The organism is Streptomyces sp. ALB3 (genome assembly GCF_044385685.1).
GTDB lineage: Bacteria > Actinomycetota > Actinomycetes > Streptomycetales > Streptomycetaceae > Streptomyces.
This window is the reverse complement of record NZ_JBISCE010000001.1, coordinates 166,458-277,398: the sequence shown is the minus strand read 5'-3', so window position 1 is coordinate 277,398 and position 110,941 is coordinate 166,458. Positions and strand designations below refer to the sequence as shown.

Sequence of the window (110,941 nt, the reverse complement as noted above, 5' to 3'; positions counted from 1 at the left end):
CGTGCGCCTCAAGCTGACGCTGCTGCGCAACGGACTGCGTCAGTCGTCAGGGCGGCGGGCGGCCTACGTCGCCTCGCTGGTGGTCACCGTGCTGCTCACGGCGGGCCAGGTGGCCGGCCTGATCGCCCTGCGCGGCCACGCGCAGGCGGGCACGCTGGTGGTGCTGCTGGCCGCGGTGGTGGCGGTGGGCTGGGCGGTGATGCCGCTGTTCTTCCCGAGCGGCGACGAGACCCTCGACCCGAGCCGGCTGGTGATGCTGCCGCTGCGGCCCCGCCCGCTGATCGGGGCCCTGCTGGTGGCCTCGCTGATCGGTATCGGCCCGCTCTTCACGGCGGCCCTGGCGTTCGGTTCGGTGCTCGCGGTGGCGCACGGCGTGGCCGCGGTGCTGTTCGGGGTGGTCGCCGTGCCGCTGACCCTGCTCGTGTGCGTGGCGCTGGCGCGGTCCGTCGCCACGGCGAACATCCGGCTGCTGACCTCGCGCAAGGGCCGCGACCTCGCGGTGCTCAGCGGACTGGTGATCGCGGTGGGCATCCAGTTCGTCAACTTCGGTGCGCAGCGCCTCGGACGGGCGGGCGGGCTGTCGTCGCTCGAACCGGTCGCGGACGTGGTGCGCTGGCTGCCGCCGGCCTCGGCGCTCGGTGCGGTCGGGTCCGCCTCCGAGGGGGCGTACGGGGCGGCGCTCGTCCAGCTGCTCGTCTCGGTGCTCGCGCTGGGCGGACTGTTGTGGCTGTGGCAGCGGAGCCTGACGAAGCTGATGACGTCGCCGGACGGTTCCACGATCGCCGCGGCCGAACCGTCGGCCGGCCGCTCGGGCGCGGACCGCTCCGGCCTCTTCTCGCTGCTTCCCGAGGGGCGCACGGGCACGGTGATGCGGCGGAGTCTGCGGTACGTCGTGCGGGACCCGAAGACCAAGGCGTCCTGGGTGACCGCGCTGGCCATCGGCCTGATCGTGCCGGTGCTGAACGCCGTGCAGGGGTCCGGGTCGGTCTACTTCGCGTGCTTCGCGGCCGGAATGCTCGGCATGCAGATGTACAACCAGTTCGGGCAGGACACCTCCGCCTTCTGGATGGTGGCGTTGTCGGTCTCCTCGACCCGTGACGCCTATCTCGAACTGCGGGCGCGCGCGCTGGCCCTGCTGCTGATCACCCTGCCGTACACGGTCCTGGTCACGGTGGTGACCGCGGCGGTGCTCGGGGACTGGGCGGCGCTGCCGGGAGTCATGGGTCTGTCGTTCGCCCTGCTCGGGGCGATGCTGGCGACGGGCGCCCTGGCCTCGGCGATGTTCCCGTACTCGATCCCGCAGGACGGGGCGTTCAAGAACGTCGTACCGGGGCAGGCCGGCCTCGCCTGGATCTCCATCCTCGGCGGCATGGTGGCGTCCGCGGTGCTGAGCGCGCCCGTGATCGGGCTGACGGTCTGGCTGCACGTGGCGGACCGTCAGGACCAGTTGTGGCTGCTGCTGCCGGTGGGTGCGGTGTACGGGGCGTTCATCGGGTGGCTGGGCGTACGGCTGGCGGCGCCGCGCACGGCGGACCGGCTGCCGGAGATCCTGGCCGCGGTCAGCAAGGGCTGAGGAACCGCTCCGGGGCACAGGGCCGAGGAGCCGCCGGGGCGTGCGAGCGCGTGCGGCTCCGCACCCCGGCCGCTCGCGGCTGCGCGGGCGTACGGGGCGGGCGGCCGGGAGGCGCGGCACCGGCCGGCGGGAGCCGGTCAGGGGCTGACGGGCTCCCGGTCACCCCGGGACCCCTCGGCGAGCTGCTCCAGGAAGGGCTCCACCGCCCTGCGCCAGCCCTCCGGCCGGGCGTAGTGGACGAGATGGCCGGCGTCCTCCACCTCGGCGTACTGCCCGCGCGGCAGGACGCGGACCATCTCCTGGGCTTCGGCCCTGCCCAGCTCCCCGTCGATCCCGCGCAGGACCAGGGTGGGGCAGCGCACCTGGGCCAGCTCCTCCCAGTGGGCGTCGTGGACCCAGGTGGCCCGGGACGTCAGCATCTGCTCCTGGGAGAAGACGGGCCGCCAGCCGTCCGCGCTCTCGGCCATCACCTCCGCGAAGAACTCACCGCGGGAGGGATTCGGCCGCTCGACCCAGGGATCGTCCTCCCCGAACCACTTCCGCACCTCCGCGAGGGTGGCGAAGGGAAGGGGCCAGGTCTTGAACCAGTCCTCCCACTCGCGCTGCGAGGCCGCCCCGAGCGCGGAGGCCCGCATGTCGCAGATGATCAGCGCCTTGACGAGATCGGGGCGCTTCGCCGCCAGCTGCCACGCGGTGAGCGCGCCCATCGAGTGGCCGATGAGGGTGACGGGGCCGAGGTCGAGCTGTTCGATCGCGGCCTCGGCGTCCGCGACGTAGGCGTCGCGGGTGTAGGGCCCGTCGGCCGGCTTGTCGCTGCGCCCGTGGCCCCGCTGGTCGAGGCCAACAGGGCGGTGGCGTTCGGAGAGCCAGCGGGCGGTGGGGGCCCAGTGCGCGGCCCGTCCCATCAGGCCGTGCAGCATTAAGATCCCGGGGGCGTGCCCGCCCTCCGGGCGCCCTCCGGGCGGATGCGCGAACTCCCAGGCCGCGAGGCGTACGCCCTCCGACCCGGTCACATCGATGCGCCGCACCATAGGTAATGGCACCCCCTTCTGGTCCTCGATCACCGTGCGTCCGTGCGCACCAGACTATCGAACTCTTATTCGAAAACTCGCTTCGGGCTCGCAACTTCCCACGTTCGAGTGACAGCGGTTCAGGATTGATGACGGCCCCTCAGGGGAGACCTTCTCCGGGAAGCGGACCACTCGGGGACAGGGGTCCGCGGGGACTGACCTCGGGAGCTCGGGGCTCCAGGTCAGCGAAGGGGAGGACCGGCCCCGGCACCTTCGGGCGCCGGGGCCGTCCCATGTCCGGGAAGAAGCGGGCCCGCGCCGGCGACCGGCCGCGAGAACCGCCCGGCCGGCCACCGCCGAGGCGTGCCGGAAACCGACGGGAGCAGCCAGGTGGCCACTCGGGGCCGGCCGAAGGGACACCGGAGCGGGACGGCGGGACGCCGGGACGGCCCGGTGGGGCGGCGGGGTGATCCGGGTGCCCCTCGGGGCCGCGAGGGCGCCCGCCGGCGGACGGACGCCGGAACGCCGGGCAGTCACCACACGGTGCGCGTGCCAGTGCGACGGGCGCATTCCCTGCTCCCTCCCCGACCGCCCGGCACGATCTGCCGGCGCCCTCAGGTCATATGCCTGGCCACAGCCTGGCACGCGTTTCGCCCGGGCGCTGCGATTCCGGGCGGAAAACAGAAAGCGGGCCAACCGGCTCAGATCTGCACGTGCATCCGCACCGGATGCCGCACATGCACACGGGCGTCAGCGCCCGTGAAGGCCCAGCTCAGCGCTTCGCGACGAACACGTGCGAGGCGACCTCGGCGTTGAGCTCGGCCGCCTCACCGCTGGAGCCGACCAGCACCCCGCCGGCCGACTCGGTCACGCTGACGACGGAACCGGGCTGCACGCCGGCACGCCGCAGCGTGTACATCAGCTGGGCGTCCGTCTGGATCGGCTCACCGATGCGGCGCACCACCACGGTCTTGCCCTCGGTGCCCGGGTCGAGGTCGGACAGGCTCACCATGCCCTCGTCCAGGAACGGGTCGGCCTCGGCCGTCTCGCCCAGCTCCTCCAGGCCGGGGATGGGATTGCCGTACGGGGACTCCGTCGGGTGCCGCAGCAGCTCCAGTACCCGGCGCTCCACGGCCTCGCTCATCACGTGCTCCCAGCGGCACGCCTCCGCGTGGACCTGCTCCCACTCCAGGCCGATGACGTCGACGAGCAGACACTCGGCGAGCCGGTGCTTGCGCATCACCCGGGTCGCCAGGCGCCGCCCCTCCTCGGTCAGCTCCAGATGGCGGTCACCCGCGACCTGGACCAGCCCGTCCCGCTCCATGCGCGCCACCGTCTGGCTGACCGTCGGACCACTCTGGTCCAGCCGTTCGGCGATGCGGGCGCGCATGGGGACCACGCCTTCCTCTTCGAGCTCGAGGATGGTGCGGAGATACATCTCCGTGGTGTCGATCAGTCCGGACATACGTGCCCCTCGATGCTGTGACAGAAGTCGTCGTGCGATGGCCCTGCACCAATTCTGACGCATGGCGCCGACAACCGTGCCCCGCCGTCTCAAGTCAGTGCTGGCAGCCGGGCCCTGGCGCTATTGACAGCCCACTGGTCCAGACCGCAACGTGATCCGCGACACGGGACCTCCCTCGGGGCCCCGACCCCCGCAGGAAAGGCCTCCTCGATGAGCGACAGCAAGCTCGCCGGTCAGTTCTTCGACGCAGCGATCGGCCTGCTGGAGCGGGTGCGCGACGAGGAGTCCGGGGCGATCGCCGCCGCGGGGGCCGCGATCGCCGACACCGTCGCCGCGGGCGGCCGGCTCTTCGCCTTCGGCGCCGGGCACTCCTCGCTCGCCGCGCAGGACGTCGTCTACCGGGCGGGCGGTCTCGCCCTGATGAACCTGCTCGCCGTGCCCGGCACCCTCGGTGTCGACGTCATGCCGGCCACGCTCGGCTCCGCGCTGGAACGGGTGGACGGTCTCGCGAGTGCCGTGCTCGACGCCGGCCCGGCCCGTGCCGGGGACCTCCTCGTCATCATCTCCCTGTCCGGTCGCAACGCCCTGCCCGTGGAGATGGCTCAGAACGCGCGGGCGCTGGGACTGACGGTCGTCGGGGTCACCTCGGTCGCGTACACCAAGGGCACCAGGTCGAGGCACGCGTCGGGCGGGTCCCTCCGGGACCACTGCGACATCGTCCTGGACAGCAAGATCGCGATCGGGGACGCGGAGCTGCGGACGGAGGGTGTCGACGCGCCGTTCGCGCCCGCGTCGACGGTCGTCACCAGTGCGCTGATGCAGGCCATGATGGCCGCCGCGGCGGAGGAGCTCGTCGCCCGGGGGATCGAACCGCCGCTGCTGCGCTCGGGCAACGTCGACGGCGGGCACGAGTGGAACGGGCGCGTGATGAGCGAGTACGGCGACCGCATCTTCTACCGGCACTGACCTCCCCCGGCCCCGGACCGCGCCTCCCGCCGGGGCGGAGGCCGACGCGGGGACGGGCGGGAAGGGGGGGCGGACCGGGCTCAGGCGCCGGGCCCGGCCGTCAGACGGGCCAGGTCGACCGCCGAGGCGACGCGGACCGCCACACTCTCCGCGTACATCACGTCCGGGCGCTCGAACGCCCGGCGGTTCGCCGCCCGCAGGAAGGTCACCACACCCAGCGTCCGCCCCCGGCTCCGCAGCACCGCGCACAGGGCGTGCACCGCGTCGCCCGGCCACTGGTGCTCCACCGCCCACGCCTTGTCCGCACCGGCCGGCGCGGCGGCACGGACCGTACCCGTGCGTTCCAGAGCCCGGAGGGCAGGGTGTCCCGGCGCGTACCGCACCGGGAGCGGGCCGCCGGAGACCGGCAGGCAGGGCCCAGGCGCGTCGGACGGCGTGGCAGCGGCCCGCACGAGCCGCTCCCCCGCCGCGAGGTCCGCCAGCAGGTCGACGACCACGTGGTCGGCGAATCCCGCGAGGGCGTAGTCCAGCGACGTGGTCGCCGCCTCCATCGGGTCCTCGCACTCCGCCGCCTGGCGGGCCGCCCGGTGCAGCTGGTTCGCGCGGAAACGCACCCGGTCCGCGTCCTGCTCCGCGAGCTTCGCCGCGGTGACGTCCCGGAACAGCCAGCCGACCCCGAGCGGAACCGGTTCTTCCGCAAGCGGCGAGGTCAGCCGGAGGAATCCGCTGCGCCAGCAGCGCCGCCGGTCCCCCTCGGCGGTCCGCAGGGTCACCCACAGCTCGGCGGGGGCGGACGGCGCGCCCTCGGCGAGGACGTGCTGCAGGGCGCCCTCCAGGTCCTCGACGCCCTGCACGATCAGCTCCCCCAGCGGGCGGCCCAGCAGCGCGGTGCGCCCGCCGCCCAGCGCCCGGGCCGCGTAGGCGTTGACCACGGTCGGGCGCAGGTCGACGTCGACCGCGACCACCCCCCACGACGCGTCCTCGAACAGGGCCTCGCTGAGCGCGATGGACCGCTCCAGGTCGATCTGCGCGTGCACCTCGCTGAACGCGCAGTACACCCCGGCGGGCTTCCCGTCCTCGCCACGCACCCCCGACGACTGGGTCCGCACGAGAACGCGCCCGCCGTCCTTGCGCAGCAGCGCGAACTCGTGGACCTGCCGGCCCGGTGCGTCCATGGCGGCCATCAGCCGTCCCCGCACGTCCCCCGCGTCCGCGCTGCGCACGGCCCAGCCCGCGAAGCCGCGCCGCCCCACGGCCTCGGAGGCGCTCCAGCCGAGGATCCTCTCGGCCTCACGGTTCCAGTGGGTGATGGTGCCGTACGCGTCGAACGCGCACAGCGCGGCGTCCATCCCGTCGAGCAGCGCGGCGAGCAGCTGGGACCCCGGGACCGCCGGCGACGGCTCCCGCTCGGGGTCCTCGTCGGGACCGAGCGCGTCGGTGGTGCCGGTGCTCCTGGAAGCACTCACTCCGTACCTCCCGCAGGGCGTGTTCCGCTTCGCGTTCCGCATTGCCGCACGTCAGACCATTGAACTCGAACGTGAGCCACCACACAGCCACTTCCAGGAAATCCGGCGTCCACCCGGGTCCCGTTAATTCACTTGTGCGGCCACGGGGCGGTTCCTAGGCTGTGGGTACACGTTGAAAGGAGGTGATCCGAAAAGTGCAGTCTTATCGGATTCGTGAGGTGGCTGCGGGCTGACAGCCCGTCGTCGCACCAAGTGCACCTCGGCAGGCTGTCTGCCGAAACCCAAGCAGTCACCGACCCGCAGGCTCGCCGGTAAGTCCGGCCGGCTCCTCCGCGAGGGGGGACCAGAGCCTGCGGGTTTCTGCGTGTCCCGGCCCGGACGCGCGGAGCCGGCCCGCCTCCCGCACCGTCCGGCGGGGAGGCGGGCCGACAAGGGTCACGGGCAGAGCCGCTCCACCCGCCAGGCGGCGTCCGGGCTCTCCCGAACGTACCGCAGCCTGTCGTGCAGCCGGTTCTCCCGGCCCTGCCAGAACTCGATCGCCTCCGGCACGACGCGGAAACCGCCCCACTGCGGCGGCGCGGGGACCTTCTCGCCCTCCGGGTAACGGGCGGCGAGCTCTTCGTAACGGGCGGTGAGCTCCTCGCGGGAGCCGACCACCGTCGACTGGTCGCTCGCCCAGGCCCCGAGCTGGGAGCCGTGGGGGCGGGTGCGGAAGTAGGCGACCGTCTCCTCGCGCCCGACACGTGCGGCGGTGCCGCTGACGATGACCTGTCGGGCGAGCGGGTGCCAGGGGAAGAGCAGCGAGACGTACGGGTTGGCCGTCAGTTCGCGGCCCTTGCGGGACCCGTAGTTGGTGAAGAACACGAAGCCGCGCTCGTCGTAGTGCTTCAGCAGCACCGTCCTCGACGAGGGCCGGCCCCGGGAGTCGGCGGTGGAGACCACCATCGCGTTCGGCTCGTGGAGCGCGCCGCCCCCGGCCACCTGGCGGAACCAGTGCGCGAACTGGTCCATGGGGTCTGCGGCGAGGTCCTTCTCGGTGAAGTCCTCGGAGCGGTACTGCTCGCGCATCGCGGCCGGATCGGTGGTGCAATCGGATGACGGGGTGCGAGAGGAGGCGGAAGCGGAAGACGGAGTGGCATCTGCTGTGGGCACGGGGCCATCCTGCCGCAGCGGGCCGGTCTCCCCGCGGGAGGGGCGTGACCGCGGTCCGCGGGCCGGGAGGCTGTGCCGGACGTCACCCTTCCCCACGTCGTGGTAACCCGCCAGTATTCGTGGACAGGCCTTCGTGGCCGTCGTACAGCCGCCGAGTCGAGGGAGCCGCCCGATGTCCGACTTCGTACCCGGACTTGAAGGAGTCGTCGCGTTCGAGACGGAGATCGCCGAGCCCGACAAGGAAGGCGGCTCGCTCCGTTACCGCGGCGTCGACATCGAGGACCTCGTCGGCCATGTGTCGTTCGGCAACGTCTGGGGTCTGCTGGTGGACGGGGCGTTCAACCCGGGCCTGCCGCCCGCCGAGCCGTTCCCGATCCCCGTGCACAGCGGTGACATCCGCGTCGACGTGCAGTCCGCGCTCGCCATGCTGGCACCGGTGTGGGGCCTTAAGCCGCTGCTCGACATCGACGAGGAGACGGCGCGCAACGACCTGGCCCGGGCCGCCGTGATGGCCCTCTCGTACGTGGCCCAGTCGGCGCGGGGCCAGGGGCTGCCGATGGTCCCGCAGAGCGAGATCGACAAGGCCGGGTCCGTGGTCGAGCGCTTCATGATCCGCTGGCGCGGTGAGCCGGACCCGAAGCACGTCAAGGCCGTCGACGCCTACTGGACGTCGGCCGCCGAGCACGGGATGAACGCCTCGACGTTCACCGCCCGTGTCATCGCGTCGACCGGGGCGGACGTCTCGGCGGCGCTGTCCGGGGCGGTGGGCGCGATGTCCGGCCCGCTGCACGGCGGGGCGCCGTCCCGGGTGCTCGGCATGATCGAGGAGATCGAGCGGACGGGTGACGCCAGGGCGTACGTGAAGCAGGCGCTCGACAAAGGTGAGCGCCTCATGGGCTTCGGCCACCGCGTCTACCGCGCCGAGGACCCCCGCGCCCGCGTGCTGCGCCGCACGGCCCGCGAGCTGGCCGCGCCGCGTTACGAGGTGGCGGAGGCCCTGGAGAAGGCGGCCCTGGAGGAGCTCCACGCCCGCCGTCCGGACCGCGTCCTGGCGACGAACGTCGAGTTCTGGGCGGCGATCGTGCTGGACTTCGCCGAGGTCCCCGCGCACATGTTCACGTCGATGTTCAGCTGCGCCCGCACGGCGGGCTGGTCGGCGCACATCCTGGAGCAGAAGCGGACCGGCCGCCTCGTGCGCCCTTCGGCCACGTACGTCGGCCCGGGTTCCCGCGACCCCCGTTCGATCGAGGGGTACGACCAGCTCGCGGACCTGGGGAACTGAGCGGCGGGGGTGGCCGTGGGGGGTCCCACGGCCACCCGGCGCGCGCTGCCCCCGCCCGGGTGGTCACCGGACCGGCGCGGGGACGACGCCTCAGTCCTCGGTGGTGCGCGGGACGGTCAGTCCAGTACGTCGTCCAGCAGCGCCGCCCACTGCCCCACGACCCTGTCCCGGCGGACGGTGTCGTCGGTCAGCAGGTTGGCGAGGCCCAGGCCCCGGGCCATGTCGAGGAGGCCTTGGACCGTCTCGCGGACCCCGGGCCGCGTCTCGTCGGCGCGCAGGAGCTCCACGGCGATGCGGTGGGTCTCGCGGCCCACACGGGCCTCCAGCTCGGTGACGCGGGGCCTCAGCTGGGCCTCGTTCGAGGCGGCGACCCAGAGCTGGAGCGCGGCGCGGAAGAGCGGCCCGGTGTACAGGTCGACGAGCGCGGCGACGACCTCGGCGCGCCCCTGGACGGGCAGGGCGCGCAGGGCGGCGGAGCGTTCCTCGGCGACGTACTCGACGGCGCCGGTGAAAAGGTCCTCCCGGGTGGGGAAGTGGTGCTGGGCGGCGCCCCGCGAGACCCCGGCGTGTTCGGCGACGACGGAGACGGTGGAGCCCGCCCAGCCGTGTTCGGCGAGGCAGGCGACCGCCGATGCCAGGAGCCGCTGCCGGGTGGCGCGGCTCCTGTCCTGCTTCGGGGGTGTCACAGCACCCATGCGGGATCCCGTCGTTCCAGGAAGGCCGTCATCCCCTCCCGTGCCGCGTCGGTGGCGAAGAGCGCTGCGGAGCGGGCGACGAGGTCTTCGGTGTGGCTGTCGAAACTCCGCAGCACAGTAGCCGTGACCAGCTCCTTCGATGCGGCCAGCCCCTGCGGTGACGCTCTGCGCAGTCCGTCCAGTACTGGTTCGAGTGCCTTGTCCGCATCGTCGGCGGCGGCACTCACCAGGCCGATCCGCGCCGCTTCCGCCGCGTCGAAGCGTTCCCCGGTGAGGTAGTAGCGGGCCGCCGCGCGTGGGTCGAGGCGGGGCAGCAGGGGCAGGGAGATCACGGCGGGAGCGAGGCCCAGGCGGGACTCGGTGAGGGCGAACGAGGACTCGGGTCCCGCGACGGAGATGTCGCACGCCCCGAGGAGCCCGAGGCCGCCGGCCCGCACGTGCCCGGTGACCCGGGCGACGACGGGTTTGGGCAGGGCGACGACGCGCCGCATGAGGGCGACGAGGTCGTGCGGATCGGGCGGCGCGGTGAGGTCGGCGCCCGCGCAGAACGTGTTGCCGGTGTGGGTGAGGAGCACGGCTCGCACGGCGTCGTCGGCCGCGCAGGCGTCGAGGGCCTCGGTGAGCTCGCCGACGAGCCGTGCGCTCAGGGCGTTGCGGTTGGCCGGGGAGTCGAGGGTGAGGGTGGTGATCCCGCGCTCGTGGACCGGGGGTGCCAGGGTCATCGCGGCTTCTCCCGGTCGCGCAGCTCACGCCGCAGGATCTTGCCGGAGACCGCGCGGGGGACGGCCTCGATGAACTCGGCCTGTCTGACCTTCCTGTACGGGGAGACGCGTTCGGCGACGTAGGCCATGACGTCCTCCGCCGTGAGGTCCCCGGCGCCGGACGCCCGGACCAGGTAGGCCTTGGGGACCTCGTTGCCGTCGGCGTCGTGGACGCCGATGACGGCGGCGTCGGCGATCGAGGGGTGGGTGAGGAGGAGTGCCTCCAGGTCCGCGGGGGCGACCTGGTAGCCCTTGTACTTGATGAGTTCCTTGACCCGGTCGACGACGTACAGCCAGCCGTCCGCGTCGACCCGGCCGACGTCCCCGGTGTGCAGCCACCCGTCGGCGTCGATCATGGCGTCGGTGGCGTCGGGCCGGCCCAGGTAGCCCTTCATCACCTGGGGGCCGCGGATGAGGATCTCGCCGTCGGCGCCGGCCCCGGCGTCGACGCCCGGGTCGGTGAGCGAGACGATGCGCATCTCCGTACCGGGCAGGAGCTTCCCGACGGTGCCGGGCGGCGGGTCCTCCACGTCGAGGGGCACGACATGGGTCCCGGGCGAGAGTTCCGTCATCCCGTACGCCTGCCGTACGGCGGGGACGCCGAGCCGGTTGGAGCAGGCGGCGGCGAGTCCGGCGTCCAGGGGAGCGGCGGCGCTGACGACGTATTCCAGCGACGAGAGGTCGTAGTCGCCCACGAGCGGGTGCTTGGCGAGGGCCAGGACGATGGGCGGGGCGACGTACAGGCCGGTGATGCGGTGCGTCTGGATCGCACCGAGGAACTGGGCGAGGTCGAAGCGGGGCAGGACCACGACCGTGGCCCCGTAGCGCAGCGGCCCGCTTCATGAGGGCCGTGAGCCCGTAGATGTGGAAGAAGGGGAGGACCGCCAGGATGCGGTCGCTCTCGCCGAGGGGGACGAAGGGCCGCAGCTGCTCCAGGTTGGTGGCGATGGAGCGGTGGGTGAGCATGACGCCCTTGGGGGTGCCCGTGGTGCCGGAGGAGTACGGGAGGACGGCGATGTCCTCGGCCGGGTCGAAGGCGATCTCGGGTTCGGGGGCGGTGGAGCCCAGCATGTCGAGCACGGAGGTGTGGCCCTCCGCCTGGTCGCACACGTAGATCTCCTGGATGCCTCCCGCGAGGCCGGCCGCCCGGCGGGCGACGTCGAGGAGCGGGGACACGGTGACGATCCAGCGGGCCTCGGAGTCCTTGAGCTGTTTGGCGAACTCCTCGGCGGTGGCGAGCGGGTGGATCGTGGTGACGGTGGCGCCGGCCCGGGTCGCCCCGTAGAAGACGGCCGGGTAGGCGATCGTGTTGGGGCTGTGCAGGGCGAGGACGTCGCCCTTGCGCAGGCCCGCCGCGGCGAGGTGGGCGGCGACGCGCCGGTGGAAGGTGTCGAGCTGGGCGTACGTGACGCTCGTCCCGTCGGTCCCGTCGATCAGGGCGGGGGTGTCACCGAAGTCCGCGGCATGGCCGAGGACGGCTTCGTGGATGGGTGTTTCGAGGGGCTGGACGTCTGCGTACTCGCTGTGGAACACCATGGCGGTCCCCTTCGACGCGGGTGGAGAGCCAGAATCGCCCCTGCGGGGGCGGATGGGGAGACCCGGAACGTGACCGAAGGCGTCAGTACGACTTCGGGAGGCCGAGGGTCTGGTGGGAGACGTAGTTGAGGATCATTTCCCGGCTGACCGGTGCGATGCGGGAGACACGCGCGGCCGTGATCAGGGAGGCGAGCCCGTACTCACGGGTGAGGCCGTTTCCGCCCAGGGTGTGGACGGCCTGGTCGACGGCCCGGACGCAGGCCTCGGCGGCGGCGTACTTGGCCATGTTGGCGGCCTCGCCCGCGCCCGTGTCGTCGCCGTCGTCGCAGAGCTTCGCGGCCTTCTGCATCATCAGCCGGGCGAGCTCGAGCTCGATGTGCGCCTGGGCGAGCGGATGGGCGATGGCCTGGTGGGCGCCGATGGGCGCGCCCTTCCAGACGGTGCGGGTCCTCGCGTAGTCCACGGCCCGTTCGAGGGCGTAGCGGCCCATGCCGATGGAGAAGGCGGCGCCCATGACGCGCTCCGGGTTCAGACCGGCGAAGAGCTGGAGCAGGCCCGTGTCCGCGTCCTCGCCGACGAGCGCGTCGGCGGGCAGCCGTACGTCGTCGAGGACCAGCTCGAACTGCTTCTCGGCCGCCTGGAGTTCCATGTCGATCTGCGTGCGGGAGAAGCCCGGGGCGTCGCGGGGGACGATGAAGAGGCAGGGCTTGAGGCTGCCGGAGCGTGCGTCCTCGGTGCGGCCGACGACGAGCGTGGCGTCGGAGATGTCGACGCCGGAGATGAAGACCTTGCGGCCGCTGAGGATCCACCCCTCGCCGTCCCGGCGTGCCGTGGTGGTGATGCGGTGGGAGTTGGAGCCTGCGTCGGGCTCGGTGATGCCGAACGACATGGTCAGGGAGCCGTCGGAGAGGCCGGGGAGCCAGGTCCGTTTCTGGGCCTCGGTGCCGAAGCGCGCGATGACGGTGCCGCAGATCGCCGGGGACACGACCAGCATGAGGAGGGGGCTGCCGGCGGCTCCCAGCTCCTCCAGGACGATGGAGAGCTCGGCCATGCCGCCGCCCCCGCCGCCGTACTCCTCGGGCAGGTTCACGCCGAGGTAGCCGAGCTTGCCCGCCTCCTCCCACAGCTCGCGGGGGTGCTCGCCCTTGCGGGCGAGCCCGGTGCTGTAGGCGCGGCCGAAGCGCCTGCCGAGGCCGGCGACGGCGGCGCGGAGGGCCTGGTGCTCCGGGGTTTCGAGGACGGTGCTCATCGGGTCGTCTCCTCCTGGTGCGCGGGGGCTTCCGCGGGTGAGTCCTGTACGACGGCGAGCAGTGCGCCGACCTCGACCTGGAGTCCGGGGGCGGCGTGGAGCGCGGTGAGGGTGCCGGAGGCGGGGGCGAGGACGCGGTGTTCCATCTTCATCGCCTCCAGCCAGATGAGTGGCTGCCCCGCCTCGACGGCGGCGCCGGGCGCGAGTCCGTCGGCGAGACGGACGACGGTGCCGGGCATGGGGGCGAGCAGGGAGCCGGGTTCGGTGCGGTCTCCGGGGTCCGTGAAGCGGGGCAGGGCGGTGAAGGTGTACGCGCCGGCGGCCGTGTCCACGTGGACCCGGGTGCCGTGGACGGTGACCCTGTGGTGCCGGGTCACGCCGCCGGTTTCGAGGGTGACCGCGCCGGGCCCTGCGGCGAGTACCCGCTCGCCGGTGCAGGGGACGGGAGTGCCGTCCCGGCCCGTGCGGTAGGTGATCTCGTGCTCGCTGCCGTCGGGCTCGGCCCGGTAGCGCCTGGTCTGCGGCTGCGAGGGGAGGTTGCGCCACGCGCCGAACCTGGTGGTGCCCGCTCCGCCCCCGGAGGCGGCCGCACCCGCAGCCGACGCGAGCGCGGCGGCGGTGGCCGCGAGACGGCGGGCGGCGTCCTCGCCGGGAGTCCCGGTCGCGGTCAGGGCGGCCAGGTGCCGGTCGTAGAAGCCGGTGTCGAGGCGCCCCCCGACGAAGTCCGGGTGGCGCAGGGAGCGTACGAGGAGTTCGCGGTTGGTGACCGGGCCGTGGATGCGGGCGCGTTCGAGGGCACGGGCGAGGAGCCGGACGGCTTCGGTGCGGGTGGGGGCGTGTGCGATGACCTTGGCGATCATGGGGTCGTAGTGGACTCCGACGGTGTCGCCGCCGGTGTATCCGGTGTCGAGGCGGATACCGGGTTCGTCGGGCAGCTCCAGCGTGAGCAGTGCTCCGGTCTGCGGCTGCCAGTCACGTGCCGGGTCCTCCGCGTACAGCCGTGCCTCCACGGCGTGTCCGACGGGCTGCGGCGGCTCGGTGGAGGGCAGGGCCCCGCCCTCCGCGATCCGCAGTTGCAGGGCGACGAGGTCGATGCCGAACACCGCTTCGGTGACGGGGTGTTCCACCTGGAGGCGGGTGTTCATCTCCAGGAAGTACGGGCTCCCTCCGGCCGATACGAGGAACTCGACCGTTCCCGCGCCCCGGTAGCCCACCGCCAGCGACGCGGCCACGGCCGCGTCGCGCAGCCGCCGGCGGAGCCCGTCGTCGAGGCCCGGTGCGGGGGCCTCCTCGACGACCTTCTGGTGGCGTCGCTGGAGGGAGCAGTCCCGGGTGCCGAGCGCCCAGACCCCGCCCCGTCCGTCCGCCATGATCTGGACCTCGACGTGCCGGCCTCGTTCGACGTACGGCTCGGCGAAGACCTCCCCATCCCCGAAGGCACCGGCGGCCTCGGCGGAGGCGGCGGTCAACTCCGCCGGGAGCGACCCGAGTTCCCGTACGATCCGCATCCCGCGCCCGCCGCCGCCCGCCGCCGCCTTCAGCAGGAGGGGCAGATCGGCGGCGGTGGCGCTCCCGGGGTCGACCGGGGCGAGCAGCGGTACGCCGGCGGCGGCCATCAGCTCCTTGGCCCGGGTCTTGGACGCCATCAGTTCGACGGCCTCGACCGGCGGCCCCACCCATACGAGGCCCGCGTCCCGCACGGCACGGGCGAACCCGGCGTTCTCCGAGAGGAAGCCGTACCCCGGATGGACGGCGTCGGCGCCCGCCGCGAGCGCGGCGGCGACGACGAGGTCGCCGCGCAGATACGTGTCGGCCGGCGCGGCACCGGGCAGGCGTACGGCGGTGTCGGCCTCCCTCACGTGCAGGGCGCCGGCGTCCGCGTCGGAGTACACCGCGACGGTGGCGATGCCCAGTTCGCGGCAGGTGCGGAAGATCCGGCAGGCGATCTCGCCCCGGTTCGCGACGAGGAGTGCGGTGATCATCGGTTGCCTCACATCCGGAAGACGCCGAAGCCGCGCGCGCCTTCGACCGGTGCCGTGTGGATCGCGGACAGGCACATCCCGAGGACGGTCCTGGTGTCGCGGGGGTCGATGACCCCGTCGTCGTACAGCCGCCCCGAGAGGAACATCGGCAGGGACTCGGACTCGATCTGCTGCTCCACCATGGCCCGCAGGCCGGCGTCGGCCTCGTCGTCGTAGGGCAGCCCCTTCGCGGCGGAGGAGGCGCGTGCGACGAGGGAGAGGACGCCCGCGAGCTGCTGGGGGCCCATGACGGCCGACTTGCTGCTGGGCCAGGCGAAGAGGAAGCGGGGGTCGTAGGCCCGCCCGCACATGCCGTAGTGCCCGGCGCCGTAGGAGGCGCCCATCAGCACGGACAGGTGGGGGACCCGGGAGTTCGACACCGCGTTGATCATCATCGCGCCGTGCTTGATGATCCCGCCCTGTTCGTACGCCTTGCCGACCATGTAGCCCGTCGTGTTGTGCAGGAAGAGGAGCGGGATGTCGCGCTGGTTGGCGAGCTGGATGAACTGGGCGGCCTTCTGCGACTCCTCGCTGAACAGCACGCCCTGCGCGTTGGCGAGGACGCCGACGGGATAGCCGTGCAGGCGCGCCCACCCGGTGACCAGGCTCGTCCCGTAGAGGGGCTTGAAGGCGTCGAAGTCCGAGCCGTCGACGAGCCGGGCGATGACCTCGCGGGGGTCGAAGGGCGTCCTGAGGTCCCCGGGGACGATCCCGATCAGCTCGTCCTCGTCGTACTCCGGCGGTGCGGCGGGGCCCGGATCCGGGTGCGCCTTGCGCCAGTTGAGCCGGGCCACGATGCGACGGGCCTGGTGCAGGGCGTCGTGCTCGTCGACGGCGTAGTGGTCGGCGAGACCGGAGGTGCGGGCGTGCATCTCGGCGCCGCCCAGCGACTCGTCGTCGCTCTCCTCACCGGTGGCCATCTTCACCAGGGGCGGTCCGCCGAGGAAGACCTTGGACCGCTCCTTGATCATGACGGTGTGGTCGGACATGCCGGGGACGTACGCGCCTCCGGCCGTCGAGTTGCCGAACACCACGGCCACGGTGGGGATGCCGGCGGCGGAGAGCCGGGTCAGGTCACGGAACAGCGCCCCGCCGGGGATGAAGATCTCCTTCTGCGAGGGCAGGTCGGCGCCCCCGGACTCCACCAGCGAGACGCACGGCAGCCGGTTGGCGAAGGCGATCTCGTTGGCGCGCAGCGCCTTCCTCAGGGTCCAGGGGTTCGAGGCGCCGCCGCGCACCGTGGGGTCGTTGGCGGTGATCAGGCACTCCACCCCGGACACGGTCCCGATGCCGGTGACGAGGGAGGCGCCGACCGTGTGGTCGCTGCCCCAGGCGGCGAGCGGCGACAGCTCCAGGAAGGGGGTGTCCGGGTCGACCAGCAGCTCGATCCGCTCGCGGGCGAGGAGTTTCCCGCGCTCCCGGTGGCGGGTGACGTACTTCTCGCCGCCACCCGCCAGGGCCTTGGCGTGCTCGGCGTCCAGCTCGGCGAGCTTCGCGAGCATCGCCTCACGGTGGGCGGCGTACTCGGGCCCCTCGGTGTCGAGTGCGGTGGGCAGGACGGTCACGCGTGCACCTCCGGTCGGTCGAGCAGCTGTACGGGGACGGGGACGTGCCGGGACCGCAGCCACTCCCCCAGCGCCTTCGCCTGCGGATCGAAGCGCGCCTGCGCGGCGACGCCTTCGCCGAGGAGGCCGTGGACGACGAAGTTGAGTGCCCGCAGCCCGGGCAGGACATGGCGTACGACGACGAGTCCCGCGGTCTCCGGCAGCAGTTCCCCGAACCGCGCGACGGTCAGCTCGTGGGCCAGCCACCGCCAGGCTTCATCCGTGCGGACCCACACCCCGACGTTGGCGTCCCCGCCCTTGTCCCCGCTGCGGGCGCCCGCCACGTGGCCGAGGGGAACGGTGCGGGTGGACCCGGCGGGCAGCGGGTCGGGCAGGGCCGGTTCCGCCACCTCCTCCAGGTCCCGGTACGGGCCTGCCGACGGGATCGCCTCCCGGGTCCCGTCGGGCAGCACGGCGATGTGCTCGACCTCGGCGACCGGCACGTGGGCCGCCTCGAACACGCCGTACGGAGCGCCCTTCCCGGGCGGGGCCGTCACATGGAACCCCGGGTAGCTGCCGAGGGCCAGCTCGACGGCGGCCCCGGACACGGCGCGGCCGACGGCATCCGGGTCCGGGTCGCGCACGACGAGCCGGAGCAGGGCGCTCGCGGTCTCCTCGGTGCCGGCGTCGGCCCGGTCGGTGCGGGCGAGCTCCCACCGGACGTCGGCGGGCGCCGGCCCGCCCCGGCCGAGGGCGTCGGTGAACTGTTCGCGCACGAGCCGTGCCTTGGCCTCGATGTCGAGTCCGGTCAGCACGAAGACGACCTCGTTGCGCCACCCGCCGAGCCGGTTGAGCCCGACCTTCAGCGTGGGAGGCGGCGCCTCCCCGCGTACCCCGCCGATCCGCACCCGGTCGGGGCCGTCCCGCGTCAGCCGCACGGTGTCGAGCCGGGCGGTGACGTCGGGTCCGGCGTAGCGGGCTCCCCCCGTCTCGTACAGCAGCTGCGCGGTGACGGTACCGACGTCGACGACGCCGCCGGTGCCGTCGTGCTTGGTGATGACGCTGCTGCCGTCCTCGTGGATCTCGGCGAGCGGGAAGCCGGGCCGTCGGACGTCGTGCTCGCGGAAGAAGGCGTAGTTGCCCCCGGTGGCCTGGGTCCCGCACTCCAGGACGTGCCCGGCGACGACGGCCCCGGCGAGGGCGTCATGGGCGTCCGGTCCCCAGCCGAAGTGTGCGGCGGCGGGCCCGGTGACGAGGGCGGCGTCGGTGACCCGGCCGGTGACGACGACGTCGGCCCCGGCGCGGAGGCAGGCGGCGATGCCCGCACCGCCGAGGTAGGCGTTGGCGGTGAGGCAGCCCTCGGGTACGGGACGGCCGTCACCCTCGACGTGGGCGACGCGCACCGGCACACCGGTGCGGTCCGCCAGCTCCCGCACGGCGTCGGCGAGCCCGGCCGGGTTCAGTCCGCCGGCGTTGGCGACGATCTTCACGCCCCGCTCGTGGGCGAGTCCGAGGTTCTCCTCCAGCTGCCGGAGGAAGGTCGCGGCGTATCCGCGCTTCGGGTCCTTGAGGCGGCTGCGGCCCAGGATCAGCATGGTGAGTTCGGCGAGGTAGTCCCCGGTGAGGACGTCCAGCGGCCCGTCCGTGAGCATGTCGCGCACGGCGTCGAAGCGGTCGCCGTAGAAGCCGGACGCGTTGCCGACGCGCAGCGGCCGGGTCACCGGCCGGCCTTGGGGGGCCGCCCGGGTCCGGCCGGTCCGGCGAAGGCCTGTGCGATGTCCAGCCACTGCCCGGCGTCGGGGCCGACCGCCTCGACGGCGAGGTCGTCCCGGTGGGCGCGCTGGGTGACGAGCAGGCAGAAGTCGAGGAGCGGGCCGGTGACCCGCTGGGGGGCGTCCTCGGGGCCGTGCACGGTCAGCACGCCGTCCTCGGAGCGCAGCTCGACCCTGAACGGCTCGGCGGGGGGCTGCAGGCCGCGCACCAGGTAGGCGTAGTCCCTGGCCCGTACGCCGATCCTGGCGACGTGCCGCAGCCGGGCGGTCGGCTTCCTGGTCACACCGAGCGCGTCGGCGACGTCCTGGCCGTGGGCCCAGGTCTCCATGAGCCTCGCGGTGGCCATCGACGCGACGCTCATGGGCGGTCCGTACCAGGGAAGCCTCGCCGCGGCGGGCGCCGCGCGCAGGGCCTCCTGGAGCCGGTCCCGCCCTTGCCGCCACTCCACGAGGAGGGCTTCGGGGGTCAGGGCGGTGACGGCCTCCTCGGCGGCCTCGTGGACGAAGGTCCCGGGGGCGGCCAGCGCCTTCTCGACCTCCGCGGCGAAGGCTCCGGGCTCGGTGGCTGCGGTCAGGGCCACGTCGTCGGTCCAGTTGAGGTGGGCGATCTGGTGGGCGACGGTCCACCCCTCGGCGGGGGTCGGTGCCGCCCATGCGTGCGCGCTCAGCCCCGCGACCAGCAGATCGAGTGCGCCGCCCTCCTCCCGCAGGTCGTCGAGCACGGCGGCGGTCACGGCCGTTGCGTCGGGCACGGTGCGCTCCCCTCGGGGCGTGGCGGTGTGTCCCGGAGCATGCCAGCGCCCCGCAAAACAAGCAAGCACGCTTGCATGATTTTCCGGCCCGCCTTCACGCCACCGGCATTTGTACGCCGCCGTGGCCCGCCTTCCGCCCGAGGTGAACGGCTGTCAGCCCGAGGTGAGCGGCTGTCAGCGGGACGGGGCGCCCCGGCCCCGGCCCCGAGAAGGGAGGGCCGGATGCGCGCTCAGCACCCGGGACGTCCCCCGCGGCCCCGCCTCACCGCGTCCCGCCCGTCGCCGGCCGGACGCGCACGTCACTCCGTGCGGTCGCCCTCGGCCTGCGAGGGCTCGGTCCGTGGGACGTCGGGGTGGACCTCGGAGGCCGTGCCGCGTACGCCCGGCTCGTCGTTCTCGCCCTCGGCCTGCGAGGGTGTGTGCGCGTACAGCCCGTCGTACTCGTCGGTTCCCTTTGCGGATCCCATGCGTGGGCTCCTTCCTCCGCTCCCTCCCATCGTGCCCCTCGCGGCCGTCCCCGGCGCGGTGGCGCCGCACGGGCGGGACGGCAGTGCGCCCTACCGCCCCTTCGACGCCGCCTCGGCCATCTTCGCCGTGGTGCTGGCCCCGTCCAGCGCCTCGCGGATGATGTCGGCGTGGCCACTGTGGTGGGCGATCTCGCGGAAGGTGTGCCACAGGACGCGCCGGACGGTCCAGACGACCGGCTCGGGGGGCGACCAGGGGTACGAAGGCAGCGTGACCTCCCGGTCGAGGTCGGTCTCCTCGCGGACCGTACGGTCGAAGGCGTCCGCCGCCGCGTGGAAGGCGTCCAGCAGTCCGGCCACCGTCTCCGCGTCGGTCATCCGGTTGCCGTCGGGGTCGAGGTCCGCCCAGTCGACCTCGGCGGGAGCGGTGCCCTCGACGACGTCCAGCCAGCTTCGCTGCACCTCACCGAGGTGCTTCAGGAGTCCGCCGAGGGTCAGCTCGCTGACCGTCGTCCGGGCGCGGGCCCCGGCCTCGTCGAGTCCCGCGACGGTGTAGAGAAAGTTGGTGCGCTGATCGGTCACGAGCGCGAGCAGATCGTCGCGTTCAGGCATGTGTTCCTCCAGGTCGGCCGTGTCGACCACCCTAGGATCGGATGCCCGGCCGCGCAGGCGGAACGGCCGTACGCCCCTGGGAGCGGCGGGCTCACCGCTTCCGGGAACTCCGCGTCTGGCTGCGGACCGCGCCCATGCTCGCCCCGATGACCAGGGCGATGGCCAGGGCGTCCGTCGAGGAGAGGGCCTGGTCGAGGATGAGGAAGCCCGCCGTGGCCGCGATGGCCGGTTCGAGGCTCATCAGGACCGCGAAGGTGGGCGCGGGCAGCCTGCGCAGCGCCATGAGTTCGAGGGTGTACGGAAGGACGGAGCTCAGCAGCGCGACGGCGACGCCCAGGGCCAGCGTGGAGGGGACGAGGAGCCCGGAGCCCGCCTCCATGATCCCCAGGGGCAGCGAGAGCACCGCCGCCACCACCATCGCCAGGGCCAGCCCGTCCGCCTGTGGGAACCGGCGGCCGGTGCGCGCGCTGAAGACGATGTAGGCCGCCCACATGGCGCCGGCTCCCAGGGCGTACGCCGCCCCGGCCGGGTCCAGGCGGTCGAAGCCTCCGCCGCTGAGCAGGACGACCCCGCCGAGCGCGAGGACCGCCCAGACGACGTTGACCAGGCGGCGGGACGCCACGACGGACAGGACCAGCGGGCCCAGTACCTCCAGCGTGACGGCCGCGCCCAGCGGGATGCGGTCGACGGCCTGGTAGAACAACGTGTTCATGCCACCCATGGCGACACCGAAGGCGACCACGGTGCCCCAGTCGGAGCGGGAGTGCCCCCGCAGCTTCGGCCGGCAGACGACCAGCAGGACGAGCGCGGCGGCGGCGAGGCGCAGGGTGACGACGCCGAGCGCGCCGGCCCGCGGCATCAGCAGGACGGCGACCGCCGCGCCGAACTGGACGGAGAGCCCGCCGGCCACCACCAGCGCGACCGGACCCAGCGCCGTTCCGCGTCCGCCGGGACCTCCCGGCCGGCGGCGCCCGGGCTCGTCGAGCGCGGACGCCGCCTCGGGTACGGCAACGGCAGCGGCCTGGTCGGCGGCAGCGCGCGGGTCGTTCACCGGGAACCTTTCCTTCAGTCCATTGGAGTGCACTAGAAAGTCTACGATACGGCACTGATCGCGAGCCGCTCACCTGCTCACCGTAGGTACCTGCGCGCCGCGCGCGAAATGCCGATTGCGCTCCCGTTATGCTCCAGCCGCATGCGCACTGGACAGGGCGCCGGGAACGGTCGGCGCGGTATCGAGGTCCGGCACCTGCGGGCCTTTCTCGCCATCGCGGACGAAGGCAGCGTGACCCGTGCCGCCGCCCGGCTCCATGTCACCCAGCCCGTCGTCTCCCGCACGCTCGCCGCCCTCGAACGGCACCTGGGCGTCCGGCTCGTCGACCGGTCCACCCACCACCTCGCCCTCACCCCCGAGGGCCTCGCCTTCCGCGCCAAGGCCGTCACCGCGGTCGGCGCCTTCGAGGAGGCCCTCGACCCGGGCCGGCTGCGCCACCGGCCGCTGCGACTGGGGCACGCCTGGTCGGCGTTCGGCCCCTACACCACGCCGCTGCTGCGTACCTGGCAGCACCGCCACCCGGAGACCCCGCTCGAACTGCTGCGCATCGACGACCGCACGGCGGGACTCGCCCGCGGCGAGGTGGACGCGGCGTTGCTCCGCGGGCCCGTGGACACTCCGGGGCTCGTCACCGAGGTGCTGTTCACCGAGGGGCGGGTGGCGGCGGTGGCCGCCGACGGCCCGCTCGCCGCCCGCACCTCGCTGTCGCTGGCCGACCTGACCGGCGGCGCGGTCGTCCTCAACACCGTCTCGGGAGCCACCACCCCGGGCCTGTGGCCCCCGCACGCGCGGCCCGCCGCCACCCTCACCGTCGCCAACACCGACGACTGGCTCGCCGCCATCGCGGCAGGAAGGGGCAGCGGCGTCTCGGGGGCGTCCACGGCCCAGATGCACCCGCACGGGGGCGTCGCCTACGTGCCGCTGGACGACGCCCCGCCGCTGCCCGTCCTGCTGGCCCGCCGGGACGGGCCGGGTCACCCCGCCTTCCCCCGGCTGGCGGCGCTCGCCCGGGAGATCGTGGCGCGCGAACAGCGGACCCCACCGGGCGGTTGCGCCCGGTAGCCGTCCATGGCGGTTGACCGCAGCGGTGGGCGAGGCCGTCGCGAAGCCCTGACACCGGCCGGTCCCCAGTCAGCCGTCGAGTCCCTCCGCCAGCACCTCGGCGAGGTGCCGGGCCCGGCGGCCCGCCAGCTGGTCCAGCTGGGTGCGGCAGGAGTAGCCGTCGGCCAGCAGTTCCGTGCCGGGTTCCGCCGCCCGCACGGCGGGGAGGAGCTGGTCCTCGGCGCAGGCCACCGAGACGTCGAAGTGGCCCTTCTCGAAGCCGAAGTTGCCGGCGAGCCCGCAGCAGCCGCCGCTCAGTTCACCGGTCAGGCCGGCCTTCTCGCGGAGTCTGCGCTCGGCGTCGTCCCCGAGGACCGCGTGCTGGTGGCAGTGGGTCTGGCCGGCGACGGGGCGGTCCAGCCGGGGCGGTGTCCACTCGGGCGCGTACTCCTCCAGGTACTGGGCCAGGGTGCGGACGGACGCCGCGAGCCGGGCGGCACGCGGGTCGTCGGGGAGGAGCTCCGGCAGGTCCGTGCGCAGGGCGGCGGCGCAGCTGGGTTCCAGGACGACGACCGGGGTGCCGAGGGACGCCTCCGTCCGGTCCAGAGTGCGGCTCATGACGGCGCGCGCCGCGTCGAGCCGGCCCGTGGACACGTAGGTGAGGCCGCAGCACACCCCGCGGCCGGGCAGCACCGGACTGCGGCCCGCCGACTCCAGGACCCGGAACGCCGCACGGCCGGCCTCCGGTGAGAGGTGGTCGGTGAAGGTGTCCGGCCAGAGGACGACGGCAGGCCCGGCCCCGGGTGTCCGGGTGCGCGCCCAGGCCCGGAACGTCTGCCGCGCCAGGACGGGGAGCGTGCGACGCGGGTCGATGCCCCCGAGCCGCTTGACGAGGGCGGCGAGCGGTCCCCCGCGAGCCAGGAGGTTGAGCGGGCCCGCGAAGGGGGCGGCCATCCGCAGCCATCGCGGGAGGCCGCCCATCGCGTAGTGCGCGGCCGGGCGCAGCCGGCGCTCGTAGTGGTGGTGGAGGAACTCCGCCTTGTACGTGGCCATGTCGACGCCTGCCGGGCAGTCCGTGCGGCACCCCTTGCAGGACAGGCACAGGTCGAGCGCGTCCCGTACCTCCGTCGACCGCCAGCCGTCCGTGACGATCTCGCCGGCGAGCATCTCGTGGAGCAGCCGCGCGCGGCCACGGGTGGAGTGGGCCTCTTCGCCGGTCGCGCGGAAGGAGGGGCACATCACGTCCGGTCCGGCCTTCGCCGTACGGCACTTGGCGACGCCGACGCAGCGGCGTACGGCTGCCGAGAAGTCGCCGCCGTCGTGCGGGTAGCCGAAGACGACGTCCACGGGGCGTGCGGGGAGCACGGCGAAGCGCAGGTTCTCGTCGAGCCGTGCGGGGCGGGCGAGGACACCGGGATTCAGGCCGCCGTCCGGGTCCCAGAGGTCCTTGAAGCGTGTGAACAGGTCCACCATGGCGTCGCCGTACATCCGGGGCAGCAGCTCCGCCCTCGCCTGCCCGTCACCGTGTTCGCCGCTCAGTGATCCGCCGTGCGCGACGACGAGGCCGGCCTGTTCCTCGGAGAACCGGCGGAAGCGGGCGACGCCCTGCTCCGTCAGCAGGTCGAAGTCGACGCGCACGTGGATGCAGCCGTCGCCGAAGTGCCCGTACGGAGTTCCGCGCAGGCCGTGTTCGGCGAGCAGCGCCCGGAAGTCGCGGAGGTAGGGGCCGAGGCGGGCGGGCGGTACGGCGCAGTCCTCCCAGCCCGGCCACGCCTCCGTGCCGTCGGGCATCCGGGTCGCCGTGCCGGCGGCGTCCTCGCGGATGCGCCACAGGGTCCGCATCGCGGCGGGGCCGGTGACGACGGTGCCGTCCAGGGCGTCGGCGGCGCGCAGGACACGTGCCGCGTGGGCGCGGGCCTCGGCGGGCGTGGCGCCGCCGGTCTCCACGAACAGCCAGGCCGCGCCGCGTGGCAGACCGGCCGGTTCGCGTACGAGGTCGGCGGCCATGCCTTCGACGGTGAGCGGGCCGTACGGGAGGAGGCCGGGGGCGGCCTCCGCGGCGGCGGTCTCGTCGGCGTAGCCGAGCACGGCGAGCGCGCGGGCCCCCGGCGTCCCGACGAGGGCGACGGTCGCCTCGGTGACCACGGCGAGTGTCCCCTCACTGCCGCAGAGGGCGCGGGCGGGGTCGGGGCCGTTCTCCGGGAGCAGGGCGTCGAGGGCGTACCCGGAGATGCGGCGGGGGAGCTCGGGGAAACCGGTGCGCAGCAGGGCGAGGTGGGCGGCGGCGAACTCGGGGAGGCCGGGCGGCGCGTCGGGCAGGCCCCGGCCGATGTGCAGGGCCTCGCCGCCGCCGTAGCGTACGACGCGGAGGCTCCGGAGGTTGTCGGCGGTGGTGCCCCAGGCCACGGAGTGCGACCCGCAGGAGTTGTTGCCGATCATGCCGCCGAGCGTGCAGCGGCTGTGGGTGGACGGGTCGGGGCCGAACGTCAGCCCGTGCGGGGCCGCCGCGGCGCACAGGTCGTCCAGGACGACGCCGGGCTGGACGACCGCCGTACGGGCCGCGGGGTCGAGCGCGATGACGCGCCGCATGTACCGGGTGAAGTCCAGGACGACGCCGGCGCCGGTGGCCTGTCCGGCGATCGAGGTACCTCCCCCGCGGGGCGTGACCGGGGTGGCGTGCTCCCGGCAGACGCGGAGTGTCTCGGCGACGTCCTCGGCGTCGCGGGGGGCCACGACGGCCTGGGGGACGCGGCGGTAGTTGGACGCGTCCATGGTGGTGAGGGCGCGGGCGGTCACGTCGGACTCCACGTCGCCGTGGACGGCCTGGGCCAGTTCTCGGACGAGGTCGGTGGCGGGCATGAGGCCAGCATGCCGCGCCCGGGGCAGGGAGGCGGCCGTCGGACACCGGCGGCTGCGCTCTTCGGATGGACCGGGCCGGACGGGCGCGGCGCCTCGCGCGGATGGGGCGGGCCGGACGGGCGCGGCGCCTCGCGCGGATGGGGCGGGCCGGACGGGCGCGGCGCCTCGCGCGGATGGGGCGGGCCGGACGGGCGCGGCGCCTCGCGCGGTTGGGGCGGGCCGGACGGGAGCGGCGCGGAGGGTCGCGGGCCGGCCCCGAACGCGGGGCCGGGCCGGACTACTTGGCGCAGACCGCCTTGTCGGCCTCCACGCGCTGGATGTCGGCCGGCGCCTTCGCCGGGGCGGTGAGCGGGCTGCCCGCCTTCTTGAAGTCCGGGCCCAGGGTCAGCGCCATCGGTTCCATCTCACCCGCGTCCGTCGTGGTCGGCTTGAGGGCCGAGGCCGACAGGCCCATCATGCCGGCCAGCCGGCGGGCCTGGTCCGCCTGGTTGGGGGCGTAGACGAGCTGGGTCTTCTTGACGTCCTGCGGCGCGTTCGCCTGGTTCGTGGACTTCAGCACGCCCTGTTCGTTCTGCAGCCAGTCCAGGGCGTTCTGCGCGGAGCCGGCGGGGGCGCCGCCGTTGTAGACGTCGACCCGCACGTCCGCCGGGTCGGCCATCTCGCCCTTCAGCTTGGCGTCCGCCTCGGCCTTGGCCGCGGCCTTCTCCTGCTTCGCCACCGCGGTGAAGGAGACGTCCTCGCGCATCATCGAGAAGACCTGCGGCGCCTTGGACTCGTCGAGGACGACGGTGGCCTTGTCGTTCGGGTTGTCCAGCACCGGGACCGTGGTGAACGTGATGTTCTTGGGGTCGACCGACGCCAGCTCCATACCCAGCTTGCGGAGCTGGTTTATGTCGGCGATCTTGTCGTCGACGGTGAGCGCCTTGGTGGCGGCCTCCGCGAGCGACCACATCTTCGTGGGGCTGGTCAGGGTGTCGTTGGACTTCAGCTTGCGCATGAGCGAGCCCAGGAACTGCTGCTGGATCTCGATGCGGCTGAGGTCGCTGCCGAAGCCGACGGAGTGCCGGGTGCGCAGGAAGGCCAGGGCCTGCTCGCCCTGGAGGGTGTGCTCGCCCTTGGACAGCTTGAGGTGCGAGTCCTTGTCGTCGATGTCCTTGGCGAGGCAGACGTCCACGCCTCCGACGGCGGTCGTCAGGGACTTGACCGCGTTGAAGTCGGCCACCATGAAGTGGTCGACCTCGATGCCGGTGAGCTCGGTGACGGTACGCATGGTGCAGCTGGGGGTGCGGTCCGACTGCCCGAGGCTGGTGTTGAAGCGGCCGCCGGGGGTCGCGGGGATGTCCTTCTCCTCCCCGCTCTCCAGCTTCGTCGGGCAGACGGGGATGTCCGCTATCAGGTCACGCGGGATGCTCAGCGCGGTCGCGTTGGTGCGGTCCTTGGACACGTGGAAGAGGATGCTGGTGTCGGCGTGGCCGACACTTCCGGCGTCCCCGTAGCCCTCGTTGCCCTCGCCGGTCCGCTTGTCGGTCCCGATCACCAGGACGTTGATCGCCCGGTCCTTGCTGAAGCCACCGGTGCCGGCCCCGTCGGTGGAGACCGCGGTGATGTTGCCGTTGAAGTGCTGGTACACGAGGTAGCCCGCGGTGCCCACGCCCACCATCAGGAAGGCGAGCACGCCGCCGGTCCACACCAGGGCCTTCTTCTTGCGGGACTTCTGCGGCTTGGCCTTGCGGCGCCCGGCCGCCGGCACGGCCGCCCGGCCGCCCGGCTTCCGCGTCCCGTCCCGTTCCCCGCGGCCACCGTCGGAGCCCCGGCGCCCGCCACGCTGGCCGGGCACGGAGGCCCGGTCACCGGGCCGTGGAGTCTCCGGCCCCGGAGCCGGCCTGCGGCGCGGTCCGGGCGTTCTCGCGTCCGGTGTGCCGGCCGGCGCGGACGATCGCCCTGAGGAGGGGGTCAGTCGCAGTTCGTAATCACCGGTGTCGGGGTTGAGTACCCACTGGTCTGCGGGGTCGATTCCCTCGTCCCGCCCACGGCCTTGCGCGTCCACGGTTGCCTGCGTCCTCCGTCGGGGCCACGCGGCGCCTCCCCCTTCAAGGCGCGCGGTGTGTCTTACGGCGGTGCCGACCCGAAAAGTCGACTGCACCGGAGCGCTCACCCTAGCTGCCCACCGGCTCACGGGCGACGATCGTGATAAATCAAGCATCACACAGGCGACATAACCCGACATTCAGCACTAGTTGCCCGCCTGGTCCACGACTTGCCCGGCCGGGCATCGGCCTCAGGGCTCCGCCAGGGTCAGTTCAAGCCAGATTTCATACAGAAGTGGCCACAAGGAATCCCCAAACAAGTCGCCAATTCTCCTATAGTTGCCGTGACTTGATCAGGAACAATCAGCTCCAGTTGTGGTCCTTTCATCATCACCACACCGGTAAGTCCAGGTTGTCCCTTCCGTCCCACCTGCCCTTTCCCCCCGCACCGTCCGCCCCGAGGACTCCGATTGCGCCCTTCACTCCGGCCGACCGCACTCGCCCTGCTGATATCGGCAGCCGTTACCGGTGCTCTGTGCCTGTGGGCGGTCGCCGCCGCTCCCGCCTCGGTACGGACACCCATCGCGTGGGGAGCGGGCGGCGCCGCCGCGCTCCTCTGCATCGCGGTGACCGTCACGGTCCACACGCTCGCCACCGCCCGCAACCTGCGCGCCCTGCGGGCCGCCGACTCCGAACGCTTCACCGCCGAGACCTCCCGCCTCGTCTCGACCTCCGCCGCCGAGGCCCAGCGCTTCACCGCGGAGACCGCCAGGATCAGGGCGGCCGCCTCCGCCGAGGCGGCCCGGGTCACCGCCGAGGCGGACGACCGGGTCGCACGGGTCACCGTGGAGGCCACCGAGCAGCACGAGCGGCTCACCGCCGAGGCCGCCCGGCTCACCGCCCGTGCCCGGCGCGCCGAGAACGAGCGCTCCGCCGCGATCTCCGCCTGCGCCAACGCCGCGGGCCGGATGCAGGCCCTGGCGACGAGCATGCTGGCCGACCTGCGCGAGATGGAACACCGGCACACCGCCGAGGATGTGCTCGGTGACCTGCTGCACCTGGACCACCGCACCGCCCAGGCGGGCCGCCTCGCCGACTCCATCGCCGTGCTGACCGGGGCGCGTTCCGGGCGCCGGTGGGCCAAGCCGATCGTGATGGAGTCGATCCTGCGCGGCGCCATGGGCCGTATCGGCAGCTATCAGCGCATCCGCCTGCACTCGACCAGCGACGTGGCCATCGCGGGGCACGCGGCCGAGGGAGTCATGCACGCCCTCGCCGAACTGCTGGACAACGCCGCCAACTTCTCGCCGCCCACCGCCGAGGTGCACGTGTACGTCGAGGAGGTCCCGGCAGGCATCGTTGTCACCGTCGAGGACAGCGGCCTGGTGATGAGCGATGTGCAGCTGCGCAGGGCCGAGCGGGCCGTGTCCGCCGAGAACCAGGACCTCACCGGGATCTCCGGCACCCGGCTCGGCCTCGCCGTCGTCGGCCGGCTGGCCAGGAAGCACGGCCTCACCGTCTCCTTCCGGCCGTCGGCACGCGGAGGCACGGGCGCGCTGATGATGCTGCCGCAGGAGCTCATCTCCCGCACACCCGCCACCGCTCCCCTCCCGGGCCCCGCCCGGCACCCCGAGCCCGAGCCGGCCCACACGACGCCGGTCGCGGACGGGCGGGCCCCGGCCACCGCGGTGACGGACTCCCCCGGGTCCGCGCCGCGCACGGACGCCGCACCCGGGCGGCCGGAGTCCGCGTCCGAGTCCACCGGCACCGTCCCCCAGGTCGGCGAGAGCGGCCTGCCCAAGCGCCGCCGCGGCCGCACGCTGGCCGCCGCCGAAGCCCGTACCGGCAATGCCACCCCCGGCGGAGCCGAATCCCCCAGGCCCCGTGCCACCGACCCGAAGGTGCAGGCTGCCCGCTTCAGCACCTTCAGCCAGGCGGTACGAGCCAATTCCCCGCACCCGGAAGGCAACACCCGATGAGCGCGACCACCGATGAGAAGCTCAACTGGCTGCTGGAGGGGCTGCTCGACCGCACGCCCGGCGCCCGGCACGCCCTCGTCCTGTCCAGGGACGGCCTGAAGCTGTGCCGCACTCCCGAACTATCCGTCGACCAGGCCGACCAGCTGGCCGCGATCTCCGCGGGCATCCAGAGCCTGTCGCACGGCGCGTCCATCGAGTTCGGTGACGGCTCCGGCGGCGTGCGGTCCGCGATGACCGAGTTCTACGGTGGCGTGCTGTTCATCGTCGAGGCCGGCGCGGGCGCCCATCTGGCGGTCGTGGCTGCGGAGGACTCCGACGTCGGCCTCGTCGGCCACAACATGAGCGAACTCGTCGAGCAGCTCGGCGAGTACCTCGTCGCCCCGCCGCGCGACCCCTCGGGCGACACGGCGGCCACGGTCGCGGAAACCGCGGACGTATGACCTCCGTCCCGCGCCCCCGCCCCGGACGCGACGACGACCCGGACCGGCTGTACACCCTCACGGGTGGGCGCAGCCGGTCCGACTCGGCCGCGTTCGACCTGGTGACGCTCGTCGTCGCCGAGTGCGACCCGAGCCCCGGGATGCAGTCGGAGCACGTCGCGATCCTGCGGATGTGCAACAGCCCCACCGCGGTCGTCGAGATCTCGGCCACCCTGAGCCTGCCCGTCAGCATCGTCCGCATCATGCTGTGCGACCTGCTCGACACCGGCCGGATCAGCGCCCGCCATCCCCGTACTGCCCGTGTCGAGGACCGTCTCCCCGACACCGACACCCTGGAACAGGTGCTCGTTGGACTCCGCAACCTCTGACCGTGCCGCCCTGCAGGCGACGGCCGACAACGGACTGAAGATCGTCGTTGTCGGCGGCTTCGGGGTCGGCAAGACCACCATGGTCCGATCCGTGAGCGAGATCCGTCCGCTCAACACGGAGGAGACCATGACCCGCGCGGGCGAGGCCGTCGACGACCTCGACGGTGTGCACAGCAAGACGTCCACCACGGTCGCCTTCGACTTCGGCCGCATCACGCTCGACGCGCGTTCGGTCCTCTATCTCTTCGGCGCGCCCGGACAGGAACGCTTCTGGTTCCTGTGGGACCGCCTCTTCGCCGGCACCCTGGGCGCCGTCGTCCTCGTCGACACCAGGCGGCTGGCCGACTCCTGGTACGCGATCGACCGGCTGGAGCACCACGGCACGCCGTTCATCGTCGCGTGCAACGACTTCGGCGGCTCGTTCCACACCGAGCAGCAGATCCGCGAGGCCCTCGACCTCTCCCCCGACGTCCCTCTCGTCGAGTGCGACGCCCGGGACCGCTCCTCCAGCAAGTACGTCCTGATCACGCTGGTCGAGCACCTCCACGCACTGTCCGTAGCCCGTGCGAAGGCCTCCGGCCCCGCCCTGGCCGCCGGCCCGGCCCCGGCCATGACCCCGGAGCCCACATCGTGACCCAGTGCCCCGTCTCCCACGGTCCCGTACCCCTGTCCGGACCGCGGTTCCAGACCGACCCGGTGCGGTTGTACCGGGAGATGCGCCGTGACCACGGTGCCGTGGCCCCCGTCGTGCTCCCCGGCGACATCCCCGCCTGGCTGATCCTCGGCTACCGGGAGCTGCACCAGGTCACCGGCGACCCGGTGCTCTTCAGCCGGGACTCGGAGCTGTGGAACCAGTGGGACGCCATTCCGGACGACTGGCCGCTGCTGCCGATGATCGGCCGCAGACAGCCGTCGATCCTCTACACGGTCGGTGAGCGGCACACCGTCCGCGCGGCGATGATCAGCAACGCCCTGGAGGCCGTCGACCCGTTCGCGCTCAAGCGGTACGCGGAGGAGTTCGCCGACGACCTCATCGACCGCTTCTGCTCCACCGGCCGCACCGACATCATCGCCGAGTACGCGATGCTGCTCCCCGCCCGCGTCCTGGCGAAGCTCTACGGCTTCAGCGACGAGGTCGGCGGACCGCTGGTGGGCGCGCTCAACGACATGATCGACGGTCGTGAACGGGCTCTGGCCGGACAGCAGCACCTCGGTTCGGCCATGTTCCAGCTCCTCGTCGACAAGCACGCCGAGCCCGGCGACGACGTGGCGACCCGGATGCTCCAGGACCCGGGGGGCTTCACCGACGAGGAGGTCGCCCAGGACCTCATGGTGATGATGGCCGCGGGCCACCAGCCGACGGCGGACTGGATGGGCAACTCGCTGCGGCTGATGCTCACCGACGACCGCTTCGCCGCCTCGCTGTCCGGCGGCCGGCACAGCGTCGGCGAGGCCATGAACGAGGTCCTCTGGGAGGAGACCCCCACCCAGAACGTGGCCGGCCGCTGGGCGTCCCGCGACACCCACCTCGGCGGCCGGCACATCCGGGCCGGCGACCTGCTGCTCCTCGGCATCGCCGCCGCCAACGTCGACCCGCAGATACGCACCGACGGCTCCGCGCTCACCGGTGGCAACAACGCGTTCCTCTCGTTCGGCCACGGCGAGCACCGCTGCCCGTTCCCGGCCCAGGAGACCGCGGAGGTCATCGCCCGTACGGGAATCGAGGTGCTCCTGGACCGGCTCCCGGACGTGGACCTCGACGTCCCCGCGGACCGGCTGACCCGGCGCCCGTCCCCGTGGCTGCACGGGCTGACGGACCTGCCGGTGCACTTCACGCCCACCCCCGCTCTTGGAGGCCAGAAATGACCCGGATCGCCCTCGATCCTCTCGTCGCCGACCTCGACGGCGAGAGCGCCGCGCTGCGCGCCGCCGGGCCGCTGGCCGAGGTGGAGCTCCCCGGCGGGGTGCACTGCTACGCGGTGACCCATCACGCCGAGGCCCGCCAACTGCTCACCGACAGCCGGGTGGTCAAGGACATCGGTGTCTGGAACGCCTGGCGGCGCGGCGAGATCCCGATGGACTGGCCGCTGATCGGTCTCGCCAACCCGGGCCGCTCCATGCTGACGGTGGACGGCGCCGAGCACCGCAGGCTGCGGAGCATGGTCGCGCAGGCCCTGACGGTGAAGCGCGTGGAGCGGCTGCGCGCCGGCATCGAGGCACTGACGAACGCCTCCCTGGACCGGCTCGCGGCCCTCCCGAAGGGCGAGCCGGTCGACCTGAAGGCGGAGTTCGCCTATCCGCTGCCGATGAACGTCATCAGCGAGCTGATGGGCGTGGACGCGGCCGACCACCCCCGGCTCAAGGAGCTGTTCGAGAAGTTCTTCTCGACGCAGACACCGCCGGAGGAGGTCCCGCAGATGATGGCGGACCTCGGCGCCCTCTTCACGAAGATCGTCGACGACAAGCGGGCGAACCCGGGCGACGACCTCACCAGCGCCCTGATCGCGGCCTCCGAGGACGGCGACCACCTCACCAACGAGGAGATCGTCAACACGCTGCAGCTCATCATCGCGGCCGGCCACGAGACCACGATCAGCCTGGTGGTCAACGTCGTCGAGGCGCTCCAGACCCATCCCGAGCAGCGCAAGCGCGTGCTGAACGGGGAGGTGCCGTGGGAGAACGTGATCGAGGAGACGCTGCGCTGGAACACGCCGACCTCGCACGTCCTGATCCGCTTCGCGACCGAGGACATCGAGGTGGGTGACAAGGTCCTGCCGAAGGGCGAGGCCCTGATCATCTCCTTCGGCGCGCTGGGGCGCGACGAGAAGCAGTACGGGCCGACCGCCGGTGAGTTCGACATCACCCGCTCCCCCAACCGCCACATCGCTTTCGGCCACGGTCCGCACGTGTGCCCCGGCGCCGCGCTGTCCCGGCTGGAGGCGGGGGTCGCCCTGCCCGCGCTGTACGAGCGTTTCCCGGACCTGGACCTCGCGGTGCCGGCCTCCGACCTGCGGAACAAGCCGATCGTGACCCAGAACGACCTGTACGAGCTCCCGGTCGATCTGGGCTGATCGCACCACTTTCCGCCCCGGCTGGTTCCCGGCCGCACCGGTCATCCACGCTCCGGAGCGTGTGTCTCATCCGACGGACACGGTCCTCGACCGCTTCCCGGAGGGACTACGCTCCGGATCGTGGCTGACATCCAGATTCCCGCTGACCTCAAGCCCGCCGACGGACGTTTCGGCGCCGGGCCCTCCAAGGTGCGGACGGAGGCGGTCGACGCTCTGGCCGCGACCGGCACCTCCCTTCTCGGTACCTCCCACCGCCAGGCCCCGGTCAAGAACCTGGTCGGCGAGGTGCGTGACGGCGTGCGCAGCCTCTTCTCCCTCCCCGAGGGATACGAGGTCGTCCTGGGCAACGGCGGCTCCACCGCCTTCTGGGACGTCGCGACGCACGGTCTGATCGAGTCCAAGTCCCAGCACCTGAACTTCGGCGAGTTCTCGTCCAAGTTCGCGAAGGCCGCCAAGCTCGCCCCGTGGCTGGCCGACCCCACCGTCATCGCCTCGGACCCGGGCACCCACCCGGACCCGGAGGCCGAGGCGGGCGTCGACGTCTACGCCTTCACCCACAACGAGACCTCGACGGGTGTCGCCGCCCCCGTCAAGCGGGTCGCGGGCGCCGACGAGGGCTCCCTCGTCCTGGTGGACGCCACCTCCGGCGCCGGAGGCCTGCCGGTCGACATCACCGAGACGGACGTCTACTACTTCGCGCCGCAGAAGTCCTTCGCCTCCGACGGCGGCCTGTGGATCGGCGTGTTCTCCCCCGCCGCCCTGGAGCGCGCCGCGCGTGTCCACGCCTCGGGCCGGCACATCCCGGAGTTCTTCTCGCTGCCCACGGCGATCGACAACTCCCTGAAGAACCAGACGTACAACACCCCGGCGCTGGCGACCCTCTTCCTGCTCAACGAGCAGCTGAAGTGGATGAACACCCAGGGCGGCCTGGACTTCACGACCGGCCGCACGGCCGCCTCCTCGCAGGCCCTGTACGGCTGGGCCGAGGAGTCCAAGTACGCCACCCCGTTCGTCACCGACCCGGCGAAGCGCTCGCAGGTCATCGGCACGATCGACTTCGAGGACGGCATCGACGCGGCGGCCGTGGCCAAGGTGCTCCGCGCCAACGGCATCGTCGACACGGAGCCGTACCGCAAGCTGGGCCGCAACCAGCTGCGCGTCGCGATGTTCCCGGCGATCGACCCGGCGGACGTCCAGGCGCTCACCGCCTGCATCGACTACGTGATCGACAAGCTCTGACGGTCAGTCGTCCCGGACGGCCCCGCGCACCTCGGTGCGCGGGGCCGTTCCCGTTCCGCTCAGCTCGATCACGACCGCCTGTGGCGTGGTCCCTGACCCCATCCGGGGCCTGCCCCCCGGCCGGGCACGGCCTCCTGGAGGGTGTCCCGCCGCCACCGCACCTCGCCGTCCTCCCGCTCGTCCGTCGGCAGGAGCCCCGCGGCGGCGGCCACGGCGGCCGACGCGGCGTTCTCCGGGTGGATGTGGGCCACGACGGTACGGACGGGCCCCCGGTCCAGCAGGTGCCGGACCAGCCCCGCGGCTCCCTCCTTGGCGTACCCCCTGCCCTGCCACCGGGTCCCGACGACCCAGGCCACCTCCGCCCGCGCCCCGCGCACGGTGGCCTGCACGTAACCGGCCAGGCCCCCGTCCGCCCGCACCCTGAGCACCCAGTTCCACCAGAGCTCGGCGGGGTCGGACGGGCCGGCGACCTGGCGCTCGTAGCGGGCGCGCAGGGCCCCGGCGTCCTCCGGGGCTCCTCCCGTCCAGGCGTGCAGGGCGGGGTCGAAGAGGACCGCGGCCATCTCGTCCGCGTGGGCGACGTCGAGCGGGAGGGCGTCGAGACGGGAGGTGACGAAGGGCTCGGGGGCGCCGTTGGCCTGCATGGGGCGGAGCCTACGCGGCGCAGGCGGCCGGGCCTCCGCGGTCCGCGCACCGCGCCCTTCGCGCGCCGGGCGGCACCTCAGGACCGGTCCGGCCCTGGCCGGGGCCCTTCCGTGGCAGCGGGTAGCGGCGGCAGCAGCGACGGACCCGACGCCCCGAATGCCCGGATCGTCCCTTACTCGTGCACCATGGGATACATGGAGACGATCCGTGAGCTCGAGCCCTTCGTGAAGCAGTACACCGTCCTGCTCAGCACCCGCAGGCCGGACGGATCGGCTGCCCGTACCCCCGTCAGCATCGCCGTCGAGGGTGACCACGCCTACATCCGTACGTTCTCCTCGGCCTGGAAGGTCGACCGCATGCGCAACCACCCGATGGTGGAGATCGCGCCGTGCACCGTGCGGGGTGCGCCGACAGGACCACCCGTGAAGGCATGGGCGCGGCTCCTGCAGGAGGGCTCGAAGGAGAACACCCACGCGGCCCGGACGCTCTCCCGGAAGTACCCGGCGCTCCAGGGCGTGGCCGTCCCCCTCACCCACCGGCTGAAGCGCGACCGCACCCTGCACTACGAACTGCGGCCGGTCACCGACGACGCCTGAGCGGGCGAGGGCCGGGCGGCCCGCTGCCCCGCGCGCGCACGAGGTCACGGACCGGCCCGTGACCAGGACGTCCGCGGGGTCGGCGCACCCGCTACCCGCGGCGGCGCCTGGCCGCGATCAGGGCCGCCACGATGACCACGACAGCCAGGGCGCCGCCCGTCGCGGTCCCCTTGTCCGGGCCGCCGTCGCCACCGTCGCCGTCGCCGCCACCGCCGCCGGGTGACGTCCCGCCGCCCCCGCCGTTCGGCGAGGGTGCCCGGCCGCCCTTCACCTCCACGCGCAGCACCTCGCTGCGCTCCCCTTCCGAGCCGAACATCATCGCCGAGCCGTCCGCCGTGTACGTCACCGACTCGGACTGGCCCTGGAGCGGCACACCCACCGCCCGGTCGGCGCCGAGGCGGCCGTCGGCGAAGGCGTAGCCCCGGGCGCTGAAGTACGAGCGCAGCACGAGTTCCCTGCCGTCCGGTGAGAACGCGCCGTCCGTCACCCAGGGCACCTCGCCCACGCGCCGGAAGACGTTGGCCCCGCCGGCCGTCAGCTTGCGCGGGCCCTCGTAGAGGCCGCCGCCGTCCTCGTTCTTGGAGGCGATGTACACCCGCCCCGTCGTGGGGTGGACCATCAACGCCTCGGCGTCGCGCGCGCCGTCGGCGTAGGTGACGTCGAACTGCGTCGCCCGCACGGTGGCGTCCGCGAGCCGCTCCGGCTCGGGGAAGCGGTAGATCCAGACGTGGTCCCACGAGCCGTCGAGGTTGTCGCCGATGTCACCCACGTACAGGTTGCCGTCGGGCCCGAGCGAGATCGCCTCCACGTCGCGGGGCTCCCCCACGCCCTTCATGGTGATCGTCGCCACGGTCTTCCCGGTCCGGGAGTCGACGGCGTAGACGTACGGCCCGTCCTCGCTGTCGTTGTGCGTCCAGTAGACGCCCGGGTGCGCCCGGCTGGCGGCGAGACCGCTGGACTCGGTGATCCGGGGGTCCTCGACCGTGAAGGTCCTGTCCGCCCCGTCCCCCTCGTCCGCGACGGCGGGGGCCGCCCCCGTGAGCAGCAGGAGGACGGCGGCGGCGGAGACGGTCAGCGGCGATCTCATGGCACAAGTGTCCACCGTCACGTCGCAGGCCGGAGCGGTGATCCGCCATGATGTCGCCATGCGTTTTCTCTTCGTCGGCGACAGCATGACCGTGGGCAGGGCCGGCGACTTCACCTGGCGCTACCGCATGTGGCAGCACCTCGAAGCGACCGTGGGCGGCGGCGGGTACACGATCACCGGCCCGCGCACCGAGTTGTACGACACCGAGGCGAACGCCCCGCTCTCCACCGCGTACGGCGACGAGGCCTTCCCCGCGTCCGCGCGGCGGCACCTCGCCGGCTGGGGTGAGGGCTGGCTCCACATGGCCCCGGTCATCGCGGACACCGTCGCGGCGACCCGCGCCGACATCCTGCTGGTCTCGCTCGGCCTGATAGACCTCGGCTTCTACACGGACAGCGCGCAGACCGCCGCGAACGCACGGGCGTTCATCACCGCGGCCCGCACCGCCAACCCCCGGATCAGGCTGGTGCTGCTTCCCGTCATACCGAACATCAGGGCGGAGTCCGACGCCCCCTTCGCTGCCGAGTGCGCACGCTTCAACACACTGCTGGCGCATGCGGTCGCCGACCTGGACACGCCCTCGTCCCCGGTGCTGCTGGCCTCACCTCCCGTGGGATACGACATCCACACGGACACCTACGACGGCACGCACCCCGGCCCGACGGGCGAACACAGGCTGGCCGGGGCCTTCGCCGACGCGATGCACCAGGCCTGGGGCGTGGGCGGCCCGTACGCGGGGGCGCTGGCGACGGTCTGACTCCCCGGGAGGCCTCCCCGGTCACAGTACGGCTCCCGCCTCGTCGTGGAACACCTCCGGCCAGTACCGGTAGTCGTCGGGTCCGCTCGCGGGGAGGCAGGCGACCGGGTCGGCCGAGGCGAGCACGGCGACCATCGTGTCGGCGACCTGGTGGTAGAACTCCCCCGTGCTGCCCGCGATCCCGTACTCCTTCTCGAGCTTCTGCTGCCTGCTGTGCATCCACACCGTGAAGGCCAGCGTCGACACGTCGGCGTTCACCGGGGTCACCGTCTCGTCGTCGATCAGCGCGTAGTGGACCAGGCCCGTGCGGCCGTCGACGACCGTGTCGAAGTCGTGCATCAGGCCGCCGATGAGCAGCAGATGGTCCGCACCCTCCGGCAGGTCCCCGCCGATGTCGAGGTGCCGCAGAGCGGGGTCCGCCTGCCTCTCCGCACGGGCGGCGGTCATCGTCTTGAGGATGTCCTCCGGCTCGTCCAGCCAGAACATCAACCCGTGCCTGGGCAGGCCCACTTCGGCCAGGAACCGGCGGGTCGGCTCGTGCTCCAGGGCCTCGGGCTGGTCCTCCCGGGGGATCCGCACGACCTCCTCGGCGCCGAACTCCTCCTCCATGAAGCCCGGCGGCAGATCGAGGCACAGTCCCCTGCCCGGTGCGGCGACCAGGGCCATCGGCCGGAACAGCGCTGCCATCCGCCAGACGGAGGGCAGTTCGCCCACCCCCACGGCATCCCCCCAGCCTTCGCCGTCCCACTCCTCGGCCGCGAAGGCGGAGAGCAGGAGGGCCGAGGCCTCCTCGACGACCGGCAGGCCGGTGCGGCCCTCCAGGTGTGCGAAGGGCCCACTCAGAGAGGCGAGTGCGTCGACGGCCGCCAGGAGGCGCGCGAGGGCGTCGAGCGAGGGGGCGAGCGGATGGAGTTCGGCGTACTGGGGCGCGTACATGCTCAGGCTGAAGACCCGGCCCGTCTCCCCGTCCACGACGACCGGCTGTGCCTCGTACCCCTCGGTCAGCAGATGGCCGACGACCACCGTGCCCGCTGTGCGCGGATCGAGGTCACCCGGGTCGTACTCCTCCCCGACCAGGTGAACCGCCGTGACCATACGTGCCTCGGACAGGTGCGGAAACCTCATGACCGGGTGTGCGCGCGGCAGTACGCCGCCGGCGAGCGCCCGCCGCGTCGCTCCGTGCGTGATGTCCGGATGGATGGACGCCTCCGGTACCGCGATGCCCGTCCCCGTCATGAACAACCCCCACATTCCCCGTACGCGGCGGTCCCGCCGATGACCTCCACCGTAGGGAAGCCCACTGACATCAGGGGCCGCCCGGGACGCGGGAAGCGGATCGCACGCCCCCGCGGAACCGGATCACCGGACCGCGCGTGCTCATCACCGTGCGGGCCTTCGCCGGAAGACCCCGGGAAAGGAGCGCGGGCGCATGGCGGGAAAGCGGGAGACGGGGGAATCGGCCTGGAGCTGGAAGCGGGGCCGTGCGGGCGCCCTGGTCTGCCTCCTGGTCGCCGTCCTGCTCGTCCGTCCCGGTCTGGTCCCGAACACCCCCGGCCGGGCCGGCAGTCTGCTGGAGACCTTCCTCCCCTGGCTCGGCCTGGCCGTTCCCGTCCTGCTGGTCACGGCGCTGCTGCGTCGCTCGCTGCTGGTGGCGGCCGGGCTGCTGCTGCCGGTGGCCGCCTGGTGCCTGGCCCACGCGGGCACCGTGTCCGCCTTCGGCCAGGAGGCGGACGGCACCGTCACGGTGGTCCAGCACAACGTCAGCGACGTGAATCCCGACCCGGCCGCCACCGCGCGCGCCCTGGCCGGGACGGGCGCCGGCCTGATAGCGCTGGAGGAGCTGACGGCCCCGGCCCTGCCCGCCTTCGAAGGCGTCCTGGCCGCGGACTATCCGCACCACGCGACCAGGGGCACGGTCGGGCTCTGGTCGAAATACCCCCTCACCGGCATACGGCTCGTGGACATCAGGCCGGAGGGCGTCGGGGAGGGCTGGGACCGGGGACTGCGGGCGACGGCCCGCACACCGTGGGGCGAGGTCGCCGTGTACGTCGCCCACCTGCCCTCGGTCCGGATCGGGCCGGCGACCGGGCTCACGTCCGGACGGCGGGACGAGAGCGCCGCCCTCCTGGGCGAGGCCCTCGCCGCCGAGCCCCTGGACCGGGTGGTCCTCCTGGGCGACCTCAACGGCACCCTGGACGACCGGGGTCTGGAGCCGGTCAGCTCCCTGATGAGCAGGCCGGGTCCCGGCTTCGCGTTCAGCTGGCCCGCGCGGTTCCCGGTGGCCAGGATCGACCAGGTCCTCACCCGGTCGGCGACGGTCACCCGCGTCCGGGCGCTGCCGGCCACCGGAAGCGACCACTTGCCCCTGGAGGCCTCCGTCAAGCTGTGAGGGTGGCCGAGGCGGTACGCCACCCCCGCTCAGCCCACCTTCTCGACCCCGAGCATGGCGAGCCCCAGCTTGGTCAGCTCCTCCGTCACCTCGTCCGGCCGTGCCCGGCGCGGGCGGCGGGCGTGGTGCGCCATCAGTTCGTGGACCGTGCCGACCATCACCATCACCACGACCCGGTGGTCCCGTTCCTCCACCTCGCCGCGCACCGCCGCACGTTCGGCCTCACCGGTCAGGAAGTCGGTCCACAGGTCACGCCACCGCTTGCAGTGCGCGTCCACCGCCGGGCTCACGCCCAGCACCTCGACGAACGTCACCCGTGCCTCACGCAGGTCCCGGGTCACCGCCGACACATAGGCGTCGAAGAGCCGGCGGAAGCGCTGCTCCACCGGGCAGTCGTCCATCCCCTCGGAGAGCAGGGCCACTTCCGCCGCCCGCAGTCCGCTGGTCGTGATCTGGTTGTGCAGGGCCGTCAACAGGCCTTCCCGGGAGCCGAACTCCTCCCAGAGCACCTCCTCCGGGACCCCGGCCGTCTCGCACAGGTCCTGCTCCGACGTCTGCGCGTAGCCGTAGACCCCGAACAACTCCAGGCCGGCGTCGAGGAGCCGTCCACGGGCCCGCGTACGCGCACCGTCGACCACGCCGGTCAGTTCGTCCACCGGGACATCCACCACGGCTCCTCCTTGATCTGCCCCACATCCGGTGCCCGTGACCGCGGTCGAGCTGATCGCGAGGGCCGGGGAGGGCTCGGGCGCCTCTGGGTGGCGCGTGCGCCATTGTGCTGTCCCGCCCTGCCGTACGCGTCCCGCGCCGCGCCGTCGGGCCCACAGTCCGCCAGGACCGGTGACTGCTCGCACGGGTGTGCAGACCCGCCCCTGTCCGGCGGGAAGGCGCGGTCACCCGATGGCGACGCCCAGTTCGGCGAGCAGACGGCGGACGCGCCGCTCGATCTCGTCACGGATCGGCCGGACGGCGCCGAGCCCCTGCCCGGCCGGATCGTCGAGCCGCCAGTCCAGGTACCGCTTGCCGGGCAGGACGGGGCAACGGTCGCCGCAGCCCATGGTGATCACCACGTCGGAGGCCCGTACGGCGTCGGTGGTCAGCAGCTTCGGCACCCCGGCGGACATGTCGATGCCCACTTCCGCCATCGCCTCCACGGCGGCCGGGTTCACGGCCCCGGCCGGCGCGGAGCCCGCCGAGCGGACCTCCACGGCGTCACCCCCGAGACGGGCGAGGAAGGCGGCGGCCATCTGCGAGCGGCCCGCGTTGTGGACACATACGAACAGCACGGACGGCTTGGACTCAGACACGGGCCGGCCCTTCCGCCACGACGGCGGCCTCGTCGTCCACGGCGGGTCGCCGGGGGAAGAAGCGACGGGTTGCCAGGGCGACATGGACCAGGCCGATCAGGACGGGGACCTCGATGAGCGGGCCCACGACCCCGGCGAGCGCCTGCCCCGAGGCGGCGCCGAAGGTGGCGATGGCGACCGCGATGGCCAGTTCGAAGTTGTTGCCCGCCGCGGTGAACGCCAGGGTCGCCGTTCTCGGGTAGTCCAGCCCGAGCGCGCGTCCGGCCACCATGGAACCGGCCCACATCACGGCGAAGTACACCAGCAGCGGCAGGGCGATCCGGGCGACGTCGAGCGGCTTCGAGGTGATGGGGCCGCCCTGGAGGGCGAACAGCACCACGATCGTGAACAGCAGCCCGTACAGGGCGAACGGACCGATCCTGGGGAGGAACTCCGTCTCGTACCAGGTCCGGCCCCTCGCCCTCTCACCGAGCCTCCGGGTCAGGAACCCGGTCAGCAGCGGAATACCGAGGAAGATCAGCACGGACCGGGCGATCTCCCACGCCGGGACGTCGAGGGCCGTCTGTTCCAGGCCCAGCAGGCCGGGCAGCGCGGACAGGTAGAACCAGCCGAGGAGGCCGAACGCGAGCACTTGGAAGAGGGAGTTGAGCGCGACCAGGACGGCGGCGGCCTCGCGGTCGCCGCAGGCCAGGTCGTTCCAGATGATGACCATGGCGATGCAGCGGGCGAGCCCCACGATGATCAGTCCCGTGCGGTACTCGGGCAGGTCCGGCAGGAAGAGCCAGGCGAGCGCGAACATGAGGGCCGGCCCGACGACCCAGTTGAGGACCAGGGACGGGATCAGCAGGCGCCGGAACGGGGGCCGCCCCGCTTCCTGGGAACGCGCGACGGACTCGGGGCGGTCGTAGCGCACCTTCGCGAGCACCGGGTAGATCATCACGAGCAGGCCGGCCGCGATCGGCAGCGAGACTCCCCCGACGGTGACTTCCGCGAGCACGTCACCGAGGCCGGGGACGAGCCGGCCGAGGCCCAGTCCGGCGGCCATGGCGATCAGGATCCACACGGCGAGGAACCGGTCCAGGAACGCCATCCCGCCCGCGACCGGGCTCGCGCGGACCCGGTCCGCGGCGGCAGGACCCGGGCTCACGGGGTGACCCCCGCCGGACGCGTGAGGACCGCGGCGAGGAGGTCGGTCATCTCGGGCAGCAGCCGGTAGTACACCCAGGTGCCCCGCCGCTCCGAGTCGATGAGCCCGGCCTGCCGGAGCAGCTTGAGGTGGTGGGAGATCGTCGGCTGGGACAGGTCGAAGGCCGGGGTCAGATCGCAGACACAGACCTCCCCGCCCGCCCGGGAGGCGATCATCGACAGCAGCCGCAGCCGCACGGGATCGCCCAGGGCCTTGAAGACCTTCGCCAGCGTCTCGGCCTGGTCCTCGCCCAGGGGGGCGTTCAGCAGGGTCGGGCAGCAACCGTCCGGACGGTCCTGCCCGAGCACCAGGAGCTCGTGATTCGACATGCTTCTATGTTGACGTTCTTCGATCCAAGGCGCAAGCTTGAATCGAAGAACGTCAATACAACAGCCCGAGGAGACGGTCATGTCCCGTGCCCAGCTCGCGCTCAACGTCGCCGATCTCGAAGCGTCGGTGACCTTCTACTCCAAGCTCTTCGGCGTGGAGCCCGCCAAGCGCCGCCCCGGTTACGCCAACTTCGCGATCACCACCCCGCCGCTCAAGCTCGTCCTGATCGAGGGCGAGCCGGGCCAGGAGACGCGCCTGGACCATCTCGGCGTCGAGGTCGGCAGCACCGACGAGGTCACCGCCGCCACCACCCGGCTCCAGGAGGCAGGACTCGCGACCTTCGAGGAGAACGACACGTCGTGCTGCTACGCGCTCCAGGACAAGGTGTGGGTGCACGGCCCCGGCAAGGAGCCCTGGGAGGTGTACGTCGTCAAGGCCGACGCCGCGCAGATGGGCGGAAGCCCCGCCACCGACGGGGCCGCCTGCTGCGGCAGCTGACGGCTTTCAGCGGACCAGCAGGTCGATCACGCCTGTCAGGTCCTCCTCGCCGCCACCCTCGGCCAGTCGGCGGCGCATCAGACCGAAGAGGGGGCTGAGCAGTTCCGGGCTGACGCCCTGCTGCTCGGCCGTGCCCAGGAAGGTCGGTGTGCCGGCCACCTGCATGGCGAGGCTGGAGACGACACCCTCGGTGTAGTCGCCGCTCCGCAACTGCTCGGCGGTCCGACCCGCCGACGGGGCCATGGCGACGAGCCAGTCGGTGAGCAGCGGTGCGAATGACGCGGGGTCGATGTCCTCCTTGCGGATCAGGGCGAAGGCATGGGCGATCCCGGCGGTCATGCCGTACATGGCGCTGAGCAGCGCCACGTCGTACAGGGCCGCGTGGCCCGCGTCCTCGCCGACGTAGGTGGTACCGACCGGGACGCCCAGCGTCTCCCGGTGCTGCTCGAACAGGTCCCGGGAGCCGCTGTAGAAGACGTATCCCCCGGCTTCCGGGACCCCGATCATCGGTGGAACGGCCATCATTCCGCCGTCCAGGTAGCGGGCGCCCCGCGCCCGCGCCCACTCGGCACGGTCCCGGGCCTGGGCGGGGGTGCTGGTGACCAGGTTGACCACGTCCTTGCCGGCCAGTCCGGTGCCGTCCAGCACCTGGCCGACCGAGGCGTCGTCCAGCAGGCAGACGACGACCAGGGTGTTCGCCGCGACCGCCGAGGCGGCGCTCTCCGCGACCCGCGCGCCCTCGGCGGCGAGCGCCCCGGTGCGTGCCGGGTTGCGGTTCCAGACGGTGAGGGGGTGGCCGGCGGCAAGCCAGGCGCGGGCCAGTCCGGCGCCCATGGCGCCGAGGCCCAGCAGGGTGAGCGGGGTCTTCCCCGCCGCGGCCGGCCCATCGGTGTTCTGCTCGGCGGTGGTCGGCCCGGGAGTGGTCGGCTCGGCGGTGGTCGGATCAAGTGCGTTCTGCGTCATGCCGATCAGGCTCGCCCGGGGCTGACGGGTGATCAAGTACGCACTTGGGAGTGGGTGGTTACCCTGAGGTGAGCAAGCACGTCAGAAGGGTGGGGGTATGGCGACGCTGAACCGGCCTGACACGCCGGACGCGCACTCCTGCGGCATCGACACCGCGATGGAGGTCATCGGTGGCAAGTGGAAGGTGCTGATCCTCTGGGCGCTCCACACGCACCCCCGCAGCCGCTTCGGCGAGTTGCGCCGGCTGGTCCCGGGAGTCACCGAGAAGGTCCTGGCCTCCCACCTGCGCGAGATGGAGGCGGACGGGATCGTGCGGCGCGTCTCCTACGACGAGGTGCCGCCCCGCGTGGAGTACTCGCTGACCGAGGACGGCAACCGCCTCAACGCCGCGCTCGAACCGCTCGCCGTGTGGGGACGCGCCCGGCCGGCCGGGCGGCTTCGCGGTGGTCCGCCGCCCAGCGGACCCACGACCGCCCTCACACCGGGGGCCACGCCTCCGTCGGCGGCGTGAGGCAGCAGTCGGATCCGCGCCAGGCCGGTCCGCGCCGCTGCTCAGAGGCGCTTCAGCACGGCTGACTTCGCGGTGGCGAACTCCTCGTCGGTGAGGATTCCGGCCTCGTACAGCTCGCCGAGTTCCCGGAGCCGCCGCAGCAGGACGTCGTGGTCGTCGGGGGCCGGAGCGAGGGCCGGCGCCGCCGCCGGAGCGGCTTCAGCCGCCCTGGCGGGCCCGGCGGGCACCGGCATCCGCACGAGCACGGCGGCGGCGACCAGGACCGCGGTGTACTCACGCTTCGACAGACCCCACAGATCGAGGGAGTACGGGTCGTACTTGGCGGTCGTCGCCGGGGCGGAGCCTCCCCGGACGAAGCGGAGGGAGCCGTTCTCCAGCCCGATGGAGGGGATCCAGCTCACCCCGGTCACTTCCGACAGCGGAAGGGTGACCGCGCCGCCCGCGGTCTTCGACTCCTCGGCCTTCCAGTTCCAGGTCAGGCGGACCGTCTCCCCGTCGAACGACGCCGTGCCGTCCCCGCCGCCACCCGACACGGGCAGGGCGGGCCCCGGCAGCAGGAAGCGGTCCACCGGACCGTCGGGGACCTGCTCGATCAGCAGGGCGTTGCGTATCTCGTCGACGAGGTACTCGGCCACGCCCGTGCGGTCCTTCTCCACCATGAGCTGATACGGGTCGGCGGCGTCCTTCAACCGCCCGTCCGCGGCCCGCAGGACGGGGCAGGCGCCGCTGCGCAGGCGCAGCCGAAGCCGGCCGCCCTTGCGGTCGGGCTCGAACGAGACGCCCGCCACCGCGTGCAGCGGGACGCTCAGTTCGCCCAGGTCCTGCCGCACCGGGTGCACCTTGCTGCCGGGGACGATGCGCACGGTGTCCCCGTCAAAGCTCCATGTGCCGTCACGCGAGATGATGTCCGCCATACGACGGATTCTGCCAGGCGCACCCGCACAGGTGACCGGCCCGCGGGTGGCACGGTGCCTGCCCGCCCCCTTCGCGGGAGCCGCTCGGCCCCGGTCCGGCCCGGGCGCGGTCCTCTTCACGGGAGAGGGCTCCTCGCCCTTTGGCCGGTGTCCGGCACGGACGCTAGGCTGCGTAAACGGAACAACGTTCAGCAGGAGGGGCATCGTGCGCGAGGACACGACTCGGGGACCCGAGGACGACGGCGCCGGGGAGCAGCCCCCCAAGCGGGTGCGCGCCGACGTGCGTCGCAACACCGACGCCCTGCTCACGGCGGCCGCCGAGGTGTTCCTGACCTCGGGCGTCGACGCACCCGTGCGCCAGATCACCGCGAAGGCGGGCGTGGGCGCGGGCACCCTCTACCGCCACTTCCCGCAACGCTCCGACCTCATCGCCGCGGTCTTCCGGCACGAGGTCGACGCCTGCGCCGACGCCGCACCCGCTTTGGCGGCTGAGTACGCACCGGCCGAAGCGCTCGCCAGGTGGCTCCAGCGCCTCGCCCGGTTCTTCGCCACCAAGCGCGGACTCAGCGCCGCCCTGCATTCGGGCGACTCGGCCTACGACAGCCTGCCGTCCTACTTCGAGCAGCGCTTCACGCCCGCGCTCACGGCGCTCGTCGACGCGGCGGTGAAGGCCGGTGAGATCCGTTCCGACGTCGACCCCGAGGACCTGCTGATCGCCACGCGCAACCTGACCCTGCCCGCCGCCGAGGACGACAACGACCACACCCGGCGCATGATCGGCCTCCTCGTCGACGGGCTCCGCTACGGCGCGGGATGAGCCGCCTCGCCCCCGGCGCCGGCCACCCGGACCTGCGCCAAGCGCTCCCGCCACGGCAGAGGGCCGGGTTCGGCCTCCGCCGGGGTCCCCTGCCTCTCCCGGAGTTCGTATGCGGCCTGTCGGCGGCAGGGGCCGCACGCGGTCTCGTCGGCAAGCGGCCGGAAGACGCGCCGCTCCTCCCCCGCTCGTGCGCATGTACCCCGACGCCGCGCTCAGGGACCGACTCGCCCCGCCCGCACCTCCGTTGCCGCTGTCACGCCCCGCCCGCACCGGTCACGCGGCCACGGTGACGGCGTCGATGGCCGGTGTGCGGAGCGTCCTGCGCGCGGTCCCGAGGCTCGTGCCGAGGGTGACCACGGTGGCGACGGCGATGACGGCCAGCCAGATGCCGGGACCCCGGTCCGGCAGGACCTGGCCGGTGCGGACCATCGTGAAGGGGATGATCCCCGCGATCCCCGCGACGGTGCCCAGCACCAGACCTGTCAGCGTGAGGATCAACGCCTCCCAGCCGACCACCCCCAGGACCTGACCGGGTGTCGCTCCGGCGAGGCGCTGCTGGCCGAACTCACGGCTGCGGTACGTCGTCGCCGCGTACAGGCTGTTGACGAGCATGATGCAGGAGAAGACGACGATGATGCCGACGACGACGAGGTTGAGGGTCTCCAGGTTCTTGTCGTCGACGGTCTTGCCCAGACCTGACCTGCCGACCCAGTCGCTCTCGACGCCCTGGATGTAGAGCGTCGCCGTCGCCATACCGGTGAAGACGATCATCGGCATGAGCACTCCGGCGAGCTCCGCGCCGCGCCGGCGCAGATTCCGTGCGCTCAGGTAGCCGCCCGCGCCGCCCAGAGCGGCGAGCGGGCCCCGCAGCAGCTGGAGCACCCGTCCGAGCAGGGACGGTGCGAGGACGGCGCATCCGACGGACAGGAGGATGGCCCCGTAGGCGGGAAACGCCATCAGCATCTCCTCGGTGCTGTCGACGGCGTACGTGGTCAGGACTCCCCCGGTCCCGGCCGCCAGCGCGGCACAGCCGGCCACGGTACGGCCCCGGCGGCGGGACGGGCCGCGGGTCGCGGCAGCGGTTCCGGTGGCACGGCGCACGGCGAGGAACGCGGCGCCCACGGAGGCGAGGAGCGCGATGCCGAAGCCCGAGCCGAGCGCCACGGCGCCGAAGGCGGGGCCGACGTCCGCGGCCACCTGGCCGCTGTCCTTGAACAGGCCGAGCAGCAGCCGGCCGCCGAGCACGGCCGGTCCGACGGCGAGCACCGCGCCGGCCAGTGCCACGACCGCGGACTCCCCGACGACCATGCGGGTGATCTGGGCGGGAGTCGCCCCGCTGCAGCGCAGCAGACGGATCTCCTCGGCGCGCTGCCGGACGCCGACCGTGAGCGTGGAGGCGATGGCGAAGAAGACGAGGAGGGAGCCGTACCCGCCGACGACGCTCGCGGAGAGGGTCATGGACTGTGAGCTGACCGCGTCGACTCCGGGAGCCGCCGCCGTGTCGTGCAGGGAACTGAACGTCATGATGATCACGGCGCCGAGGAACGCCGAGACCAGGGTGGCGAGGAAGCGCCCCGGGCGCTTACGGACCGAGCGCATGGCCAGGAACAGCATCGCTCACACCCCCATCAGGGGGCCGTCGCCCGCGCGTCGTCCGGCCGCGCCGTCCCCGAGGCGGGTCATGCGTTCGGCGACGGCCTCGGCGGTGGGCGCGGACAGGTGGCCCGCGAGCCGCCCGTCGGCGAGGAAGAGCACCGAGTCGGCGTAGGAGGCGGCCACCGGGTCGTGCGTGACTAGTACGACGGTGCTGCCGTGCAGTCGGACCGTCTCCCTCAGCAGGCTCAGCACGTCGTGTGCGCTGCGTGTGTCCAGGGCGCCGGTCGGCTCGTCGGCGAAGACCACGCCGGGCCGGGTGACCAGGGCGCGCGCGATCGCGACCCGCTGGCGCTGTCCGCCGGAGAGCTCGTCGGGGAGGTGCCCGAGGCGCTCGCCGAGCCCCACCTGCCCGAGGATCGCCCGGACCCGCTCCCTGTTGGCCTTCCGTCCGGCAAGCCGCAGCGGGAGCGAGGTGTTCTCCTCGACCGTCAGGGTGGGCAGCAGGTTGTACTGCTGGAAGACGAAGCCGATCCGGTCCCGCCGGAATCTCGTGAGCGCCGCCTCGCTGCCGCCGCTCATCTCCTCGCCGTCGACGAGGATCTGTCCCCGGTCGGGACGGTCCAGGCCCGCCGCGCACTGGAGCAGCGTGGACTTCCCCGACCCGGAGGGACCCATCACCGCGGTGAAGCTCCCCGACGGCAGACTCAGGGTCACCCCGTCGAGGGCGGTCACCGCACCGTCCCCCGTTCCGTACACCTTGCTCACCGAGACCAGCCGCAGAGCCTCGGCCGTCCGGCTCGTGCGCTGCCGTGCGCGTTCGGACATGGTGATCACCCTCTGCTCCCCGGACGCGCTCTGCGCCACGTCCACGACGCTACGGACGGGAGCGGGCGGGCACATGGGGCGTACGCCCCGGAGTTCCGGGTGGTACTGGGTACACCCCGCGCGGGTGTCGGCACCCGGGTACCGTACCCCTGGGGGTATGTGGCCCACCATGACTCCGGGGAGGAACCGTGCAGCTCGACATGGCGGCGGACGAGTTGAGGTCCGTGCTCAACCGGCTGCGCCGGGCCCAGGGGCAGATCGCCGGGGTCATCCGGATGATCGAGGAGGGCAGGGACTGCGAGGAGGTGGTCACGCAACTGGCCGCCGCGTCCCGGGCGCTGGACAGGGCGGGGTTCTCCATCATCGCCGCGGGACTCGAACAGTGCCTGGCCGAGGAAGGGCAGGCGCCCGGCGACAAGGACCGGATGCGTGCCCGCCTGGAGAAGTTGTTCCTCTCCCTGGCCTGAGAGCCGCGTGCCTGTCAGCGCTCCGGGAACGCCTCGCCGCACGCACTGCAGAACACCGGTGCCCGGTCCGCCGACAGCCGCCCGCACTCCGGGCACACCAGGTCCAGCATGCAGGGGGCCTCGCCGCCCTCGTGGGCGGGAGTCCGCACGGCCGGCCCGATCGTGAGCCCCGGGCGCCTGCGGTGCACCGTGAGGTACGTCAGCCCCTCCGGGCCGGCTTCCAGAGCCCGGCGGGAGGTACGGGGCAGCCAGGTGACCGTCGTGGGGACGAGGTCGAGGGTGTCGCCGGCTGCCGTCCGCAGGCTGCCGGCGCCCGCGAGGACGACGAGGAGCACGTCGAGGACGTCCTCCTGGTGCTCGCCCACCCCGGCGCCCGGTGGCAGACGGACGAGGTTGGCGTCCAGCTCCCGCCCCTGCTCGGCGAGATGCCAGAGCGCGCCGCGCCCGCCTGGGGCGGTGGAGGCGAGCAACTCGTCCAGCACGGCCAGCACCTGCGGGGTGGCGTCCACTCGGCGGCCTCCTCGTCATGTCGCTCATGGGCCTCGCGGGCCGGGGCGAAGCCGGTCCTCCGGCCAGTTTGTCACGGCGGTCCGGACGCCGGCGGGCCGTACCCGGGCCCCGCTCCCGGCCCGCCGGGAGGCAGGCCGGCGCGGGTGCGGCCCGGACGGAAGGCCTCCGTAAGTGGAGGCCGTTCCCGCCAGCCCCGAACCACCGGACAGGCCCTGCTCATCGCTGTACCCTCGCCGGATGATTCAGCCGCCAACCCCGGTCGCGGACGCCGAATGCGTGGCGCTGACGCGGACCCTGCGCCGCCGGGGCACCGTCGTCCTCTCGGTGTTCGCCCTCGTCTGGGCCTTCGCCGGAGCCTCCGGGCTGGCGTCCTCCGGCGCGGCCCTCGCCGTCGAGGTCATCGCGGCGCCGGTCACCGCGACCGTGGTCTTCCTCGCCTACCGCAAGGGCGCCGCCCCCTCGCCCCGCATGGTCACTCCTCCCGCGAACTGGGCGCGGTCGGTCGGCATCGTCAACGTCGCCGAACTCGCGGCGATCTTCGCGGTGATCGCGGCGTCCAACGCCTCCGGCCGTCCCGAGCTCGTTCCGCCTGCCGTCGCGCTGGTGGTCGGCCTCCACTTCGTCCCGCTCGCGCGGCTCTACGACCAGTGGCAGTACAAGGCGACGGCCGCGCTGCTGAGCGCCGCCGCGGTCCTCGGTTTCGGCCTCGTCGCGGCCGGCCTGTCGGACGGGAGCGTGCGCGCCGTGGTGGGTCTGGCCTCAGCGGTGACACTGTGGGCGTCCGCCTGCCACGTGGCCGTCAGGGGCTGACGGCGCCCACGGCACGGACCGGGCACCGGGGGCCCGTCGGGCGTCGCCCGGCACGCGGAGAGGCCGGCCGGCCCGTCCGTGCACCGCCCGGCCCCTCCCTGTCCGTCCGTCAGCCGCCGCCCCGGCTGCGGGGGCGCACCCGCCGGAAGGCGGAGGACCCCTCGGTAGGGTGGGGGCGACAGACCATCGAGGACCTGACCGAGGAGCAGACGTGAGCGAGCCGGCGAACATCGCCCTGCAGCAGGAGATCGCACGGGAACTGGAGGTCGCGGAGACCTTCGACGCCGGGCAGGAGACCGAACGCCGGGTGGCCTTCCTCGCCGAGCGGCTGACCTCCACGGGTCTGCGCTCCCTGGTGCTCGGCATCAGCGGCGGCGTGGACTCCACCACCGCCGGCCGGCTGTGCCAGCTCGCCGTCGAGCGCGTCCGTGCCGCGGGTCACGAGGCGCGGTTCTACGCGATGCGCCTCCCCTACGGGGTCCAGGCCGACGAGCACGACGCCCAGCTCGCGCTGTCCTTCATCCGGCCCGACCACGTGCTGACCGTGGACATCAAGCCCGCGACCGACGCCACGCAGGCCTCCCTGCTCGCCGGCGACGTGACCTTCCGCGACCCGCACCACCAGGACTTCGTGCTCGGCAACGTCAAGGCGCGGCAGCGCATGATCGCGCAGTACGCGGTGGCCGGTGCGCACGAAGGCCTCGTCGTCGGGACGGACCACGCGGCCGAGGCGGTCTCCGGCTTCTTCACCAAGTTCGGGGACGGCGCCGCCGACGTGGTCCCGCTGACGGGCCTCACCAAGCGCCGGGTGCGCTCCGTCGCCGAGGCGCTGGGCGCGCCTGCCGAGCTCGTCGGGAAGGTGCCGACGGCCGACCTGGAGACGCTCGACCCCGGCAAGGCGGACGAGCAGGCCCTCGGCGTCACCTACGACGCCATCGACGACTTCCTCGAGGGCAAGCCGGTGGACGAGCAGACCTTCGACACGATCGTCGGCCGCTACCGCCTCACCGACCACAAGCGTCGTCTGCCCCTGGGCCCGTGAGGCCCCCGAGGTGACGGGCCGGTCCCGGGGGCGGTTCCCCGGGCCGGCCCGGACCCGCACCCGGGGCTCTGTCCCGCACCGCACTCACGCCCACCGCACCGGCAGGAGAGGACGCCACCGTGGACCGTGGCCCCGACGGGACGTACCCGCCGATCGAGCCGCATGAGCGGGGGATGCTGGACGTCGGTGACGGCAACCTCGTGTACTGGGAGGTCTGCGGCAACCCCGTCGGGAAGCCGGCCCTCGTCGTCCACGGCGGACCCGGCTCGGGGTGCGGGGTCAGGCCCCGGCAGTACTTCGACCCGGACCGCTACCGCGTCGTGCTGTTCGACCAGCGCAACTGCGGTCGCTCCACCCCGCACGCGAGCGACCCCGCCGCCGACATGCGGCACAACACGACGGCGCACCTGATCGCCGACATGGAGTCCCTGCGCGACCACCTCGGCATCGGGAAGTGGCTGCTGTACGGGGGGTCCTGGGGCTCCACACTGATCCTCGCGTACGCCGAACAGCACCCGGAGCGGGTCACGGAGATCGTGATCCCGGCGGTGACGACGACCCGGCGCAGCGAGATCGACTGGCTGTACCGGGGAGCGGGACAGATCTTCCCCGAGGCCTGGGACCTGTTCCGGGCCGGTGTCCCGGAGGCCGGGGGCCCCGGTGGTCTCGTGGCCGCGTACGCCCGGCGGATGGAGAGCCCCGACGCGGACGTGCGGGCGAAGGCCACGGCCGACTGGTGCGCCTGGGAGGACGCCGTCCTGTCCATGGAGACCCGCACCGGCCCGGCGGCGTACGGCGGGCGGCCGGACCGGGACCAGCAGGCGCTCGTCAGGATCTGCTCGCACTACTTCGCCCACGCGGCCTGGCTGGAAGAAGGGCAGCTGATCCGTGACGCCGGCCGTCTGGCGGGCATCCCCGGCGTCCTGGTGCACGGCCGCTTCGACCTGGCCGGCCCGCTGACCACTGCCTGGGAGCTGGCCAGGGCGTGGCCGGACGCCGAGCTGACGGTGATCGAGGACGCGGGTCACCGGGGCGGCCCGGCGACGACCAGGGCGCTGCTGGCCGCACTGGACCGCTTCGCGCGGCACGCCTGAGGCCGCCCTTGCTTCGAGTGCGCTCGAAGGAGTTGGCTTGGGGCCCATGAAGTACACGCAGCTCGGACGCACCGGACTCAAAGTCAGCCGCCTCGTACTGGGAACGATGAACTTCGGCCCCCAGACCAACGAGAGCGACAGCCACGCACTCATGGACGCCGCCCTGGACGCGGGCGTCAACTTCTTCGACACGGCGAACGTCTACGGCTGGGGTGAGAACAAGGGCCGCACCGAGGAGATCCTCGGCACCTGGTTCGCCCAGGGCGGCGACCGCCGTGACAAGGTCGTCCTCGCCACCAAGGTCTACGGCAACATGGGCGCCGACGGCCCGGCGTGGCCCAACCACGACAAGCTGTCCGCCCTCAACATCCGCCGCGCGGTCGACGCCAGCCTCAAGCGGCTCCAGACGGACCACATCGACCTGTACCAGTTCCACCACGTCGACCGGGACACCCCCGTCGACGAGATCTGGCAGGCCATCGACGTACTGATCCAGCAGGGCAAGATCCTTTACGCGGGCTCGTCCAACTTCTCGGGCTACAAGATCGCCCAGGCGAACGAGCGGGCCCGGCAGCGGGGCAGCTACGGCCTGGTCAGCGAGCAGTGCATCTACAACCTGATGGAGCGCGGCGCCGAGATGGAGGTCATCCCGGCCGCCCAGGAGTACGGCCTCGGGGTCATCCCGTGGTCGCCGCTGCACGGCGGGCTGCTCGGCGGGGCGATCCGCAAGGAGCGCGACGGCGGCGGCGCCCGGTCCACCTCCGGCCGGTCAGGCGAGGCGCTGGCCGACCCGAAGGTGCGCGCCCAGGTCCAGGCGTACGAGGACCTCCTGGAGAAGCACGGCCTGGAGCCCGGCGAGGCCGGGCTGGCCTGGCTGCTCACCCGGCCCGGCGTCACGGGCCCGATCTCCGGGCCGCGCACGCGGGAGCAGCTCGACTCGGCGGTGCGCGCGGTCGAGCTGGAGCTGTCGGACGAGGTACTGACGGCCCTGGACGAGATCTTCCCGGGTCCGGGTCCGTCGCCGGAGAACTTCGCCTGGTAGGGACGCGGCGCGCCTGCGGCCTCCGCCCCCGGGGTCAGCCTCCGAGGGCGGAGGCCGCCGCCACGACGACGAACATCAGTACGAGCACGGCCGCCATGATGCGGTTTCTGGTCTTCGGGTCCACCCGACGAGCGTAACCGCCCCGCTCACCGTCCCAGCGGCCAGGCCCGCACCACCTCGTACCTGGGCTGCTCCCCCGGCACCCCGTCCACCGGCAGGTTGCTGCGTACGAGACTGAGCTGACCGGCCTCCCAGCGCACGCCCTCGAACCCTTCCAGCGCCGCCGTGTACGGGGACAGGTCGGCCTGGACCCGGCTGCGGGCCAGGGTGAGGTGCGGGGTGTAGTGGCGGTGCTCCTCCATCGGGATCCCTGCCCTGCGCGCCGCGGCCTGGGCCCGCCCGGCCAGGAGCCGCAGCGTGTCGAGCCCTCCCGCCGCCCCCGCCCAGAGCGCCCGCCCGTCGAACCGGCCGGCACCGCTGATCCGGAGCGGGAACGGTTCGGTGCGGTGCGCGGCCCGCGCCAGCCGGGCGTACAGCTCGGGCAGCAGTCCCTCGTCGACGTCGCCGAGGAAGGCCAGCGTGTAGTGCCAGCCGGCGCGGGCGGTCCAGCGGAGGCCGGCGGCGCCGGGCAGCCGGTGCAGCGGGGCGAGGGCCCCGGCCAGCTCGTCGGCGGCGGGCTCCGGCGGCAGGACGGCGGCGAAGAGTCTCTGGCTGCTCATGCGGCGAGTGTCCCAGCGACCGCACGCGCCCACCGGCCCTGGCCTGCCGTCCGCCGCCCCCTCCGCGCGGAGAGGGCGGCGTGACCGCAACCGCTCAGGCAGCCGTCGCCAGCTGTTCGCGCGGCACTATGCGCACGTGCGGGCGCCCGGGACGCAGGTCGACCTTCAGACGCAGGCCGCCGACCCGGGTCAGCATGAAGCCGACACCGAGCGCCGCCACCATCGAGATCGCCCCGCCGGCCGCCATGCCCGTGCGCGCGCCGTAGGTGTCGCTGATCCAGCCGACGATCGGGGCTCCCACCGGTGTGCCCCCGGCGAAGACCATCATGTACAGGCTCATCACCCGGCCCCGCATCTCCGGGTCCGAGGCCATCTGGACGCTCGTGTTGGCGCTGATGTTGGTCGTCAGACCGATCATGCCGATCGGGACCAGCAGCAGCGAGAACAGCCAGACGGTGGGGGACAGGGCCGCGGCGATCTCCAGCAGGCCGAACAGCGTGCCCGCGGCCACCAGCATCCGCAGCCGCGAGGAGCGGCGGCGGGCGGCGAGCAGGGCACCCGCGAGGGAGCCGGCCGCCATGAGGATGTTGAAGAACGAGTACATCCCCGCGTCGCCGTGGAAGACGTCGTCGGCGAAGGCCGTCAGGAAGATCGGGAAGTTGAACCCGAACGTGCCGACGAAGCCGACCAGCACGATCGGCCAGATCAGCTCGGGTCTGCCCGACACGTAACGCAGTCCTTCGCGCAGCTGGCCCTTGGCGCGCTTCACGGTCACGGACGCGTGGAGCTCGCTCGTCCGCATCATCATCAGACCGACGAGCGGGGCGATGAACGACAGCCCGTTGAACATGAAGGCCCAGCCGCTGCCGACCGTGGTGATCAGGACACCCGCGACGGCGGGGCCGATGAGCCGGGCGGACTGGAAGTTCGCCGAGTTCAGGCTGACCGCGTTGCGCAGCTGCGCGGGGCCGACCATCTCGCTGACGAACGACTGACGCGCCGGGTTGTCGACGACGGTCACCATGCCGAGCAGGAAGGCGATCAGATAGACGTGCCAGACCTCCACGACGCCGGAGAGGGTCAGGACGGCGAGCGCGATTCCGCACAGGCCCAGGGCCGCCTGGCTGATGACGAGCAGACGCCGCTTCGGGAGCCGGTCGGCGATGACGCCGCCGTACAGGCCGAAGAGCAGCATCGGGAGGAACTGGAGGGCCGTGGTGATACCGACGGCGGCGGCGGACCCGGTGAGGCTCAGGACGAGCCAGTCCTGCGTGATGCGGGACATCCAGGTACCGGTGTTGGAGATCACGGCGCCCGTGGCGAACAGGCGGTAGTTACGGATCTTCAGCGACGAGAAGGTCCCGCCGGTCTTGCTCTCGTGGGTGGAAGTCGGTGCGGGGGCGGAGTCTGCTCCGGATCCCGTACTCAAAAGAGTTCGCCTCCTCGGACGTATACGGCGTTCGGACTGACGAGGACGTGACGGCGGGGCGCCGCGGGCCCAGGACTGCGGGCCCGCGTGCGCCCCGTGCGTCAGAGGTGGGCGAGCTTCTCCAGCACGGGCGCGGCGGCCCGCAGCTTCTCCCACTCGTCCTCGTCCAGGCCCTCGGCGAGGTTGGCCAGCCAGGCGTTCCGCTTGGAGCGGGACTCGGCGAGCATGGCTTCCGCCTGCTCGGTCCGGCTGACCATCTTCTGCCGACGGTCATCGGGGTGCGGTTCCAGTCTGACCAGCCCCTTGGCCTCCAGCAGCGCGACGATGCGGGTCATCGACGGCGGCTGCACGTGCTCCTTGCGGGCCAGCTCACCGGGGGTGGCGGAGCCGCAACGGGCGAGGGTGCCGAGCACCGACATCTCGGTGGGGCTCAGCGACTCGTCGACGCGCTGGTGCTTCAGGCGCCGGCCCAGCAGCATCACGGCGGAGCGAAGGGAGCTCACGGCGGCGGCACTGTCACCGTCGTGGATCAGGTCAGGCATGTTCATTAGCGTAACTCATTAGCCGTGCTAAATACCAGCCGGTGGTACACGCGCGAGAAACTGATCACCCGAACGAGTGAGTGTGGGGCGGAAAGAACCACGAAAAGGCTGCGTGTGCCGCGACCCTGCTTGGCATGGGATCGACAGTGCTCAGCCTGCGCATGGACGGTGAGCTGCTCGACCGGCTCCGCCGGCACGCCGCCAGACGCGGCATGAGCGTCCAGGACTACGTGGTCCGCACGCTCGTCCGTGACGACTTCGACGAGCGCTTCCACGCGGCCGTCGACGAGACGGAGAAGTTCTACGGGGCGGAACCCCGCCACGCGGACCCGGCCGACCGGGTCACATGACGGGGTTCCGCCCCGCGGAGGTGGAGACGGCCGGGACCCCGGGGGCTCCGACGCCTCCTGACGCGCCTACGTGAGGCCGAGCGCCGGCATCGCGTAGTAGAAGACGAAGACCGCGGACACCACGTACATGGCCGCCGGGACCTCCCGGCCGCGGCCCGCCGCGAGGCGCATCACGCTGAACGCGATGCAGCCGATGCCGATGCCGTTGGTGATCGAGTACGTGAGCGGCATCATCAGCATGGCCATGAAGGCCGGGATGGCCAGCGTGAGGTCGCCCCAGTCGACGTCACGGACGTTGCCCGCGAGGATCAGGAACCCGACCGCGATCAGCGCCGGGGTCGCCGCCTGCGAGGGGACCATCGTCGCCAGCGGCGTCAGGAACAGCGCCACCGCGAAGAGCAGCCCGCTGACCACGCTCGCGAGCCCCGTGCGGGCCCCCTCGCCGACGCCCGCCGTGGACTCCACGAAGCAGGTCGACGCGGAGGAGGAGCTCACACCGCCCGCGGCGACGGCGACACCGTCGACGAGGAGCACCTTGTTGATGCCCGGGAAGTTGCCGTCCTTGTCCATCAGCTTAGCCTCGTCGCCCACGCCGAGGATCGTGCCCATCGCGTCGAAGAAGCAGGACAGCAGCACGGTGAAGACGAAGAGGACGCCGGTGAGGACACCGACCTTCCCGAAGCCGCCGAACAGGCTGACCTGACCGATCAGCCCGAAGTCCGGGGAGGCCACCGGATTGCCCGGCCACTCGGGGACGGTCAGCCCCCACGCGCCGGCCGGCAGGTCGGCGACGGCGTCGATGACCAGCGCGACGACCGTCATGACGACGATGGAGAGCAGGATGGCGCCCGGCACCTTGCGGACGATCAGCGCCAGGGTGAGCAGCGTGCCGAGCACGAAGACCAGGACCGGCCAGCCGTTGAGGTGGCCGTCGCTGCCGAGCTGCAGCGGGACCGTGGTGTGCGCGGCGTCCGGGATGCGGGAGACGAAGCCGGAGTCGACCAGGCCGACCAGGAGCACGAAGAGGCCGATGCCCATCGCGATGCCCTTGCGGAGCGACCGGGGCACGGCGTTCATCACGCGCTCGCGCAGCCCGGTCGCGACCAGCAGCATCACGACGATGCCCGCGAGGACGACCATGCCCATGGCGTCGGCCCAGCTCATCCGGGGGGCGAGCTGGAGGGCGACGACGGTGTTGACGCCGAGACCGGCGGCGAGCGCGATCGGCACGTTGCCGATGACACCCATCAGGAGCGTGGAGAACGCCGCCGCCAGCACGGTGGCCGTGACGAGCTGGCCCCCGTCGAGCTGGTGCCCGTACATGTCCTTCGCGCTGCCGAGGATGATCGGGTTGAGCACGATGATGTACGCCATCGCGAAGAACGTGGCGAAACCGCCACGGACCTCGCGCGCGACCGTCGACCCCCGCTCGGAGATCTTGAAGTAGCGGTCGAGGACGCCGTGGGGCTGCTGCGGCGCAGGAGGCTGATCGACCGGAGCGGTGGCCGAGGAGGACATGTATGACCTTCAGTCGTGCATCGAGGGGAAGGAGGCAGTGGCTTTTTGGATGTTCACACGAATAATTCCAGTCATCCGTAAGCAGATTCAGTATGAATACATAAGCGAAAGATCGCTATCTCCGCGCGTAGATCCTTGGGCCGACTGGCCCGCGCCACCCCGGCTAGACTGACCGCATGGAGAAGTGGACACCCAAGCACGAGGCACCCGAGCCCCTTGAGGGTCCCGTCGTCGCCACCGTCACCGGCGGCACGATCCTCTGGTTCGTCCTCTTCCTCGTCCAGGTCCCCTTCTACGGCTGGTTCGACGACCGGGGTCACGCCTGGTGGATCTGGGTGTGCCTGGCCGGTGCCGGTCTGGGCCTCATCGGCATCCGGTACGTCCGGGGGCGCGACGCCGCGCTGAAGCGGGCCGCCGCCCAGGCCGCCGCAGAGGAGTCCGCGCCGGACGGCGCGCGCCACTGATCCGGGCGGCCCCGCTCCGGGCCGCTCTCCCGCCCCTGCCGTACGACCCGGGGACCATCCCGGTCCTCCCCCGGTCGGATCTTCCGGCGCCCGGCGGGTGAACCGTCCCTTCCGCCCGTACGGTCGGAGTCATGACGCAGCGGGCACTCGACTCCTTCGGCGAGCAGCCGGACCCCACGGAGACCCTTCCGGCAGCGCCGGGCGGGCTGACCACCGCCGAGGTCGCCGAACGGGTCGCCCGGGGCGAGGTCAACGACGTACCGGTCCGTTCCTCCCGGTCGGTCACCGAGATCGTCCGGGCGAACGTCCTCACCCGGTTCAACCTGATCATCGGCGTGCTCTGGGTGATCATGCTGTTCGTCGCGCCGATCCAGGACAGCCTCTTCGGGTTCGTGATCATCGCCAACACCGGGATCGGCATCGTCCAGGAGTGGCGGGCCAAGAAGACACTGGACAGCCTCGCGGTGATCGGCGAGGCGAAACCGACCGTGCGGCGCGACGGGACCTCCGCCGAGGTCTCCGTCTCCGAGATCGTCCTCGGTGACCTGGTCGAGCTGGGTCCCGGGGACAAGGCCGTCGTCGACGGGACGGTCGTCGAGGCCGACAGCCTCGAGATCGACGAGTCGCTCCTGACCGGCGAGGCCGATCCCGTGGTGAAGCGGCCCGGCGACCCGGTGATGTCGGGCAGCTTCGTCGTCGCGGGGGGCGGCGCGTTCACGGCCACCAAGGTCGGCCGCGAGGCCTACGCCGCGCAGCTGGCCGAGGAGGCGTCCCGCTTCACCCTCGTACAGTCCGAGCTCCGCAGCGGCATCAGCACGATCCTCAAGTACGTGACGTGGATGATGGTGCCGACGGCGATCGGGCTCATCGTCAGCCAGCTGGTCGTCAAGGACAACAACTTCAAGGACTCGGTGGCCCGCACGGTCGGCGGCATCGTCCCGATGATCCCCGAAGGCCTGGTCCTGCTCACGTCGGTCGCCTTCGCGATCGGGGTCATCCGGCTCGGCCGCAAACAGTGCCTCGTGCAGGAGCTGCCCGCCATCGAGGGCCTGGCCCGGGTCGACGTCGTCTGCCTGGACAAGACCGGCACCCTCACCGAGGGCGGCATGGACGTCACCGAGGTCCGCCCGCTGAACGGCTGGGACGGGGACCACGTCCGCCGCGTCCTGGGCGCCCTCGGCGCCTCGGACCCCCGGCCCAACGCCAGCCTCCAGGCCATCGTCGACGCCTACCCGGACGGCGGGGGCTGGGGCGTCACCCAGGCCGTGCCCTTCTCATCGGCCCGCAAGTACAGCGGCGCCGCCTTCACCGAGGGCGACGGCGGGGCGTCCGCCTGGCTGCTCGGTGCCCCGGACGTGCTGCTGCCGGCCGACGACCCCGCCCTCGCGGAGACCGGCCACCTCAACGAGCAGGGGCTGCGGGTCCTGCTCCTGGCCCGGGTGCGGGGCGAGCTGGACGCCCCGGACGCCGCCTCCGGAGCCGAGCCGGCCGCGCTCGTCGTCCTGGAACAGCGGCTGCGGCCCGACGCGGGGAGGACCCTCGCCTACTTCGACGACCAGGACGTCGCCGCCAAGGTCATCTCCGGCGACAACGCCGTATCGGTCGGCGCGGTGGCCCAGAAGCTCGGGATGCCTGGTGCCGGGCACCCCCTCGACGCCCGTCGGCTTCCCGAGGACCGCGACGACATGGCGACGGCGATCGAGCGCAACGCGGTGTTCGGCCGGGTCACCCCGCAGCAGAAGCGGGACATGGTCGCGGCTCTCCAGTCACTCGGGCACACGGTCGCGATGACCGGCGACGGCGTCAACGACGTACTCGCGCTGAAGGACGCCGACATCGGCGTCTCGATGGGTTCGGGTTCCGAGGCGACCCGAGCGGTGGCCCAGATCGTGCTGCTCGACAACAGCTTCGCGACGCTGCCCTCGGTCGTGGCCGAGGGGCGCAGGGTCATCGGCAACATCACCCGCGTCGCCACGCTGTTCCTGACGAAGACCGTCTACTCGGTCCTGCTGGCCATCCTCGTGGTGTGCTTCCAGGTGGAGTACCCGTTCCTGCCGAGGCACCTCACGCTGCTGTCCACGCTGACGATCGGTGTCCCGGCGTTCTTCCTGGCCCTGGCCCCCAACAAGGAGCGGGCCCGGCCCCACTTCGTACGCCGCGTCATGCGGTACGCGGTCCCGTCCGGGGTCATCGCGGCGGCGGCCACCTTCACCACGTATCTGGTGGCCCGGCACCACTACGCCGGTCCGGGAGCTCTGGACGCCGAGACCAGTGCGGCGACGCTCACGCTGTTCCTGGTCTCCATGTGGGTCCTGGCGATCATCGCCCGGCCGTACACGTGGTGGCGGGTCGCGCTGGTGGCGACGATGGGCCTGTGTTTCCTCGTCGTGCTCGCCGTGCCGTGGCTCCAGGACTTCTTCGCGCTGAAGCTGGTGGGCACGACGATGCCGTGGGCCGCGGTGGGAATCGCCGCGGCGGCGGCGGCCGTCCTGGAGTTCACCTGGCGTGTGGTCGGCCGCCGCTTCCGCTCGTAGGGTCTACTTCACGTCGACGAAGTCACCCGCGGCCGTGACGGCCGGGGTGGTGGACGTGCCGGCGAAGCTGTAGCGCCAGTAGCCGTCCACGGACGCCTTGACGGTGGTCTTCAGCGCACCGGTGCTGCTCGACTTGATGGTCTTGACGGTGGTGTACGTGCTGCTGTTCTTCTTGCGGAACTGCAGCTTGACGGCCTGGGTGGCATAGCCCTTGTACGTGGCGGTCTCCCAGTTGGCGCGCGACAGCTTGCCGGTGACCGTGATGGTCCTGCCCTTATTGACGGGCTCCGGGGCGGCGTTCACGGTGACCTTGGACAGACGCTGCAGCTTCGTCTTCGCGAAAGCGTCCTTCTGGACGATCTGGCCGTCCTTGCTGAGTACGGCGGCGCCGACCTTCCAGGTCGTCGCGTCGGAGTTGATCAGCCACGCCGGGTCGACCGTGACCGTCAGCGTGCAGGTGGAGGTCGTGGCGTTGACCGCCTTGCACGTGGCGGCGTCCTCGTTCTGCCCGATGCCGAAGCTGTCCTCGGACTCCGGGGTGCTGCCGATCCACAGGAACGTCGCCGCGTCGGCGATGCCCGAGTCGTCCGTGGCCGTGATGGCCACGGTGACCTTCTTCGGTGCGGTGGTGCCCACCACGATGGGCTTGCCGGCGTTCACGACGGCCTTGGTGATCTTCAGGTCGTCGGTCGCGGTGTACGTACGGGCGGTCATCCGCCCGTGGGACTGCTCCGGGGCGGAAAGCCCGAAGTCAGGCGTCCAGGTCCGGCCGTCCTCGGCTTGCGCAGCCGGGACGCCGAACGCGGACAGAGCCAGGGCGCCGGAGACAACGGCGACAGTGGCACGAATACGCATGTGTTCCCCTGTGGAGAAGGGGGCCCGCGGCACGGCGTGAGGCCGACGGTCCCCATGTGGTCTGCGAGTCTGCTGACTCGACAGACAAGACGGAACCCACATGTGAATGGTTGTACACAGGGACGACTTTTCTGTGAAGATCACATCTGTCAGTCGAACCAGCGGTCCCGGGCCAGCTCCTCCGTGCGGGACGGGTCCTCCAGCAGGGCCGCCACCTCGAAGCGGCGCGGCCACTGGCCGGCCGCCCAGGCGAGACCGGCGGCCACGCCCTCCACGGTGGACGCGTGGACCACGCCGTCCGGGGTCCGGCGCCAGTCCAGCTCGACGCCTCCGGCGCGCAGCTCGCCGTGCTCGACGTAGGTGTCGGGGGTTCCGGCGCCCAGCAGGATCCGAACGGAGTCCGGCACCCGGTGCTCCTCGCCCTCCGTCGTCACCACGGCCTCGACGCTCTCACCCAGCCTCCGCACCTGGAGCAGGTCCGCCAGCTCGGCCGCCCGCGCCGGAGCCACCGGCAGCAGGGGGAGGCCGCCGGTCAGCGGCAGCAGGTCGGGGGCGTCGGCGATCACGGCGTCCGCCGCGTCGGCGACCCGCACCTCGTCGTCCACCACCACCCGCAGCTCGTCGGGCAGGGTGACCTGCTCGGGATCCAGCTCGGCGAGCGCCGTGTAGAGCGAGTGCAGCTGTACGGGACCGACGGGGCGTTCCTCGTCGGCGAGCCGGCCCAGCAGCTCGGCCGCACCGCCCGGCTCGTCCAGGAGCGCGGCCACCGAGGTGCGGACGCCGAGGGCGCGCAGCACCTCCGCGTCGTCGAAGCCCGTCGCGTCGGCGGAGTCGTACAGGCCCGCCAGGCGCGGGTCGCCGCCCGCCGCGCGCAGGCCGGCGGGCCGGCGGCCGTCGAGCACGGGGTGATCGCGCAGCCACCACGCGGTGTAGGGCCGCACCGACTGCGTCGTACCGTCCGGGAGCAGCACCCGTACCGGCTGGGTCAGCGCGTCACGCAATGGCGGCCGGGCGAGCATCGCCAGCGCCTGCGGCCAGGCGTCGTCGTCGACGAGGTCCAGGTCCCGTACGGCGACGAGCTCGGTGACGACCGGCGGCACCGGGGTGTCCGGGAGCTGGTCCAGGACGTCCTCGCACCACACGTCGACGGCGTCGAGCAGTCCTGCGTCGTCCGGCTCGGCGAAGTCGCTGTCACGGGGCTCCAGTTCGTCGGGGTCCAGGACGACGTCGGTGGCCCGTACGAGAGCGAAGGTGGCCAGCACCCCGCAGGCGGTCAGGGGCTGTTCGCCCCAGCGCTCGGCCAGCTCCGCGTCGCACAGGGCGAGTTCACCCTCACGCATCACCTGGGCGAACGGGCTGCCCGGCAGCACGAGTTCACCGGCGGGCGCCGGTTCGCCGTCCTCGTCGGGCAGGGCGAGCGCGCCCAGCCAGGGCTCGTCACCGGGTGCGAGGTCCGCGTCGCGCACGAGCGTGAGGACGGTGTCGGCGAGCTCGTCCACGTCCAGGGCGTCCTCGTCCCACACCTCGCCCGCGTCCAGTGACCCGGCGACGGCGGCTCTGACCTGCGGGGTCCGCAGGACGGCGCGGGGAGTGGCGGGCAGGGCGCCCAGCTTCTCCAGCAGGGGGTGGGCGGCGTCCGGGTGGGCCACCTTCAGCCCCAGCCGGGCCAGCCCGGCGAGGACGGGCGAGGTCAGCGCGTCGGGCAGCGGAAGGAGGACCTGGCGGGGGCCGATCGTGGTGCGGGGCGGCGCGTCCCCCGAGCCCGCGAGGGGCACGGGCAGTCCGGAGAGCCGGTCCGGGTCGACCCCGGCCAGGCTGTCGTACAGCCGCCGCCACCAGTCCGGGTCACGCTCAAGACCGGCCAGCCGGTCGATGGCCTCGGTCAGCGGTACCCGGGCGACGCCCAGCGTGCGCAGCTCGGTGCGGCGCTCCAGCCCGGCGGGCAGCAGGCACGGGAGCACCTCCGCGAGGACCCGTACGGTCCCTGCGCCCACCCCTTCGACGACCTCGGCCTCGACGGGCCGCAGCGCGGCCGTCCCGGTGGGCGGGGCCCCGGCACCGTCCCAGTCGTCCCACTGGGCCGCCGCCTCGGCGGGGTCGCGGGGCGCGGCGGGCTCCAGGAACGCGACCCGGGGCAGCCGCTCCAGGATCGCGGCGCGCAGGGCGCCGTCGAGCTGCCCCTTGCCGAGCATCCCCGGCACCAGCGCGATGGTGGCGACCGACACGGGCTCCCACCCGGCGAGCAGCTCGGCGTAGGCGTCGGCCGCACGCTGGACCAGGAAGTCGGTCAGCGGTCCGGGCGCGGGGTGCCGGCGGGTGGTGTCGAGCGGCAGCGAGGCGATCAGCAGCGCGGGGATGCCCAGGGGCTCGTCGGTGGGGGTCGGCGCGTGCACGACCGGTGCCGTGCGGGGGTGCTGGGGCGCGCCGTCCTCGTCGACGGGCACGGCCCACGTCACCGACCAGTGCGGACGCAGCCGCTCCTCGACGGGCCGGCCGGCGAGCAGCGCGGGTTCCACGGCGCCGCCGCCCCCGACCGTGCGCCAGCGGTGCAGGCCGTGCGCGGAGTCGTCGACGTGCGTGTACGGACCGTGCTGCGAGCGGCGCAACGTCCGTACACCGTCGGCGCTTTCGATGACGACCTCGTCGAGGCCGGGCAGCGTGAGGAGCAGGGCGTCGTCCACACCGTCGAGCAGCCTGCCCACGAGGTCCTCGGCGACACCGTCGCGGAGCGGCAGGACCACGACGGTGTCGTAACCGTCGGGCGCGGTGCCCTCGGCGGGCAGCGGGAGGCGGAGCAGCGGCACGTGCCCGTCGCGGCGGCGCAGCTCGTCGCCCAGTCCGGGGCTGCCGACGGCGGCCTGCCGCGCGAGGTCGCGTGCCTCGGCGAGGGACCAGCGGACGCCGCCGTGGCGCCCGATCACGGCGGGCTCGTCGCTGACGGCCAGCACCGCGGCGAAGCCGACACCGAAGCGGCCGACGGCCGACTCGTGCCCCTCACGCTTGGCGGACGCCCGCAGCGTGCTCAGCGACTCGACGCCGGTCGCGTCAAGGGGCGCGCCGGTGTTGGCCGCGGCGAGGACGGCGGGACCGTCGGCGCCCGCCGGGTGCAGGGTGAGGCGGAGCCGTCCGGGCACACCGGCGCGGGCGGCGGCGTCCGCGGCGTTCTGGGCCAGCTCGACGACCAGGCGGTCGCGGTAGCCGCCGAGGGCGAGGTCCTCCTCGGCGTTGGCGTCCTCCCGGAAGCGGGCCGGGCCCGCGCCCCACGCGTCGAGCACGCCGCGCCGCAGTCGCGCCGTCCCGAACGGATCGGCCCCCTCGGTCGCATTCATGCCCACGCTCGTACTCCGCTCTTCCGGTGACCCGTGACGCCCAGTGTGCGCCCGAAGGTACCGCGACCGGCAAACGTCGCGACGGCCCCGCCCCCGGGCCCGGACCGCGTGCCGGTACGCCGGACCGGCCGGATCGCCCGGACGGACACCGGCCCGCCCACCGAGAGGTTCCGGACAGAGCCGTCACCGGGACCCCCCGGGCGGTACGACGACCGGGCCCCGCGGACTCCGGCCCCCCGGTGGGCAGGGGGGTCAGGAGTGGCCCAGATCCTCCGTGGCGCCGTCCGGCTGGTCCGGGACGGAACCGGACGCGCCGGCCGGGCGCAGCGGGTAGTCGTCCACCTGCAGGGTGTCCAGGGCGTGCGGGGTCGGCTTGGGCGGCTTGGGCATGACCGCCGCCTCGGAGTGCCCCCCGCAGCCGTACGACAGGGAGACCACCCGGCCGTCGGCCGGAGCGAACTCGTTCGCGCAGACCCCGAAGGCCTGCTTCAGCGAACCCGCCATCGGCACCAGGAAGGCACAGCTGACGCACGACGCCGGCGCGGCCTGCGCCATGGGCGTCTTCGCGCCGAACTCCTCGTCCCACCGGTCCGCCGCCAGCCGCAGGCCGTACCGGGACAGCACCCGCGCACGCCGCGTACCGAGCTCGTCCGCGACAGCGGCGATCGAGCCTCGGCTCGTGACGGGGAGCGTCGTCAGCTCCGCGTCCTCCACGTCGGCGAGGGCGGCCAGCTCCTGGGACACCTCGGAGACGGCGGAGTTGGGCAGGGGCTCGTCCTCACCCGTCCAGCCGGGCTCCAGGCGCGGGTCCTCCGCCTCGGTGGGCAGGAGGTCGCCGGGCCCCATGTCGCCGGGCCGCAGGCGTTCGCTCCAGGGCACCCACTCGGGGGCGAGGAGGGCGTCGGAGCCGGGCAGCAGCACCGTTTCGTCAAGGGTGACGTTCTTGGCGCGGGATGCCCTGGCGACCGTCACCGCCCAGCGCCAGCCCCGGTAGCCGGGTTCCTTGGCCTCGAAGTAGTGCGTGACGACCCGGTCCCCCTCGGAGACCAGCGCCACGTGCTCACCCACCACTCCGGGCGCGGCGGCTTCCTCCGCCGCCGCGCGTGCGAGGTCTACCGCCTCGGCGCACAGGCGGTCAGGGGCGGGGGTACGGGCCGTACGGCTTCGCGTCGTCGCAGCACTCACAGGTCTCGCTTCTCTCCATACGCCGTCTCACGAGCGCGCCAGCAGCTCCATCGATGTCCGATTTCGGCCATGACAGTTGTGGGCGGAGCGGACCTGGGGGCCGCGTCGACGTCCACACCCGTTGTGCCTGCCTCGGGCGCGCCTTCTGTGACCCATTCTGCGGGATCGCGGAGAGGCGCGCGGCCAAGAACAACCGCCGGTGGCGCGTGAGTGCACGCTACCCTCTCCGCCGCCCCGCGCCCACCTGCCCGTCCCAAACAGGCACGTAACCCGTGCGGATCGTTGTCCGGACCGCCACCGGACGGAGGCGGATACGCCCGGGACCACCGGCGGATCCCGGCCGTTCTCCGGCCGGTCCGCCCCCCCGGGGCGACTCACCCGACGGAGCGGACGCCGCCACGCCCCGGCCCGATCATGGGTTCGTGACGGCGGGGGGTGGGGCACTATGACCACGTGGCTGCCGCCAGGTCGTCCGACGGGTCCGGTCCGCTCCGCAGGGCGGGACGGGCGATGGGCCGTGCCCTGCGCGCCCCGTTCACGGGCACCGCGCGGGGGATCAGGAAGGCGACCCACGCCCACGGGGCGGGTGAGTCGGGCCTCGGCAAGCTGATCGAGCTGCACGCGGTCAACGGCGCCGGCGACGTCATGATCACGGTGGCGCTCGCCTCGACGGTGTTCTTCTCCGTACCGACGGACGAGGCCCGTGGGCGCGTCGCCCTCTACCTCGCCGTGACGATGGCCCCCTTCACCCTGCTCGCCCCGGTGGTCGGGCCCCTCCTGGACCGTCTGCCGCACGGCCGCCGCGCCGCCATGGCCGGTGCGATGTTCGCCCGGGCGGTGCTCGCGATCACGATGTCGGGCGCGGTGGCCACGGGCGGTCTTGAGCTCTATCCGGCGGCTCTGGGCGTCCTGGTCTGCTCCAAGGCGTACGGAGTCGTGCGCAGCGCCGTCGTGCCCCGCCTGCTGCCACCCCGCTTCTCCCTGGTCAAGGCCAATTCACGGGTCACCCTGGCCGGTCTGCTGGCGACGGGGATCGCGGCGCCCATCGGCGCGGGGCTCCAGAGCATCGGGTCCCCCTGGCCGCTGTACGGCGCCTGCACGATCTTCCTCGGCGGGACCGTCCTCGCCTTCACGCTGCCCCACAAGGTCGACTCCGCGAAGGGCGAGCGCAAGGCCCGCCTCGCCGTCCCGCACGAGGAGCCGGCCCGGCCGGTCGTCCCCCGTGGGAGGACCCGGGACGGCAGGAGCGGCAGCACGAGGATCGGGGGGAGGAAGGGGCGGGAGAAACCACCGGGCCTGCGGTCCGTCGGGCCGTCGGTGCTGCACGGCCTCCAGGCGAACGCGTCGCACCGCGCGCTCTCCGGCTTCCTCATCTTCTTCCTGGCGTTCCTGCTGCGCGAGCACCCCCTGGCGGGGCAGAGCGCGGCCGTCTCCCTCGGCATCGTCGGCGTCGCGGCCGGCACCGGCAACGCCTGCGGCACTGCGGTGGGCTCGTGGCTCAGGGCACGCGGCCCCGAGATGATCGTCGCGACGGTGCTGGGGCTCGCCCTGGGGGTCGCCGTGCTCACCGCGGTGTTCTTCAGCACGGTGATGGTCGCCGCCCTCGCCGCCGTCGCCGGTTTCACCCAGGCCCTGTCGAAGCTGTCGCTGGACGCGATGATCCAGCGCGACGTGCCGGAGGAGGTGCGTACGTCGGCGTTCGCCCGGTCGGAGACGCTGCTCCAGATGTCCTGGGTCGTCGGCGGGGCGATCGGTATCGCGCTCCCGCTCAACGGAGTACTCGGCATGTCGGTCGCCGCCGGGCTCCTCGCCCTCGGTGCCACCGCATCCGTACGGGGCCTCCTGGGGGCCGCCCGGCGCGGCTCACCGCACCCCCGCGTGGCGTGAGCGGTGCCGACCGATAACCTTCGGCGCATGACCGTTGCGTTCTTCTCCGGTAAGGGCCGTCGAATCGGCGTCGCTCTTGGTGCCGTGTCCGCGGGACTCCTTGTCCTGTCCGCCTGCGACAAGCCGACGCCGCTCGCCACCGTGACGGTCGGCGGGGACTCGGTGAGCACCGAGGCCTCCTGCTACAACGACGGCAAGGCCCTCAAGGAGTCCGAGATCCAGGGCTGCCTGAACAAGAAGGCGGAGAAGTCCGTCAAGGTCGCGATGGACGACAAGGTCCGCTTCGGCGTCGACCCCGAGGTCGCGGACAACGGCTGGACCCTCTTCATCAACGGCCAGCAGGCCGAGCAGGAGCCGTACAAGAGGACCTACCGGTCGATCCCCGGCAGCGCCTTCTTCGCCAGCCAGACGGGCGAGACCACGGCGGACAAGACGCAGATCAGCATCGTCGAGACCAAGGGCCAGAAGCTCACGGGCATCTGGCACTTCCGGCTCACGAAGACGTCCTGACCCCCTGAACCCGAGGACCACCGCCGTGCGGGTGCTTGTCGTGACCGCCGTCCCGGCCGAACGGGACGCGGTCACGCGTGCGTTCGGGGGTGCGCCACGGATTCACGAGGTGCCCGGCGCCGAGCTGCACCGGGCCGGCCCGTTCGACGTCCTCGCGGGCGGCGCGGGGCCGGCCGCCGCGGCGGCCGCCACCGCCTTCGCCCTCGCCGCCGCGCCGACGCCGTACGCGGCGGTCGTCTCGGCCGGCATCGGCGGCGGCTTCGCACCCGCCGCACCCGTCGGCTCCCTCGTCGTGGCGAACGCCGTCGTCGCCGCGGACCTGGGCGCCGAGACCCCTGACGGCTTCGTGCCGGTCACCGGTCTCGGCTTCGGCAGGGACACCTTCCTGCCCCCCGAAGACCTCGTACGGGACGTCGCGGAGGCCACCGGCGCCGTCCGGGGCGCCGTCCTGACGGTCTCCACCGTCACCGGCAGCGCGGCCCGCACGGCCGAGCTGCTGGCCGCGCATCCGGGAGCCGTCGCCGAGGCCATGGAGGGCTTCGGCGTCGCCGAGGCCGCCGCCCGCTTCGGGGTGCCGGCGCTGGAGCTCCGGGCCGTCTCGAACACCGTGGGGCCGCGCGACCGCGAGGCCTGGCGCATCGGCGACGCACTGGCGGCACTCACCGAGGCGTTCGGGAAGACCGCACCCGTAGTGGAAAGTTGGACCCAGCATGACCGAATCGACCGGCACCGTGACTGACACCGCGACCCGCTCCTCCGGCGCACCGCTCCCCGCGCTGCGGATCGCCTTCTCGCCGTGCCCGAACGACACCTTCGTCTTCGACGCCTGGGCGCACGGAAGGGTCCCCGGCGCGCCCGCCCTCGACGTCACCTTCGCCGACATCGACCTCACCAACGGCATGGCCGAGCGCGGCGAGTTCGACGTGCTGAAGGTGTCGTACGCCGTCCTGCCGTGGGTGCTCGACGAGTACGCCCTCCTGCCGTGCGGCGGCGCCCTCGGGCGGGGCTGCGGGCCGCTCGTCCTCACGAAGGAGGCGGGCACGGACCTGACGGGCAGGACCGTCGCCGTTCCGAGCGAGCGCTCCACCGCCTATCTGCTGTTCCGGCTGTGGGCGGCCGAGGCCGTGCCCGGCGGCGTGGGCGAGATCGTCGTCATGCCGTTCGACGAGATCATGCCCGCGGTACGTGACGGCCGGGTGGACGCCGGGCTCGTCATCCATGAGGCCCGTTTCACCTATCGCGACTACGGCCTGCACAGCCTCGCCGACATGGGCGAGCACTGGGAGGCGACGACCGGCCTGCCGATCCCGCTCGGCGCGATCATCGCCAGGCGTTCGCTGGGCGAGGAGACCCTGAACCGGCTGGCGGAGTCGATCCGTACGTCGGTGCGGATGGCCTGGGACGACCCGGAGCGTTCGCGTCCGTACGTCATGGAGCACGCCCAGGAGATGGACCCGGCCGTGGCCGACCAGCACATCGGGCTGTACGTCAACGAGTTCACCGCCGACCTCGGCGAGAGCGGCTACGCGGCGGTCCGCGGTCTGCTGACCCGGGCGGCGGCCGAGGGCCTCGTACCGGCGCTGGCCCCGGACGCGTTCTCCGTCACCGGGCGCTGACCGTGCGGGCCCGCCCCGCGAGGGCGGGCCCGAGCGGCTCGGCTCAGACGTCGAGCTGGTCGGCGACCGCCCTGAGCAGGCCGGCGATCTTCGCGCCCGCCGCCTTGTCGGGATAGCGGCCCCGCTCCAGCATCGGCGTGATGTTCTCCAGCACCGTCGTCAGGTCCTGCACGATGGAGGCCAGCTCGTCCGGCTTGCGCCGCTGGGCGGCGGCGACGGACGGCGTGGGGTCGAGAATGACGACGGAGAGGGCCTGGTCACCGCGCTGGCCCGCGACCACACCGAACTCGACCCGCTGACCGGGCTTGAGCGCCTCGACGCCGGCCGGGAGCACTGAGGAGTGGACGAAGACGTCGGCGCCGTCGTCGCGGGAGAGAAAGCCGAAGCCCTTTTCCGAATTGAACCATTTGACCTTACCCGTGGGCACGTCTGTCCTCGTCCTCGTACTCGTCGATGCGCGGGAGAGCCGCGACACGGCTCCGGATAGCAGGGGAGCGGGCCGGGACCCGCCATGCCCCAGGCTAGTGCGCCTGGGGCCGGACACAAGACGTCGCCGAACGGCTCCGCTGAGCTGGGAACTACCCTGACGGGGTGAGTACTACTCCTTCCGGCGCAGGCGACCGGCTCGTACAGGTCGGCGCGATCGTCTTCTTCATCGGCGCACTGGCCACCATGGTCACTGTGGCCCCGCTGTTCCTGGGCACCGACCCGTTCCCGTCCGTCGCCTACGCGGTGTGCATGCTGATGGGGCTGGGCTTCCTGATCGCGGCCGCCGGGGTGGTGCGGTCGGTGTGGAAGAGCTCCCCGAAGCGGGCCGCCACGAGGTGACCGCCCGAAGGCCGGCGCGCTTCACCGGCCCCGCGCGTCACGCGCCCGCGTAAGCCCGCAGCCAGGCGGGGAAAGCGGTGAGGTCGGGCAGGATCACGTCGGCTCCGGCCGCGCGGAGCTCCTCCTCGCCGCAGGGGCCGGTGGTGACACCGACGGACAGGGCGTTCGCCGCGCGGGCGCCCCGGACGTCACCGGTGTGGTCGCCGACGTAGATCCGTGCGCCGTGCTCCAGGAGCGCCTCCGCCTTGCCCTCGGCCCAGAGGCCGCCGATCAGCACGTCCGCCCCGATGCCGAGGTGCGCGAGGTGGAGCTTGGCGTTCGGCTCGTACTTGGCGGTGACGACCATGGCCCGCCCGCCGAGCGCCTGGACGGCCTCGACGGACTCGCGGGCGCCGGGGAGCGCGGTCGTGGGCTCGATCGCGGTGTCCGGGTAGAGCGCGCGGTAGCGGTCGCAGGCCGCTTCGACCGCGTCGGCCGGGAACCAGTTGGCCATCTCGTCCTGGAGCGGCGGGCCGAGCCGGCTGACGACCAGGTCGGTGTCGATGTGCACACCCGTCTCGGCGGCCAGTACCTCGTAGGCGACCTTGATGCCCGGGCGGGAGTCGATGAGCGTCATGTCGAGGTCGAAGCCGACCGTCAGGCTGGGTGAAGGCATGAGGTCCATTGTGCCGGTGTCCCGGACCGGACGGCCTGCGCGTGGGGGACGTCCACAGGATCCAGGCCCCCGTCACCGCCGAGGAGGTCGCCCTGCGCAGGGCGAGGGCCCGGTGACGGGGCCCATGGGCCCCCTGCCCGGGCTCATGGGCCACACATAGACTTAGCCGAGCCTTACCTCGCAATGCCCTGATCCGCGCAGTTCCCCGGCTCTCGCTCACCCCGATTGGTTCCGATGGCAGCCGCCGCTCCACGCCTGTCCAGACGCGCGCTCGCGACCGCCGCCGCCGTCGTCGCCCTGCTGCTCTCCGTCCTGCTCAGCCTCGCCGTGGGCGCCAGGACCATCGCGCCGTCGGCGGTCCTGGACGCCCTGCTGCACGGCGGGCACTCGGACGCCGCCGAAGTGATCCGGCAGATGCGGGTGCCGCGCACCGTGATCGGGCTGATGGTCGGCGCGGCGCTCGCCCTCGCGGGCACGGTGCTCCAGGGCATCACCCGCAATCCCATCGCGGACCCGGGCATCCTCGGCATCAGCCAGGGCGCCTCGGTGGCCGTCGTCCTCGCCATCGCGTACGCCGGGATCCACACCCTCACCGGTTATGTCTGGTTCGCCTTCGCGGGTGCCGCCGTCGCGTCCGTCGCCGTGTACGCCATCGCCTCCCGGGGCCGTGGCGGCGCGACGCCGGTGAAGCTCGCGCTGGGCGGGGCAGCCGTCAACGCCCTGCTGGTCTCGGTGACCATGGCCGTGCTCACCACGAAGGCGTCGGCGCTCGACGAGTTCCGCTTCTGGCAGGTGGGCTCGATCGCCGGCCGTGAGACCCAGGTCGCCCAGCAGATCTGGCCGTTCCTGCTGATCGGTGCCGTCCTCGTGATCGCCGTCGCCCGCGGGCTCGACGCGCTGGCGCTGGGCGAGGACGTCGCCAAGGGCCTGGGGCAGAACGTGGCGGCCGTCCGCGTCGTCGGAGGCATCGGGGCCACCGTGCTGACCGGCGCCGGCGTCGCGGCGGCCGGGCCCATCGCCTTCGTCGGCCTCGCGGTCCCGCACATCGCCCGCGCGATCGTGGGCAGCGACCACCGGTGGGTGCTTCCGATGGCGGCCCTCCTCGGACCCGTGATGCTCCTCGTCCCCGACGTCGTCGGCCGGGTCCTGTTCCCGCCCGGCGAGGTCCCGGCGGGTGTGATGACGGCGCTGATCGGAGTGCCGTTCCTGGTCACCCTCGTACGCAGGAAGGCGGTCCCCGCATGAGCGCGGACACGGCGGTGCCCGCGCGGAGCCCGGTCCGGCCCGCCGGCTACCGGGTCGTACGGGTCGGCGGGTGGGCCCGGTTCCTGCTGCACCGGCGTGCGGGACTCGTCGCGGTGGCCCTCGCCGTCCTGCTGGCGGCGGTCTGCGTCGCCTACCTCTGCGTCGGCGAGAGCTTCGTGGCGCCCGCGGAGGCCGTGAAGGTCGTCCTCGGGCAGCCGTCCCCCGACGAGCTGGTCGTGGGCACGCTGCGGCTGCCCCGCATGGTGGTCGGGCTGCTGGTCGGCGCGGCGTTCGGCATCGCCGGGGCGCTGATCCAGACCGTCGCGCGCAACCCGCTGGCCAGCCCCGACATCATCGGGATCAGCCAGGGCGCGAGCGCGCTCACGGTCGGCGCGATGACCTTCGGCCTCACCTCGTACACCGTCCTGCCCTACCTCTCCGTCGTCGGCGGCACCGCGGCGGCGGCGCTGGTCTACGTCGTCGCGTGGCGCGGCGGGCTCCACGCGACGCGCTTCGTCCTCATCGGGATCGGGTTCGCCATCGCCCTGCGCTCGGTGACGACCCTGTTCCTCACGAAGGGCGACTACCTGGTCGCCCAGCAGGCGCAGATCTGGATGACGGGCTCACTCAACGGCCGGGGCTGGGACGAGGCCGCACCGATCGGCTGGGCGCTCCTGGTGCTGCTGCCCGCCGTGCTGTGGGCGGCGCGGGCGCAGCGCACCGTCACGATGGACGACGACACCGCTACGGCGCTGGGCGTGCGCCTCGGGCGGGTGCGGCTGGGGCTCGTCGCCCTCGGGGTGATCCTGGCATCCGTCGCGACGGGGACGGCCGGGCCGGTCGACTTCGTGGCGCTGCTCGCCCCGCAGGTCGCCCGCCGGATGACGCGTACCGCGCAGATCCCGCTGCTGTGCTCGGCGCTGTCCGGCGCCGTGATCGTCGTCCTCGCGGATCTGCTGGCCCGCAGGCTCTTCTCCCCCACCGAGCTGCCGGTGGGCGTCCTGACGGCGGCGGTCGGCGCCCCGTATCTGATCTGGCTGATCATCCGTGGCCACGGTGGCCGCTCGGGAGGCAACGCATGACGACGGTCCATTCCCCGGACACGGGCACGTCCAGGCTCGCGGCGCGCGCCCTGACCCTCGCCTACGAGGACCGCACGGTCGTGCACGAGCTGGACCTGGCCGTGCCCGACGGGCGCGTGACGGTCATCGTCGGTCCCAACGCCTGCGGCAAGTCGACGACCCTGCGCGCGCTCGGCCGGCTGCTGAAGCCCGCCGGCGGTTCGGTGCTCCTGGACGGCACGGAACTGTCCCGCATACCCACGCGCACGATCGCCCGGTCGGTCGGGCTCCTTCCGCAGACCCCCGTGGCGCCCGAGGCGATCACCGTCTCCGATCTGGTCGCCCGGGGCCGCCAGCCGCACCAGCGCTGGTGGCAGCAGTGGTCGGACGCGGACGAGCGGGCGGTGACGGAGGCCATGGAGCGCACGGACGTCACCGCGCTCGGCGACCGGCCGGTGGACGAGCTGTCCGGGGGCCAGCGCCAGCGGGTGTGGATCGCGATGGCGCTGGCCCAGGACACGGATCTGCTGCTGCTCGACGAGCCGACGACGTACCTCGACATCGCGCACCAGGTCGAGGTCCTGGACCTGGTGCGCCGGCTCGCCGCTCCGGCGGCGGACGGCACCCGGGGACGGACCGTGGTCACCGTCCTGCACGACCTCAACCAGGCGGCCCGGTACGCCGACCACCTCGTCGCCATGAAGGCGGGCCGCATCGTGGCCGAGGGCCGGCCGGAGGACGTCGTCACGGCCGGACTCGTACGCGAGGTCTTCGGCCTGGAAGCCGTCATCGTCCCGGACCCGGTCACGGGCTCGCCGCTCGTCGTGCCCGGCGCGCCCTGGTCCCCCGCCCCGTCCTCCTCCGGAAAGGCTCTCTGACATGCGCTCCTCCTCCCGGCCGCTCGTCGCCGGCTCACTGGCCGTGACCGCCGCGCTGACCCTCGCCTCCTGCGGCTCGTCCGGCTCCGGCAGCGACGGCTCCGCGCCCTCCGGAGGCAGGACCCACGTGGTGAGCACGGCCATGGGCGACGTCGAGGTCCCGGTGGCACCGAAGCGGGTCGTCGTGCTGGACACCGCCGAGCTGGACTCCGCACTCACCCTCGGGGTGAAGCCCGTCGGTGCCACGCACACCGGCACGGAGTCGGGCTACCTGAGCTACCTGCCGCAGGACGAGGTGGCGGGCATCAAGGACGTCGGCGAGATGATGACGCCCAATCTGGAGGCGGTGGCGGCACTCAGGCCCGACCTGATCCTCACCAGCAAGATCCGCCACGGCGACGCGTACGACGAGCTCACGGAGATCGCGCCGACCGTGATGACGGAGAACACGGGCTACCCCTGGAAGGAGAACTTCCGGGTCCATGCCGACGCGCTCGGCAGGGTCCCGGCGGCTGAGAAGGTCATCGCCGCCTACGACGCGCACGTCGCCGAGGTCACCGAGGCGCTCGGCGGCAAGGAGAAGGCGGCGGCCACCGAGGTCAACATGGTGCGGTTCGTGGAGGGCGCGGACATCCGTGTCTACGGCCGGCGGAACTACATCGCGACGATCCTCGCCGACGTCGGCCTCGGCAGGCCCGCGATCGTGGACAAGGCCAAGGACGGCTTCTCGTACGACGTCAGCCCGGAGAAGATCGACCAGGCGGACGCGGACGTCGTGTTCCACTCGACGTACGGGGACGCGCAGAAGTCCGGGGAGACCCGGACCGTGGGCAGCGGTCTGTGGAAGAACATGGCCGCCGTGAAGGCGGGCAAGGTGTTCCCGGTCGAGGACGAGCTGTGGATCCAGGGCATCGGCTACACGGCCGCGGGGAAGATCCTGGACGAGCTCAGGGCGGACCTCACGAAGTAGCGGCGGGCCGGGGCGGGCCGGGACCGGGTCGGCGCCTGCCGGCCCGGACCGGCAGGCCGGCCGGCCGGATCAGCGGTAGCCGGTCGCGTCGGCGGGCCCGCCGGCGTCCTGGACCTCGACGATGTACCGCCAGGCGTCCGGCCGGCTGCCGTCGGTGTCGGTGAACCCGTACTCCCGGGCGAGCCCCCCGCTGGACAGCGACCTGCCGTTCCACCGGCTCACCCCCGGGTCGGCGGCCAGCGCGACGACAGCCCGCCCGGTGTAGGAGGGCGTCTCGGAGATGCAGAAGTGCGGCACGCGCTCGATCGCGTCACGCCAGGTCTCCTCGGTCACGCCGAAGTGTTCGAGCATGATCTCCGAGCGCATCCACCCGGGCGTCAGCGCCACCGCCGTGGCGCCTCTGGGCCCCAGCTCATGGCCCAGCGCGAAGGCCATGCGCAGGACCGACGACTTGGCGAGGTCGTAGAAGAACGAGACCCGGTAGGTGTCCCGGTTGTACTCCGCGGTGCCGTCGGTCACCTCGACCACCAGCCCGCCCTCGCCGCGCAGCAGGAGGGGGAGAGCGTGATGGCTGGTGATGGCGTGGGTCTCCACGGCGAGCCGCAGCAGCCGCAGTCCCTTCTCCAGGTCGTGCTCCCACACGGGGGCCTCCCAGTCGAAGAGGTGCTCACCGCCCCAGATGTCGTTGACCAGGACGTCCAGCCGCCCCTGTTCGGCCGCGATGCGCTCCACGAGTGCGCCGACCTGCGCGGGAACCAGGTGGTCGGTGGGCACCGCGATGCCGTGGCCTCCCGCCGCGGTCACCAGGTCCGCGGTGTCCTCGATGGTCTCGGGACGGTCGTACTCCGATCGCCGCGCCCGGGTACTGCGTCCCGTGACGTACACGGTGGCCCCGGCCGCGCCGAGCTCGACCGCGATCCCTCTGCCGGCTCCCCGCGTCGCCCCCGCGACGAGAGCGACCTTGCCGTCCAGTTCCCCTGACATGCCCGTCCTCCGTGGTCCCACGCCGTGCCGACGCCCGTGCGGACGGCGGAGACAGCATGCTTCCCCGGAAACCGGACACCTTCTGTCGCCTTTGCCGCCGTTCACTCTCCCCGGCTGCCGGCGAGGTGCTGAAGCCTGTGGGGCGCGGTGTCAGGTCCGCGCCCCACAGGCGGTCCGGGGGTGTACGACACCGGCGCCCGGGCCCCGCCGGTCGGCCTCCGGCCGGCGGAGTCCTAGGAGCCGGACGTCATCCGCAGGACGGCCAGCCGTGTCAGCTCGCGGCTCTGCGGTTCCGTGTCGAGGGAGCGGTGCAGCGACAGCCCTTCGATCAGGGCGTCCAGCTGACGGGCGGTGTCCGGGTCGAAGTGCTGCTCCAGGAGGCGGCGGCTGCGGTTCATCCACGCGTGGGTGAGCTCGCGGTACTCGTCGCGGCGGGCGGCCAGCGTGTAGAGCTCCTGGGTGAGTACGAGATCCCGGCGGGGCCCCTCCGAGAGCACGTGGATGAGGTCGGTGACGGCCTCACGGGCCTGCTCGGGGGTGCCGGCCCGTCCCAGGTACAGCTCGAAGACGGCCACGATGTGGTCCGCGAAGCGGGTGAAGGCCTCGCGCAGCAGGTCGTCGATGCCGCTGAAGTGGTACGTCATCGACCCCAGGGGCACGTCGGCGCGGCCGGCGATCTTGCGGTGGGAGACGCCGACGACCCCTTCCTCGGCGATGTGGTCGAGCGTCGCGGCGAGGATGCGCTCGCGCCGCTGGGGATCCGTGCGTCCGGTGGCCATCGGTCGGGCGGGTCAGACGCTGCGGACGACGCGGGCGGGGCTGCCCACGGCGACGACGCCGGCGGGGATGTCCTTCGTGACGACGGCTCCGGCGCCGATCACGGAGTCGTCACCGATGGTCACCCCGGGGCACACGATGACTCCGCCACCGAGCCAGACGTTGTCACCGATGGTGATGGGGAGCGCGGCCTCCAGCTTGTCCCGGCGCGGCCCCGGCTCCACCGGGTGGGTGGGGGTGAGGAGCTGGACGTTGGGGCCGATCTGGCAGTCCTCACCGATGGTGATGCGCGCGACGTCCAGTGCGGTCAGGTGGTAGTTGACGAACGTGCGGGCGCCGATGGAGATGTTGCTGCCGTAGTCGACGTAGAGCGGCGGGCGCAGGTCGACGCCCTCGCCCAGCGAGTGCAGCAGCTCGGCCAGGACGGTCCCGGCAGCGGCGGCGCCCTCGGTGTAGGCGGCCTGGTAGCGGGCCGTGAGGCGCATCGCGTGCTGCTGGCGCCGCGCGATCTCCGGATCGTCCGCGATGTAGAGGTCACCCGCCAGCATGCGCTCGAGGTTGGTACGCGGATCGTCGGCAAAGTAGTCCGTCGGCATGCGTACGATCGTACACCCAGAAGGTGTACGAACGTACACTCGCGCGTCGGACGTGTGCCCACCGCCTCTCATCCCGTCAGCCGCCGGGCCCGCCACACCAGATGGAGCGCCGACGTCACCGCCGCCACCCGCACCACCACGGGCCAGAGGTCCGTCATCGCGTCCCCCATCGCGCCGCTCGCCAGAGGTTCGCCCCAGCGACCCTCCACGCGCCCCCACAGCCACAGGAAGGCCCCGGCGACGACCGCGCCGGGCAGCCCCATCGCGACCCACTTCGCCTCCGCGCGCGAGAACCTGCGCGAGCTGTACGCCAGCAGCCAGCCGCCCGCGAGGGCCAGCCAGTGCCCGGTCACGGCACCCGCCACGAGCAGCGCGGCGGCGAGCAGCAGCAACGGGTTCGACAGGCGGGGCCGCACGGCCGCCCCGTCGTCCGCGACGGGCCGGGCGGGGCGGCGCAGCCGCAGCCCCCTCCTGGGCCGGGGCACCGGAGCAGGCGCCGCCTCCTTCGCGTCCGCCGCCGGTCCGGCCTCCGGGCCCGCCGGCGCGTGCGGACCGGGGGCGCCCCCCGGCGCTCCGGGCGCCGGGGCCCTCGGCGCGCTCGGCATGCCGAAGAGCTCCGGGCTCGTCAGCCCGCCGACGAATCCGGGCACGGACGTCCCCGGCCCCATCGCGCCCGGTGTGCCCGGACCACCCGACCCGCCTTCGCCGAAGGGCCCCGGCTCGATCCGCCACCACTCGGGTTCGCTCCCGGACGGGGCCTGGTCGAGACCCGCCATGTGCGGAGCGGACGCCGACGGCCAGTCCGGGACCGGATCCCCCTGCCCCGCTGCCTCCGGCACCGGTGTCCCGGACTCCTCGTACCCGGGCTCCTCCGCCTCGGGCGACGCGCCCTTGCCCGACGCGTCTTTCCGGAGCGGGTTCCGCCGCGCCCGTGGCACCACTCGCCGACCCGGGGCGCGTGGGGCCGCGGCCGTCCGGGGCGACGGCAACGGCACGGTCCCGTCGCCCGACTCGGCTGCCGCGGCCACGAGTTCACCCGGGGCGCCGAGCCTGCCGAGGATGCGCCGGACCACCGCGGGCGAGTCCGGTCCGCCGCTCGTGCGCTGACGGTCGATCTCGCCCCGCAGCGTCGCCACGAGTCTCATCCGCGCCCCTGAGGACAGCTGTTGCTGCTGCGCCAGGTCACCGACCCGGCTGAGGTAGTCGTAGACGAGCCGGTCGCTCTCGATCCCCACGCGATGGTCCTCCCTCCACCCGCCCTGCCCCGACGGTAGCGTTCCAGGGGCTACCGTGGGACGGATGGGGACGACCACACCACCGCGCACGCTCGCCGAAGCCCTGCGCGCCCGGGGCGACGAATCGCTGGCAGGGCTGCTGCGCGCCCGCCCCGACCTGCTCAGCCCCGTGCCGAACGACATCACCCAGCTGGCGACGCGGGCCGGCACGCGCGCCTCCGTCGTCCGCGCCCTCGAGCACCTCGACCGCTTCGCCCTGCAGACCGCCGAGGCGCTGGCCGTGGCGCCGGACCCGGCTCCCTACGACACGCTGCTCGCACTCCTCACCGGTGACGGCCAGGGCGACGGCGACGGGCGCGACGACGCGGGCGCGGCGATCACAGCGGCACTGCCCGGCGCCCTCGCGACCCTGCGTGAACAGGCTCTCGTCTGGGGCGAGGACACCGGGCTGCACCTCGTGCGCACCGCGCGGGAGCTGCTGGCACCGTCCCCCCAGCACCCCTCCCCCACGGGCCTCGGCCCGACCGTCGCGGAGGCCACGGCCGGGATGTCGCCCGGCCGGCTCCAGGAGATCCTGACCGCGGCCGGACTGCCGGCCACCCACGACCCGGTGTCGGCCGTCACCGCGCTGGCCGGGCTCTTCACGGACCGGACCAGGATGGCGGAACTGCTGGACACCGCCCCGGTCGAGGCGCTGTCCGTGCTCGACCGGCTGGTCTGGGGACCGCCCTACGGGGAGGTCACCCCGAACCCCGCGCCGCCCGTGCAATGGCTGCGCGACCGCGGGCTGTTGCTGCCCGTGTCGACCCGCACCGTCGTCCTTCCCCGCGAGGCGGCGCTGCATCTGCGGGCCGGCCGCGCCCACCGGGTGCCCGAGCCGGTGCCGCCGGCGCTCGTCGCGGCGGCCGAGCGGGATCCCCAGGCTGTGGACAGGGCGGCGGCGGGGCAGGCGTTCACCGCGCTGTCCACCGTCGAGGAGCTGCTTAAGCTCTGGAACAACGGCGGCCCGGCCATCCTGCGCGCGGGCGGCCTGAGCGTGCGCGAACTGAAGCGTGCCGCCGGTTCGCTCGACGTCACCGAGCCCGTCGCCGCCTTCTGGATCGAACTCGCCTACGCGTCGGGCCTGCTGGCGTCCGACGGCGAGACCGACGAGCGGTACGCCCCGACGCCCGCCTCCGACGAGTGGCTGGACCTCCCCGCGCAGGACCGCTGGACCCATCTGGCCACCGCCTGGCTCGCCGCCACCCGCACCGCGGGCCTCGTCGGGGGTCAGGACGCCAAGGGCAGGGCCCTGTCGGCGCTCGGCCCCGACCTGGACCGCTCGGCCGCGCCCGAGGTGCGCCGCCGGGTCCTGGCCCTGTTCGCCTCGCTCCCGCCGGGCACCGCACCCGACCCCCGGACCCTGCTCGACCGGCTCCGCTGGGAACGGCCGCTGCGCTCGCCCGGGCCGGGCGGGCCGGCAGCCCCGGGCGAGGCGTCCGACCTCCGCTCCCGGCTCGCCCTGTGGACGGTCAACGAGGCCGAGCTGCTCGGGATCACCGGTCGCGGGGCCCTCTCCTCCCAGGCCCGCGCGCTGCTCGACGAGGGCCCGGACGCGGCAGCCGCCCGGCTCGCGCCGCTGATCCCCGAACCCCTGGACCACGTGCTGCTCCAGGCCGACCTGACGGCGGTCGCCCCCGGTCCGCTGGAACGCCCCCTCGCCGACATGCTGTCGGTGCTCGCCGACATCGAGTCCAAGGGCGGCGCGACGGTCTACCGCTTCACGCCCGGTTCGGTACGCCGCGCGCTCGACGCCGGCCGGGCCGCGGCCGACCTGCACGCCTTCCTGGCCACCCACAGCCGTACACCGGTGCCGCAGCCCCTGAGCTACCTCATCGACGACGTGGCGCGCCGCCACGGCCATCTGCGGATCGGCGCCGCGTCGGCGTACGTACGCTGCGACGACGAGGCGGTGCTCAACGAGATCCTGGCCGACAAGCGCTCGGCGGCCCTGCGGCTGCGCCGGCTCGCGCCGACCGTCCTGGCGGCGCAGGCGAACCCGGGGTCGCTCCTCGAAGGGCTGCGCGAGATGGGGTACGCCCCGGCCGCCGAGTCCGCCGAGGGCGACGTCCTGATCACCCGTGCGGGTGCCCGCCGCACTCCGCCCCGGACTCCGCCCGTCCCCGTGCCCGAGGGCCCGCCGGTCCCGGACGCCACCCTGCTGGCCGCCGCGGTCCGGGCCGTCCGGGCGGGTGACACGGCCGCCAGAGCCGTGCACAAGGACGCTCCGGACACCGCCACGGCGGGTTCCCTCCCCCGCACGGCCCCCGCCGAGACCCTGGCCACCGTGCAGGCGGCCGCGATGACCGGATCGGCGGTGTGGATCGGCTACGTCAACGCGGACGGCGCGGCCAGCCAGCGCGTGATCGCCCCGGTCAAGGTGGAGGGCGGCTTCGTGACGGCGTACGACCACACCGCCGACGAGGTCCGGACGTACCCGCTGCACCGGATCACGGGCGTGGCGGAGCTCGCCGACGAGCAGCCGGCCTGACCCCGGGAGGCGGTCAGGGGACCGGGAGCCCGCCGACGGCCGCGGCCTCGCGGAGTACGTCGACCAGCATGGGCATGGTCAGCCGGCCGGTGAACGTGTTGCGCTGGCTCGGGTGGTAGCTGCCCAGCAGGTGCAGCTCCCGCCTGTCCCCCGTGGCCGGCAGCACGACGTGCGCGCCGTGGCCGAAGGCGGGGCGCGGGCGCGGCACCCGCCAGCCCGCCTCGGCCAGCACCGGCAGCAGGGCCTGCCAGCCGAACCCGCCGAGGGCCACCACCGCGCGCAGCCCCGGGCTGAGGAGGTCCAGTTCGGCGGCCAGCCAGGGGCGGCAGGCGTCGCGTTCCCCCGGGGTGGGCCTGTTCGCCGGGGGCGCGCAGTGCACGGGCGAGGTGAGCCGTACCCCCCGCAGGGCGAGGCCGTCCCCGGGGCGTGCCGAGGTGGGCTGCGACGCCAGACCCACCTCGTGCAGTGCGGCGAAGAGGAAGTCGCCGGTCGCGTCGCCCGTGAACATCCGGCCGGTCCTGTTGCCCCCGTGCGCGGCGGGCGCGAGCCCGACCACCGCCACCGCAGCGTCCGGCGGTCCGAAGCCGGGTACGGGCCGCCCCCAGTACTCCCAGTCCTGGAAGGCCGCCCGTTTGACCTCGGCGACCTCCTCCCGCCAGGCCACCAGCCGGGGACACGCCCGGCACCCGGCGACCAGCGCGTCCAGGTCCGCCAGCCCGGCACACCTCGGCGCGTGGTGCGCCGGGAAGTCCGGATCCCCTGCTCCCGGCCCCGGGCCGGCCGCTTCCGTCGCGTCCATCCCTCCACGCTACGGCCCGCCCTCACCCCGTCCGCCCCGGCCGGTCTCCTCCGCCGGTCCCACGGGTGCGGGCAGGATGCCGCTGTACGCGTCGGCTCCCGCACCCGGTGGGGCCTTCGCCGGGCGTCCCGGTCGGCGCGAGCACCGGGCGGCCGGGGAGCTTCGCCCGGTGCGCCACCTCGCACGGCACCTCGCCGTGGGCTCCCGTCGGGTGTCCTGGCCCATGCCCTCGACGTAGCCGCCCGGTCACGGCCCCGATGCGGCACACTGGACGTTTGGCCGTTCGCATCCGGGCGGCCACCCCACGCCGGAAAGGGCCGACGCGCGTGACCGGACCCCTCATCGTCCAGAGCGACAAGACGCTGCTCCTCGAGGTCGACCACGACCAGGCCGAGGCCTGCCGCCGTGTCATCGCGCCCTTCGCCGAGCTGGAACGTGCCCCCGAGCACATCCACACCTACCGGGTGACCCCCCTCGGCCTGTGGAACGCCCGCGCCGCGGGTCACGACGCCGAGCAGGTCGTCGACGCGCTCGTGGAGTTCTCGCGCTACCCCGTGCCGCACGCCCTGCTCGTCGACATCGCCGAGACGATGGCCCGGTACGGCCGCCTGACGCTGTCCAAGCACCCGGTCCACGGGCTGGTGCTGACGTCGAACGACCGGCCGGTGCTGGAGGAGATCCTCCGCTCGAAGAAGGTCCAGCCGCTGGTCGGGGCTCGCCTCGACCCGGACACCGTGGCCGTGCACCCCTCCGAGCGCGGGCAGATCAAGCAGACGCTGCTGAAGCTGGGCTGGCCGGCCGAGGACCTCGCCGGGTACGTCGACGGCGAGGCGCACCCGATCGAGCTGGACCAGGACGGCTGGGCGCTGCGGCCCTACCAGAAGCAGGCCGTCGAGGGCTTCTGGCACGGCGGCTCGGGTGTCGTCGTGCTCCCCTGCGGCGCGGGCAAGACACTCGTCGGAGCCGGTGCGATGGCGGAGGCCAAGGCGACCACGCTGATCCTCGTCACCAACACGGTCTCCGCCCGGCAGTGGAAGCACGAGCTGGTGAAGCGGACCTCGCTGACCGAGGAGGAGATCGGCGAGTACAGCGGCACGCGCAAGGAGATCCGGCCGGTCACCATCGCCACGTACCAGGTGCTGACCACCCGCCGTAAGGGGATCTACCCGCACCTGGAGCTGTTCGACTCCCGTGACTGGGGGCTCGTGATCTACGACGAGGTGCACCTGCTGCCCGCGCCCGTCTTCAAGTTCACCGCCGACCTCCAGGCGCGCCGGCGTCTGGGGCTCACCGCGACGCTGGTGCGTGAGGACGGTCGCGAGTCCGACGTCTTCTCGCTCATCGGGCCCAAGCGCTTCGACGCGCCGTGGAAGGAGATCGAGGCGCAGGGCTACATCGCGCCCGCCGACTGCGTCGAGGTCCGTGTGAACCTCACGGACTCGGAGCGCCTCGCCTACGCGACGGCCGAGGCCGAGGAGAAGTACCGGTTCTGCGCGACCACCGCGACGAAGCGGAAGGTCACCGAGGCGCTCGTACGCAAGCACCAGGGCGAGCAGACCCTCGTCATCGGGCAGTACATCGACCAGCTGGACGAGCTCGGTGAGCACCTGGACGCCCCGGTGATCAAGGGGGAGACGAGCAACGCCCAGCGCGAGAAGCTGTTCGAGGCGTTCCGCCAGGGCGAGATCAGCGTGCTGGTCGTGTCGAAGGTCGCGAACTTCTCGATCGACCTGCCGGAGGCGACGGTCGCCATCCAGGTGTCGGGGACGTTCGGCTCCCGGCAGGAGGAGGCGCAGCGGCTCGGGCGGGTGCTCCGGCCGAAGGCGGACGGGCATGAGGCCCGGTTCTACTCGGTGGTCGCGCGCGACACGATCGACCAGGACTTCGCGGCGCACCGCCAGCGGTTCCTGGCCGAGCAGGGGTACGCCTACCGGATCGTCGACGCGGACGAGTTGCTCACGGAGAGCTGACGGGGACGAGGGCCGGTCCCGGCGGGGCTCAGCGGCGGCGGCGGACGAGGCCCGCCTCCTCCGCGTACTCGCCGAGGACGGCCACACCGAAGGCGGTGCGCGCGAAGACCGAGACGGCGCGCACCGCGTCTCCTATGCGGTGGCTGCGTGGGTGACCGGTGGCCGCGGTCGCGCCGTGCGCGGGCCCGGTCCTGCGGGGGTCCAGATAAAGGGTGCTCATGCATTCCATGGTGCTCCGACGGGCCGCGCCCCGGCATCAGCCCGCGGACCGAAGCCCGGACGGGTGCGGGTAGGCCGGAGGTCGCATGCCGTCCCCTACGGGAGGGACGCTCCGCCCGTCCGTGAATTCGTTCGCCCCCGTCGGCCGCGGTCGATACAATCGCCGGTCTGCCCGCCTCCCGCACCGTGGTACCGGCCAGCCCTCCGAGCGGCCGGCAGCCGGGGGAGCGCCGCCGACCGGACGGAAACCGGCCGACAACAGCCGCACGCGCCCCCTCGTGCGCGCTCTCTGCGTGAACGTCCCCGAGCGGACCGGGCGGTCAGCCCTGTCCGCCGTCCTGCGTCGAAAAGCCGGAGGCAACACCGTGCCCGCGCACGAAGAGTCAAGCAATCCACTGGTCAGGGAGCGGGAGCACCTCGCCGCGTCCCGTGCCGCGCTGCGCGCCATGCGCGAGGACGTGCAGGCACTCGACATCCGCGACGTCACAGCGAACTGGGTCAACGCCGCGGTCCTGCAGTCGCAGATCGACGACCGCGTCAAGGCACTCGCCGACCTCGCTCACACGCCGCTGTTCTTCGGGCGGCTCGACTACGTGCACGCGGTCGGTGCCGGGAAGGCGGACGACGCGTCGAGGGGGGTGGCGCCCGGTGCCCCGGCCGGGGGCGGTGGCGGGCGAGGGGAGGGAGAGCGCTTCTACATCGGGCGCCGCCACGTCCACGACGCCCACGGCGACCCCATGGTCATCGACTGGCGGGCGCCGGTCTCCCAGCCCTTCTACCAGGCTTCCAGGAACAACCCGCTGGGCGTCGACCACCGCCGCCGCTTCGGCTACACCGGCGGCGAGCTCACCGCGTACGAGGACGAGCACCTCACCGACCCGACGGAGACGGAGCGGACCAGCAAGCTCCTCCAGGCGGAGATCGAGCGGCCCCGTGTGGGCCCGATGCGCGACATCGTGGCGACCATCCAGCCGGAACAGGACGAGATCGTCCGCAGCGGTCTCGGCGGGACGGTCTGCGTGCAGGGCGGCCCCGGTACCGGGAAGACCGCCGTCGGCCTGCACCGTGTCGCCTACCTCCTGTACGCGCACCGCGAGCGCCTCGCCCGCACCGGCACCCTCGTCATCGGCCCGAACCGGTCGTTCCTCCACTACATCGAGCAGGTCCTCCCCGCGCTGGGCGAGCTGGAGGTGGGGCAGGCCACCGTCGAGGACCTGGTGGCGGCACGCTGCGAGGTGCGGGGCACGGACGACGCCGCCGCCGCGGTGGTCAAGGGCGACGCGAGGATGGCGGAGGTCCTGCGGCGGGCGATCCGCTCGCACGTGACGCCGCCGGTGGAGCCGGTCGTGGTGGTGCGCGGCTCGCGCCGCTGGCGGGTCCCGGCCTACGAGGTCGAGGAGATGGCCGGCGAGCTGCTGGCCCGCGACATGCGGTACGGCGCCGCCCACGAGGCGTTGCCGCAGCGCATCGCGCACGCCGTCCTCGTACGGATGGAGGAGGCGGGCGAGGCTCCCGACGACCGGGTGCAGAACGCGGTGGCGCGGAATCCGGCGGTGAAGGCGGCCGTCAAGGCGGTCTGGCCGGCGGTGGACCCGGCGAAGCTGGTCCTGCGGCTCCTGACGGACGCGGAGTTCCTCGCCGCGCACGCGGAGGGGCTCCTCACCGCCGACGAGCAGAAGCAGATCCTGATGACCCGGCCCGCCCGGAGTGTGAAGTCGGCGAGGTGGACGGCGGCGGACGCGGTCCTGATCGACGAGGCGTCCGACCTGGTGACGCGGACGCACTCCCTGGGCCACGTCGTCGTCGACGAGGCGCAGGACCTGTCCCCGATGCAGTACCGCGCGGTGGGCCGCCGCTGCTCGACCGGCTCGGCGACGGTGCTCGGCGACCTGGCGCAGGGGACAACGCCGTGGTCGACGCGGAGCTGGGAGCAGGCGCTGTTCCACCTGGGCAAGACGGACGCGGTGGTGGAGGAGCTGACGGCGGGCTTCCGTGTGCCGCGCGAGGTGATCGCGTACGCCTCACGGCTGCTCCCCGCGATCGCGCCGGGGCTGGCCCCTGTGGAGTCGGTACGTGAGGCCCCCGGCTCCCTCGCCGTACGCGAAGTGGCGGCGGCGGAGCTGGACGCGGCCGTGGTGGCGGCGTGCGAGGAGTCGCTGCGCCAGGAGGGCTCCGTCGGCCTGATCGCCGCCGACGCCCGTGTCCCGGCCCTGTCGGCGGCGCTCGCGGCGGCGGGCCACGCCTGCCTCTCCCCGGGCGAGGAGACGACCGCCGCGTCCCGGCTGACCCTGGTGCCGGCCTCGCTGGCCAAGGGGCTGGAGTACGACTACGTCGTCCTGGACGACCCGGCCGCCGTGGTGGACGGCGAGCCCGACGAGCGCACGGGCCTGCGCCGCCTGTACGTGTCCCTGACCCGAGCGGTGTCGGGTCTCGTGGTCCTCCACGCGGCGCCGCTGCCGGAACAGCTCGCCTAGTCGGGGACCCGGGCGGGGGCGGCCGGGCGGTGTGCGCGCCGCCCGGCCCCCCGAGTCCCGCGCGCGAGCGGGAAGTCCCGCCCACGGGAGGGAAGTCGGGCCGGTGGCTGCGCAAGCCGTTTACAGACCACCCGGTGCGCGCTACGTTTTTGGGAGCGCTCCCATAGGTGCCCCGCCCCCACCCGTCCCCCCACCCGCACCGCACGAGGGCAGGCCGAGGCGAGCCCGGTCCACGGGTCCCGCCCGTCGCTCCGGCATGCCCTCCGGCCGCCCCTCCCGGTGCGCCCCGCTCCGGCCGCTCGGCACTTCCCGTACACGAGGGCCGCCAGGGTCATCTGCCCCGACAGAGATTCCCCGAAGGAGACCAACCTCATGACCATGCGAAACACCATCCGGAAAGGCGCCAGGACGCACGCGCACCGCACCCTGGGCTTCATGGGGGCCGGGCTCCTGGCCCTCACCCTGGCCGGGTTACCCTCCCCCGCGTCCGCCCACGGCGTCGCCATGGATCCGGGCTCGCGCAGCTACCTGTGCTACAAGGACATGATCGCGAGCGGGAACCAGATGCCGTCCAACCCGGCCTGCGCCGCCGCGGTCGCGGCCACCGGCACCACTCCGCTGTACAACTGGTTCGGTGTCCTGGACTCCAACGGCGGTGGGAAGACCACGGGTTACATCCCGGACGGCGAGCTCTGCAGCGGCGGCCACAACGGCCCGTACAACTTCTCCGCGTACAACGCGGCCCGCAGCGACTGGCCGACGACGCACCTCACCGCGGGCACCACCAAGCAGGTGAAGTACAGCAACTGGGCCGCCCACCCGGGCAAGTTCAACGTCTACATCACCAAGGACGGCTGGTCGCCCACCAAGCCCCTGGCATGGAACGACCTGACGCTCACCCAGACGGTGACCAACCCGCCGCAGGCGGGTGGCGCGGGCTCGGACGGAGGCAACTACTACTGGAACCTCCAGCTCCCCCAGGGCAAGACCGGCAAGCACATGCTCTTCATCCAGTGGATCCGCTCGGACAGCCAGGAGAACTTCTACTCCTGCTCCGACATCGTCTTCGACGGCGGCAACGGCCAGGTCACCGGCATGAAGGGCGGCGGGATGTCGGCGGCCGAGCTGGCGGCGGCCGAGAAGAAGGCCGGCATCAAGCCCGCCCAGGTCCATGCGGAGCACGCCGGGCACGCTGCCGAGGCCGGTGAGGCAGGCCTCGTGTCCGCCGACGCCGGATCCTCGGCCGGTTACCTGCCCGCCGCGACGGCGGTGTCACTGACCGGCGCCGCTCTGATCTTCGCCGCCGGGGCGGTGGCCCACAGCCGTCGCCGCCGACAGGCCGGACGGGACTGACGGCACGGGACAGTGCGTGGCCCCGGCCCGGTGACGACCGGGCCGGGGCCACGACGCACGGTCCCCGCCTCATCCGTCCAGGGCATCGCGCCACTCACGTACTGCCGCCTCGTCGACCGGTCCGGCCCAGCCTCCGGGCCGGGCCGCCCCTCCGATGTGGAAGGCCTCGATGCCCGCGGCGCGCAGGCGCGGCAGGTGGTCAAGGCGCAGGCCGCCGCCCACCATGATCTGCGGCTCGTAGCCGGGCAGGTCGGAGTGTTCCGCCTCGGCGAGCAGGGTCTCCAGGCCCGCGTCGACGCCGCTCGGGGAGCCCGCCGTGAGGTAGGTGTCCAGGCCGGGGAGGTCGGCGAGGTGCTTGCGCAGGACGTCGCGGCCGGCCGCGCGGTCGATGGCGCGGTGGAAGGTCCACGAGCAGCCGTCCAGCGCGGCGACGAGCCGCTCGACGGCCACCAGGTCGACCTGGCCGTCCTGGTCGAGGAAGCCCAGGACGAATTCCTCGGCCCCGGCGGCACGCATCGTGCGGGCCTTCTCCACGAGGACGCCCGTGTCACCGGCCGCGAAGCCGTCCGCGACCCTGAGCATGACCCGCAGCGGGATTCCGACGGCGTCCCGGATCTCCTCGAAGACGGCGAGCGGCGGCGTCAGGCCGTCGGCCGCCATGTCGGTGACCAGTTCGAGGCGGTCCGCACCGCCCGCCTGCGCCGCGACCGCGTCCTCCGCGTCGAGAGCGATCACCTCCAGGAGTGCACGGTTGCTCATGGTGTTCCCATCCTTCGGAGCGGCTACGGACTACAGGTCTAGTCCAATAAACCAGACTACGGGTAGGCCACTCCGCGCGCAGCTCCCCGCGCGGACGCGCGCGTGAAGATGCGCGAGGCCGCGGCGGCGCCCGTGGGACGGACGCGCCGCGGCCTCGGGGGTCACGGGAGGAGGAGGGTCAGGGCTGGACCGGCATCGACCAGCAGTTGGACGCGGCCTTCCGGCCGGAGAGGCGGTCGGTCATCCACGCGATGGCGCTGCCCTGATCGGTGAGGTAGGGCGCGAGGTGGTTGGTGAGGATCTTGTCCCCGAGATTGGGCAGACGGACCGGCTCGTACGTCACGTTCACGCCCTTGCGGCACCAGTCGACCGCGAGCTGCCTCGCCTGCTCGTGCCCCACGATGTCGTCATGGACACCGGTCGCCAGGCGCACCGGCGAGGCCGGCTTCAGGGTGCCGATGCGCTGGTCCGCGAGGACGGCCTGCAGCTTCGGCTCGGCCGCGATGACGTCGGCGATCGGCTTGCCGTTCGCGGTCCACTTCTTGCTGTTGGTGAAGCCGTGGCCCAGGATCGCGTCGCCCACGCACATGGTCGAGGTGTCTTTCAGGGCGGCCTTGCCGACGTCGTTCGTGTTCGCGTCGATCACCGCCTTCAGGGACGGGTCGGACTGGGCGAAGCCGTTGATCGACCAGCCCAGCGCGCCGGCCAGGGCGCTGCCGTCTATGCCCTTCATCACCTCGGTGAGGTCGGCGGGCGGGGCTCCGGCGTAGGTGCCCGCCAGATTGACGTCGGGAGCGTACGAGGGCTGCAACTCGGCCGCCGATGCGCTGGCGCCGCCGCCCTGGCTGTAGCCGTAGAGGCCGACCCGGGATTCGGGGGTGAGCGAGGTGCCGGCGACGGAGCGCGCCGCGCGGGCCGCGTCGAGCAGGGCGTGCCCCTCGTCGACCCGGTTGACGTAGGTGTGGAGCCGGTCGGTGGCGCCGAGGCCCACGTAGTCGGTGACGACGACGGCCGCTCCGGCGGCGAGGAAGCGGTAGACCGCGAGGTTGTCGTAGCCGATGGAGACCGTGCCCTCGCCGATGGTCAGCGGGTGCTGGAGCGACAGCGAGGGGGCGCACTGGTCACCCTGGCCCATCGTCCCCGAGGCGAGCGCCACCAGGGGGCGGGGGCCCGCGCCCTTCCACGCGGCGGCCGGCTCGATGTACGCCCCGGTGACGGCGACGGGCCCGCCGCCCGCGTCGGTGGACTTGTACATCAGCCGCGTCGCCGTGCCGGGCAGCCGGCGGCCGTCCAGACCGGGGAGGCTCAGCCCGAGCGGCAGGGGCTCGGTACGGACGAGGGCCCCGTCGGCGGCGGGCAGCCGCGCCGGCGGGTCGTAGAAGGCGGGGATGGTCACACCTCGCGAGACCACCGGCCCGGACCCGGTGGACTCGGTGGCGGAGGCCGGCACTGCTGCCGCGCCCAGGCAGGCGGCGACGGCAAGCGAGACGGCCGGCAGGCGTCCCGCGCGGCGTCCCGGCCGACGGGTTTCCTCACGGTGGGGGGCACTCACGGTCGAGCTCGAACGGGTGGTCTTGCGCGGACTCACGGCTCACTCCTCGCTCTGCTCCGATGAAGGTGAGCGCAAGCTAGCACCGAGGCGTTACCCAAGGTAACTGATCAGTAAGTTACGCTTCGGTAACGTCGGTCGGCGCGTCGGCCGGGCAGGTCCGCGCCGCCGGCCCCGGCGGCGGGCCGCCTGCCGCCGATGCCCGCGTCCGGGTTCCCGTCACGCGCGGACGAAGCGCACCGGCGTCCCCGGGACCGCCTGTGCCGCCCCCGAAAGCGCCGCCTGTGCGACCACGCCCACGACCGGGTAACCCCCCGTGGTCGGATGGTCGTTGAGGAACACCACGGGCAGCCCGTCCGGTGGCACCTGGACTGCTCCCAGCACCATGCCCTCGCTGGGCAGTTCGCCGCCCCGGGCGCGCCCCAGGACCGGCCCCTCCGTGCGCAGCCCGATGCGGTTGCTGCGCTCCGACACCCGGTAGGGGGCACTGGTGAGCGTGCGCAGGGCCGCGTCCGTGAACCAGTCCTCGCGCGGGCCCGCGTGCAGGGGGAGCACCAGCTCGGCGGGGGCGCCCGGCCAGGGCACGGGGTCGGCGTGCGGGACGCCACCCGGACGGCCCAGCGGCAGGACGTCGCCGTCACGCAGGACCGGCGGACCGAGCCCCGAGAGCAGATCGGCGGACCGGCTGCCGAGCACCGGTTCGGGCACCAGGCCGCCCGCGAACGCCAGGTAGCCGCGCAGCCCGTGCACGGCGGGCCCGGCCTCCAGCACCGCGCCGGCGGGCACCCGGACGGGCGCGCCCCACGCGACGGGGCGGCCGTCCACCGTGACCCGGCACCCCGCCCCGCCGACGACCGCGATCACCGGCCGGGTGCCGGTGATCCGGACCGCGCACCCCGTGACCGTGGTCTCCAGCACCGCCGCGTCCGGCGCGTTCCCGACGAGCCGGTTCGCCAGCCGCCGGGCGGGAGCGTCCAGCGCCCCGGCCCTCGGCACACCGAGGTGGGCCCAGCCTGCCCGGCCCTCGTCCTGCACCGTGGTCAGGGCGCCCGCCCGGACCACTTCGAGCCCCTGGCTCATCCGGGAACCCCCGTCCGCACGAAGCGCACACGGACGCCGGGGCGGAGGAGCGCGGCGGGTTCGCGTCCCGGGTCCCAGAGCGCCTCCGGCTCCGGCATCCGGCCGATCAGCTGCCAGCCGCCGGGCGACTCGCGCGGATAGACGCCGGTGTACGGCCCCGCGAGGGCCAGGGCCCCGGCCGGTACCCGGGTCCTGGGCGACGCCCGGCGCGGCACCCGCAGACGGCCGGGCAGGCCCGTGAGGTACCCGAAGCCGGGCGCGAAGCCGCAGAAGGCCACCCGGAACTCCGTACGGGCGTGGATGCGGGGCACCTCGTCCACGGGGACGCCCCAGGCCCCGGCCACATCGGCGAGGTCGGGGCCGTCGTAGACGACGGGGATGTCGACGGCCTCCCCCGCGTCCCGGCTCAGGGGCGGGACGGTCCACGACCGCAGGCGCCGGGCCAGCGTGCGGTCCTCCACCCCGTCCAGCAGGACCGTCCGCGCACCGGGGACGATCTCACGCACGGCGGGCAGGTCCCCGGCGTCCCGGCGGCGGAGGAGCTCCGCGTGGAAGGCCTCCGCGTCCTCGCCGGAGGCCAGCTCCACGAGGAGGGCGCGTGGTCCGGCCTCCAGGACCCGGACGGCGTTCACGCGAACGCCCGCACGCTGACGCCCGCTTCCTCCAGGGCGGCCCGGACCCGCCGGGCGAGCGCCGCGGCCCCCGGGGTGTCCCCGTGGACACAGAGCGAACGGGCGGCGACGGCCACCCTGCCGCCGTCCACCCCGGTCACCGCGCCCTCGACGGCCATGCCGACGCTGCGGCGTACGACCTCGTCCGCGTCCTGCACCACGGCGCCCGCCTCGCCCCGTGGGACGAGCGTGCCCCGCGGGGTGTACGCGCGGTCGGCGAAGGCTTCCGGCACCGCGGTCAGCCCCGCCGCCTCCGCACGGCCGAGCAGCCGCGAGCCGGGCAGCCCGAGCACGGCCGGGCGGCCACCGGCGAGCAGCACGCCCTCGACCACCGCTGCGGCCTGCTCCTCGTCGTGGACGACCCGGTTGTACAGGGCGCCGTGCGGTTTCACGTACGAGACCGTGGAGCCGGCCGCCTCGGCGAAGACCCGCAGGGCGCCGATCTGGTACGCGATCTCGGCGGCCAGCTCGACCGCCGGCACGTCCATGGCCCGCCGCCCGAACCCGGCCAGGTCCCGGTAGGAGACCTGGGCCCCGATGCGTACGCCCCGCTCCGCCGCCGTGTCGCAGACCCGCCGCATCACCGAGGCGTCGCCGGCGTGGAAACCGCAGGCCACATTGGCGCTGGTGACACAGGTCAGCAACGCGTCGTCGTCGGTGAGGGTCCAGCGTCCGAACCCTTCACCGAGGTCCGCGTTCAGGTCCATCGGCCGCGCCGGGCGCGTCACTCTCGTCAGATCCGCCACGCACACACGCTAACGATTGTTCAACAATCCGACAAGGGTCCGCCCGATGCCTGAGACACTCGTACGGTTCACCGGCACCGCGCTCCGCGCACGGCTCACGGGACACCAGGCGCACCTCGGACTCCGGCGGCAGCGGGCGGAGCGGGCGCGACCGCACGACAGGCAGGGGACGGGGCATGGCGGGGACGACGAACGACGGAAGGGCCGGCGGCGCGCCGGACCTCTCCGAGCTGGCGGCACACAGCGCCTCGCTGGAGCGGTCCGGTACGGCGGAGCGGGTCGCCGCCGTCCTGCGGGAACGGATCACGGAGGGCTACTTCCCGCCGGGCAGCCGCCTGTCCGAGGAGAGCATCAGCGGCGCGCTGGCCGTGTCCCGCAACACGCTGCGCGAGGCGTTCCGCCTGCTGTCGCACGAACGCCTCCTGGAGCACCGCCTCAACCGGGGCGTCTTCGTCCGCGTCCTGGCCGTGGACGACCTGGTGGACATCTACCGGGTGCGGGTCCTCGTCGAGTGCGCGGCCCTGCGGTCCCTGGGCGAGCCCCCGTTCGACCTGACGGCGGTCGAGGCGGCGGTGTCGACCGGCGAGCGGGCGGCGCTCCACGGGGACTGGCCCGCCTGCTCCACCGCCGACATCCGTTTCCACCAGGCACTGGCGGGCCTGGCGAACAGCCCCCGCACCGACGAACTGATGCGCAGCGTCCTCGCCGAGCTGCGGCTCGCCTTCCACGTGATGACCGACCCCCGGCGCTTCCACGAGCCCTACCTCACCCGCAACCGCGAGATCGCGGACAAGCTGGCCAAGGGGGACGCGGCCGGCGCCGAGCGGATGCTCGCCTTCTACCTGGAGGACTCCCGGCGGCAGTTGGCTGAGGCGTACGCGGAACGGCTCGGCGACCGGTAGCCCCGCTCGTTCCACGAACCGCACGCCGCCCTCCCGGCCTCCGGAGCGCCCGCGTGCACCCCGAATGCGGGCGTATCCACGGGAACCACCCGCGCCCTCACCCTCCGGCCACGGCCGGCCCTGATCGATGCAGCGGGGATTGTTGAACAAGACCCTGAGGTGCCGCATACCACCTACCCCCGTCCGGTCAGGACTGTGCACCGCATCTCACCGGGCTGCCCACGGCACCCGGTCACTGAACGGGCGCCGAACAGCGGGGCGTACGTCCTACCCTCGGCGTATGAGCGGCATGAGCGAGAGCGGACCCCACCCATCCGACAGCGGCACCTTCGAAGGTCCCCCCACCGGCGGCGCGCTCCGCGACCGCTGGCGCGACGCCCTGCTCGCCGTACGCGGCGGGCACGGGCCCGACCCCGGTCCGTACGCCGACGCCCTCCTCGCGCGCTGGGCCGAACCCCAGCGGCGCTACCACACCACCGCGCACCTGATCCAGGTCCTGGACCACGTCGACACCCTGGCCGGCCACGCCCGGAACCCGGACCTGGTGCGCCTCGCCGCCTGGTTCCACGACGCGGTCTACCGCCCGGACCGCTCCGAGAACGAGGAGCGCAGCGCCGCGGTCGCCGAACGCGCGCTGCCCGAGGCCGGTGTCCCCGAGGCGGCGGCGGCGGAGGTCGCCCGGCTGGTGCGGCTCACCACCGGCCACGACCCGGCGGACGGCGACGCCGACGGAGAGGTGCTCTGCGACGCGGATCTCGCGATCCTGGCGGCCTCCCCGAAGGAGTACGCGGCCTACGCGGCGCAGGTGCGGGAGGAGTACGGCTTCGTGCCGGAGGACGCGTTCCGCGAGGGGCGGTCGGCCGTCCTGCGGCAGCTGCTGGCCCTGCCCAGGCTGTTCCGTACGCCCCACGGTGCGGCGGAGTGGGAAGCAAGGGCACGGCAGAACCTCACCACCGAACTTGACCTTCTCACCCACTGGGACGAGGGAATGACAGGCCCGTAGGCACTGTTACCCACTGTCATGCCCGACTCCGCCTCCTCCACCCCCGCCGCTCCCGGCCGTCCCCGTATGCCGGTGGCCGTCTACATCCTCGGCCTCTCGGTCTTCGCCCTCGGTACCAGCGAGTTCATGCTGTCCGGGCTGCTGCCGCCCATCGCCGACGACATGGACGTGTCGATCCCGCAGGCCGGACTCCTGATATCCGCCTTCGCGATCGGCATGGTGGTCGGTGCCCCGCTGCTGGCCGTCGCCACACTGCGGCTGCCCCGCCGTACGACTCTCGTCACGCTCATCACCGTCTTCGGGCTCGGCCAGGTCGCGGGCGCGCTGGCACCGACGTACGAGGTGCTGTTCGTGTCCCGGGTGGTCAGCGCGCTGGCGTGTGCCGGCTTCTGGGCTGTCGGGGCCGCCGTCGCCATCGCGATGGTGCCGGTGAACGCACGGGCGAGGGCGATGGCGGTGATGATCGGCGGACTGTCGATCGCCAACGTGCTGGGGGTGCCGCTGGGTGCCTTCCTCGGGGAGAGCTTCGGCTGGCGTTCGGCGTTCTGGGCGGTGGGCGCGGCGTCCGCCGTGGCACTCGCCGGCGTCCTCGCGCGCATCCCGCGCATTCCGCTGCCGGACGAGAAGCCGCAGCTCAAGAAGGAAGTCGCGATCTACCGGGACCGTCAGGTGTGGCTGTCGATCGTGATCACGGCGCTCGCGGCGGGCGGGGTGTTCTGCGCGTTCAGCTATCTCGCGCCGCTGCTGACGGATGTGGCGGGACTCGGTTCGGGCTGGGTGCCGTGGGTCCTCGGGCTGTTCGGCGTCGGCGCGGTGATCGGTACGGCCGTCGGCGGGCGGATCGCGGACGCGCACCTCTTCGGCGTGCTGCTGAGCGGCATCAGCGCCTCGACGGTCTTCCTGGTGGCGCTGGCCCTGTTCGCGTCGAACCAGGTCGCGGTGGTCGTCCTGGCCTTCCTGCTGGGCCTGTCCGCCTTCTACACCGCCCCGGCCCTCAACGCCCGGATGTTCAACGTCGCGGGTGTGGCCCCGACACTCGCCGGGGCGACGACCACGGCCGCGTTCAACCTGGGCAACACGAGCGGCCCGTGGCTGGGCGGCGTGGTGATCGACGCGGACTTCGGCTTCCGGGCCACGGCCTGGGCGGGCGCCGCGATGCTGCTCCTCGGTCTGGCGGCCGTGACGGTCTCGATGCGGCTGCGCGGCGGTGCGCCGTCCCGGCGGATCGCGGGCGCCCCGGCGCACGCCGCCCCGGTGCGGGGCATTCCGGGGCAGGCACTCGGTCCGGAGCGGAGCATCCCGGGGCAGGCGGTCAGCCCGGCGCGGGACGCCCCTTCGGCCGCCGCAGACCCGCGTCGGTGAGCCGGCGCACGATCTCCTTCGACCCGACCTCCCGCGCCCCGGCGCGCACCGCGTCCGCGTAGCGCTCCTCGGGGATGTCGTAGTGGTCCCGTTCGAAGGCCCGGGGCGGGCAGCCGATCGCTGCGGCGAAGGCGTGCAGTTCCGCGAACGACTCGTCGCTGACCAGGTGCGACCACATGCGGCCGTGGCCCGGCCAGGTCGGCGGGTCGATGTAGACGGTCACCGCCCGAGCACCCCGGCGAGCGATCCCACCGGCGCGACGGACACCGCCGTCTTCGTGCAGACCCAGCGCGGATCGGGTCCGAGCTCCGGCTCGACGTCCAGGGCGTGCGGGCCTCCCTCCGTGCACACCGGGCACAGCGGCCAGCGCCCGTGCTGTTCCAGGAGGGCGTCCTGCACGTCCTGCGCCACGAGGCCCGTGACGAAGGACACGCCCTCGGGCCACTGCTCGACCCACCACCTCCGGTGGGCCACCGCGTCCTCGACCATCGAGACGATTCCGGCCTGCGCCACGTCGCCCGCGACGAGGTCGGCCATCACCAGCGCACGCGCGGTGTGCAGCGCCTGTTCCAGGCTGTTCAACTCCATGGGCCCATTGTCCCCCCGCCCCGGACACCCCGGACGTGATCCTTCAGAGGTAGGGACCAAAGGGGGGTTGACGGGGTTCATCCGGTGAAAATATCTTTCAGACGTGACCAATGACGTGAAGGAAAGTTTCAATCCGGACTCGCCGCCCGCCCCCGCGGCACTCGCGGCCAAGGTCCGGACGCTCGCCCCGTCCATGACCCGTTCCATGCAGCGGGTCGCCGAAGCCGTCGCGGGGGATCCCGCCGGGTGTGCCGCCCTCACCGTCACCGGTCTCGCAGAGCTCACCGGCACCAGCGAGGCGACCGTCGTACGCACGGCCCGCCTCCTCGGCTACCCGGGTTACCGGGACCTGCGTCTCGCGCTCGCCGGTCTCGCCGCTCACCAGCAGTCCGGCCGGGCGCCGGCCGTCACCGCCGACATCGCGGTCGACGACCCCATCGCGGACGTCGTCGCGAAGCTCGCCTACGACGAGCAGCAGACCCTCGCGGACACGGCAGCCGGCCTCGACACGGTCCAGCTCGGGGCAGCCGTCTCCGCAGCCGCGAGCGCGCGCCGCATCGACATCTACGGCGCCGGCGCGTCCTCCCTGGTCGGCCAGGACCTGGCGCAGAAGCTGCTCCGCATCGGGCTGATAGCCCACGCCCACATGGACCCGCACCTCGCCGTGACCAACGCGGTGCAGCTCCGCCCCGGCGACGTGGCCATCGCGATCACCCACTCCGGCTCCACGGGCGACGTCATCGAGCCGCTCCGGGTCGCCTTCGACCGCGGCGCGACGACGATCGCGATCACCGGCCGCCCGGACGGGCCCGTCTCGCAGTACGCCGACCACGTACTGACGACGTCCACCGCGCGGGAGAGCGAGCTGCGGCCCGCCGCCATGTCGAGCCGCACGAGCCAGCTCCTGGTGGTCGACTGCCTCTTCATAGGCGTCGCCCAGCGGACGTACGACACGGCCGCACCCGCGCTGTCCGCCTCGTACGAGGCGCTCGCGCACCGCCACACCCCGCGCAGCCGCTGACACAGCCGCACCCGCACCCGCCCGCGCACCGTACGAGCACGAGAAAGCAGAGCCCCGTCCATGACCTCCCCCACCACCGACGCGAACGCCGGCTCAACCGCCTCCGGCGGCTACGGCGAACTGCGAGCCCAGCTCGCCACCCTCACCACGGAGGCGTTCCGGCCGGAGTTCGCCGAGATCGACCACCTGCCGACGCCGGAGATAGCCCGCATCATGAACGGCGAGGACGCCACCGTCCCCGCCGCCGTGGCCGAGAAGCTGCCCGAGATCTCCGCCGCGATCGACGCCACCGCCGAGCGCATGGCGCGCGGCGGGCGGCTGATCTACGCGGGCGCCGGCACCGCCGGCCGTCTCGGTGTACTCGACGCGAGCGAGTGCCCGCCCACCTTCAACACCGACCCGTCCGAGGTCATCGGCCTGATCGCGGGCGGCCCCTCCGCCATGGTCAAGGCCGTCGAGGGCGCCGAGGACAGCAAGGAGCTGGCCGCCGCCGACCTCGACGACCTGGGCCTCACCGCCGACGACACGGTGGTCGGGATCTCGGCCTCCGGCCGCACCCCGTACGCCATCGGCGCCGTCGAGCACGCCCGCACCGTGGGCGCGCTCACCATCGGTCTCTCCTGCAACGCGGACTCCGCGCTCGCCGCGGCGGCCGAGCACGGCCTGGAGATCGTGGTCGGTCCCGAGCTGCTCACCGGCTCCACCCGCCTCAAGGCCGGCACGGCGCAGAAGCTCGTCCTGAACATGCTGTCGACGGTCACGATGATCCGGCTCGGCAAGACGTACGGGAATCTCATGGTCGACGTCCGCGCCTCCAACGAGAAGCTGCGCGCCCGTTCCCGCCGGATCGTCTCCCTCGCCACCGGCGCGTCGGACCAGGAGATCGAGGCGGCGCTCGCCGCCACCGACGGCGAGGTCAAGAACGCCATCCTCACCATCCTCGGAGGGGTCGACGGCCCCACCGCCGCCGCACTCCTGGCCGACTCCCGAGGCCACCTCCGCGCCGCCCTGGCGGCTGTCCGAACCACCTGACGCACCACTCCCCGCACAGCAAGGCACCACGCACATGGCTACTGAAGACAAGAACCGCGCCACTGCCGCCGCGATCCTGCCGCTCGTCGGTGGCGCTGCGAACGTCAGCTCGATCGCCCACTGCATGACCCGGCTCCGGCTGGGCCTGCACGACCGTTCCCTCGTCGACGACGAGGCCCTCAAGGCGGTCCCCGCCGTGATGGGCGTGGTCGAGGACGACACGTACCAGATCGTCCTCGGCCCGGGCACCGTCGCCCGGGTCACCCCCGAGTTCGAGCAGCTGGTCGAGGAGGGCCGGGCGTCGGACGCCCCCGGTCCCGTGCACACGGCCGAGGAGCTGGCCGACAAGGGCGCGGCCCTCAAGGCGCAGCAGAAGGCGAAGAACTCCACGCCGTTCAAGCTGTTCCTCCGCAAGATCGCGAACATCTTCGTCCCGCTGATCCCCGCTCTGATCGGCTGCGGCATCATCGCGGGCCTCAACGGCCTCCTGGTGAACCTCGGCTGGCTGACGTCGGTCACCCCCGCACTCGCCGCGATGGCCTCCGGTTTCATGGCGCTGATCGCGGTCTTCGTCGGCTACAACACGGCGAAGGAGTTCGGCGGTACGCCGATCCTCGGCGGTGCCGTCGCGGCGATCATCGTCTTCCCCGGCGTGGCGAACATCGACGCCTTCGGCCAGACCCTGGCCCCCGGTCAGGGCGGTGTCCTCGGCGCGCTCGGTGCGGCGGTCCTCGCCGTGTACGTCGAGAAGTGGTGCCGGCGCTGGGTGCCCGAGGCGCTGGACGTCCTGGTCACCCCGACACTCACCGTCCTGATCTCCGGCCTCGTCACGATCTTCGGCCTGATGTACGTGGCCGGTGAGATCTCCTCCGCCATCGGTACGTTCGCCGACTGGCTGCTCTCCACGGGCGGCGCGGGCGCGGGCTTCCTGCTCGGCGGCTTCTTCCTGCCCCTGGTGATGCTGGGCCTGCACCAGGCCCTGATCCCGATCCACACGACGCTGATCGAGCAGCAGGGCTTCACGGTCCTCCTCCCGATCCTGGCCATGGCCGGGGCCGGCCAGGTCGGCGCGGCGGCGGCGGTCTACCTCCGCCTCCCCCGCAACGAGTCGATCCGCAGGACCATCAGGTCCGCCATGCCCGCCGGCCTGCTGGGCGTCGGCGAACCCCTGATCTACGGCGTCTCGCTGCCCCTGGGCCGCCCGTTCGTCACGGCCTGTGTGGGCGGCGCGTTCGGCGGCGGCTTCGTGGGCCTGTTCAACCAGCTCGGCGACTCGGTCGGCTCGACCGCCATCGGCCCGTCCGGCTGGGCCCTGTTCCCGCTCCTGGACGGCAACCACGGCCTCGGCTCCACCATCGCGGTCTACGCGGGCGGTCTGCTCGTCGGCTATGTCGCAGGCTTCGTCGCCACGTACTTCTTCGGCTTCAGCAAGGCGCTGCTGACGGAGTTCGACGTCTCCCAGGAACCGGCCCCCTCGACGGTCGCGGCCACCGGGCCGGCCGCCGCGTCGGGCGGCACCCCGGCCAAGGAGCCGGCCGGCGTCTGACCCGGCCGCCATCCCTCCGACGGCATCCGCGCGCGTCACGCGCGGGTGCCGTCGACGGCGTCTTGGTGCAGGCGTTCAGCGGCTCGACGGCCCGGGCCCGGCCGCCCGGTCCAGCGGTCCGGGCCCAGCATTGCGTGTCCAGCGGTTCCGGTTCGGCGGGTTCCGGCCGACTCCGGCTCGGGCGGTTCCGTTCAAGCCGGGAGCCGGGCCTCCAGACCGTCGAGGACGCGGTCGAGTCCGTACGCGAAGTCGGCGTCGCGGATCTGCCGGGGATGGACGTCCCGCCGGCGCGCGTCCTCCTGCGGCTTCCCGTCGCCCCGGTGCTCCTCGGCCGCCTCGCCCGCCGCCTTGCCTGCCGCCTCGCCGAAAGCCTCGTCGAAGGCCGGCCGCAGGCCCGCGACCCACTCCTGCTCCGTCTTGCCGTGCCGGGCGATCAGCGAGAGGTACGCGGCCTCCGAGACCGCGATCCCGATGACGTAGGCGGTGAGCGTCCCCACGGCCTGGTCCCTCTCGCCCGGGGGGAAGCCCGCCGCCTCGAACTGCGCGAGCAGCCCCGCGGTCAACCGCATGGCGTTGGGGCCGATGTGGACGAGACCGACCTGGCCGATCTCCGAGGCGATCCAGGGGTGGCGCAGGGTCATGGCCCGCAGTCCGGCGGCGGTGCCCGTGACGGCCTCGCGCCACCGCGCGCCGTCGGAGGCGGGCGGCACCTCCAGCTCTCCGTAGACGTCGTCCACGACCAGCTCGATCAGCTCGTCCTTGTTGGCCACATGCCGGTAGAGGGACGTGGCGGCGGCGCTCAGACGGGTGCCGAGCTTGCGCATGCTGAGGGCCTCCACGCCCTCCGCGTCCAGCAACTCGATGGCTGCGGCCACGATCTGCTCGCGCGTCAGCTGCTCCCGCTGCCGGGGGCGCGGACGGTCCCACACCGATGCGATCGGCTTGCTGTCGGCCGGCATACGCCCTCGTCCCCTGCTCGTCCCACTTCGTCCTCCTCACCCTAGCAACGCTGTACGCATCTTGCGTACAGCGTTCCGGCGTGCGTACAGTGTTCGCATCGGAGAACGACGTACGCATCGACTCGGGGGACAGCATGCCGAAGAACACCGCGACGTGGGACGAGCAGGGCGCATGGAAGGCCGAGGGCACCTGGGGGACACGCGACTCGGCGGGACGGAAGCTGGACCTCGCCCACTGGCAGGCCCGCCTCGACGCCCTGCGGGCCGAGCACCACGTCCCCGGGGCGTCCCTGGCGATTCTCGTCGACGGCACCGTCCACGAACTGGCCTGCGGGGTGCTGCACCGCGGCACCGGCGTGGAGGCCACGACCGACTCGGTCTTCCAGATGGGTTCGATCGCCAAGGTCTACACGGCCACTCTGATCATGCGGCTCGCCGAATCGGGTGCACTGGATCTGGACGCCCCGGTCGTGGATGTGCTGCCCGAGTTCTCGGTCGCCGGTCCCGACGCGACCAGGGCGATCACCGTGCGTCGGCTGCTCAGCCACACCAGCGGACTCACCTGCGACTTCACACATGACAGCGGGCGCGGTGACGACTGCCTCGCCAAGTACGTCGAGGCCGCGAGGAACGTGGCACTCGACTGTCCGCCCGGCACCGCGATCTCCTACAGCAGCGTCGGCTACAACGTCCTCGGCCGGATCATCGAGGTCGTGACCGGCAAGGTCTGGGACGAGGCACTGAAGGACCTGCTCCTCACGCCCCTCGGCGTCACGCACACCATGACGCTGCCCGAGGAGGCCCTGCGGTTCCGCGCGGCGATGGGGCACCTGGGCGAGGCGGGACAGGACCCGGACCCGGCGCCCGCCTGGGATCTGATGCCACGCTCGGCGGGGCCCTACGGCAGGGTCATCGCCACGGCCGGGGACGTCGCGCGGCTGGCGCGGATGCACCTCGGCGGCGGCGTCGCACAGGACGGCACACGCCTGCTGTCCGAGGAGACCGTCGCACTCATGCAGAGGCGCGTGGTCGACTCACCGGACAAGTGGACGGTCAGTGCGGACGGCTGGGGCCTGGGCTGGACCCTGTACGACTGGGACGGCGTCCAGGGCTACGGCCACGACGGCGCGTCGATCGGACAGTACGGCTACCTGCGCGTGGTGCCCTCCGCGGGCGTGGCGGTCGTCCTGCTCACCAACGGCGGCGGCGCCCGCGAGCTGTACGCGGCGCTCTACCGTGAACTGCTCGCGGAACTGGCCGGGGTGACGATGCCGGAGCCCTTCGCCCCGCCGGCCGAGCCGCCGGCCGTCGACCTCGCACCGCTCACCGGCACGTACCGGCGCGAGGGCGTCGTCATCACCGTCACCGAGCGGGACGGCGCGGGGCACGCGGTGTACAAGTTCGTCGACGGCATGAAGGGCTTCTCCGAGCCACTGTCGATCGACCTGATACCGGTGACCGGGACGGTCTTCGCCGGCACGGGGGTGGGCGCGGCGTTCAGCGAGGACTACATGCCCGTCGTCTTCTCCGAGCTGGAGGACGGCACGGGCTGCGTCTACATCGGCATGCGCTGCGGCCCCAAGGTCGCGTGACGGCGGCCCCGAGGCCGGGACGCGGCGCGCACCGCGCGGAGGCCGCAGGGGCGGGGGCGGGGCGCGGGCCGTCCTGCCGTGACCGGTCACGGGAAGCCCACGAGAAGCCCGCAGAATTTTCCTCACGAACACGTGTGTGTAGGAAATTGGTTGCCGGGCACCAGATGTCACGGAGGTTGATAACAATGGTTCCCCTGCTTCTCGTTCTTCTGCTCGCCCTGATCCTTTTCGGTGCCGGTTTCGCACTCAAGGCACTGTGGTGGATCGCGGTGATCGTACTTGTGGTCTGGCTCATCGGATTCTTCGTCCGTCCGGCGGCCGGTGGCGGCAAGCGCGGCCGGTGGTACCGCTGGTAAACGACCTCGACCGACACTGACGCGGGTGGCTCAGCTCCTTCGGGACCTGAGCCACCCGCTTTTTTTCGTGTTCACCCGCATTCGGCATGTGTGGGCGGCGGAAGTGCGGGCAGCCGAAATACTGAGCGGCAATTCTTCCCCATCGCGAGGGATTCGCCGCGCCGAATGAACCGTCTAGGAAGGAGCCAATCATGAGCGACAACCTGTGGGGCTACCAGCCCACGAGCGGTCACACCGCGGGCGCCGACCTGACCGGATTCTCGGTCGAGGCGACGGACGGCAGCATCGGCAAGGTCGACAAGCACTCCGACGAGGTGGGCTCCGCCTACATCGTCGTCGACACAGGCGTCTGGATCTTCGGCAAGAGCGTCCTGCTTCCGGCAGGGACGGTCAAGGGGATCGACACCGAGCACAAGACGATCTTCGTCGACCTGACCAAGGACCAGATCAAGGACTCCCCGGAGTTCGACAAGCACAAGCATGCGGGTGACCCGGGCTACCACTCCCAGGTCGGCACCTATTACGACAGCTACCGCGTATAGAACCTGACGCACCGTGTGCAGAGGCGGGGCCGGCTCCACGGGGAGCCGGCCCCGCTGTCGCACCCGCGCACCCCCGGCGGATGACATCGGGACGGATGCTCGGACCGCGAAGCCGGCCGTGGGCGGAGTGGCGTCGAAGACTCGCGCCCCCGACGCCCGGCGCTCGTGCCGGCGGCGACCGGCACGGCGGTCACCCGGAGGTGACCGCCAGGAGGACTCACCGCGGGCGCCGCACGCTCACGAGGGCAGCCGCCCCTCCCGGTTGACCTCCTTCACCCTCGCCCGCAGTACCAGCCCGGGCGAGGCCGGCCGGACGGCTTCCGGCGGACAGTCCCACTCCGCGCCGCCGCCCGGCGGGCGCAGTTGGACGTACGGTCCGACCCGGCCCATCACCCGGCCCACCCGGCCGTCCCTGCCGTCCACCGCGAACGTGCCGGGTTCCGGCCTGCACGGCTCAAGTCCTTCAACTGTCATGCGCGGCCTTCGCTTCGAGCTGCGCGCTCAGCCGAAGTGCCGTCTCGATCGAGCACCGGCCGAGGTCGACCAGCGGCACCGGCTCGTCACGCGCGAACGACACCGGGTCGATCCGCAGCGACGGCAGCTTCACTCCGACTCCCGCGAGCCCGGCCCGCAGCCGCGCCACCGCGTCCTCCGCAGCCCGCACTCTGCCCGCTGTCTCTTTGCGCCGTTCCGTAGCCGTCATCATGATCTTCCCCATTTCCACGCTGAGTAGTGGCTATGCCTACACAGCGTGGCCAATTCGCCGCTACCGTGGAAGAGGTGCGGTTCCAACACCCCCACGTGTGCCACAGGAGTCGTCTTGCCCGGACCCAAGAAGCTCGACCCCTCGTCCTCGCCCCGAGCCCTCCTGGGCGCCGAACTCCGCCACCGGAGGGAGGCCGCAGGCCTCTCGCAGGAGGACCTCGGGGCGCCGTTGTTCGTCAGCGGCTCCTTCATCGGACAACTGGAGGCCGGTACACGGCGCATGCAGGCCGACCAGGCCCAGAAGCTGGACGAGGTCCTGGGCGCGGGCGGCTTCTTCACTCGGAACTGTGCGGCCCTGAAGAAGTCCAAGTACCCGGACCACTTCGCGGAGGCGGCAGAGGCGGAGCAGGAAGCCACGGCCATCAGGGAGTACGCGCCTTCGCTGATCCCGGGCCTCTTGCAGACCGAGGCTTACGCGCGGGCCGTGTTCCGGGCATATCAACCGACCGCCACCGAGGAGGTCATCGACGAACTGGTGGCAGCCCGACTGGAGCGGGCGCGCCTGCTGACTGATCCAACAACCCCCCTGTTCTGGGTGGTTCTCGATGAAGCGGTCCTGCGCCGCCACAAGGGCGGCAGGGCCGTGATGGCCGAGGCGCTCAGGCACATCGCGTCACTGGCCCAGAGGCATCGTGTGATCGTGCAGGTCCTGCCGTTCTCCGCCGGAGCGCACATGGCTCTTGCAGGCCCCCTGAAACTGATGTCTTTCCCGAGCGCCCCGCCGCTCGCCTACCTACAGGGCCTGGGGACAGGTCAGTTGCAGGACGATCCAGCTACCGTCAGGCACTACTAACTGACCCACGATCTTGTCGTGGCCAGCGCCCTGTCACCGGAAGTATCCCTGGCCCTGATCGAATCGGTGGCGGAGGATTACGACCATGCAGACCAACAGCTCTGAGCACGACCTCTCCACAGTGACCTGGCACAAGTCGACCTACAGCGGCGGTGATGGCGGCGACTGCCTCCAAGTCGCCGACGGCCTCCCCGGCGTGGTCCCCGTCCGGGACTCCAAGATGACCGACGGCCCGGCGCTCGTGTTCCGGACGGACGTCTGGGCCGCCTTCGTCACCGGCCTCAAGCGCGCCTAGCAACGGCCCGGCGCGGCAGCGACTTTCGTCGTCCGCCGTCGCGACCAACGGTGACAGCGGCGCCCTGCCGGGGGTCTCTACGGTTGGCCCGTGACTCGTGCGACTTCCCTGGCCCCCGCAAACCCCTCGTCCCCGGCGTCGGCGGTGAGGACGCGTCTGGCGTCCTGGTCGGCCGGACCGGGGCGAGCCCTGCTCGCGCCGGGGATGTGGCCGGCCCGGCGCATCGTGGGCGAGTCGTTCCTGAGCCTGGCGCTCATGCTGCTCGCGGTGGGCGCCGGGCTCCTGGACGACGAGGGCACGGTGCAGGCCGTCGGCGTCGGGCTGCTGGCGGGAGTGTTGTCGCTCCTGCGGCGAGGGCTGCCCGCGTCCGTGCTGCTGGCGGCTGCGGCCGGCTCCGCGCCGTTCTTCGGGTTCGCGCCCCTGCTGCTCGTCGTCGCCTGGTCGGCCGGGCGGCGGATCGCCGGTCTCGGGAGGGCGTGCGGCGTCTTCGGTGTCGCCTACGGTCTCTGCCTCGGACTGACCGCCGCGTGGGAACCGCACACGTCGCTGTCGCTCCTGGCCGTCGCCGGGATGTTCATCCTGGTCGCGATCATCGTCCCGGGACTCGCGGGACGCTACTGGTCGCAGCGCCGGACGCTGACCGACACCCTCCACGAGTACAACGCCCAGCTCCTGCGCGAGCGGGCCATGCTCGTCGGTCAGGCCAGGATGCTGGAACGTCAGCGCATCGCGCAGGACATGCACGACAGCCTGGGCCATCAGCTCGCTCTGATCGCGGTGCACACCGGTGCGCTGGAGGTGGACCGCGAGCTGACCGGGCGGCAGCGTGAGGCCGTCGGTGTGCTGCGCGAGGCGTCGGTGGCCGCGATGCACGAACTGCGGGACGTGGTGGGCGTGCTGCGGGACGGCGCGGGCGCCTCCCCGGCCGGCGGGGACTCGGGCGGTGCGGGCGGCGAGGACCCCGGGGCGCCGTCACGTGGCGTGGCGGGCATCGACAGCCTGGCCGAGACGTCCCGGAGGGCAGGCGCGGACGTGGAGATCCGGCGCTCGGGCGAGGTGCGTCCGCTCGCCCCGACCGCCGACCACGCGGCGTACCGCGTGGTCCAGGAAGGCCTGACGAACGCCCACAAGCACGCCCCGGGGGCGCCGATCACCATCGGGTTGCGCTACGAGCCGGACTCGCTGGTCGTGGAGGTCGCCAACGGTCCGGTGGCGGTGCCCGTGGGCAGCGGAGTGGCGAGCGGCTGCCAGGGGCTGGCCGGTCTGGAGGAGCGGGCCCGGCTCGTCGGCGGCATGGTGCACGCGGGCCCCACGGCGAACGGTGGCTTCCGGCTGGCCGGTGTTCTGCCCTACACCTCGCCGGGTGACGCGAGGAAGACGTTCGTCGCTCCGCCGGACGACTTCCGGGCGCAGAACGCGGCGGGCCCCGCGGGTGAGAGTGATCCGGTCATCGACTGGAACGGTCTCCCGAAGGAGTTGGCCAAGGCAGTGAACAGGACCAAGAGGGGCAACGGCATAGCCATCGGGTGCGGCGTGGTGGCGCTGGTCGCCGTCGTGCTGGTGATCGGTGTCGTCGTCGCGGGCGTCTTCCTCGTGCGTGAGGCGGACAGGGCGATGATCGACCCCGCGCAGTACGAGGCCGTGACGGTCGGCCAGTCCGAGGAGTCCGTGCGTGAGCGGCTGCCGCGAGGCGACTCGTTCCTGAACACCGGTCCTGGCGACGGCGCTCCGCCGGAGCCGGCCGGGGCGAAGTGCCTCACCCTGCTCTCCACTAACTTCGGGAGCGGCTGGGACGCGGAACCGGTCTTCCGGTTCTGCTTCAGGGACGGCAAGCTGATCGAGAAGAAGTCCTTCGAGACGGCCTGAGGAACACGGGCCGGGGCGCAGGACAGGGCAGGCGAGGCGATCGGGGATGATGACCGGATGCCCGCGGAGATGACCGTTCAGGACCGCACAGGAGTGTCGTGATCAGGGTTCTTGTGACGGATGACGAACCGCTGATCCGGGCGGGCATCAGGATGATCCTCTCCTCGGCCGACGACATCGACGTCGTGGCGGAGGCGGCGAACGGCCGCGAGGCGGTCGAACTCGCCCGCTCCCGGTCCGTCGACGTCGCGCTGCTCGACATCCAGATGCCGGTCATGGACGGGCTGACGGCCCTGGCCGAGCTGCGCCGGACCGCCCCACGGGTACGGGTGCTGATCCTGACGACGTTCGGGGAACGGCACAACGTGCTGCGCGCCCTGACCGAGGGCAGCGCGGGCTTTCTGCTGAAGGACTCGGCGCCCGCGGAGCTCATGCGGGCCGTGCGCGCGGCTGCGGCCGGGGAGGCCTACCTCTCGCCGGGCGCCACCCGGCATGTCGTGGACTCCCTGGCCTCCGGCGGGACCACGCTGCGCGCCGAACAGGCCCGCCGCCGGCTGGAGAAGCTGACCGAGCGCGAGCGGGAGGTACTGGCCCTCCTGGGAGAGGGCCTGTCCAACGCGGACGCCGGCCAGCGCATCCACATGAGCGAGGCCACGGTGAAGACGTACGTGAGCCGCATCCTCGCCAAGCTGGGCTGCGAGAACAGGGTGCAGGCCGCGCTGCTGGCACGGGACGCCGGCCTGGGTGTGTGAGCGGGGCCCGCGAGCGGTGCCGCGGACCCCGTACGTGACGCTACGGCGCCGGTACCGCTACGGGCGCTGGACCTTCCAGTCGGCCACGTCCTGCGCGCGGTTGGAGTAGGCGTTGGTGCAGACGTCGTACGCGCCGCCGGCGGGGCCGCCGCCGTTGGTCTCCAGGAAACCGCCGTTGTCGGCGTAGAGGTTCCACAGGTGGATGACGTCGCCGGGGCGGATGCTCCCGTCGGCGGGCGTGGACGTGCGCGCGGTGATGCGCCAGCGCCCGGTACCGGAACCGGGCGCCCGGTCCTTGTCCTTGGACGTGGACACGTTGAACTTCGCGCCCGCGTTCCGCTGGTCCGTGGAGGCGTGGCCGTTGGTGTCGAGGTACCCGCCGTCCCCGCCGTAGAGGTTGCGCAGCTGGATCACGTCACCGCTGACGACGGGGGTACCGGCGGCCTTGCCGGTCGGCGAGAGGATCTCCCAGGTGCCGGTCCCCTCGCCGCGCGTGGGGGAAGCGGCGGTCGACACGGCGTACTTGCCGCCGGAGTCGCTGCTGTGGCCGTTGGTGTCCAGATAGCCGCCGGTCCAGCTGTTGTAGCCGTTCTGCAGGTGGATCTTGTCGCCGTACTTCAGCTCGTTCGCCATGGTCGCTCCCGCTCGGATCGGTCGACGGCATGCGAGTGCCCCTGGTCCCGGAACGTCCTGGTCAGGGCGCCGTCACCGGCCATCCTGGCGATCTTGTGGCGCGCCACGCCCGGCCTCGCGGCGGACTCCATCCGATCGGGGGTGCGGGCCGCCCGAGTTGACCCCGGGGCTCCCGTCCACCACGCGGTCTCCCCGATCCGCAGGCGGCCGGCCGACAAGCTGCCCCCGCACCCGCCCGCTCCGGAGCGGCGAGCGGCGCTGCTCACCCTGGAGTGCGGTGCGTGCCGGGCACCGGGCAGCCCCGAAGACCTGCGCGGCGGACTGTGCGGGGCACGGCCCCGGGCACGGCGTCCACGGAGGACGACCGCACCCGGGCCCGTGGCACGGCTACACGGGATCAGCCCGAGGTGCAGGCCCGGCCGTTCAGCTTGAACGCCCCCGGGTCCGGCGCCGGGGCCGCGGCGGAGGTGTTGAACCCGAAGTCGACCGCCGAACCGGGCGCCAGGGTCCGGTTCCACGACAGCGGCCTGGCGCTGACCGTGCGGCCGTCCTGGTCGAACTCCGCGCTCCAGGTGTGGCTCAGCCGCTGCTCACCGGGCAGCAGCCAGGTCAGCGACCACGGTGAGACGGGTTCCGAGCCGGTGTTCTGGACGCGGACCGTCACCGTGGAGCCGCTCTTCCACGGGTGCGAGGAGTACGCCACCTTGCACGTGCGGGCCACGGCCCCCTGTCCGCCCTCGCCCGCGTCGTCCAGGTAGGAGGCGATGAACGCCAGCGGCGCGTTCCAGTTGATGGTGATCTCGTTGGTCGCCCAGGAACCGATGTCGTCGATGTAG

105 protein-coding genes and 2 pseudogenes (2 of these 107 only partly in view) are annotated in these 110,941 nt (G+C 73.0%); 51 read left to right on the top strand and 56 right to left on the bottom strand.

What is annotated here, in order from left to right; translation table 11 throughout:
• Positions 1-1,573 carry the 3' portion of a transporter gene (locus ACHFIV_RS01400; RefSeq protein WP_398962249.1) on the top strand. The gene continues 71 nt to the left of window position 1, outside the view, so 1,573 of the gene's 1,644 nt are visible here — the last part of the coding sequence; its start codon lies beyond the left edge, outside the window; its stop codon occupies positions 1,571-1,573.
• A gap of 137 nt (positions 1,574-1,710) precedes the next feature.
• Here ACHFIV_RS01400 and ACHFIV_RS01395 read toward each other — a convergent pair whose 3' ends face one another.
• Together ACHFIV_RS01395 and ACHFIV_RS01390 are read right to left on the bottom strand one after the other, a co-directional pair.
• The gene (locus ACHFIV_RS01395) at positions 1,711-2,604 is read right to left on the bottom strand and encodes an alpha/beta fold hydrolase (protein ID WP_398962246.1); all 894 of its coding nucleotides are present in this window, start codon (positions 2,602-2,604) and stop codon (positions 1,711-1,713) included.
• Between the two features lie 751 nt (positions 2,605-3,355).
• Positions 3,356-4,048: a metal-dependent transcriptional regulator gene (locus ACHFIV_RS01390; protein ID WP_398962243.1), complete on the bottom strand. Its 693-nt coding sequence runs from the start codon at positions 4,046-4,048 to the stop codon at positions 3,356-3,358.
• Positions 4,049-4,258: 210 nt separating this feature from the next.
• On the opposite strand from ACHFIV_RS01390, the gene ACHFIV_RS01385 reads away from it, so the two are divergent.
• A complete protein-coding gene (locus tag ACHFIV_RS01385) occupies positions 4,259-5,014 on the top strand; it encodes an SIS domain-containing protein (RefSeq protein ID WP_398962240.1) in 756 nt (251 codons plus the stop codon).
• A gap of 80 nt (positions 5,015-5,094) precedes the next feature.
• Here ACHFIV_RS01385 and ACHFIV_RS01380 read toward each other — a convergent pair whose 3' ends face one another.
• Positions 5,095-6,480, bottom strand: a complete 1,386-nt coding sequence (locus tag ACHFIV_RS01380) for a PAS domain-containing protein (protein ID WP_398962238.1) — start codon at positions 6,478-6,480, stop codon at positions 5,095-5,097.
• Positions 6,481-6,915: 435 nt separating this feature from the next.
• Positions 6,916-7,548 carry a pyridoxamine 5'-phosphate oxidase gene (gene pdxH, locus ACHFIV_RS01375; protein WP_398962235.1) on the bottom strand — a complete coding sequence of 211 codons (633 nt, stop codon included), beginning with the start codon at positions 7,546-7,548 and terminating at the stop codon, positions 6,916-6,918.
• 256 nt (positions 7,549-7,804) lie between these two features.
• Here pdxH and ACHFIV_RS01370 point away from each other — a divergent pair, with 256 nt between their 5' ends.
• On the top strand, positions 7,805-8,914 hold the full coding sequence (locus ACHFIV_RS01370; RefSeq protein WP_398962233.1) for a citrate synthase 2: 1,110 nt from the start codon (positions 7,805-7,807) through the stop codon (positions 8,912-8,914).
• A 116-nt stretch (positions 8,915-9,030) separates the two neighbouring features.
• Here the strand turns inward: ACHFIV_RS01370 and ACHFIV_RS01365 are convergent, their stop codons facing one another.
• The 11 genes and pseudogenes from ACHFIV_RS01365 to ACHFIV_RS01315 form a co-directional block, all read right to left on the bottom strand.
• Positions 9,031-9,609 carry a TetR/AcrR family transcriptional regulator gene (locus tag ACHFIV_RS01365; RefSeq protein WP_398962230.1) on the bottom strand — a complete coding sequence of 193 codons (579 nt, stop codon included), beginning with the start codon at positions 9,607-9,609 and terminating at the stop codon, positions 9,031-9,033.
• Positions 9,597-10,331, bottom strand: a complete 735-nt coding sequence (locus tag ACHFIV_RS01360; RefSeq protein WP_398962227.1) for an enoyl-CoA hydratase family protein — start codon at positions 10,329-10,331, stop codon at positions 9,597-9,599. The genes ACHFIV_RS01365 and ACHFIV_RS01360 overlap by 13 nt, the downstream gene beginning before the upstream one ends.
• A pseudogene (locus ACHFIV_RS01355) lies at positions 10,328-11,906 on the bottom strand (4-coumarate--CoA ligase family protein). The gene ACHFIV_RS01360 and the pseudogene ACHFIV_RS01355 overlap by 4 nt, the downstream one beginning before the upstream one ends.
• Before the next feature lie 82 nt (positions 11,907-11,988).
• Positions 11,989-13,155, bottom strand: coding sequence for an acyl-CoA dehydrogenase family protein (locus ACHFIV_RS01350; RefSeq protein WP_398962224.1), 1,167 nt, complete (start codon positions 13,153-13,155; stop codon positions 11,989-11,991).
• A complete protein-coding gene (locus tag ACHFIV_RS01345) occupies positions 13,152-15,137 on the bottom strand; it encodes an acetyl/propionyl/methylcrotonyl-CoA carboxylase subunit alpha (RefSeq protein WP_398962221.1) in 1,986 nt (661 codons plus the stop codon). The genes ACHFIV_RS01350 and ACHFIV_RS01345 overlap by 4 nt, the downstream gene beginning before the upstream one ends.
• Before the next feature lie 8 nt (positions 15,138-15,145).
• Entirely contained in the window at positions 15,146-16,741 is a 1,596-nt protein-coding gene (locus ACHFIV_RS01340) for an acyl-CoA carboxylase subunit beta (RefSeq protein ID WP_398962219.1), read from the bottom strand.
• The gene (locus tag ACHFIV_RS01335; protein WP_398962216.1) at positions 16,738-18,441 is read right to left on the bottom strand and encodes an acyclic terpene utilization AtuA family protein; all 1,704 of its coding nucleotides are present in this window, start codon (positions 18,439-18,441) and stop codon (positions 16,738-16,740) included. Before ACHFIV_RS01335 ends, ACHFIV_RS01340 begins: the two co-directional genes overlap by 4 nt.
• A complete protein-coding gene (locus tag ACHFIV_RS01330; protein WP_398962213.1) occupies positions 18,438-19,244 on the bottom strand; it encodes a TIGR03084 family metal-binding protein in 807 nt (268 codons plus the stop codon). Before ACHFIV_RS01330 ends, ACHFIV_RS01335 begins: the two co-directional genes overlap by 4 nt.
• 299 nt (positions 19,245-19,543) lie before the next feature.
• Entirely contained in the window at positions 19,544-19,711 is a 168-nt protein-coding gene (locus tag ACHFIV_RS01325) for a hypothetical protein (protein ID WP_398962210.1), read from the bottom strand.
• Positions 19,712-19,801: 90 nt separating this feature from the next.
• Positions 19,802-20,320: a DinB family protein gene (locus ACHFIV_RS01320; RefSeq protein ID WP_398962208.1), complete on the bottom strand. Its 519-nt coding sequence runs from the start codon at positions 20,318-20,320 to the stop codon at positions 19,802-19,804.
• A gap of 91 nt (positions 20,321-20,411) precedes the next feature.
• Positions 20,412-21,371, bottom strand: coding sequence for an EamA family transporter (locus tag ACHFIV_RS01315; protein ID WP_398962206.1), 960 nt, complete (start codon positions 21,369-21,371; stop codon positions 20,412-20,414).
• Positions 21,372-21,512: 141 nt separating this feature from the next.
• Here ACHFIV_RS01315 and ACHFIV_RS01310 point away from each other — a divergent pair, with 141 nt between their 5' ends.
• Entirely contained in the window at positions 21,513-22,433 is a 921-nt protein-coding gene (locus tag ACHFIV_RS01310) for a LysR family transcriptional regulator (RefSeq protein WP_398962204.1), read from the top strand.
• Positions 22,434-22,502: 69 nt separating this feature from the next.
• Here ACHFIV_RS01310 and ACHFIV_RS01305 read toward each other — a convergent pair whose 3' ends face one another.
• Both ACHFIV_RS01305 and ACHFIV_RS01300 read right to left on the bottom strand, forming a co-directional pair.
• Positions 22,503-25,271: an FAD-binding and (Fe-S)-binding domain-containing protein gene (locus tag ACHFIV_RS01305; RefSeq protein WP_398962201.1), complete on the bottom strand. Its 2,769-nt coding sequence runs from the start codon at positions 25,269-25,271 to the stop codon at positions 22,503-22,505.
• Positions 25,272-25,548: 277 nt separating this feature from the next.
• A complete protein-coding gene (locus tag ACHFIV_RS01300) occupies positions 25,549-27,318 on the bottom strand; it encodes an LCP family protein (protein ID WP_398962200.1) in 1,770 nt (589 codons plus the stop codon).
• 450 nt (positions 27,319-27,768) lie between these two features.
• On the opposite strand from ACHFIV_RS01300, the gene ACHFIV_RS01295 reads away from it, so the two are divergent.
• The 7 genes from ACHFIV_RS01295 to serC all read left to right on the top strand — a co-directional run bounded on the left by ACHFIV_RS01295 (position 27,769) and on the right by serC (position 34,395).
• Complete coding sequence (locus tag ACHFIV_RS01295) at positions 27,769-29,277, top strand: sensor histidine kinase (protein ID WP_398962197.1); 1,509 nt, start codon at positions 27,769-27,771, stop codon at positions 29,275-29,277.
• Positions 29,274-29,717: a roadblock/LC7 domain-containing protein gene (locus ACHFIV_RS01290; RefSeq protein ID WP_033297446.1), complete on the top strand. Its 444-nt coding sequence runs from the start codon at positions 29,274-29,276 to the stop codon at positions 29,715-29,717. The genes ACHFIV_RS01295 and ACHFIV_RS01290 overlap by 4 nt, the downstream gene beginning before the upstream one ends.
• On the top strand, positions 29,714-30,085 hold the full coding sequence (locus tag ACHFIV_RS01285) for a DUF742 domain-containing protein (protein WP_398962193.1): 372 nt from the start codon (positions 29,714-29,716) through the stop codon (positions 30,083-30,085). The genes ACHFIV_RS01290 and ACHFIV_RS01285 overlap by 4 nt, the downstream gene beginning before the upstream one ends.
• The gene (locus ACHFIV_RS01280) at positions 30,066-30,719 is read left to right on the top strand and encodes a GTP-binding protein (RefSeq protein ID WP_398962190.1); all 654 of its coding nucleotides are present in this window, start codon (positions 30,066-30,068) and stop codon (positions 30,717-30,719) included. The genes ACHFIV_RS01285 and ACHFIV_RS01280 overlap by 20 nt, the downstream gene beginning before the upstream one ends.
• Positions 30,716-31,951, top strand: a complete 1,236-nt coding sequence (locus tag ACHFIV_RS01275; RefSeq protein WP_398962187.1) for a cytochrome P450 — start codon at positions 30,716-30,718, stop codon at positions 31,949-31,951. The genes ACHFIV_RS01280 and ACHFIV_RS01275 overlap by 4 nt, the downstream gene beginning before the upstream one ends.
• Positions 31,948-33,156, top strand: coding sequence for a cytochrome P450 (locus tag ACHFIV_RS01270; protein ID WP_398962184.1), 1,209 nt, complete (start codon positions 31,948-31,950; stop codon positions 33,154-33,156). The genes ACHFIV_RS01275 and ACHFIV_RS01270 overlap by 4 nt, the downstream gene beginning before the upstream one ends.
• A 120-nt stretch (positions 33,157-33,276) precedes the next feature.
• Complete coding sequence (serC, locus tag ACHFIV_RS01265) at positions 33,277-34,395, top strand: phosphoserine transaminase (protein WP_398962181.1); 1,119 nt, start codon at positions 33,277-33,279, stop codon at positions 34,393-34,395.
• A gap of 68 nt (positions 34,396-34,463) precedes the next feature.
• Here serC and ACHFIV_RS01260 read toward each other — a convergent pair whose 3' ends face one another.
• The gene (locus ACHFIV_RS01260; protein WP_398962178.1) at positions 34,464-35,039 is read right to left on the bottom strand and encodes a GNAT family N-acetyltransferase; all 576 of its coding nucleotides are present in this window, start codon (positions 35,037-35,039) and stop codon (positions 34,464-34,466) included.
• Between the two features lie 195 nt (positions 35,040-35,234).
• On the opposite strand from ACHFIV_RS01260, the gene ACHFIV_RS01255 reads away from it, so the two are divergent.
• Complete coding sequence (locus ACHFIV_RS01255; protein WP_398962175.1) at positions 35,235-35,636, top strand: PPOX class F420-dependent oxidoreductase; 402 nt, start codon at positions 35,235-35,237, stop codon at positions 35,634-35,636.
• A 91-nt stretch (positions 35,637-35,727) separates the two neighbouring features.
• On the opposite strand, the gene ACHFIV_RS01250 is transcribed toward ACHFIV_RS01255, so the two are convergent.
• Positions 35,728-36,723: a WD40 repeat domain-containing protein gene (locus tag ACHFIV_RS01250; protein ID WP_398962174.1), complete on the bottom strand. Its 996-nt coding sequence runs from the start codon at positions 36,721-36,723 to the stop codon at positions 35,728-35,730.
• On the opposite strand from ACHFIV_RS01250, the gene ACHFIV_RS01245 reads away from it, so the two are divergent.
• The gene (locus ACHFIV_RS01245; protein WP_398962171.1) at positions 36,722-37,480 is read left to right on the top strand and encodes a GDSL-type esterase/lipase family protein; all 759 of its coding nucleotides are present in this window, start codon (positions 36,722-36,724) and stop codon (positions 37,478-37,480) included. The genes ACHFIV_RS01250 and ACHFIV_RS01245 overlap by 2 nt on opposite strands.
• Before the next feature lie 21 nt (positions 37,481-37,501).
• Here ACHFIV_RS01245 and ACHFIV_RS01240 read toward each other — a convergent pair whose 3' ends face one another.
• Complete coding sequence (locus ACHFIV_RS01240; RefSeq protein ID WP_398962170.1) at positions 37,502-38,716, bottom strand: SUKH-4 family immunity protein; 1,215 nt, start codon at positions 38,714-38,716, stop codon at positions 37,502-37,504.
• A gap of 193 nt (positions 38,717-38,909) precedes the next feature.
• Between ACHFIV_RS01240 and ACHFIV_RS01235 the strand changes: the two genes are divergently transcribed.
• A complete protein-coding gene (locus ACHFIV_RS01235; RefSeq protein ID WP_398962168.1) occupies positions 38,910-39,869 on the top strand; it encodes an endonuclease/exonuclease/phosphatase family protein in 960 nt (319 codons plus the stop codon).
• A 29-nt stretch (positions 39,870-39,898) separates the two neighbouring features.
• Here ACHFIV_RS01235 and ACHFIV_RS01230 read toward each other — a convergent pair whose 3' ends face one another.
• The 4 genes from ACHFIV_RS01230 to ACHFIV_RS01215 all read right to left on the bottom strand — a co-directional run bounded on the left by ACHFIV_RS01230 (position 39,899) and on the right by ACHFIV_RS01215 (position 42,691).
• On the bottom strand, positions 39,899-40,540 hold the full coding sequence (locus tag ACHFIV_RS01230) for a TetR/AcrR family transcriptional regulator (RefSeq protein ID WP_398962166.1): 642 nt from the start codon (positions 40,538-40,540) through the stop codon (positions 39,899-39,901).
• Positions 40,541-40,762: 222 nt separating this feature from the next.
• Positions 40,763-41,176, bottom strand: a complete 414-nt coding sequence (locus ACHFIV_RS01225) for an arsenate reductase ArsC (RefSeq protein WP_398962164.1) — start codon at positions 41,174-41,176, stop codon at positions 40,763-40,765.
• Entirely contained in the window at positions 41,169-42,266 is a 1,098-nt protein-coding gene (gene arsB, locus ACHFIV_RS01220) for an ACR3 family arsenite efflux transporter (protein WP_398962386.1), read from the bottom strand. Before arsB ends, ACHFIV_RS01225 begins: the two co-directional genes overlap by 8 nt.
• A 53-nt stretch (positions 42,267-42,319) precedes the next feature.
• The gene (locus ACHFIV_RS01215) at positions 42,320-42,691 is read right to left on the bottom strand and encodes an ArsR/SmtB family transcription factor (protein WP_398962162.1); all 372 of its coding nucleotides are present in this window, start codon (positions 42,689-42,691) and stop codon (positions 42,320-42,322) included.
• A 79-nt stretch (positions 42,692-42,770) separates the two neighbouring features.
• On the opposite strand from ACHFIV_RS01215, the gene ACHFIV_RS01210 reads away from it, so the two are divergent.
• Complete coding sequence (locus ACHFIV_RS01210) at positions 42,771-43,190, top strand: ArsI/CadI family heavy metal resistance metalloenzyme (RefSeq protein WP_398962160.1); 420 nt, start codon at positions 42,771-42,773, stop codon at positions 43,188-43,190.
• Positions 43,191-43,196: 6 nt separating this feature from the next.
• Here the strand turns inward: ACHFIV_RS01210 and ACHFIV_RS01205 are convergent, their stop codons facing one another.
• On the bottom strand, positions 43,197-44,153 hold the full coding sequence (locus ACHFIV_RS01205; protein ID WP_398962158.1) for an NAD(P)-dependent oxidoreductase: 957 nt from the start codon (positions 44,151-44,153) through the stop codon (positions 43,197-43,199).
• A gap of 97 nt (positions 44,154-44,250) precedes the next feature.
• Here ACHFIV_RS01205 and ACHFIV_RS01200 point away from each other — a divergent pair, with 97 nt between their 5' ends.
• The gene (locus ACHFIV_RS01200) at positions 44,251-44,664 is read left to right on the top strand and encodes a winged helix-turn-helix transcriptional regulator (protein ID WP_398962156.1); all 414 of its coding nucleotides are present in this window, start codon (positions 44,251-44,253) and stop codon (positions 44,662-44,664) included.
• A 41-nt stretch (positions 44,665-44,705) separates the two neighbouring features.
• Here ACHFIV_RS01200 and ACHFIV_RS01195 read toward each other — a convergent pair whose 3' ends face one another.
• The gene (locus tag ACHFIV_RS01195; protein ID WP_398962153.1) at positions 44,706-45,578 is read right to left on the bottom strand and encodes a DUF4429 domain-containing protein; all 873 of its coding nucleotides are present in this window, start codon (positions 45,576-45,578) and stop codon (positions 44,706-44,708) included.
• A 205-nt stretch (positions 45,579-45,783) separates the two neighbouring features.
• Here ACHFIV_RS01195 and ACHFIV_RS01190 point away from each other — a divergent pair, with 205 nt between their 5' ends.
• On the top strand, positions 45,784-46,395 hold the full coding sequence (locus ACHFIV_RS01190; RefSeq protein ID WP_398962150.1) for a TetR/AcrR family transcriptional regulator: 612 nt from the start codon (positions 45,784-45,786) through the stop codon (positions 46,393-46,395).
• A gap of 273 nt (positions 46,396-46,668) precedes the next feature.
• Here ACHFIV_RS01190 and ACHFIV_RS01185 read toward each other — a convergent pair whose 3' ends face one another.
• Together ACHFIV_RS01185 and ACHFIV_RS01180 are read right to left on the bottom strand one after the other, a co-directional pair.
• A complete protein-coding gene (locus ACHFIV_RS01185) occupies positions 46,669-48,009 on the bottom strand; it encodes an FtsX-like permease family protein (RefSeq protein WP_398962148.1) in 1,341 nt (446 codons plus the stop codon).
• Between the two features lie 3 nt (positions 48,010-48,012).
• A complete protein-coding gene (locus ACHFIV_RS01180; RefSeq protein WP_398962383.1) occupies positions 48,013-48,816 on the bottom strand; it encodes an ABC transporter ATP-binding protein in 804 nt (267 codons plus the stop codon).
• Positions 48,817-49,004: 188 nt separating this feature from the next.
• Between ACHFIV_RS01180 and ACHFIV_RS01175 the strand changes: the two genes are divergently transcribed.
• Complete coding sequence (locus ACHFIV_RS01175; RefSeq protein WP_398962145.1) at positions 49,005-49,283, top strand: metal-sensitive transcriptional regulator; 279 nt, start codon at positions 49,005-49,007, stop codon at positions 49,281-49,283.
• A gap of 14 nt (positions 49,284-49,297) precedes the next feature.
• Here the strand turns inward: ACHFIV_RS01175 and ACHFIV_RS01170 are convergent, their stop codons facing one another.
• Positions 49,298-49,792, bottom strand: a complete 495-nt coding sequence (locus tag ACHFIV_RS01170; protein WP_398962143.1) for a hypothetical protein — start codon at positions 49,790-49,792, stop codon at positions 49,298-49,300.
• 238 nt (positions 49,793-50,030) lie between these two features.
• On the opposite strand from ACHFIV_RS01170, the gene ACHFIV_RS01165 reads away from it, so the two are divergent.
• From ACHFIV_RS01165 to ACHFIV_RS01150, 4 genes are all read left to right on the top strand, one after another.
• Complete coding sequence (locus ACHFIV_RS01165) at positions 50,031-50,603, top strand: DUF7010 family protein (RefSeq protein ID WP_398962140.1); 573 nt, start codon at positions 50,031-50,033, stop codon at positions 50,601-50,603.
• 211 nt (positions 50,604-50,814) lie between these two features.
• On the top strand, positions 50,815-51,645 hold the full coding sequence (gene nadE / locus ACHFIV_RS01160) for an ammonia-dependent NAD(+) synthetase (protein ID WP_398962137.1): 831 nt from the start codon (positions 50,815-50,817) through the stop codon (positions 51,643-51,645).
• Positions 51,646-51,764: 119 nt separating this feature from the next.
• Positions 51,765-52,739 carry a prolyl aminopeptidase gene (gene pip / locus ACHFIV_RS01155; protein WP_398962134.1) on the top strand — a complete coding sequence of 325 codons (975 nt, stop codon included), beginning with the start codon at positions 51,765-51,767 and terminating at the stop codon, positions 52,737-52,739.
• 46 nt (positions 52,740-52,785) lie between these two features.
• Positions 52,786-53,781: an aldo/keto reductase gene (locus ACHFIV_RS01150; RefSeq protein ID WP_398962131.1), complete on the top strand. Its 996-nt coding sequence runs from the start codon at positions 52,786-52,788 to the stop codon at positions 53,779-53,781.
• 146 nt (positions 53,782-53,927) lie between these two features.
• Here ACHFIV_RS01150 and thpR read toward each other — a convergent pair whose 3' ends face one another.
• The 3 genes from thpR to ACHFIV_RS01135 all read right to left on the bottom strand — a co-directional run bounded on the left by thpR (position 53,928) and on the right by ACHFIV_RS01135 (position 56,471).
• Positions 53,928-54,500 (bottom strand): RNA 2',3'-cyclic phosphodiesterase, encoded by a 573-nt coding sequence (thpR, locus tag ACHFIV_RS01145; RefSeq protein WP_398962128.1) that lies wholly within the window; start codon positions 54,498-54,500, stop codon positions 53,928-53,930.
• Positions 54,501-54,594: 94 nt separating this feature from the next.
• The gene (locus ACHFIV_RS01140) at positions 54,595-55,929 is read right to left on the bottom strand and encodes an MFS transporter (protein WP_398962125.1); all 1,335 of its coding nucleotides are present in this window, start codon (positions 55,927-55,929) and stop codon (positions 54,595-54,597) included.
• 101 nt (positions 55,930-56,030) lie between these two features.
• Complete coding sequence (locus ACHFIV_RS01135) at positions 56,031-56,471, bottom strand: MarR family winged helix-turn-helix transcriptional regulator (RefSeq protein WP_031093273.1); 441 nt, start codon at positions 56,469-56,471, stop codon at positions 56,031-56,033.
• Between the two features lie 134 nt (positions 56,472-56,605).
• On the opposite strand from ACHFIV_RS01135, the gene ACHFIV_RS01130 reads away from it, so the two are divergent.
• Positions 56,606-56,821 carry a hypothetical protein gene (locus ACHFIV_RS01130; RefSeq protein ID WP_398962122.1) on the top strand — a complete coding sequence of 72 codons (216 nt, stop codon included), beginning with the start codon at positions 56,606-56,608 and terminating at the stop codon, positions 56,819-56,821.
• Between the two features lie 66 nt (positions 56,822-56,887).
• Here ACHFIV_RS01130 and ACHFIV_RS01125 read toward each other — a convergent pair whose 3' ends face one another.
• The gene (locus tag ACHFIV_RS01125) at positions 56,888-58,339 is read right to left on the bottom strand and encodes an NCS2 family permease (RefSeq protein WP_398962120.1); all 1,452 of its coding nucleotides are present in this window, start codon (positions 58,337-58,339) and stop codon (positions 56,888-56,890) included.
• A 176-nt stretch (positions 58,340-58,515) separates the two neighbouring features.
• Here ACHFIV_RS01125 and ACHFIV_RS01120 point away from each other — a divergent pair, with 176 nt between their 5' ends.
• Positions 58,516-58,803, top strand: a complete 288-nt coding sequence (locus ACHFIV_RS01120; protein ID WP_398962117.1) for a DUF2530 domain-containing protein — start codon at positions 58,516-58,518, stop codon at positions 58,801-58,803.
• A gap of 131 nt (positions 58,804-58,934) precedes the next feature.
• A complete protein-coding gene (locus ACHFIV_RS01115) occupies positions 58,935-61,337 on the top strand; it encodes an HAD-IC family P-type ATPase (protein ID WP_398962114.1) in 2,403 nt (800 codons plus the stop codon).
• 3 nt (positions 61,338-61,340) lie between these two features.
• Here ACHFIV_RS01115 and ACHFIV_RS01110 read toward each other — a convergent pair whose 3' ends face one another.
• From ACHFIV_RS01110 to ACHFIV_RS01100, 3 genes are all read right to left on the bottom strand, one after another.
• Entirely contained in the window at positions 61,341-62,192 is an 852-nt protein-coding gene (locus tag ACHFIV_RS01110) for a DUF5707 domain-containing protein (RefSeq protein ID WP_398962111.1), read from the bottom strand.
• 149 nt (positions 62,193-62,341) lie between these two features.
• On the bottom strand, positions 62,342-65,521 hold the full coding sequence (locus ACHFIV_RS01105) for a sacsin N-terminal ATP-binding-like domain-containing protein (RefSeq protein ID WP_398962109.1): 3,180 nt from the start codon (positions 65,519-65,521) through the stop codon (positions 62,342-62,344).
• 252 nt (positions 65,522-65,773) lie between these two features.
• Positions 65,774-66,706, bottom strand: a complete 933-nt coding sequence (locus ACHFIV_RS01100; RefSeq protein ID WP_398962106.1) for a DUF3027 domain-containing protein — start codon at positions 66,704-66,706, stop codon at positions 65,774-65,776.
• A gap of 453 nt (positions 66,707-67,159) precedes the next feature.
• On the opposite strand from ACHFIV_RS01100, the gene ACHFIV_RS01095 reads away from it, so the two are divergent.
• The 4 genes from ACHFIV_RS01095 to ACHFIV_RS01080 are packed head-to-tail and all read left to right on the top strand — an operon-like array spanning position 67,160 to position 70,719.
• Positions 67,160-68,593 (top strand): MFS transporter, encoded by a 1,434-nt coding sequence (locus ACHFIV_RS01095; RefSeq protein WP_398962103.1) that lies wholly within the window; start codon positions 67,160-67,162, stop codon positions 68,591-68,593.
• 27 nt (positions 68,594-68,620) lie between these two features.
• Positions 68,621-69,103 (top strand): DUF2771 domain-containing protein, encoded by a 483-nt coding sequence (locus ACHFIV_RS01090; RefSeq protein WP_325751609.1) that lies wholly within the window; start codon positions 68,621-68,623, stop codon positions 69,101-69,103.
• Between the two features lie 25 nt (positions 69,104-69,128).
• Positions 69,129-69,842, top strand: coding sequence for a futalosine hydrolase (locus ACHFIV_RS01085; RefSeq protein ID WP_398962099.1), 714 nt, complete (start codon positions 69,129-69,131; stop codon positions 69,840-69,842).
• Positions 69,814-70,719: a 1,4-dihydroxy-6-naphthoate synthase gene (locus tag ACHFIV_RS01080; RefSeq protein ID WP_398962096.1), complete on the top strand. Its 906-nt coding sequence runs from the start codon at positions 69,814-69,816 to the stop codon at positions 70,717-70,719. The genes ACHFIV_RS01085 and ACHFIV_RS01080 overlap by 29 nt, the downstream gene beginning before the upstream one ends.
• Positions 70,720-70,762: 43 nt before the next feature.
• Here ACHFIV_RS01080 and ACHFIV_RS01075 read toward each other — a convergent pair whose 3' ends face one another.
• Positions 70,763-71,146, bottom strand: a complete 384-nt coding sequence (locus ACHFIV_RS01075) for a cold-shock protein (protein ID WP_033297339.1) — start codon at positions 71,144-71,146, stop codon at positions 70,763-70,765.
• A 164-nt stretch (positions 71,147-71,310) separates the two neighbouring features.
• On the opposite strand from ACHFIV_RS01075, the gene ACHFIV_RS01070 reads away from it, so the two are divergent.
• Positions 71,311-71,547, top strand: coding sequence for a hypothetical protein (locus ACHFIV_RS01070; RefSeq protein WP_398962092.1), 237 nt, complete (start codon positions 71,311-71,313; stop codon positions 71,545-71,547).
• A 37-nt stretch (positions 71,548-71,584) separates the two neighbouring features.
• On the opposite strand, the gene ACHFIV_RS01065 is transcribed toward ACHFIV_RS01070, so the two are convergent.
• Entirely contained in the window at positions 71,585-72,202 is a 618-nt protein-coding gene (locus tag ACHFIV_RS01065) for an HAD family hydrolase (RefSeq protein WP_398962089.1), read from the bottom strand.
• Positions 72,203-72,436: 234 nt separating this feature from the next.
• Between ACHFIV_RS01065 and ACHFIV_RS01060 the strand changes: the two genes are divergently transcribed.
• The 4 genes from ACHFIV_RS01060 to ACHFIV_RS01045 are packed head-to-tail and all read left to right on the top strand — an operon-like array spanning position 72,437 to position 76,356.
• A complete protein-coding gene (locus ACHFIV_RS01060) occupies positions 72,437-73,447 on the top strand; it encodes a FecCD family ABC transporter permease (protein WP_398962086.1) in 1,011 nt (336 codons plus the stop codon).
• A complete protein-coding gene (locus tag ACHFIV_RS01055) occupies positions 73,444-74,529 on the top strand; it encodes a FecCD family ABC transporter permease (RefSeq protein ID WP_398962083.1) in 1,086 nt (361 codons plus the stop codon). Before ACHFIV_RS01060 ends, ACHFIV_RS01055 begins: the two co-directional genes overlap by 4 nt.
• Positions 74,526-75,386 (top strand): ABC transporter ATP-binding protein, encoded by an 861-nt coding sequence (locus tag ACHFIV_RS01050; protein WP_398962080.1) that lies wholly within the window; start codon positions 74,526-74,528, stop codon positions 75,384-75,386. Before ACHFIV_RS01055 ends, ACHFIV_RS01050 begins: the two co-directional genes overlap by 4 nt.
• A gap of 1 nt (position 75,387) precedes the next feature.
• Positions 75,388-76,356 carry an ABC transporter substrate-binding protein gene (locus ACHFIV_RS01045; protein WP_398962077.1) on the top strand — a complete coding sequence of 323 codons (969 nt, stop codon included), beginning with the start codon at positions 75,388-75,390 and terminating at the stop codon, positions 76,354-76,356.
• 69 nt (positions 76,357-76,425) lie between these two features.
• Here the strand turns inward: ACHFIV_RS01045 and ACHFIV_RS01040 are convergent, their stop codons facing one another.
• The 4 genes from ACHFIV_RS01040 to ACHFIV_RS01025 form a co-directional block, all read right to left on the bottom strand.
• Positions 76,426-77,340, bottom strand: a complete 915-nt coding sequence (locus tag ACHFIV_RS01040; protein WP_398962074.1) for an SDR family oxidoreductase — start codon at positions 77,338-77,340, stop codon at positions 76,426-76,428.
• A 233-nt stretch (positions 77,341-77,573) separates the two neighbouring features.
• Positions 77,574-78,119, bottom strand: coding sequence for a TetR/AcrR family transcriptional regulator (locus ACHFIV_RS01035; RefSeq protein ID WP_398962071.1), 546 nt, complete (start codon positions 78,117-78,119; stop codon positions 77,574-77,576).
• A gap of 12 nt (positions 78,120-78,131) precedes the next feature.
• On the bottom strand, positions 78,132-78,713 hold the full coding sequence (locus tag ACHFIV_RS01030; RefSeq protein WP_398962068.1) for a sugar O-acetyltransferase: 582 nt from the start codon (positions 78,711-78,713) through the stop codon (positions 78,132-78,134).
• A gap of 68 nt (positions 78,714-78,781) precedes the next feature.
• Positions 78,782-79,948, bottom strand: coding sequence for a hypothetical protein (locus ACHFIV_RS01025; RefSeq protein ID WP_398962065.1), 1,167 nt, complete (start codon positions 79,946-79,948; stop codon positions 78,782-78,784).
• Between the two features lie 64 nt (positions 79,949-80,012).
• Between ACHFIV_RS01025 and ACHFIV_RS01020 the strand changes: the two genes are divergently transcribed.
• A complete protein-coding gene (locus ACHFIV_RS01020; protein WP_398962063.1) occupies positions 80,013-82,478 on the top strand; it encodes a helicase C-terminal domain-containing protein in 2,466 nt (821 codons plus the stop codon).
• 13 nt (positions 82,479-82,491) lie between these two features.
• On the opposite strand, the gene ACHFIV_RS01015 is transcribed toward ACHFIV_RS01020, so the two are convergent.
• On the bottom strand, positions 82,492-83,277 hold the full coding sequence (locus ACHFIV_RS01015; protein ID WP_398962060.1) for a uracil-DNA glycosylase: 786 nt from the start codon (positions 83,275-83,277) through the stop codon (positions 82,492-82,494).
• A gap of 326 nt (positions 83,278-83,603) precedes the next feature.
• Here ACHFIV_RS01015 and ACHFIV_RS01010 point away from each other — a divergent pair, with 326 nt between their 5' ends.
• Complete coding sequence (locus tag ACHFIV_RS01010) at positions 83,604-85,247, top strand: DNA repair helicase XPB (RefSeq protein WP_398962057.1); 1,644 nt, start codon at positions 83,604-83,606, stop codon at positions 85,245-85,247.
• 28 nt (positions 85,248-85,275) lie between these two features.
• Here the strand turns inward: ACHFIV_RS01010 and ACHFIV_RS01005 are convergent, their stop codons facing one another.
• Positions 85,276-85,467 (bottom strand): hypothetical protein, encoded by a 192-nt coding sequence (locus ACHFIV_RS01005; RefSeq protein WP_398962054.1) that lies wholly within the window; start codon positions 85,465-85,467, stop codon positions 85,276-85,278.
• A gap of 364 nt (positions 85,468-85,831) precedes the next feature.
• On the opposite strand from ACHFIV_RS01005, the gene ACHFIV_RS01000 reads away from it, so the two are divergent.
• The gene (locus ACHFIV_RS01000; protein WP_398962051.1) at positions 85,832-87,940 is read left to right on the top strand and encodes a HelD family protein; all 2,109 of its coding nucleotides are present in this window, start codon (positions 85,832-85,834) and stop codon (positions 87,938-87,940) included.
• A 372-nt stretch (positions 87,941-88,312) separates the two neighbouring features.
• Entirely contained in the window at positions 88,313-89,293 is a 981-nt protein-coding gene (locus tag ACHFIV_RS00995; RefSeq protein ID WP_398962048.1) for a lytic polysaccharide monooxygenase auxiliary activity family 9 protein, read from the top strand.
• Positions 89,294-89,362: 69 nt separating this feature from the next.
• Here ACHFIV_RS00995 and ACHFIV_RS00990 read toward each other — a convergent pair whose 3' ends face one another.
• The 5 genes from ACHFIV_RS00990 to ACHFIV_RS00970 all read right to left on the bottom strand — a co-directional run bounded on the left by ACHFIV_RS00990 (position 89,363) and on the right by ACHFIV_RS00970 (position 94,059).
• A complete protein-coding gene (locus ACHFIV_RS00990; RefSeq protein ID WP_398962046.1) occupies positions 89,363-90,052 on the bottom strand; it encodes a copper homeostasis protein CutC in 690 nt (229 codons plus the stop codon).
• A 178-nt stretch (positions 90,053-90,230) separates the two neighbouring features.
• Complete coding sequence (locus tag ACHFIV_RS00985; RefSeq protein ID WP_398962043.1) at positions 90,231-91,640, bottom strand: lipase family protein; 1,410 nt, start codon at positions 91,638-91,640, stop codon at positions 90,231-90,233.
• 180 nt (positions 91,641-91,820) lie between these two features.
• Positions 91,821-92,681 carry a biotin-dependent carboxyltransferase family protein gene (locus ACHFIV_RS00980; protein WP_398962040.1) on the bottom strand — a complete coding sequence of 287 codons (861 nt, stop codon included), beginning with the start codon at positions 92,679-92,681 and terminating at the stop codon, positions 91,821-91,823.
• On the bottom strand, positions 92,678-93,313 hold the full coding sequence (locus ACHFIV_RS00975; RefSeq protein ID WP_398962038.1) for an allophanate hydrolase subunit 1: 636 nt from the start codon (positions 93,311-93,313) through the stop codon (positions 92,678-92,680). The genes ACHFIV_RS00980 and ACHFIV_RS00975 overlap by 4 nt, the downstream gene beginning before the upstream one ends.
• Positions 93,310-94,059, bottom strand: coding sequence for a LamB/YcsF family protein (locus ACHFIV_RS00970; RefSeq protein ID WP_398962380.1), 750 nt, complete (start codon positions 94,057-94,059; stop codon positions 93,310-93,312). Before ACHFIV_RS00970 ends, ACHFIV_RS00975 begins: the two co-directional genes overlap by 4 nt.
• A gap of 215 nt (positions 94,060-94,274) precedes the next feature.
• Between ACHFIV_RS00970 and ACHFIV_RS00965 the strand changes: the two genes are divergently transcribed.
• The 3 genes from ACHFIV_RS00965 to ACHFIV_RS00955 all read left to right on the top strand — a co-directional run bounded on the left by ACHFIV_RS00965 (position 94,275) and on the right by ACHFIV_RS00955 (position 97,365).
• Positions 94,275-95,000: a GntR family transcriptional regulator gene (locus ACHFIV_RS00965; protein WP_398962036.1), complete on the top strand. Its 726-nt coding sequence runs from the start codon at positions 94,275-94,277 to the stop codon at positions 94,998-95,000.
• Between the two features lie 289 nt (positions 95,001-95,289).
• Positions 95,290-96,003, top strand: coding sequence for a hypothetical protein (locus ACHFIV_RS00960; protein WP_398962377.1), 714 nt, complete (start codon positions 95,290-95,292; stop codon positions 96,001-96,003).
• Between the two features lie 66 nt (positions 96,004-96,069).
• On the top strand, positions 96,070-97,365 hold the full coding sequence (locus ACHFIV_RS00955) for a Cmx/CmrA family chloramphenicol efflux MFS transporter (protein WP_398962374.1): 1,296 nt from the start codon (positions 96,070-96,072) through the stop codon (positions 97,363-97,365).
• Here ACHFIV_RS00955 and ACHFIV_RS00950 read toward each other — a convergent pair.
• Complete coding sequence (locus ACHFIV_RS00950) at positions 97,316-97,588, bottom strand: DUF4031 domain-containing protein (RefSeq protein ID WP_398962033.1); 273 nt, start codon at positions 97,586-97,588, stop codon at positions 97,316-97,318. The two genes, ACHFIV_RS00955 and ACHFIV_RS00950, sit on opposite strands and share 50 nt — an antisense overlap.
• Complete coding sequence (locus ACHFIV_RS00945; RefSeq protein ID WP_398962030.1) at positions 97,585-97,953, bottom strand: hypothetical protein; 369 nt, start codon at positions 97,951-97,953, stop codon at positions 97,585-97,587. The genes ACHFIV_RS00950 and ACHFIV_RS00945 overlap by 4 nt, the downstream gene beginning before the upstream one ends.
• A gap of 103 nt (positions 97,954-98,056) precedes the next feature.
• On the opposite strand from ACHFIV_RS00945, the gene ACHFIV_RS00940 reads away from it, so the two are divergent.
• Genes ACHFIV_RS00940 through ACHFIV_RS00930 form a run of 3 tightly spaced genes read left to right on the top strand, consistent with a single transcriptional unit; the run spans position 98,057 to position 101,552 of the window.
• Positions 98,057-98,974, top strand: coding sequence for a MurR/RpiR family transcriptional regulator (locus ACHFIV_RS00940; RefSeq protein WP_398962029.1), 918 nt, complete (start codon positions 98,057-98,059; stop codon positions 98,972-98,974).
• Positions 98,975-99,034: 60 nt separating this feature from the next.
• Positions 99,035-100,006, top strand: a complete 972-nt coding sequence (gene murQ, locus ACHFIV_RS00935; RefSeq protein ID WP_398962026.1) for an N-acetylmuramic acid 6-phosphate etherase — start codon at positions 99,035-99,037, stop codon at positions 100,004-100,006.
• A 34-nt stretch (positions 100,007-100,040) separates the two neighbouring features.
• The gene (locus ACHFIV_RS00930) at positions 100,041-101,552 is read left to right on the top strand and encodes a PTS transporter subunit EIIC (RefSeq protein WP_398962024.1); all 1,512 of its coding nucleotides are present in this window, start codon (positions 100,041-100,043) and stop codon (positions 101,550-101,552) included.
• 191 nt (positions 101,553-101,743) lie between these two features.
• Here ACHFIV_RS00930 and ACHFIV_RS00925 read toward each other — a convergent pair whose 3' ends face one another.
• A complete protein-coding gene (locus ACHFIV_RS00925) occupies positions 101,744-102,511 on the bottom strand; it encodes a TetR/AcrR family transcriptional regulator (protein WP_398962022.1) in 768 nt (255 codons plus the stop codon).
• A gap of 134 nt (positions 102,512-102,645) precedes the next feature.
• Between ACHFIV_RS00925 and ACHFIV_RS00920 the strand changes: the two genes are divergently transcribed.
• From ACHFIV_RS00920 to ACHFIV_RS00910, 3 genes are all read left to right on the top strand, one after another.
• The gene (locus ACHFIV_RS00920; protein WP_398962371.1) at positions 102,646-104,103 is read left to right on the top strand and encodes a serine hydrolase domain-containing protein; all 1,458 of its coding nucleotides are present in this window, start codon (positions 102,646-102,648) and stop codon (positions 104,101-104,103) included.
• Positions 104,104-104,288: 185 nt separating this feature from the next.
• Positions 104,289-104,459 carry a hypothetical protein gene (locus ACHFIV_RS00915; protein ID WP_031093367.1) on the top strand — a complete coding sequence of 57 codons (171 nt, stop codon included), beginning with the start codon at positions 104,289-104,291 and terminating at the stop codon, positions 104,457-104,459.
• 191 nt (positions 104,460-104,650) lie between these two features.
• On the top strand, positions 104,651-105,001 hold the full coding sequence (locus ACHFIV_RS00910) for a PRC-barrel domain-containing protein (protein ID WP_398962019.1): 351 nt from the start codon (positions 104,651-104,653) through the stop codon (positions 104,999-105,001).
• 237 nt (positions 105,002-105,238) lie between these two features.
• Here ACHFIV_RS00910 and ACHFIV_RS00905 read toward each other — a convergent pair whose 3' ends face one another.
• On the bottom strand, positions 105,239-105,475 hold the full coding sequence (locus ACHFIV_RS00905; protein WP_398962017.1) for a hypothetical protein: 237 nt from the start codon (positions 105,473-105,475) through the stop codon (positions 105,239-105,241).
• The gene (locus ACHFIV_RS00900) at positions 105,465-105,719 is read right to left on the bottom strand and encodes a hypothetical protein (protein ID WP_398962014.1); all 255 of its coding nucleotides are present in this window, start codon (positions 105,717-105,719) and stop codon (positions 105,465-105,467) included. The genes ACHFIV_RS00905 and ACHFIV_RS00900 overlap by 11 nt, the downstream gene beginning before the upstream one ends.
• A 102-nt stretch (positions 105,720-105,821) precedes the next feature.
• Between ACHFIV_RS00900 and ACHFIV_RS00895 the strand changes: the two are divergent.
• From ACHFIV_RS00895 to ACHFIV_RS00880, 4 genes and pseudogenes are all read left to right on the top strand, one after another.
• Positions 105,822-106,664 (top strand): annotated as a pseudogene (locus ACHFIV_RS00895) (helix-turn-helix domain-containing protein).
• Positions 106,645-106,854, top strand: a complete 210-nt coding sequence (locus ACHFIV_RS00890) for a DUF397 domain-containing protein (protein WP_398962011.1) — start codon at positions 106,645-106,647, stop codon at positions 106,852-106,854. Before ACHFIV_RS00895 ends, ACHFIV_RS00890 begins: the two are co-directional and overlap by 20 nt.
• A gap of 204 nt (positions 106,855-107,058) precedes the next feature.
• The gene (locus tag ACHFIV_RS00885) at positions 107,059-108,720 is read left to right on the top strand and encodes a histidine kinase (protein WP_398962368.1); all 1,662 of its coding nucleotides are present in this window, start codon (positions 107,059-107,061) and stop codon (positions 108,718-108,720) included.
• 98 nt (positions 108,721-108,818) lie between these two features.
• Positions 108,819-109,472, top strand: a complete 654-nt coding sequence (locus ACHFIV_RS00880; RefSeq protein WP_398962009.1) for a response regulator transcription factor — start codon at positions 108,819-108,821, stop codon at positions 109,470-109,472.
• Positions 109,473-109,529: 57 nt separating this feature from the next.
• Here the strand turns inward: ACHFIV_RS00880 and ACHFIV_RS00875 are convergent, their stop codons facing one another.
• Positions 109,530-110,105 (bottom strand): hypothetical protein, encoded by a 576-nt coding sequence (locus ACHFIV_RS00875; protein ID WP_398962006.1) that lies wholly within the window; start codon positions 110,103-110,105, stop codon positions 109,530-109,532.
• A 397-nt stretch (positions 110,106-110,502) separates the two neighbouring features.
• On the bottom strand, positions 110,503-110,941 hold the end of the coding sequence (locus ACHFIV_RS00870) for a glycoside hydrolase family 9 protein (RefSeq protein WP_398962365.1). 2,153 nt of this gene lie beyond the right edge of the window; 439 of the gene's 2,592 nt are visible here — the last part of the coding sequence; its start codon lies off the right edge, out of view; its stop codon occupies positions 110,503-110,505.

Excerpts from the sequence above, each read along its gene's own strand:
- ACHFIV_RS01205 (WP_398962158.1), bottom strand. The coding sequence starts at position 44,153 with ATGACGCAGAACGCACTTGATCCGACCACCGCCGAGCCGACCACTCCC.
- ACHFIV_RS01130 (WP_398962122.1), top strand. The coding sequence starts at position 56,606 with ATGGGATCGACAGTGCTCAGCCTGCGCATGGACGGTGAGCTGCTCGAC.
- ACHFIV_RS01115 (WP_398962114.1), top strand. The coding sequence starts at position 58,935 with ATGACGCAGCGGGCACTCGACTCCTTCGGCGAGCAGCCGGACCCCACG.
- ACHFIV_RS01030 (WP_398962068.1), bottom strand. The coding sequence starts at position 78,713 with ATGCCGACGGACTACTTTGCCGACGATCCGCGTACCAACCTCGAGCGC.
- ACHFIV_RS01035 (WP_398962071.1), bottom strand. The coding sequence starts at position 78,119 with ATGGCCACCGGACGCACGGATCCCCAGCGGCGCGAGCGCATCCTCGCC.
- ACHFIV_RS01360 (WP_398962227.1), bottom strand. The coding sequence starts at position 10,331 with ATGACCCTGGCACCCCCGGTCCACGAGCGCGGGATCACCACCCTCACC.
- ACHFIV_RS01165 (WP_398962140.1), top strand. The coding sequence starts at position 50,031 with ATGATTCAGCCGCCAACCCCGGTCGCGGACGCCGAATGCGTGGCGCTG.
- ACHFIV_RS01210 (WP_398962160.1), top strand. The coding sequence starts at position 42,771 with ATGTCCCGTGCCCAGCTCGCGCTCAACGTCGCCGATCTCGAAGCGTCG.
- ACHFIV_RS01055 (WP_398962083.1), top strand. The coding sequence starts at position 73,444 with ATGAGCGCGGACACGGCGGTGCCCGCGCGGAGCCCGGTCCGGCCCGCC.
- ACHFIV_RS01045 (WP_398962077.1), top strand. The coding sequence starts at position 75,388 with ATGCGCTCCTCCTCCCGGCCGCTCGTCGCCGGCTCACTGGCCGTGACC.
- ACHFIV_RS01020 (WP_398962063.1), top strand. The coding sequence starts at position 80,013 with ATGGGGACGACCACACCACCGCGCACGCTCGCCGAAGCCCTGCGCGCC.
- ACHFIV_RS01040 (WP_398962074.1), bottom strand. The coding sequence starts at position 77,340 with ATGTCAGGGGAACTGGACGGCAAGGTCGCTCTCGTCGCGGGGGCGACG.
- ACHFIV_RS01015 (WP_398962060.1), bottom strand. The coding sequence starts at position 83,277 with ATGGACGCGACGGAAGCGGCCGGCCCGGGGCCGGGAGCAGGGGATCCG.
- ACHFIV_RS01245 (WP_398962171.1), top strand. The coding sequence starts at position 36,722 with ATGGCACAAGTGTCCACCGTCACGTCGCAGGCCGGAGCGGTGATCCGC.
- ACHFIV_RS01365 (WP_398962230.1), bottom strand. The coding sequence starts at position 9,609 with ATGGGTGCTGTGACACCCCCGAAGCAGGACAGGAGCCGCGCCACCCGG.
- ACHFIV_RS01005 (WP_398962054.1), bottom strand. The coding sequence starts at position 85,467 with ATGAGCACCCTTTATCTGGACCCCCGCAGGACCGGGCCCGCGCACGGC.
- ACHFIV_RS00910 (WP_398962019.1), top strand. The coding sequence starts at position 104,651 with ATGAGCGACAACCTGTGGGGCTACCAGCCCACGAGCGGTCACACCGCG.
- ACHFIV_RS01080 (WP_398962096.1), top strand. The coding sequence starts at position 69,814 with ATGACCGAATCGACCGGCACCGTGACTGACACCGCGACCCGCTCCTCC.
- ACHFIV_RS01320 (WP_398962208.1), bottom strand. The coding sequence starts at position 20,320 with ATGCCTGAACGCGACGATCTGCTCGCGCTCGTGACCGATCAGCGCACC.
- ACHFIV_RS01200 (WP_398962156.1), top strand. The coding sequence starts at position 44,251 with ATGGCGACGCTGAACCGGCCTGACACGCCGGACGCGCACTCCTGCGGC.
- ACHFIV_RS00960 (WP_398962377.1), top strand. The coding sequence starts at position 95,290 with ATGAGCGAGAGCGGACCCCACCCATCCGACAGCGGCACCTTCGAAGGT.
- ACHFIV_RS00915 (WP_031093367.1), top strand. The coding sequence starts at position 104,289 with ATGGTTCCCCTGCTTCTCGTTCTTCTGCTCGCCCTGATCCTTTTCGGT.
- ACHFIV_RS01120 (WP_398962117.1), top strand. The coding sequence starts at position 58,516 with ATGGAGAAGTGGACACCCAAGCACGAGGCACCCGAGCCCCTTGAGGGT.
- ACHFIV_RS00930 (WP_398962024.1), top strand. The coding sequence starts at position 100,041 with ATGGCTACTGAAGACAAGAACCGCGCCACTGCCGCCGCGATCCTGCCG.
- ACHFIV_RS01180 (WP_398962383.1), bottom strand. The coding sequence starts at position 48,816 with ATGTCCGAACGCGCACGGCAGCGCACGAGCCGGACGGCCGAGGCTCTG.
- ACHFIV_RS00925 (WP_398962022.1), bottom strand. The coding sequence starts at position 102,511 with ATGCCGGCCGACAGCAAGCCGATCGCATCGGTGTGGGACCGTCCGCGC.
- ACHFIV_RS00900 (WP_398962014.1), bottom strand. The coding sequence starts at position 105,719 with ATGGGGAAGATCATGATGACGGCTACGGAACGGCGCAAAGAGACAGCG.
- ACHFIV_RS01240 (WP_398962170.1), bottom strand. The coding sequence starts at position 38,716 with ATGACGGGGACGGGCATCGCGGTACCGGAGGCGTCCATCCATCCGGAC.
- ACHFIV_RS01395 (WP_398962246.1), bottom strand. The coding sequence starts at position 2,604 with ATGGTGCGGCGCATCGATGTGACCGGGTCGGAGGGCGTACGCCTCGCG.
- ACHFIV_RS00920 (WP_398962371.1), top strand. The coding sequence starts at position 102,646 with ATGCCGAAGAACACCGCGACGTGGGACGAGCAGGGCGCATGGAAGGCC.
- ACHFIV_RS00890 (WP_398962011.1), top strand. The coding sequence starts at position 106,645 with ATGCAGACCAACAGCTCTGAGCACGACCTCTCCACAGTGACCTGGCAC.
- ACHFIV_RS01385 (WP_398962240.1), top strand. The coding sequence starts at position 4,259 with ATGAGCGACAGCAAGCTCGCCGGTCAGTTCTTCGACGCAGCGATCGGC.
- ACHFIV_RS01050 (WP_398962080.1), top strand. The coding sequence starts at position 74,526 with ATGACGACGGTCCATTCCCCGGACACGGGCACGTCCAGGCTCGCGGCG.
- ACHFIV_RS00885 (WP_398962368.1), top strand. The coding sequence starts at position 107,059 with ATGTGGCCGGCCCGGCGCATCGTGGGCGAGTCGTTCCTGAGCCTGGCG.
- ACHFIV_RS01105 (WP_398962109.1), bottom strand. The coding sequence starts at position 65,521 with ATGAATGCGACCGAGGGGGCCGATCCGTTCGGGACGGCGCGACTGCGG.
- thpR (WP_398962128.1), bottom strand. The coding sequence starts at position 54,500 with ATGAGCAGCCAGAGACTCTTCGCCGCCGTCCTGCCGCCGGAGCCCGCC.
- ACHFIV_RS00980 (WP_398962040.1), bottom strand. The coding sequence starts at position 92,681 with ATGAGCCAGGGGCTCGAAGTGGTCCGGGCGGGCGCCCTGACCACGGTG.
- ACHFIV_RS01250 (WP_398962174.1), bottom strand. The coding sequence starts at position 36,723 with ATGAGATCGCCGCTGACCGTCTCCGCCGCCGCCGTCCTCCTGCTGCTC.
- ACHFIV_RS01090 (WP_325751609.1), top strand. The coding sequence starts at position 68,621 with ATGACCGTTGCGTTCTTCTCCGGTAAGGGCCGTCGAATCGGCGTCGCT.
- ACHFIV_RS01235 (WP_398962168.1), top strand. The coding sequence starts at position 38,910 with ATGGCGGGAAAGCGGGAGACGGGGGAATCGGCCTGGAGCTGGAAGCGG.
- ACHFIV_RS00970 (WP_398962380.1), bottom strand. The coding sequence starts at position 94,059 with ATGGACCTGAACGCGGACCTCGGTGAAGGGTTCGGACGCTGGACCCTC.
- ACHFIV_RS00995 (WP_398962048.1), top strand. The coding sequence starts at position 88,313 with ATGACCATGCGAAACACCATCCGGAAAGGCGCCAGGACGCACGCGCAC.
- ACHFIV_RS01350 (WP_398962224.1), bottom strand. The coding sequence starts at position 13,155 with ATGAGCACCGTCCTCGAAACCCCGGAGCACCAGGCCCTCCGCGCCGCC.
- ACHFIV_RS01185 (WP_398962148.1), bottom strand. The coding sequence starts at position 48,009 with ATGCTGTTCCTGGCCATGCGCTCGGTCCGTAAGCGCCCGGGGCGCTTC.
- ACHFIV_RS01150 (WP_398962131.1), top strand. The coding sequence starts at position 52,786 with ATGAAGTACACGCAGCTCGGACGCACCGGACTCAAAGTCAGCCGCCTC.
- ACHFIV_RS01260 (WP_398962178.1), bottom strand. The coding sequence starts at position 35,039 with ATGCAGGCCAACGGCGCCCCCGAGCCCTTCGTCACCTCCCGTCTCGAC.
- ACHFIV_RS01135 (WP_031093273.1), bottom strand. The coding sequence starts at position 56,471 with ATGCCTGACCTGATCCACGACGGTGACAGTGCCGCCGCCGTGAGCTCC.
- ACHFIV_RS01255 (WP_398962175.1), top strand. The coding sequence starts at position 35,235 with ATGGAGACGATCCGTGAGCTCGAGCCCTTCGTGAAGCAGTACACCGTC.
- ACHFIV_RS01305 (WP_398962201.1), bottom strand. The coding sequence starts at position 25,271 with ATGCCCGCCACCGACCTCGTCCGAGAACTGGCCCAGGCCGTCCACGGC.
- murQ (WP_398962026.1), top strand. The coding sequence starts at position 99,035 with ATGACCTCCCCCACCACCGACGCGAACGCCGGCTCAACCGCCTCCGGC.
- ACHFIV_RS01060 (WP_398962086.1), top strand. The coding sequence starts at position 72,437 with ATGGCAGCCGCCGCTCCACGCCTGTCCAGACGCGCGCTCGCGACCGCC.
- ACHFIV_RS01110 (WP_398962111.1), bottom strand. The coding sequence starts at position 62,192 with ATGCGTATTCGTGCCACTGTCGCCGTTGTCTCCGGCGCCCTGGCTCTG.
- ACHFIV_RS00955 (WP_398962374.1), top strand. The coding sequence starts at position 96,070 with ATGCCGGTGGCCGTCTACATCCTCGGCCTCTCGGTCTTCGCCCTCGGT.
- ACHFIV_RS01390 (WP_398962243.1), bottom strand. The coding sequence starts at position 4,048 with ATGTCCGGACTGATCGACACCACGGAGATGTATCTCCGCACCATCCTC.
- ACHFIV_RS01370 (WP_398962233.1), top strand. The coding sequence starts at position 7,805 with ATGTCCGACTTCGTACCCGGACTTGAAGGAGTCGTCGCGTTCGAGACG.
- ACHFIV_RS00945 (WP_398962030.1), bottom strand. The coding sequence starts at position 97,953 with ATGGAGTTGAACAGCCTGGAACAGGCGCTGCACACCGCGCGTGCGCTG.
- pdxH (WP_398962235.1), bottom strand. The coding sequence starts at position 7,548 with ATGCGCGAGCAGTACCGCTCCGAGGACTTCACCGAGAAGGACCTCGCC.
- ACHFIV_RS01345 (WP_398962221.1), bottom strand. The coding sequence starts at position 15,137 with ATGATCACCGCACTCCTCGTCGCGAACCGGGGCGAGATCGCCTGCCGG.
- ACHFIV_RS01065 (WP_398962089.1), bottom strand. The coding sequence starts at position 72,202 with ATGCCTTCACCCAGCCTGACGGTCGGCTTCGACCTCGACATGACGCTC.
- ACHFIV_RS01325 (WP_398962210.1), bottom strand. The coding sequence starts at position 19,711 with ATGGGATCCGCAAAGGGAACCGACGAGTACGACGGGCTGTACGCGCAC.
- ACHFIV_RS00875 (WP_398962006.1), bottom strand. The coding sequence starts at position 110,105 with ATGGCGAACGAGCTGAAGTACGGCGACAAGATCCACCTGCAGAACGGC.
- ACHFIV_RS01270 (WP_398962184.1), top strand. The coding sequence starts at position 31,948 with ATGACCCGGATCGCCCTCGATCCTCTCGTCGCCGACCTCGACGGCGAG.
- ACHFIV_RS01125 (WP_398962120.1), bottom strand. The coding sequence starts at position 58,339 with ATGTCCTCCTCGGCCACCGCTCCGGTCGATCAGCCTCCTGCGCCGCAG.
- ACHFIV_RS00990 (WP_398962046.1), bottom strand. The coding sequence starts at position 90,052 with ATGAGCAACCGTGCACTCCTGGAGGTGATCGCTCTCGACGCGGAGGAC.
- arsB (WP_398962386.1), bottom strand. The coding sequence starts at position 42,266 with ATGGCGTTCCTGGACCGGTTCCTCGCCGTGTGGATCCTGATCGCCATG.
- ACHFIV_RS01285 (WP_398962193.1), top strand. The coding sequence starts at position 29,714 with ATGACCTCCGTCCCGCGCCCCCGCCCCGGACGCGACGACGACCCGGAC.
- ACHFIV_RS00905 (WP_398962017.1), bottom strand. The coding sequence starts at position 105,475 with ATGACAGTTGAAGGACTTGAGCCGTGCAGGCCGGAACCCGGCACGTTC.
- ACHFIV_RS01195 (WP_398962153.1), bottom strand. The coding sequence starts at position 45,578 with ATGGCGGACATCATCTCGCGTGACGGCACATGGAGCTTTGACGGGGAC.
- ACHFIV_RS01215 (WP_398962162.1), bottom strand. The coding sequence starts at position 42,691 with ATGTCGAATCACGAGCTCCTGGTGCTCGGGCAGGACCGTCCGGACGGT.
- ACHFIV_RS01310 (WP_398962204.1), top strand. The coding sequence starts at position 21,513 with ATGCGCACTGGACAGGGCGCCGGGAACGGTCGGCGCGGTATCGAGGTC.
- ACHFIV_RS01290 (WP_033297446.1), top strand. The coding sequence starts at position 29,274 with ATGAGCGCGACCACCGATGAGAAGCTCAACTGGCTGCTGGAGGGGCTG.
- ACHFIV_RS00965 (WP_398962036.1), top strand. The coding sequence starts at position 94,275 with ATGGCGGGGACGACGAACGACGGAAGGGCCGGCGGCGCGCCGGACCTC.